The organism is Streptomyces rishiriensis, from assembly GCF_030815485.1.
GTDB lineage: Bacteria > Actinomycetota > Actinomycetes > Streptomycetales > Streptomycetaceae > Streptomyces > Streptomyces rishiriensis_A.
This window is the reverse complement of the sequence record NZ_JAUSWV010000002.1, coordinates 1,771,927-1,887,269: the sequence shown is the minus strand read 5'-3', so window position 1 is coordinate 1,887,269 and position 115,343 is coordinate 1,771,927. Positions and strand designations below refer to the sequence as shown.

At 71.6% G+C, this 115,343-nt stretch carries 103 protein-coding genes, 1 tRNA gene and 1 pseudogene (2 of these 105 only partly in view); 59 read left to right on the top strand and 46 right to left on the bottom strand.

The window, feature by feature from the left end; translation table 11 throughout:
• From QF030_RS10840 to QF030_RS10810, 7 genes are all read left to right on the top strand, one after another.
• Positions 1-1,407: the 3' portion of a CitMHS family transporter gene (locus QF030_RS10840; protein WP_307162438.1), read on the top strand. 60 nt of this gene lie to the left of the window's left edge; 1,407 of the gene's 1,467 nt are visible here — the last part of the coding sequence; its start codon lies beyond the left edge, outside the window; it ends in the stop codon at positions 1,405-1,407.
• A gap of 20 nt (positions 1,408-1,427) precedes the next feature.
• Positions 1,428-2,657, top strand: coding sequence for an MFS transporter (locus tag QF030_RS10835; protein WP_307167536.1), 1,230 nt, complete (start codon positions 1,428-1,430; stop codon positions 2,655-2,657).
• Between the two features lie 103 nt (positions 2,658-2,760).
• Positions 2,761-3,519 (top strand): hypothetical protein, encoded by a 759-nt coding sequence (locus QF030_RS10830; protein ID WP_307162437.1) that lies wholly within the window; start codon positions 2,761-2,763, stop codon positions 3,517-3,519.
• A complete protein-coding gene (locus QF030_RS10825; protein ID WP_307162436.1) occupies positions 3,506-4,225 on the top strand; it encodes a class F sortase in 720 nt (239 codons plus the stop codon). The genes QF030_RS10830 and QF030_RS10825 overlap by 14 nt, the downstream gene beginning before the upstream one ends.
• 237 nt (positions 4,226-4,462) lie before the next feature.
• Positions 4,463-5,800, top strand: a complete 1,338-nt coding sequence (locus QF030_RS10820; RefSeq protein ID WP_307162435.1) for an ABC transporter ATP-binding protein — start codon at positions 4,463-4,465, stop codon at positions 5,798-5,800.
• Positions 5,801-5,931: 131 nt separating this feature from the next.
• Positions 5,932-7,320, top strand: coding sequence for an aldehyde dehydrogenase family protein (locus QF030_RS10815; RefSeq protein ID WP_307162434.1), 1,389 nt, complete (start codon positions 5,932-5,934; stop codon positions 7,318-7,320).
• A gap of 15 nt (positions 7,321-7,335) precedes the next feature.
• Positions 7,336-8,418, top strand: coding sequence for a Zn-dependent alcohol dehydrogenase (locus QF030_RS10810; protein ID WP_307162433.1), 1,083 nt, complete (start codon positions 7,336-7,338; stop codon positions 8,416-8,418).
• Positions 8,419-8,440: 22 nt separating this feature from the next.
• Here QF030_RS10810 and QF030_RS10805 read toward each other — a convergent pair whose 3' ends face one another.
• The 3 genes from QF030_RS10805 to QF030_RS10795 form a co-directional block, all read right to left on the bottom strand.
• Complete coding sequence (locus QF030_RS10805; RefSeq protein ID WP_373428756.1) at positions 8,441-9,535, bottom strand: DMT family transporter; 1,095 nt, start codon at positions 9,533-9,535, stop codon at positions 8,441-8,443.
• A 343-nt stretch (positions 9,536-9,878) separates the two neighbouring features.
• The gene (locus QF030_RS10800) at positions 9,879-10,754 is read right to left on the bottom strand and encodes an ArsR/SmtB family transcription factor (RefSeq protein ID WP_307162432.1); all 876 of its coding nucleotides are present in this window, start codon (positions 10,752-10,754) and stop codon (positions 9,879-9,881) included.
• A 34-nt stretch (positions 10,755-10,788) separates the two neighbouring features.
• Entirely contained in the window at positions 10,789-11,421 is a 633-nt protein-coding gene (locus QF030_RS10795; RefSeq protein ID WP_307162430.1) for a TetR/AcrR family transcriptional regulator, read from the bottom strand.
• A gap of 100 nt (positions 11,422-11,521) precedes the next feature.
• Between QF030_RS10795 and QF030_RS10790 the strand changes: the two genes are divergently transcribed.
• The 3 genes from QF030_RS10790 (at position 11,522) to QF030_RS10780 (ending at position 13,734) form a co-directional block, all read left to right on the top strand.
• Positions 11,522-12,673 (top strand): acyl-CoA dehydrogenase family protein, encoded by a 1,152-nt coding sequence (locus QF030_RS10790; RefSeq protein ID WP_307167534.1) that lies wholly within the window; start codon positions 11,522-11,524, stop codon positions 12,671-12,673.
• 74 nt (positions 12,674-12,747) lie between these two features.
• Positions 12,748-13,035, top strand: a complete 288-nt coding sequence (locus tag QF030_RS10785; RefSeq protein ID WP_020128241.1) for a YiaA/YiaB family inner membrane protein — start codon at positions 12,748-12,750, stop codon at positions 13,033-13,035.
• A gap of 72 nt (positions 13,036-13,107) precedes the next feature.
• Positions 13,108-13,734: a TetR/AcrR family transcriptional regulator gene (locus tag QF030_RS10780; protein WP_307162429.1), complete on the top strand. Its 627-nt coding sequence runs from the start codon at positions 13,108-13,110 to the stop codon at positions 13,732-13,734.
• A 19-nt stretch (positions 13,735-13,753) separates the two neighbouring features.
• On the opposite strand, the gene QF030_RS10775 is transcribed toward QF030_RS10780, so the two are convergent.
• Complete coding sequence (locus tag QF030_RS10775) at positions 13,754-14,215, bottom strand: MaoC family dehydratase (RefSeq protein ID WP_307162428.1); 462 nt, start codon at positions 14,213-14,215, stop codon at positions 13,754-13,756.
• A gap of 130 nt (positions 14,216-14,345) precedes the next feature.
• Between QF030_RS10775 and soxR the strand changes: the two genes are divergently transcribed.
• Entirely contained in the window at positions 14,346-14,873 is a 528-nt protein-coding gene (gene soxR, locus QF030_RS10770) for a redox-sensitive transcriptional activator SoxR (protein WP_307162427.1), read from the top strand.
• A gap of 139 nt (positions 14,874-15,012) precedes the next feature.
• Here the strand turns inward: soxR and QF030_RS10765 are convergent, their stop codons facing one another.
• The 3 genes from QF030_RS10765 to QF030_RS10755 form a co-directional block, all read right to left on the bottom strand.
• The gene (locus QF030_RS10765) at positions 15,013-16,080 is read right to left on the bottom strand and encodes an RNA ligase (ATP) (RefSeq protein ID WP_307162426.1); all 1,068 of its coding nucleotides are present in this window, start codon (positions 16,078-16,080) and stop codon (positions 15,013-15,015) included.
• Between the two features lie 138 nt (positions 16,081-16,218).
• A complete protein-coding gene (locus QF030_RS10760) occupies positions 16,219-16,929 on the bottom strand; it encodes a 3-keto-5-aminohexanoate cleavage protein (protein ID WP_307162425.1) in 711 nt (236 codons plus the stop codon).
• Between the two features lie 213 nt (positions 16,930-17,142).
• Entirely contained in the window at positions 17,143-17,745 is a 603-nt protein-coding gene (locus QF030_RS10755; RefSeq protein WP_307162424.1) for a hypothetical protein, read from the bottom strand.
• A 210-nt stretch (positions 17,746-17,955) separates the two neighbouring features.
• Here QF030_RS10755 and QF030_RS10750 point away from each other — a divergent pair, with 210 nt between their 5' ends.
• The gene (locus tag QF030_RS10750) at positions 17,956-20,742 is read left to right on the top strand and encodes a penicillin acylase family protein (protein ID WP_307162423.1); all 2,787 of its coding nucleotides are present in this window, start codon (positions 17,956-17,958) and stop codon (positions 20,740-20,742) included.
• Between the two features lie 23 nt (positions 20,743-20,765).
• On the opposite strand, the gene QF030_RS10745 is transcribed toward QF030_RS10750, so the two are convergent.
• A complete protein-coding gene (locus QF030_RS10745) occupies positions 20,766-22,046 on the bottom strand; it encodes a serine-threonine protein kinase (protein WP_307162422.1) in 1,281 nt (426 codons plus the stop codon).
• A 222-nt stretch (positions 22,047-22,268) separates the two neighbouring features.
• On the opposite strand from QF030_RS10745, the gene QF030_RS10740 reads away from it, so the two are divergent.
• The 3 genes from QF030_RS10740 to QF030_RS10730 all read left to right on the top strand — a co-directional run bounded on the left by QF030_RS10740 (position 22,269) and on the right by QF030_RS10730 (position 25,372).
• On the top strand, positions 22,269-23,033 hold the full coding sequence (locus tag QF030_RS10740; protein WP_307162421.1) for an SDR family oxidoreductase: 765 nt from the start codon (positions 22,269-22,271) through the stop codon (positions 23,031-23,033).
• On the top strand, positions 23,030-24,703 hold the full coding sequence (locus tag QF030_RS10735) for a class I adenylate-forming enzyme family protein (protein WP_307162420.1): 1,674 nt from the start codon (positions 23,030-23,032) through the stop codon (positions 24,701-24,703). Before QF030_RS10740 ends, QF030_RS10735 begins: the two co-directional genes overlap by 4 nt.
• Before the next feature lie 75 nt (positions 24,704-24,778).
• Positions 24,779-25,372 (top strand): TetR/AcrR family transcriptional regulator, encoded by a 594-nt coding sequence (locus tag QF030_RS10730; RefSeq protein ID WP_307162419.1) that lies wholly within the window; start codon positions 24,779-24,781, stop codon positions 25,370-25,372.
• Between the two features lie 109 nt (positions 25,373-25,481).
• Here QF030_RS10730 and QF030_RS10725 read toward each other — a convergent pair whose 3' ends face one another.
• From QF030_RS10725 to QF030_RS10715, 3 genes are all read right to left on the bottom strand, one after another.
• On the bottom strand, positions 25,482-26,696 hold the full coding sequence (locus QF030_RS10725) for an acyl-CoA dehydrogenase family protein (RefSeq protein WP_307162418.1): 1,215 nt from the start codon (positions 26,694-26,696) through the stop codon (positions 25,482-25,484).
• A gap of 5 nt (positions 26,697-26,701) precedes the next feature.
• Positions 26,702-27,733 (bottom strand): phosphotransferase family protein, encoded by a 1,032-nt coding sequence (locus QF030_RS10720; protein ID WP_307162417.1) that lies wholly within the window; start codon positions 27,731-27,733, stop codon positions 26,702-26,704.
• A 196-nt stretch (positions 27,734-27,929) separates the two neighbouring features.
• Entirely contained in the window at positions 27,930-28,226 is a 297-nt protein-coding gene (locus tag QF030_RS10715; protein WP_307162416.1) for a hypothetical protein, read from the bottom strand.
• Between the two features lie 112 nt (positions 28,227-28,338).
• Between QF030_RS10715 and QF030_RS10710 the strand changes: the two genes are divergently transcribed.
• Positions 28,339-29,298 carry an NADP-dependent oxidoreductase gene (locus QF030_RS10710; RefSeq protein ID WP_307162415.1) on the top strand — a complete coding sequence of 320 codons (960 nt, stop codon included), beginning with the start codon at positions 28,339-28,341 and terminating at the stop codon, positions 29,296-29,298.
• Positions 29,299-29,323: 25 nt separating this feature from the next.
• Here the strand turns inward: QF030_RS10710 and QF030_RS10705 are convergent, their stop codons facing one another.
• The 4 genes from QF030_RS10705 to QF030_RS10690 form a co-directional block, all read right to left on the bottom strand.
• On the bottom strand, positions 29,324-29,650 hold the full coding sequence (locus QF030_RS10705; protein WP_307162414.1) for a DUF202 domain-containing protein: 327 nt from the start codon (positions 29,648-29,650) through the stop codon (positions 29,324-29,326).
• Positions 29,647-30,039 (bottom strand): YidH family protein, encoded by a 393-nt coding sequence (locus QF030_RS10700; protein WP_020128261.1) that lies wholly within the window; start codon positions 30,037-30,039, stop codon positions 29,647-29,649. The genes QF030_RS10705 and QF030_RS10700 overlap by 4 nt, the downstream gene beginning before the upstream one ends.
• A gap of 63 nt (positions 30,040-30,102) precedes the next feature.
• Entirely contained in the window at positions 30,103-30,618 is a 516-nt protein-coding gene (locus tag QF030_RS10695; RefSeq protein WP_307162413.1) for an NUDIX hydrolase, read from the bottom strand.
• 37 nt (positions 30,619-30,655) lie between these two features.
• Entirely contained in the window at positions 30,656-31,549 is an 894-nt protein-coding gene (locus tag QF030_RS10690; protein WP_307162412.1) for a DMT family transporter, read from the bottom strand.
• 431 nt (positions 31,550-31,980) lie between these two features.
• Here QF030_RS10690 and QF030_RS10685 point away from each other — a divergent pair, with 431 nt between their 5' ends.
• The 3 genes from QF030_RS10685 (at position 31,981) to QF030_RS10675 (ending at position 33,626) form a co-directional block, all read left to right on the top strand.
• Complete coding sequence (locus QF030_RS10685) at positions 31,981-32,145, top strand: hypothetical protein (RefSeq protein WP_307162411.1); 165 nt, start codon at positions 31,981-31,983, stop codon at positions 32,143-32,145.
• Positions 32,146-32,230: 85 nt separating this feature from the next.
• The gene (locus QF030_RS10680; RefSeq protein WP_373428755.1) at positions 32,231-33,019 is read left to right on the top strand and encodes a molybdopterin-dependent oxidoreductase; all 789 of its coding nucleotides are present in this window, start codon (positions 32,231-32,233) and stop codon (positions 33,017-33,019) included.
• Positions 33,003-33,626: a cytochrome b/b6 domain-containing protein gene (locus QF030_RS10675; RefSeq protein WP_307162410.1), complete on the top strand. Its 624-nt coding sequence runs from the start codon at positions 33,003-33,005 to the stop codon at positions 33,624-33,626. The genes QF030_RS10680 and QF030_RS10675 overlap by 17 nt, the downstream gene beginning before the upstream one ends.
• A gap of 370 nt (positions 33,627-33,996) precedes the next feature.
• Here QF030_RS10675 and QF030_RS10665 read toward each other — a convergent pair whose 3' ends face one another.
• Positions 33,997-35,394: a GntP family permease gene (locus QF030_RS10665; protein ID WP_307162409.1), complete on the bottom strand. Its 1,398-nt coding sequence runs from the start codon at positions 35,392-35,394 to the stop codon at positions 33,997-33,999.
• Between the two features lie 45 nt (positions 35,395-35,439).
• Positions 35,440-35,958, bottom strand: a complete 519-nt coding sequence (locus QF030_RS10660; protein WP_307162408.1) for a gluconokinase — start codon at positions 35,956-35,958, stop codon at positions 35,440-35,442.
• Between the two features lie 140 nt (positions 35,959-36,098).
• On the opposite strand from QF030_RS10660, the gene QF030_RS10655 reads away from it, so the two are divergent.
• Positions 36,099-36,800 carry a FadR/GntR family transcriptional regulator gene (locus QF030_RS10655; protein ID WP_307162407.1) on the top strand — a complete coding sequence of 234 codons (702 nt, stop codon included), beginning with the start codon at positions 36,099-36,101 and terminating at the stop codon, positions 36,798-36,800.
• A 4-nt stretch (positions 36,801-36,804) separates the two neighbouring features.
• On the opposite strand, the gene QF030_RS10650 is transcribed toward QF030_RS10655, so the two are convergent.
• The 3 genes from QF030_RS10650 to QF030_RS10640 all read right to left on the bottom strand — a co-directional run bounded on the left by QF030_RS10650 (position 36,805) and on the right by QF030_RS10640 (position 42,665).
• A complete protein-coding gene (locus tag QF030_RS10650; RefSeq protein ID WP_307162406.1) occupies positions 36,805-37,221 on the bottom strand; it encodes a YchJ family protein in 417 nt (138 codons plus the stop codon).
• 147 nt (positions 37,222-37,368) lie between these two features.
• The gene (locus QF030_RS10645; protein WP_307162405.1) at positions 37,369-38,721 is read right to left on the bottom strand and encodes a M1 family metallopeptidase; all 1,353 of its coding nucleotides are present in this window, start codon (positions 38,719-38,721) and stop codon (positions 37,369-37,371) included.
• A 77-nt stretch (positions 38,722-38,798) separates the two neighbouring features.
• Positions 38,799-42,665: a Pls/PosA family non-ribosomal peptide synthetase gene (locus tag QF030_RS10640; RefSeq protein ID WP_307162404.1), complete on the bottom strand. Its 3,867-nt coding sequence runs from the start codon at positions 42,663-42,665 to the stop codon at positions 38,799-38,801.
• A 695-nt stretch (positions 42,666-43,360) separates the two neighbouring features.
• Between QF030_RS10640 and QF030_RS10635 the strand changes: the two genes are divergently transcribed.
• Positions 43,361-44,239, top strand: coding sequence for an ABC transporter substrate-binding protein (locus tag QF030_RS10635; RefSeq protein ID WP_307162403.1), 879 nt, complete (start codon positions 43,361-43,363; stop codon positions 44,237-44,239).
• Between the two features lie 48 nt (positions 44,240-44,287).
• Here the strand turns inward: QF030_RS10635 and QF030_RS10630 are convergent, their stop codons facing one another.
• Both QF030_RS10630 and QF030_RS10625 read right to left on the bottom strand, forming a co-directional pair.
• A complete protein-coding gene (locus QF030_RS10630) occupies positions 44,288-47,077 on the bottom strand; it encodes a SpoIIE family protein phosphatase (RefSeq protein WP_307162402.1) in 2,790 nt (929 codons plus the stop codon).
• A 194-nt stretch (positions 47,078-47,271) separates the two neighbouring features.
• Positions 47,272-47,356 (bottom strand) — tRNA-Leu (locus QF030_RS10625).
• A 207-nt stretch (positions 47,357-47,563) separates the two neighbouring features.
• Between QF030_RS10625 and QF030_RS10620 the strand changes: the two genes are divergently transcribed.
• The 3 genes from QF030_RS10620 to QF030_RS10610 all read left to right on the top strand — a co-directional run bounded on the left by QF030_RS10620 (position 47,564) and on the right by QF030_RS10610 (position 50,380).
• Complete coding sequence (locus QF030_RS10620; protein WP_307162401.1) at positions 47,564-48,892, top strand: M20/M25/M40 family metallo-hydrolase; 1,329 nt, start codon at positions 47,564-47,566, stop codon at positions 48,890-48,892.
• 166 nt (positions 48,893-49,058) lie between these two features.
• Complete coding sequence (gene chpH, locus QF030_RS10615) at positions 49,059-49,292, top strand: chaplin ChpH (RefSeq protein WP_307162400.1); 234 nt, start codon at positions 49,059-49,061, stop codon at positions 49,290-49,292.
• A gap of 188 nt (positions 49,293-49,480) precedes the next feature.
• Positions 49,481-50,380: a chaplin gene (locus QF030_RS10610; protein WP_307162399.1), complete on the top strand. Its 900-nt coding sequence runs from the start codon at positions 49,481-49,483 to the stop codon at positions 50,378-50,380.
• A gap of 69 nt (positions 50,381-50,449) precedes the next feature.
• Here QF030_RS10610 and QF030_RS10605 read toward each other — a convergent pair whose 3' ends face one another.
• Complete coding sequence (locus QF030_RS10605) at positions 50,450-50,638, bottom strand: DUF5703 family protein (protein ID WP_005485166.1); 189 nt, start codon at positions 50,636-50,638, stop codon at positions 50,450-50,452.
• A gap of 47 nt (positions 50,639-50,685) precedes the next feature.
• Between QF030_RS10605 and QF030_RS10600 the strand changes: the two genes are divergently transcribed.
• Positions 50,686-51,372 carry a hypothetical protein gene (locus QF030_RS10600; RefSeq protein ID WP_307162398.1) on the top strand — a complete coding sequence of 229 codons (687 nt, stop codon included), beginning with the start codon at positions 50,686-50,688 and terminating at the stop codon, positions 51,370-51,372.
• A 125-nt stretch (positions 51,373-51,497) separates the two neighbouring features.
• Here the strand turns inward: QF030_RS10600 and QF030_RS10595 are convergent, their stop codons facing one another.
• A complete protein-coding gene (locus QF030_RS10595) occupies positions 51,498-53,846 on the bottom strand; it encodes a helix-hairpin-helix domain-containing protein (protein WP_307162397.1) in 2,349 nt (782 codons plus the stop codon).
• Positions 53,843-54,829 (bottom strand): aldo/keto reductase, encoded by a 987-nt coding sequence (locus QF030_RS10590; RefSeq protein ID WP_307162396.1) that lies wholly within the window; start codon positions 54,827-54,829, stop codon positions 53,843-53,845. The genes QF030_RS10595 and QF030_RS10590 overlap by 4 nt, the downstream gene beginning before the upstream one ends.
• A gap of 199 nt (positions 54,830-55,028) precedes the next feature.
• Here QF030_RS10590 and QF030_RS10585 point away from each other — a divergent pair, with 199 nt between their 5' ends.
• On the top strand, positions 55,029-56,084 hold the full coding sequence (locus QF030_RS10585; RefSeq protein ID WP_307162395.1) for an LLM class F420-dependent oxidoreductase: 1,056 nt from the start codon (positions 55,029-55,031) through the stop codon (positions 56,082-56,084).
• Between the two features lie 241 nt (positions 56,085-56,325).
• The gene (locus QF030_RS10580; RefSeq protein ID WP_307162394.1) at positions 56,326-57,114 is read left to right on the top strand and encodes a ferritin-like domain-containing protein; all 789 of its coding nucleotides are present in this window, start codon (positions 56,326-56,328) and stop codon (positions 57,112-57,114) included.
• 51 nt (positions 57,115-57,165) lie between these two features.
• On the opposite strand, the gene corA is transcribed toward QF030_RS10580, so the two are convergent.
• Entirely contained in the window at positions 57,166-58,161 is a 996-nt protein-coding gene (gene corA / locus QF030_RS10575) for a magnesium/cobalt transporter CorA (protein ID WP_307162393.1), read from the bottom strand.
• 62 nt (positions 58,162-58,223) lie between these two features.
• Here corA and QF030_RS10570 point away from each other — a divergent pair, with 62 nt between their 5' ends.
• The 4 genes from QF030_RS10570 (at position 58,224) to mshC (ending at position 61,752) form a co-directional block, all read left to right on the top strand.
• Positions 58,224-58,910, top strand: coding sequence for a histidine phosphatase family protein (locus tag QF030_RS10570; RefSeq protein WP_307162392.1), 687 nt, complete (start codon positions 58,224-58,226; stop codon positions 58,908-58,910).
• Positions 58,911-59,021: 111 nt separating this feature from the next.
• Positions 59,022-59,612, top strand: coding sequence for a DUF3090 domain-containing protein (locus tag QF030_RS10565; RefSeq protein WP_307162391.1), 591 nt, complete (start codon positions 59,022-59,024; stop codon positions 59,610-59,612).
• Positions 59,576-60,409, top strand: a complete 834-nt coding sequence (locus QF030_RS10560) for an SCO1664 family protein (protein WP_307162390.1) — start codon at positions 59,576-59,578, stop codon at positions 60,407-60,409. The genes QF030_RS10565 and QF030_RS10560 overlap by 37 nt, the downstream gene beginning before the upstream one ends.
• A 113-nt stretch (positions 60,410-60,522) precedes the next feature.
• Positions 60,523-61,752 (top strand): cysteine--1-D-myo-inosityl 2-amino-2-deoxy-alpha-D-glucopyranoside ligase, encoded by a 1,230-nt coding sequence (gene mshC / locus QF030_RS10555; RefSeq protein WP_307162389.1) that lies wholly within the window; start codon positions 60,523-60,525, stop codon positions 61,750-61,752.
• Between the two features lie 84 nt (positions 61,753-61,836).
• On the opposite strand, the gene QF030_RS10550 is transcribed toward mshC, so the two are convergent.
• The 8 genes from QF030_RS10550 to QF030_RS10515 all read right to left on the bottom strand — a co-directional run bounded on the left by QF030_RS10550 (position 61,837) and on the right by QF030_RS10515 (position 70,268).
• A complete protein-coding gene (locus QF030_RS10550) occupies positions 61,837-62,772 on the bottom strand; it encodes a PAC2 family protein (protein WP_307162388.1) in 936 nt (311 codons plus the stop codon).
• A gap of 192 nt (positions 62,773-62,964) precedes the next feature.
• Entirely contained in the window at positions 62,965-63,636 is a 672-nt protein-coding gene (locus QF030_RS10545; protein WP_307162387.1) for a FadR/GntR family transcriptional regulator, read from the bottom strand.
• Between the two features lie 101 nt (positions 63,637-63,737).
• A complete protein-coding gene (locus tag QF030_RS10540; RefSeq protein WP_307162386.1) occupies positions 63,738-65,033 on the bottom strand; it encodes an amidohydrolase in 1,296 nt (431 codons plus the stop codon).
• Positions 65,030-65,788, bottom strand: coding sequence for a nucleoside phosphorylase (locus QF030_RS10535; protein ID WP_307162385.1), 759 nt, complete (start codon positions 65,786-65,788; stop codon positions 65,030-65,032). The genes QF030_RS10540 and QF030_RS10535 overlap by 4 nt, the downstream gene beginning before the upstream one ends.
• Positions 65,785-66,651, bottom strand: a complete 867-nt coding sequence (locus tag QF030_RS10530; RefSeq protein ID WP_078890338.1) for an ABC transporter permease — start codon at positions 66,649-66,651, stop codon at positions 65,785-65,787. The genes QF030_RS10535 and QF030_RS10530 overlap by 4 nt, the downstream gene beginning before the upstream one ends.
• Complete coding sequence (locus QF030_RS10525) at positions 66,651-67,703, bottom strand: ABC transporter permease (RefSeq protein ID WP_307162384.1); 1,053 nt, start codon at positions 67,701-67,703, stop codon at positions 66,651-66,653. Before QF030_RS10525 ends, QF030_RS10530 begins: the two co-directional genes overlap by 1 nt.
• Positions 67,700-69,232, bottom strand: coding sequence for an ABC transporter ATP-binding protein (locus QF030_RS10520; protein WP_307162383.1), 1,533 nt, complete (start codon positions 69,230-69,232; stop codon positions 67,700-67,702). Before QF030_RS10520 ends, QF030_RS10525 begins: the two co-directional genes overlap by 4 nt.
• Positions 69,213-70,268, bottom strand: a complete 1,056-nt coding sequence (locus tag QF030_RS10515; protein WP_307162382.1) for a BMP family ABC transporter substrate-binding protein — start codon at positions 70,266-70,268, stop codon at positions 69,213-69,215. The genes QF030_RS10520 and QF030_RS10515 overlap by 20 nt, the downstream gene beginning before the upstream one ends.
• Positions 70,269-70,648: 380 nt before the next feature.
• On the opposite strand from QF030_RS10515, the gene mtnA reads away from it, so the two are divergent.
• Positions 70,649-71,680, top strand: a complete 1,032-nt coding sequence (gene mtnA, locus QF030_RS10510) for an S-methyl-5-thioribose-1-phosphate isomerase (RefSeq protein WP_307162381.1) — start codon at positions 70,649-70,651, stop codon at positions 71,678-71,680.
• Positions 71,681-71,778: 98 nt separating this feature from the next.
• Here mtnA and mtnB read toward each other — a convergent pair whose 3' ends face one another.
• The 3 genes from mtnB to QF030_RS10495 are packed head-to-tail and all read right to left on the bottom strand — an operon-like array spanning position 71,779 to position 73,714.
• Complete coding sequence (gene mtnB / locus QF030_RS10505; RefSeq protein WP_307162380.1) at positions 71,779-72,387, bottom strand: methylthioribulose 1-phosphate dehydratase; 609 nt, start codon at positions 72,385-72,387, stop codon at positions 71,779-71,781.
• Positions 72,384-73,118, bottom strand: a complete 735-nt coding sequence (gene mtnC, locus QF030_RS10500) for an acireductone synthase (protein WP_307162379.1) — start codon at positions 73,116-73,118, stop codon at positions 72,384-72,386. The genes mtnB and mtnC overlap by 4 nt, the downstream gene beginning before the upstream one ends.
• Positions 73,115-73,714: a 1,2-dihydroxy-3-keto-5-methylthiopentene dioxygenase gene (locus QF030_RS10495; protein WP_307162378.1), complete on the bottom strand. Its 600-nt coding sequence runs from the start codon at positions 73,712-73,714 to the stop codon at positions 73,115-73,117. The genes mtnC and QF030_RS10495 overlap by 4 nt, the downstream gene beginning before the upstream one ends.
• 555 nt (positions 73,715-74,269) lie before the next feature.
• On the opposite strand from QF030_RS10495, the gene QF030_RS10490 reads away from it, so the two are divergent.
• The 4 genes from QF030_RS10490 to mtnK are packed head-to-tail and all read left to right on the top strand — an operon-like array spanning position 74,270 to position 79,163.
• Positions 74,270-75,367, top strand: a complete 1,098-nt coding sequence (locus QF030_RS10490; protein ID WP_307162377.1) for a substrate-binding domain-containing protein — start codon at positions 74,270-74,272, stop codon at positions 75,365-75,367.
• A complete protein-coding gene (locus tag QF030_RS10485) occupies positions 75,354-76,892 on the top strand; it encodes a sugar ABC transporter ATP-binding protein (protein WP_307162376.1) in 1,539 nt (512 codons plus the stop codon). Before QF030_RS10490 ends, QF030_RS10485 begins: the two co-directional genes overlap by 14 nt.
• A 37-nt stretch (positions 76,893-76,929) precedes the next feature.
• Complete coding sequence (locus QF030_RS10480; RefSeq protein WP_307162375.1) at positions 76,930-77,976, top strand: ABC transporter permease; 1,047 nt, start codon at positions 76,930-76,932, stop codon at positions 77,974-77,976.
• A gap of 14 nt (positions 77,977-77,990) precedes the next feature.
• Entirely contained in the window at positions 77,991-79,163 is a 1,173-nt protein-coding gene (gene mtnK, locus QF030_RS10475; RefSeq protein ID WP_307162374.1) for an S-methyl-5-thioribose kinase, read from the top strand.
• Positions 79,164-79,169: 6 nt separating this feature from the next.
• On the opposite strand, the gene QF030_RS10470 is transcribed toward mtnK, so the two are convergent.
• The 5 genes from QF030_RS10470 to QF030_RS10450 all read right to left on the bottom strand — a co-directional run bounded on the left by QF030_RS10470 (position 79,170) and on the right by QF030_RS10450 (position 85,102).
• Positions 79,170-79,736, bottom strand: a complete 567-nt coding sequence (locus tag QF030_RS10470) for an SMI1/KNR4 family protein (RefSeq protein ID WP_307162373.1) — start codon at positions 79,734-79,736, stop codon at positions 79,170-79,172.
• Positions 79,737-79,916: 180 nt separating this feature from the next.
• Positions 79,917-81,533, bottom strand: coding sequence for a glycerol-3-phosphate dehydrogenase/oxidase (locus tag QF030_RS10465; RefSeq protein ID WP_307162372.1), 1,617 nt, complete (start codon positions 81,531-81,533; stop codon positions 79,917-79,919).
• A 9-nt stretch (positions 81,534-81,542) separates the two neighbouring features.
• The gene (gene glpK, locus QF030_RS10460; RefSeq protein WP_307162371.1) at positions 81,543-83,081 is read right to left on the bottom strand and encodes a glycerol kinase GlpK; all 1,539 of its coding nucleotides are present in this window, start codon (positions 83,079-83,081) and stop codon (positions 81,543-81,545) included.
• A 74-nt stretch (positions 83,082-83,155) separates the two neighbouring features.
• Entirely contained in the window at positions 83,156-83,950 is a 795-nt protein-coding gene (locus QF030_RS10455) for an MIP/aquaporin family protein (protein ID WP_307162370.1), read from the bottom strand.
• Between the two features lie 387 nt (positions 83,951-84,337).
• Positions 84,338-85,102, bottom strand: coding sequence for an IclR family transcriptional regulator (locus QF030_RS10450; protein WP_020128310.1), 765 nt, complete (start codon positions 85,100-85,102; stop codon positions 84,338-84,340).
• A gap of 362 nt (positions 85,103-85,464) precedes the next feature.
• Between QF030_RS10450 and metH the strand changes: the two genes are divergently transcribed.
• From metH to QF030_RS10430, 4 genes and pseudogenes are all read left to right on the top strand, one after another.
• Positions 85,465-88,983, top strand: coding sequence for a methionine synthase (gene metH / locus QF030_RS10445; RefSeq protein WP_307162369.1), 3,519 nt, complete (start codon positions 85,465-85,467; stop codon positions 88,981-88,983).
• A 113-nt stretch (positions 88,984-89,096) separates the two neighbouring features.
• Entirely contained in the window at positions 89,097-89,795 is a 699-nt protein-coding gene (locus QF030_RS10440) for an HAD family hydrolase (RefSeq protein WP_307162368.1), read from the top strand.
• Positions 89,796-90,274: 479 nt separating this feature from the next.
• Positions 90,275-91,883, top strand: a pseudogene (locus QF030_RS10435) (ABC transporter substrate-binding protein).
• 66 nt (positions 91,884-91,949) lie between these two features.
• Positions 91,950-93,533, top strand: coding sequence for an ABC transporter substrate-binding protein (locus QF030_RS10430; RefSeq protein ID WP_307162367.1), 1,584 nt, complete (start codon positions 91,950-91,952; stop codon positions 93,531-93,533).
• A gap of 75 nt (positions 93,534-93,608) precedes the next feature.
• Here the strand turns inward: QF030_RS10430 and QF030_RS10425 are convergent, their stop codons facing one another.
• Both QF030_RS10425 and QF030_RS10420 read right to left on the bottom strand, forming a co-directional pair.
• A complete protein-coding gene (locus QF030_RS10425) occupies positions 93,609-94,280 on the bottom strand; it encodes a response regulator (RefSeq protein ID WP_020128315.1) in 672 nt (223 codons plus the stop codon).
• 14 nt (positions 94,281-94,294) lie between these two features.
• Positions 94,295-95,368, bottom strand: coding sequence for a RecB family exonuclease (locus QF030_RS10420; protein WP_307162366.1), 1,074 nt, complete (start codon positions 95,366-95,368; stop codon positions 94,295-94,297).
• Positions 95,369-95,553: 185 nt separating this feature from the next.
• On the opposite strand from QF030_RS10420, the gene QF030_RS10415 reads away from it, so the two are divergent.
• From QF030_RS10415 to QF030_RS10405, 3 genes are all read left to right on the top strand, one after another.
• Positions 95,554-97,122 (top strand): site-2 protease family protein, encoded by a 1,569-nt coding sequence (locus tag QF030_RS10415; RefSeq protein ID WP_307162365.1) that lies wholly within the window; start codon positions 95,554-95,556, stop codon positions 97,120-97,122.
• Between the two features lie 52 nt (positions 97,123-97,174).
• A complete protein-coding gene (locus QF030_RS10410; protein ID WP_046261810.1) occupies positions 97,175-98,077 on the top strand; it encodes a tRNA (adenine-N1)-methyltransferase in 903 nt (300 codons plus the stop codon).
• A 260-nt stretch (positions 98,078-98,337) separates the two neighbouring features.
• The gene (locus tag QF030_RS10405) at positions 98,338-98,916 is read left to right on the top strand and encodes a hypothetical protein (protein WP_307162364.1); all 579 of its coding nucleotides are present in this window, start codon (positions 98,338-98,340) and stop codon (positions 98,914-98,916) included.
• Between the two features lie 55 nt (positions 98,917-98,971).
• Here QF030_RS10405 and QF030_RS10400 read toward each other — a convergent pair whose 3' ends face one another.
• A complete protein-coding gene (locus tag QF030_RS10400; protein ID WP_307162363.1) occupies positions 98,972-99,277 on the bottom strand; it encodes a ferredoxin in 306 nt (101 codons plus the stop codon).
• Positions 99,278-99,520: 243 nt separating this feature from the next.
• Between QF030_RS10400 and arc the strand changes: the two genes are divergently transcribed.
• The 6 genes from arc to prcA all read left to right on the top strand — a co-directional run bounded on the left by arc (position 99,521) and on the right by prcA (position 105,692).
• Positions 99,521-101,287: a proteasome ATPase gene (gene arc / locus QF030_RS10395; RefSeq protein WP_307162362.1), complete on the top strand. Its 1,767-nt coding sequence runs from the start codon at positions 99,521-99,523 to the stop codon at positions 101,285-101,287.
• 234 nt (positions 101,288-101,521) lie between these two features.
• Positions 101,522-103,033, top strand: a complete 1,512-nt coding sequence (gene dop, locus QF030_RS10390; protein ID WP_373428754.1) for a depupylase/deamidase Dop — start codon at positions 101,522-101,524, stop codon at positions 103,031-103,033.
• A 188-nt stretch (positions 103,034-103,221) separates the two neighbouring features.
• A complete protein-coding gene (locus tag QF030_RS10385; RefSeq protein WP_020128324.1) occupies positions 103,222-103,440 on the top strand; it encodes a ubiquitin-like protein Pup in 219 nt (72 codons plus the stop codon).
• A gap of 81 nt (positions 103,441-103,521) precedes the next feature.
• Positions 103,522-104,094: an endonuclease VII domain-containing protein gene (locus QF030_RS10380; RefSeq protein ID WP_307167530.1), complete on the top strand. Its 573-nt coding sequence runs from the start codon at positions 103,522-103,524 to the stop codon at positions 104,092-104,094.
• Complete coding sequence (gene prcB / locus QF030_RS10375; RefSeq protein ID WP_307162361.1) at positions 104,046-104,891, top strand: proteasome subunit beta; 846 nt, start codon at positions 104,046-104,048, stop codon at positions 104,889-104,891. Before QF030_RS10380 ends, prcB begins: the two co-directional genes overlap by 49 nt.
• Before the next feature lie 63 nt (positions 104,892-104,954).
• Positions 104,955-105,692, top strand: coding sequence for a proteasome subunit alpha (gene prcA, locus QF030_RS10370; protein WP_307162360.1), 738 nt, complete (start codon positions 104,955-104,957; stop codon positions 105,690-105,692).
• Positions 105,693-105,753: 61 nt separating this feature from the next.
• Here prcA and QF030_RS10365 read toward each other — a convergent pair whose 3' ends face one another.
• Positions 105,754-106,770 (bottom strand): LacI family DNA-binding transcriptional regulator, encoded by a 1,017-nt coding sequence (locus tag QF030_RS10365; protein ID WP_307162359.1) that lies wholly within the window; start codon positions 106,768-106,770, stop codon positions 105,754-105,756.
• A 120-nt stretch (positions 106,771-106,890) separates the two neighbouring features.
• Between QF030_RS10365 and QF030_RS10360 the strand changes: the two genes are divergently transcribed.
• The 10 genes from QF030_RS10360 to tatC form a co-directional block, all read left to right on the top strand.
• A complete protein-coding gene (locus QF030_RS10360; RefSeq protein WP_307162358.1) occupies positions 106,891-108,150 on the top strand; it encodes an MFS transporter in 1,260 nt (419 codons plus the stop codon).
• A gap of 9 nt (positions 108,151-108,159) precedes the next feature.
• Positions 108,160-109,521: a Pup--protein ligase gene (gene pafA, locus QF030_RS10355; protein WP_307162357.1), complete on the top strand. Its 1,362-nt coding sequence runs from the start codon at positions 108,160-108,162 to the stop codon at positions 109,519-109,521.
• Between the two features lie 136 nt (positions 109,522-109,657).
• Positions 109,658-110,653, top strand: a complete 996-nt coding sequence (locus QF030_RS10350) for an FKBP-type peptidyl-prolyl cis-trans isomerase (protein WP_307162356.1) — start codon at positions 109,658-109,660, stop codon at positions 110,651-110,653.
• A 62-nt stretch (positions 110,654-110,715) separates the two neighbouring features.
• Positions 110,716-111,087 carry an FKBP-type peptidyl-prolyl cis-trans isomerase gene (locus tag QF030_RS10345; RefSeq protein ID WP_020128331.1) on the top strand — a complete coding sequence of 124 codons (372 nt, stop codon included), beginning with the start codon at positions 110,716-110,718 and terminating at the stop codon, positions 111,085-111,087.
• 130 nt (positions 111,088-111,217) lie between these two features.
• Positions 111,218-112,195, top strand: coding sequence for a helix-turn-helix transcriptional regulator (locus tag QF030_RS10340; RefSeq protein WP_307162355.1), 978 nt, complete (start codon positions 111,218-111,220; stop codon positions 112,193-112,195).
• 18 nt (positions 112,196-112,213) lie between these two features.
• A complete protein-coding gene (locus tag QF030_RS10335; protein WP_307162354.1) occupies positions 112,214-113,296 on the top strand; it encodes a helix-turn-helix transcriptional regulator in 1,083 nt (360 codons plus the stop codon).
• The gene (locus QF030_RS10330) at positions 113,293-113,583 is read left to right on the top strand and encodes a hypothetical protein (RefSeq protein WP_307162353.1); all 291 of its coding nucleotides are present in this window, start codon (positions 113,293-113,295) and stop codon (positions 113,581-113,583) included. Before QF030_RS10335 ends, QF030_RS10330 begins: the two co-directional genes overlap by 4 nt.
• A 20-nt stretch (positions 113,584-113,603) precedes the next feature.
• A complete protein-coding gene (locus QF030_RS10325) occupies positions 113,604-113,798 on the top strand; it encodes a hypothetical protein (RefSeq protein ID WP_307162352.1) in 195 nt (64 codons plus the stop codon).
• 283 nt (positions 113,799-114,081) lie between these two features.
• Positions 114,082-114,369, top strand: coding sequence for a Sec-independent protein translocase subunit TatA (tatA, locus tag QF030_RS10320; protein ID WP_307162351.1), 288 nt, complete (start codon positions 114,082-114,084; stop codon positions 114,367-114,369).
• A 47-nt stretch (positions 114,370-114,416) separates the two neighbouring features.
• Positions 114,417-115,343: the 5' portion of a twin-arginine translocase subunit TatC gene (gene tatC / locus QF030_RS10315; RefSeq protein WP_307162350.1), read on the top strand. Its footprint extends 33 nt past the window's final position; 927 of the gene's 960 nt are visible here — the first part of the coding sequence; the start codon lies at positions 114,417-114,419; the stop codon falls past the right edge of the window.

Genomic DNA, 115,343 nt, shown 5'->3' with positions numbered 1-115,343 from the left:
AAGATGTCGCCGATCGCGGCGCTCGTGTTGATCCCGGCACTGTTCTGCGTCTTCGTCGGGAAGGGCGCCAAGCTCGGTGACTACGTCATCGACGGCGTCACCAGCCTCGCCCCCACGGCGGCGATGCTCATGTTCGCGATCGTCTACTTCGGTGTGATGATCGACGTCGGCCTCTTCGACCCGATCGTGCGGGGCATCCTGAAGTTCTGCAAGGCCGACCCGCTCCGCATCGTCGTCGGAACGGCGCTGCTCGCCGCGATCGTCTCCCTCGACGGCGACGGCTCCACCACCTTCATGATCACCGTCTCGGCGATGTACCCGCTGTACAAGCGCCTGAAGATGAGCCTGGTCGTGATGACCGGTGTCGCGGCGATGGCCAACGGCGTGATGAACACGCTGCCCTGGGGCGGCCCGACCGCCCGTGCCGCCACCGCGCTGAAGCTCGACGCCAGCGACATCTTCGTGCCGATGATCCCGGCCCTGGCCGTCGGCCTGCTCTTCGTCATCGCCCTCTCCTACGTCCTCGGCCGCCGCGAGCGCGCCCGGCTCGGCACGCTGACGCTGGACGAGGTGCTGGTCGAGGAGACCGAGACGGTCCTGGTGGGCGCCGGCGGCTCCGGCGACGCGAAAACCCCTGTCCGCACCGGATCTTCCGGCTCCGGCGACGCCAAGTCCCCTGCCCGCACCGGCGGTTCCGGCTCCGGCGCCGACGCGGCCGCTCAGGACGGAACCGGCTTCGCCGACGAGGAGGACGAGGACGACGACTTCCAGGGCCTCGACCCGCACCGGGCCACCCTGCGCCCCCGGCTGTACTGGTTCAACGCGCTGCTCACGGTCGCGCTGCTCACCTCCATGATCATGGAGTGGATGCCGATCCCGGTGCTGTTCCTGCTCGGCGCCGCGCTCGCCCTCACCGTCAACTTCCCGCACATCCCGGACCAGAGGGCCCGGTTGGCGGCTCACGCCGACAACGTCCTCAACGTCTCCGGCATGGTCTTCGCCGCCGCCGTCTTCACCGGCGTCCTCCAGGGCACCGGCATGGTCGACCACATGGCCACCTGGATGGTGGACGTCATCCCCGCGGGCATGGGCCCGCACATGGCCCTCGTCACCGGCGTCCTGAGCCTCCCGCTCACGTACTTCATGTCCAACGACGGCTTCTACTTCGGCGTCCTGCCGGTCCTTGCGGAGGCCGGCGCGGCGCACGGCGTCTCGCCGCTGGAGATGGCCCGCGCCTCCCTCGTCGGGCAGCCCCTGCACATGTCGAGCCCGCTCGTCCCGGCCGTCTACGTCCTCGTCGGCATGGCGAAGGTCGAGTTCGGCGACCACACCAGGTTCGTGGTCAAGTGGGCCGCCCTCACCTGTCTGGCGATCCTCGGCGCGGGCATCCTGTTCGGGATCATCTGAACCGCGTCATGGAGGAACTCGTGAGGCCCGGCAGGAATCGCGGCTGGCTGCTCCGTCTCGTCATCGCCTTCGGCTTCGCGCAGGGGGCGGTGTCGATGGCCAGGCCCGCCGTCTCCTACCGGGCCCTCGCACTGGGCGCGGACGAACGGGCGATCGGCGTCATCGCGGGTGTGTACGCGCTGCTCCCGCTCTTCGCCGCAGTACCGCTCGGCCGGCGCACCGACCACGGCCGCTGCGCGCCGCTGCTGCCCGTCGGCGTGGTCCTGATCTCCGGCGGCTGTGTGCTGAGCGGTGTCGCCGGCTCCCTGTGGACGATGGCCCTGTGGAGCGGGGTGATGGGCTTCGGTCATCTCTGCTTCGTCATCGGCTCCCAGTCGATCGTCGCCCGGCAGTCCGCGCCGCACGAACAGGACCGCAATTTCGGCCACTTCACCATCGGCGCCTCCCTGGGCCAGTTGGTCGGCCCGATCGCGGCCGGCGCGCTGATCGGCGGTGCCGACATGGCGGCCGGCAGCGCCCTCGCCCTGTTCGTCGCGGGCGTCGGCTGTGCGGTCGCGTTCACCTCGCTGTGGCGCATCGAACACCGCGACGCCGGGCCCGGGTTCCGTACGGACACGGGTGAACGCGTCCCCGTCGGCCGCATCCTGCACGCCCGGGGCGTCCCGGTCGGCATCCTCGTCAGCCTGTCCGTGCTGTCGGCGACCGACATCCTCACCGCCTACCTGCCGGTGGTCGGCGAGCACCGGGGCATCGCGCCGTCCGTCATCGGCGTCCTGCTCAGCGTCCGCGCGGCCGCCTCCATAGCCTGCCGGCTCGTCCTCACCCCTCTGTTGCGGGTGCTCGGCCGGACCGTGCTGCTCACCGTCACCTGTCTGCTGGCGGCTCTGCTGTGCGCCGCGATCGCGCTGCCGGTGCCGGTCCCGGGGCTGGCCCTGATCCTCGCGTTGCTCGGCTTCTGCCTCGGCGTCGGGCAGCCGTTGTCGATGACGACCGTCGTCCAGGCGGCGCCCGACGGCGCCCGTTCCACCGCCCTCGCCCTGCGTCTCACCGGCAACCGGCTGGGCCAGGTCGCCGCGCCCGCCGCCGCGGGGCTGGTGGCCGGGGTCGCGGGGGTGGCGGCGCCGTTCGTGATGCTGGGGGTGCTGTTGCTGGTGTCGTCGGGGGTGGCGGTGCGCTCGCACGCGGACGCGGAGGCGGCCGCGCCCCGGCGCCGGTCCGGATCGGGGTTGCGCCGGTCGAGCGATGTCTGACGGCGCGTCGGGCGGCGCTCCCACAGTCGGGAGCGCCGATGTGAAAGAGAGTCAGGTGCAAGAGCGATTTGTATGAAAATCGTCCTGACTCGGAGGAATGCACATGTCCAGCTCGACGCTCCCGTCCGCCCTCGGCTCCCGCCTCGGCGTCACAGCCCTCACGGTGCTCGCCGCGGCGGGATTCACCGGCCTCTCGGCACCGTCCGCCGTGGCTGTGGGGGAGGCCGGTGACATCAGGATCCACCGCGAACAGGTTCCCCCGGGCGTCTCGAAGGACGACCCGGTCGCCTGCCGGTTCTACCTCGACGCCGCCAACTTCGGCGAGCTGCCGACCGTCGCCTACACCATCAAGGCGCGGCCCCCGGCCCCCGACACCGCCACCGTCACCGGCAACATCACCCTGACCGACGGTGCCGGGCACACCGACACCCTGGGGCTGGCCGAAGGGTCGTACACGCTCGAATGGACGCTGCCGGCCGCCCCCGGCGTGCCCGCCGTCCCCTCGCCCAAGGTGAAGGTCTTCAAGATCAACTGCCGCGAGGGTCAGCGCGACGGGAACGAGGGCCCGAACCGGCCGATCACCGACGACGGCCGGGAAGCCGCCGGGTCGAACGGCCAGGCCGGCGGCGGCCAGAACGGCACCGCGCAGGGCGGCGGGCGGGAAGGCGGCACCCAGGGCGGTTCCGCGTGGAGCGGCGAGAAGGGCGGCCCGGAGGGCGGCGTGCACGCGGGCGGCGGCGGTCTCGCCGACACCTCGCCGGCCTTCACCCCGCTGGCCGGAGCCGCGGCCGTCGGACTGGTGGCCGTCGGCGGCGTCGCCTACTTCCGACTGATCCGCCGGCGCACCCATGGTGCCGCGTAGGCGCGTACGCAGGCCCTGGCACCGGACCCGCGCCTACCGCCTCACCAGGACGGCCGTGCTCACGGTCGTCCTGGTGACGGTCGGAGTCCGCTGCGGAGGGCACGACCGGCCGGCCACGGCGGCCCGGCCCGGCGAGGCGGCGTCCGGCGGGGCACAGGCCGCCCCGGCCCCCGGGGCCGACGCCGACCAGGAGAGCCGGTCGGCGGGGAAGAAGGCGTCCGAGAGCCCGAAGCCTCCACCCCGACCGCTGCCCCGGTCCCCGGCGACCACCCTGCGCGTGCCCTCCCTGGGCATCGAAGCGCCGATCGTCCCGCTCCGGCTCGGCCCGGACCGGCATCTCGGGACACCCCCGCTCGAGCGGCCCAAGCTGGTCGGCTGGTACGCGGGCGGCCCCACACCGGGGGAGCGGGGCACCGCCGTCGCGGTGGGCCACCGCGACACCAAGACCGGCCCGGCGGTTTTCGCGGGCCTCGCGCGCGTGGCCCGCGGCGCCCGGATCGAGGCCCTGCGCGCCGACGGCCGGACGGCCGTCTACACCGTGGACAAGGTGCGCGTCTTCGACAAGGCCACCTTCCCCGACAAGGAGGTGTACGGCCCGACCCGCCGCCCCGAGCTGCGCATCCTCACCTGCGGGGGCCTCTTCCGGCACGCGACCGGATACACCAGCAACGTCGTCGTCTTCGCCCATCTGACGGCGACCCGCTGACCCGCCGCCGTGGCCGCGCGGGCGTCCGCGGCCACGGGCCGACACCCACTGAACCAGGCGGTCCGGTTTCTCACCTGTCGGACGGTGTCGTCCGATCCGGGCCTGTCTCTTCCCCCGGGTGCGCACAGTCCGTTAACTTCCGTGACTCACAAGCCCCGTTCGACCCGCACGGGGCAGGTCGGACAGCAGAGCACCGCGCCGGGCCGGCCGGCACACGAGTCCCCGGGGACACTTCTCATGACACGCGCCATCTCGTTGCACGACGTCAGCAAGGTCCACACCCGGGGCGTCCGGGTCGTGGACCGGCTGTCGCTGGACATCGCGCCCGGCGAGTTCCTGGTCCTGCTGGGCCCCTCCGGCTGCGGCAAGTCCACCGTGCTGCGCATGATCGCCGGCCTGGAGCACATCACGGAGGGCGAGTTACGGCTCGACGGCGAGTACGCCAACGACCTGGCGCCCTCGGGGCGGGACATCGCGATGGTCTTCCAGAACTTCGCGCTCTACCCGAACATGACCGGCCGCGACAACATCGGCTTCCCGCTGCGCATCGAGGCCCCCGGCGCCGACCCGGGCCCCCGGGTGGACGCCACCGCCCGGATGCTGGGCATCGAGGACCTCCTCGACCGCTTCCCCGGCCAGCTCTCCGGCGGCGAACGCCAGCGCGTCGCCATGGGCCGGGCCATCGCCCGGCACCCCTCCGCCTTCCTGATGGACGAGCCGCTGTCCAATCTCGACGCCAAACTCCGCAACCATCTGCGGGCCGAGATATCCAAGCTGACCCGGCATCTGGGCGTCACCACGGTCTACGTCACGCACGACCAGGCCGAGGCCATGTCGCTCGGCGACCGGGTCGCCGTCCTGCGCGGCGGGGTCCTCCAGCAGGTGGGCACGCCGCGGTCGGTCTACGCCCTGCCGCGCAACGTCTTCGTCGCCGCCTTCATCGGCACCCCGCGCATCAACCTCCTGCGCGGCCTGGTCCGGGCCCCGCTCGACGGGGCCATGACGATCAGCCTCGGCAAGCAGGCGCTGCGACTGCCCGAACCGCACTCCCAGGACCACAAGCTGCTGCGCGTGCAGCAGGGCCGCGAGGTGATCGTCGGGCTGCGCTCGGAGGCCGTCCGCATCGCCACGCCCGCCGACGCCCGGCCCGGCGAGACCCACATCACCGGCCTGGTGGAGCACGTCGAGTTCCAGGGTCACGAGGTGCTCGTCCACTTCAACACCGGCTCCCGGCTCGCGGTCGTGCCGGAGCTGGAGGCGCCCCGCCCCGTCCAGCGGCCGCCCCGGCGGCGCCGCCGCGAGGGCGGGGTCCTGGGCCGCCTGCGCAAGGGCGCGGGCGGCCTGCGCCCCGGTGCGGTCGGCGTACTGGACGAGCCGTCGGCGCCGGACCGGCCGCCGGTCTCCCCGGAGGCCCGCCCCCTCGGCGACCTCGTGGTGCGCACCACACCCGACTTCGACCTCCGGCACGGGATGCAGGTCCCGCTCCTCGTCGACATCGCCCATCTCTTCGTCTTCGACCAGCACGGCGAGCGCATCAGCCCCGCCCCGGCCCGGCTGCCGGACCTCGACGAATGAGGAGGCCTCCCGAGACCGGCGCGGTCCGGCGTCCCGCGCGTTCCGGGTCCTTCACCCGTTGTCCTCTGGTGCCAGAAAACTATCAACGCTAGTTTAGGTCGCGGACGACGAGGCCCGCCGAAGGGAACGCGATGAAGGCACATGACGGCATCTACCTCGACGGCGCCTGGCGCCCGGCCGCGGGCCGGGATGTGATCGAGGTCGTCGATCCGGTGGACGAGCGGGTGATCGCCCGCGTCCCGGCGGGCGACGCCGTCGACGTCGACGCCGCCGTACGGGCGGCCCGTGCCGCCCTCCCGGGCTGGGCCGCGACCCCGCCCGCCGAGCGCGCGGCCCGGCTGACCGCGCTCCGGGACGTGCTGGCGGCCCGCAAGGACGAGATCGCCGAGACGGTCACCGCCGAACTCGGCGCGCCCCTGGCCTTCTCCCAGGCCGTCCACGCGGCGGTGCCGATCGCGGTGGCGGGTTCCTACGCCGAGCTGGCCGCGACCCACCCCTTCGAGGAGAAGGTCGGCAACTCGACCGTGTTCCACGAGCCGATCGGCGTCGTCGGGGCCATCACCCCCTGGAACTACCCGCTGCACCAGATCGTCGCCAAGGTCGCCCCGGCCCTCGCCGCGGGCTGCACGGTGGTTCTGAAGCCCGCCGAGGACACCCCGCTGACCGCCCAGCTGTTCGCCGAGGCGGTCCACGAGGCGGGCGTCCCGGCCGGTGTGCTGAACCTCGTCACCGGCCTGGGCCCGGTCGCCGGCCAGGCCCTCGTCGAGCACCCCGGCGTCGACCTGGTGTCCTTCACCGGATCCACGGCCGTGGGCAGGCGGATCGCGGCGGTGGCGGGCGCGGCCGTGAAGAAGGTGGCCCTGGAACTCGGCGGCAAGTCCGCCAACGTCATCCTGCCGAGCGCCGACCTCGCCAGGGCGGTCAACGTCGGCGTCGCCAACGTGATGTCCAACTCCGGCCAGACCTGCAGCGCCTGGACCCGGATGCTGGTCCACCGCGACCGGTACGACGAGGCGGTCGAGCTCGCCGCGGCCGCGGCCGCCAAGTACGCCGACCGCATCGGCCCCGTGGTCAACGCGGCCCAGCGGGCCCGGGTGCTGGGTTACATCGAGAAGGGCGTCGCCGAGGGGGCGCGGCTGGTCGCGGGCGGCCCCGGGTCCCCGCGCGAACAGGGCTACTTCGTCAGCCCCACGGTCTTCGCCGATGTCACCCCCGACATGGCCGTCGCCCAGGAGGAGATCTTCGGCCCCGTCCTGTCCGTCCTGCGTTACGAGGACGAGGAGGACGCCCTGCGGATCGCCAACGGCACGGTCTACGGACTCGCGGGCGCCGTCTGGGCCGCGGACGAGGCGGAGGCGGTCGCCTTCGCCCGCCGGATGGACACCGGGCAGGTCGACATCAACGGCGGCCGCTTCAACCCGCTCGCGCCGTTCGGCGGCTACAAGCAGTCGGGCGTCGGCCGCGAGCTCGGCGCCCACGGCCTCGCCGAGTACCTCCAGACCAAGTCCCTCCAGTTCTAAGGGAGACAACCGATCATGGCTGTCCGCGCCGCCGTACTCCCCGCCATCGGCGCTCCGTTGGAGATCACGGAGATCGACCTTCCGGAACCCGGCCCGGGCCGGGTCCGTGTCCGGCTCGCCGCCGCCGGGGTCTGCCACTCCGACCTGTCCCTGTCCGACGGCACCATGCGGCTGCCGCTTCCCGCCGTCCTGGGCCATGAGGGCGCGGGCACGGTCGTCGCCGTCGGCGAGGGCGTCGAACACCTGGCGCCCGGCGCCGCCGTCATCCTCAACTGGGCCCCCGCCTGCGGAAGTTGCCACCCCTGCACGCTCGGCGAGGTGTGGCTGTGCGTGAACGCCCTCAACGGTGCCGCGGAGGTGTACGCCCGCACGACGGACGGCATGGACCTCCACCCGGGGCTGAACGTCGCCGCCTTCGCCGAGGAAACCGTCGTCCCGGCCTCCTGCGTACTGCCCCTCCCCGACGGTATCCCCCTCACCGACGCGGCCCTGCTCGGCTGCGCCGTCCTCACCGGCTACGGCGCGGTCCACCACTCCGCGCGGGTCCGCCCCGGCGAGACGGTCGCCGTCTTCGGCGTCGGCGGCGTCGGCCTCGCCACCCTCCAGGCGGCCCGGATCGCCGGCGCCTCGACGATCGTCGCCGTCGACGTCTCTCCGGAGAAGGAGGAGCTGGCCCGGGCGGCGGGCGCCACGGAGTACGTGGTCGCCTCCGAGGTGACCGCCCGTGAGATCCGCGGCCTCACCGGCAAGCAGGGGGTCGACGTGGCCGTCGAGTGCGTGGGCCGCGCGGTCACCATCCGGACGGCCTGGGAGTCGACCCGGCGCGGCGGTCGCACCACGGTCGTCGGCATCGGCGGCAAGGACCAGCAGGTCACCTTCAACGCCCTGGAACTCTTCCACTGGGGCCGCACCCTGGCCGGCTGCGTCTACGGCAACTGCGACCCGGCGAAGGACCTCCCGGTCCTCGCCGACCACGTCCGGGCGGGCCGTCTCGACCTCGGCGCCCTGGTGACGGAGCGCATCACCCTGGAGGACATCCCCGGAGCCTTCGACAACATGGTGGCGGGCAAGGGAGGGCGGGCCCTGGTGGTGTTCTGACGGTGACCCCGCTCCGGCGGTCTCAGCCCGTCCGGGGGCCCACCTCCCGGTCGGGCCCGGTCGCCGGAACCTCCGTCGGCGCCGCTTGCGCTTCGTGCGTCGCGCCCGCTTCGTGCGCCGCTGCCGCTGCCGCTGCCGCTGCCGTTTCTGTTTCTGCTTCTGCTTCTGCTTCTGCTTCAGCCTCCCGTGTCGCTGCCGCCTCCCGCGTCGGCGGCGTGCGCGGAGTACGCGGCCGCGACCGCGAGACGGCCACACCCGCCAGACACAGCGCCCCACCGGCCAGGGTGAGCAGCCCCGGCACCTCGCCCAGCGCCAGCCACGACATCAGCACGACCAGGGCGGGCACCGCGTACGTGGTCGCGCCCATGCGGCTCGCGGTCGTCCGGGCCAGGGCGTACGCCCACGTGGTGAACGCCAGCGCGGTCGGGAAGACGCCCAGATAGACCATGTTGAGCGTCGCGGAGACCGGCGCGTCGGCCGCCTCGTGGACCAGCTGCCCCGCGAACGGCAGACACACCACCGTCCCGATGGCGCATCCGAACGTCGTGACCTGGAGCGCGGTCGCCCGCCCCAGGGCGGGCTTCTGCGCGACGACCCCGCCCGCGTACCCGAAGGCGGCGAGCAGACACAGCACCACCCCGAGCACCGACGATCCGCCGTGGCCCGACATCGACAGTCCTACCGCGACCGCGCCCGCGAACGACACGGCCATCCCCGCCAGCAGCCGCGGCGGCATCACGTCCCCGAGCAGCCGGGCGCCGAGCAGGGCGATGAGGATCGGCCCGATGTTCACCACCAGCGCCGCCGTCCCGGCGTCGACCTGCTGCTCACCCCAGTTGAGCACGACCATGTAGAACCCGAACCACAGCACGCCCGACACGGCGATCCCGCGCCAGGCGGACCTCGGCGGCCACCCCGCACGCCGTACGGCGCAGATGATCCCCAGCACCAGCGACCCGGAGGCCAGCCGCCCGAGCGCCAGCGCCCCCGGCGAGTAGGCGTCGCCCGCACTGCGGATCGACACGAAGGCCGAGGCCCACAGCACGACGGTCACGGCCGCCGCACCGGCGGCGAGCAACTCTGGACGACGTTCGGTACGCCGGGGGCTGTTCATCATGCTCCTCAGGCTAGGAAGAAAGGCGGCTCGAAAGCTCGCGGATTTCGGACAGGGGCCGGGGTGCCGGGCCGCCGTGGCCGCGAGCCCGGAGGCCGGGGACGAGAGGGACCCGGGACGCAAGGACGACCGGGACCGGCAGGCTGCTGGGCCGGCAGGCCGGCAGGCCGAGGAGAGGGACGGAACGGGGACCGCGGGACAGCCGACGGGGACGGGCCGTTCGGCTGCGAGGCCTGGTGACCGAGGGGCCTGGTGACCGAGGCATCAGGTGACCGAGAGGGCGAGAGGCCGGCGCCGGCCCCGCGCGAGGCCTCGCGGCTGCACCGGGCGGGTCGGCGCGGCCGGGTCAGCGCAGTGCCGCCGCCTCGATGCCCAGCAGGTCGGCCAGGGCCCGCTCGCCCGTCGCCGTCACCTTCACGGCCCGCTCGGAGCCGATCCGCACGCACCAGCCCGCGTCGAGGGCGTGTCGGCACAGGGCCGCGCCCGCGGCTCCCGCCAGATGGGGACGGCGCTCGGTCCAGTCGAGACAGGCACGGGCGAGCGGACGGCGGGCCGCGCGGTCGAGCGTGATGCCGGTGCCCTCGAACCACCGCAGCCCGGCCTCGGTCAGCAGGAACCCGGTGGCCCGTTCCCTGGACGCCGGTGTCACCGCTCCACCCACGGGCGGTGTCACGGCTCCACCCACGGCCGGTGTCACCGCTCCACCCACGGCCGGTGTCACCGCTCGCGCCCCGTCGATCCGCCCCTCCGGCCCGCTCACCGCGCTCAGCAGTCCCTGGGCGGTGAGGGCGTCGGTCACGGCGATGCCGAGCCGGCCGGCGAGATGGTCGTAGCAGGTACGGCCCCGGGCCATCGCCGATCCGGCGCTCGCGGCGCGCAGGGTGCGCGGCCGGTGGGCGGCAGGCGGGGCGACCTGGACGGCCAGGTCCTCCACGAGCTGGGCGACCCGGGTGTCGGCGAGCCGTACGTACCGGTGCCGCCCCTGGCGTTCCTCGGCCAGCAGCCCACCCGCGACCAGCTTGCCCAGGTGCTCGCTCAGCGTCGACGGGGCCACACCCGCGTGCCGGGCCAGCTCACCGGCGGTCCAAGCCCGCCCGTCGAGCAGCGCCAGCAGGCAGGCGGCCCGTGTCTCGTCGGCGACGAGCCCGGCGAGGGCGGCCAGCCCCGGCGCCCGTACGTCCCTGTCGTTCCCGGTGTCCGTGATGCTCACATGGTCCAGCATGCGCGACGGACCGTTCGGTGGTCGCCGAACCGTGTCAGGGGAGCTGCTCGAACTGCTGGGAGAGCCCGTCCAGCAGGGCCGTCAGTCCCGTCCCGAAGGCCCGCTCGTCGATCTTCTCCTGCTGCTCGGCGAGGAGGTGCGCCTGTCCGAGGTGCGGGTAGTCGGCGGGGTCGTAGGCGCTCACGTCGTCGACGAAGCCGCCGGCGAACGAGCCGAGCGCGGATCCCATGACGAAGTACCGCATCAGCGCGCCGATGGAGGTGGCCTGCGCGGGCGGCCATCCGGCGCGGACCATCGCGCCGTACACGGCGTCGGCGAGCCGCAGCCCGGCGGGCCGGCGGCCGGGGCCCCGGGCGAGCACCGGGACGATGTTCGGGTGGTCGCGCAGGGCGGCGCGGTAGGAGACGGCCCAGTCGTGCAGCGCGGTCCGCCACTCCCGGCCGTCCTCGAACATCGACAGGTCGACCTGCGCGCTCACCGAGTCGGCGACCGCCTCCAGGATCTCGTCCTTCGTGCGGAAGTGGTTGTACAGCGAGGGTCCGCTCACCCCCAGTTCGGCGGCGAGCCGCCGGGTGGAGACGGCCGGCAGGCCCTCCGCGTCCACGAGCGTCCGTGCGGTCTCGACGATCCGGTCGGTGCTGAGAAGGGGCTTGCGCGGTCGGGCCATGGCGCACATAGTAGGGCTGCACGCTGAAAACTAGCAGTGCTAATTTAACGGGCAATCGTGAAGCAGCCCTGAAGGCCTTCCCCTGTGAGGTGATCTCGTGGTGAATCTGGCGCTCAGCGAGGAGCAGGAGGCCGTCCGGCGGCTCGCCGAGGACTTCGTGGACCGCGAGGTCGCTCCGCACGTCGTCGCCTGGGACCGTGCCGAGGACATCGACCGGTCCCTGGTCAAGAAGCTCGGCGAGGTCGGGTTCCTGGGCCTGACGATCGACGAGGAGTACGGCGGCTCGGGCGGCGACCATCTCTCGTACTGCCTGGTCACGGAGGAACTGGGCCGTGGGGACTCGTCCGTGCGCGGGATCGTCTCCGTCTCCCTGGGGCTGGTCGCGAAGACCGTCGCGGCCTGGGGGAGCGAGGAGCAGAAGCGGCGCTGGCTGCCGGGGCTGACCTCCGGCGCGTACGTCGGCTGCTTCGGCCTCACCGAGCCCGGCACCGGTTCGGACGCCGGCAACCTCGCCACCCGCGCGGTCCGCGACGGCGACTCCTACGTGATCAACGGCACCAAGATGTTCATCACGAACGGCACCTGGGCCGACGTGGTCCTGCTCTTCGCCCGCTCGACGGACGCGCCCGGCCACAAGGGCGTCTCCGCGTTCCTCGTCCCCACCGACACCCCGGGCCTGAGCCGTCGCGCGATCCACGGCAAGCTCGGCCTGCGCGCCCAGGCGACCGCCGAACTGGTCCTGGACGACGTCCGGGTCCCGGCCTCCGCGATGCTGGCGCCCGAGGGCAAGGGCTTCTCCGTCGCGATGTCGGCGCTGGCCAAGGGTCGTATGTCGGTCGCGGCGGGCTGCGTCGGCATAGCGCAGGCCGCCCTGGACGCGGCGGTGCGGTACGCGGGCGAACGCGAGCAGTTCGGCCGGAGCATCGCCCATCACCAGCTGGTCCAGGAACTGATCAGCGACATCGCGGTCGATGTGGACGCGGCCCGGCTGCTGACCTGGCGGGTCGCCGACCTGATCGACCGGGGCCTGCCCTTCGCCACCGAGTCCTCCAAGGCCAAGCTCTTCGCCTCGGAGGCCGCCGTCCGCGCCGCCAACAACGCCCTCCAGGTCTTCGGCGGCTACGGCTACATCGACGAGTACCCGGCGGGCAAACTCCTGCGCGACGCTCGGGTGATGACCCTCTACGAGGGCACCAGCCAGATCCAGAAGCTGCTCATCGGGCGGGCGCTGACGGGGGTTTCGGCGTTCTGAGAGGGAGTGACTGAGTACGGGTCTGAGTAGGTGCGCGGATGTGGCGCCGGCCGTTCGCGCCGAGGCTTGTCCCCATGAGTGACACACCGGTCAAGCAGCAGAGTACGGCGGCGTTCTACGGACAGGCCGTCGCCTCCTTCGGCATCGCCATCGCGGCCACCGCCATCGGCATCTACAACCTCCACACCGACGCCTGGGTGCGCGGCTTCCTGGCGATCGCCGTCCTGTACCTGGTGACCTCCGCCTTCACGCTGGCGAAGGTGATCCGCGACCGCCAGGAGGCCGGGCAGATCGTGAGCCGGGTGGACCAGGCCCGCCTGGAGAAGCTCCTGGCCGACCACGACCCCTTCGAGAAGATCTGAGCAGGCACGCTAAGCGGCCGCTCACCTTCGGCGGTATGGTGTAGCTCCTGTACCGAGAGGGGCGAACGAGCGATGACTACGGCGGAGGAGACGGCCGGCGGCGAGATCGAGCCGTGGGAAGAGGTCACCCCTGACGCGGCCCGGCGACTGCTGGTCGCCGCCGTGGAGGCCTTCGCCGAGCGCGGCTACCACGCGACGACGACCCGTGACATCGCGGGCCGCGCGGGGATGAGCCCGGCCGCCCTGTACATCCACTACAAGACCAAGGAAGAGCTGCTCCACCGCATCAGCCGGATCGGCCACGACCGTGCGCTGGGCATCCTGCGCACGGCGGCCGCGGGCGAGGGCGACGCCACCGGGCGGCTCGCGGAGGCCGTGAGCTCCTTCGTCCGCTGGCACGCCGGGCGCCGCACGACGGCACGGGTCGTCCAGTACGAGCTGGACGCGCTCGGCCCCGACGCCCGCGCCGAGATCCTCGACCTGCGCCGGCAGGTCGACGCCGAGGTGCGCGGGATCATCGAGGACGGCGTGGCGAGCGGCGAGTTCACCGTGCTGGACGTGCACGGCACGACCCTCGCCGTGCTGTCCCTCTGCATCGACGTGGCCCGCTGGTTCAACGTGGACGGCCCCCGCACCCCCGACGAGGTCGGCGCGCTGTACGCCGACCTCGTGCTGCGGATGGTGGGCGCGGCGAAGTAGCGCCCTGCGTGAGCGGTGCCTAGAGGTAGTAGCGGGACACCGACTCCGCCACGCACACGGGCTTGTCCCCGCCCTCACGCTCCACGGTGAAGGCGACGGCCACCTGGACGCCGCCCGCGACGTCCTCGACGCCGGTGATCGTCGCGGTGGCGCGCACGCGCGAGCCGACGGGCACCGGGGCGGGGAAACGGACCTTGTTCGTCCCGTAGTTGACGCCCATCTTCACGTTCTCCACCTTGATCAGCTGCGGGCCGAAGAGCGGCAGCAGGGAGAGCGTGAGATAGCCGTGCGCGATCGTGGTGCCGAAGGGGCCGGCGGCGGCCTTCTCGGGGTCGACATGGATCCACTGGTGGTCTCCGGTGGCCTCCGCGAAGAGGTCGATCCGCTTCTGGTCGACCTCCAGCCAGTCGGTGTGGCCCAACTGCTCGCCCACCGCCGCCTTCAGCTCGTCGGCGGACGTGAAGATCTTCGGCTCTGCCATGTCTGCGGCCCTCTCGCGTCACTAGCTGCCCATGTCACCGTGCCATAGGTCTAAGCAACTGCTTAGCATGGTCGGGCGCCGGGCCGATGTCAACGGACCCGTGGACGACGCGATGGGTAGGCTTCGAGGGGTGCCCCAGATTCCCGAGAAGATCCACGAGCTCACGGTCGGCCAGCTCGCCGCGCGCAGCGGCGCCGCCGTCTCCGCCCTGCACTTCTACGAGGCGAAGGGCCTGATCGGCAGCCGTCGCACGGCGGGCAACCAGCGCCGCTACCACCGCGACACGCTGCGTCGCGTCGCCTTCGTCCGCGCGGCGCAACGCGTCGGCATCCCGCTGGCCACGATCCGCGAGGCCCTCGCCGAACTCCCCGAGGAACGCACCCCGACCCGTGAGGACTGGGCCCGTCTCTCGGCGGCGTGGCGCGCGGAGCTGGACGAGCGCATCAAGCAGCTCAACCGGCTTCGCGACCACCTCACCGACTGCATCGGCTGCGGCTGTCTGTCCCTCGCCACCTGTGTCCTGTCCAACCCCGACGACGCCTTCGGCGAACGGGCATCCGGTTCACGACTGCTGGTGGAGAAGCGGGCAGGGGAGAGGCAGGCGGCGGCGGAGCAGGTGGGGGAGCGGCGGGAGGGGGAGGCGGCCGACTGCCGCTGAGCCGGGCGGTGCGGCCGCCCCGGCGTATCCGGTGTTCCGGGCGCATCCGGTGTGCCCGATGCGTCCGGTGCGCCTGGCGTGTCGGGAACATCCCCTCGCCCCGCCCGCCGCCACCCCTCTCACGCCCCCGCCCGATTCCTCACTCGTACTCGGTTCCGCCCTTGCGGGTCAGATACGCGCCGCTCACCGCCTTGGCGATCGCCCGGCCCCCCGTCACCGGGCTGTACCGCTCGACGGCAGGCCGGATCACCACGCCCTCACGCAGATGCAGCCCGCGCCCGGACACGCTCTCGCGGCCGGTCGCGATCTCCAGCACCCGCTCGCTGTCGTACGGGCCCTCGAACAGGCGTGGTACGAGGGGCAGTTCACCGGCCAGCAGCTCCGCCGCGTCCAGCCAGCGCACCACGCCGTCGATCTCCGCGGACACGTCGAACACCGCGTAGCCGAGGGTGTCGCGTCGGCCGTCCGCGCCGTACGTCAGGTCCTGCACGCCCGCTCCGTACACCTCCCCGAAGACGCCGATCCGGCGCGCGCCCAGCCGCTCGGCGAGACGGGCCGCCGCCTCGGGGACGCCATGGGCGCGTACGGCCCGCCAGTACAGGTTCCCCGGATCCTCGGTCAGGGCGAGGGACTTCGCGCCGAAGCCCTTCGAGGTGACATGGACCCGCTCCTCGTCCGCGACATACGTCAGCAGGCACGCCGAGCCGTGCAGTTTCTCGGTCAGGACCACCGGCTCACCGGGTTCGAAGATGCCGGGGTAGCGCTGGATGTTCTCGATGTCGACCCACGGCAGCAGATCCGGCGCCGCCTCCACGTCGCCGTTCATGGTCGGCGGGATCGGCGGCACCCACTTGACGATGCCCAGCCGCTCGGCGAAGTCGGTGCCCTCCGCCGCGGCCAGCACCAGGTCGACGTCCGCCAGCGCCTCGGGTCGGCACACGATCCCCTGCGACAGCTCGCCCCGCAGCCGCACCGCCTTCACCCGGTCCGACCTGCTGCCCGCCAGCCGCCCGGTCAGCCCCAGCTCCTCGACCAGCGCGGTGGGGAGCACCGACTGCTCGGGGATGTACACGGCGGCCTCGCCGGTGCGGTACGCACCCTTGGCGACGACGGCTCGGTACAGGCCGATCTGGGCCAGTTCGAGGGCGTCGGCGTTGGGGTGTTCGTGGACGGTCAGCACTTCGGCGGTGACGCGCAGCGTCGACATGAGGAGCTCCTTCAAGGCCTGCGAGGCCTGGCTCAGTTGGTTTTCATCACCCCCAACTGTCCCCGCGGGAGGGGAAAGGAGCGACCGATTATCGGAGCGCCCCGACGGGCGGCCGACGCCCTCCCCCGATCAGCACGCCTACGCGTGCCGGGCCAGCGCCTCCGTCACCAACTGCGCGTTGGACACGGCTCGTTGCCCGTCCGGCCGGATCAGTGTGTCCTCCAGGCCCACTCTGGTCCACAGGCCCAGCCGCCTCGCCAGCCGCAGCACCGGCCAGGCGCCGCCGTCCTCCCCGTGCAGCAGGACCGGACGGCCGAAGGCGGTGCCGAGGTCGGCCAGCAGGGCGTGCGCGGTCGACTCGGCCGTGTCCGGAGCGGTGTCCGTCACCTCCGCGAGCACCCGCAGCACCTTCGGGCCGAGGGGTGAGCGGGCGAACCGCGCCGCCCCGTCCGTACCGGACCAGATGCCGGCCTCCACGCCCACGCCCCGCTCGACGAGGGCGGCGGCCAACTCCTCGGCGCCCGGCTCGTGCCAGTTGACGGAGGCGTGGTCGGGCAGCACCGTCCACGCGCGCACCCGGGTGAGCCGGTCCACCGGGTCCGGGTGCGCCCAGGCGCCCGTCGTGACGCCGATCGGGACCGCCACCCGGGCGCGTATCGCGTCGAGGGCCGCCGCGACCATCCGCGGCGACATGGTGTCCCGGCCGCACGGCGTCTTGGGGTGGACATGGACATCCGTGGCCCCCGCCGCCACGGCCTCGGCCGCGGCCTCCGCCATCGCGCGGGGCGTCAGCGGCACGACCGCACTGTCCGCGGCGCCGCGCGCTCCGTTGAGACAGACCTGGATCATTCCTCGATGGTGACACCCGCCACTGACAACGGCGTGGGTGGGCCACGGCGGTCGACGGCCTCGATCGCGCGGACCGGCATGAAGGGGCGCGGCGTGAAGGGGACGCGCCATGGAAGGGGACGCGGCATACCCGGGGGTGCGGCATCCCCGGCGCACCCCCGCCGTGCTCTCAGGCCGGCCGCGGGCCGACCTTGGGCAGAGCTCAGGCCGGTGTCAGGCCGACACCAGCAGTCGTCCGCTCCTGGCGTACGCCAGGGCCTCGGGCGTGAGCACGGGGCGCGGTACGAGAATTCCGCAGTCCGCGCAGACCGGGCCGGCCGACGGTTCGTGATCCAGGTCGTACTTCCAGAGCAGCCGCTCGCCGCCGCACACCGGGCAGCCGGAACCCGGCGCGCGCTCCAGCGCGGCGATCAGCTTGCCCAGCACGTCGGCCAGCGGCTCACGGGGGTGGAGCCGCGGGTCGTCGCACCAGGCGACGCCGAAACCGCCCCAGGTCAGCCGGTGCCAGTCGTCCACGCTGCCCGGCCTGCGCAGCCCGTCGTGCTTCTCCTTCTTGCGGCGCTCGGCGAACTCCACCTCGTAGGCCAGCCATACCGCCCGTGCCTCCTCCAGCTCGTCCAACGCGGCCACGAGCCGCGCCGGATCGGGGGAGCGGTCCTCCGGACCGAACCCGGCCCGGGAGCACAGGTGGTCCCAGGTCGCGCGGTGTCCGTAGGGAGCGAACCGTTCAAGGCACTTGCGCAGTGAGTACCGCCGCAGTGCCAGATCGCACCGGGGGTCTCGTACCTGTCTCGCCAGACTCCGGAAACCGGCCATCGCCTTGCACCTCCGTCACATCTGCATCTGCACTTCGGTCACTTCGGCGTCGTCGTACGGACGTCGTCGAATAGACGTATCGACATGCGATTCGGCTCCCTTCGATCTCCGAGGACCTCCACCTGTCGAAAACTTGACGCATGTTCATCTTCAATCCCGGGGATACCGGCGGTAACCTTCCGCCGACCCCCCCGTCGCTAGGAGCAGCCCATGCCACGGCGAACCCCCCGCTTCACTCTCGACAGACTGAGAACTCCCGGCAGATTCCCCGGGTTCCTGAAGACAGCCTCCGTATGCGCCCTGATTGCCGGTCTTTTGTCGCCGCTTTCCCAAGTGGCGGCAGCCGCCGAGGTGACGGCGGCGAACGACTACTGCGGCGGCCAGTGTTCCGACATCCTGCCGCCGGGCGAGAACGGCAACGCCACGCTGGCGCAGATCCTCCTCAACCAGGCCTTCGGCACCCAGCCCGAGCACGCGGAGGACCAGCTCGGCCCCTACGCCAACCTGGCCAAGGGGCACACCACGCTCACCAACGCCACGATCAACACGTTCTTCAACGACGCGTCGTTCGGTGTCGCCTCCGATCAAGTCGCCTCCACCCTGAGCCCCGCGGGCCGCGGCGACGTGACGATCGTCCGCGACAAGAAGACGGGCGTACCGCACATCACCGGTACCACCAGATACGGCACCGAGTTCGGCGCCGGGTATGCGGCGGCCCAGGACCGGCTGTGGCTCATGGACGTCTTCCGGCACGTCGGCCGTGGCCAGCTGACCGCCTTCGCGGGCGGCGACCCCTCCAACCAGGGGCTTGAACAGCAGTTCTGGCGCAACGCTCCGTACACCGAGGCAGACCTCCAGGCCCAGATCGACAACGCCGTGGCCGACAACGGCACCCGCGGCCAGCAGGCCCTGGCCGACGCCAACGCCTACCTGGCCGGCATCAACGCCTACATCGACGCCTCCGACAGCGGCCGCTACTTCCCCGGTGAATACGTTCTGACCGGCCACAAGGACTCAATCACCAACGCGGGCACCATCGATCACTTCAAGATCACCGACCTGGTGGCGCTGGCCTCGGTCATCGGCGCGCTCTTCGGCTCGGGCGGCGGCGGCGAGGTGAACAACGCGGTGTCGCTGCTCGCCGCGCAGGAGAAGTACGGCGTGGAGCAGGGCACCCAGGTCTGGGAGGCGTTCCGCGAGCGCAACGACCCCGAGGCCGTGCTCACCGTCCACGACGGCCAGAGCTTCCCGTACGCCACCAAGCCCGCGAGCCCGCAGGGCGAGGCACTGCCCGACAAGGGCTCGGCGACCGCTCAACCGCTGATCTACGACGCCACGGGCACCGGGGCCGACGCCTCGGCCACCGCGACCTCCGCCACGGCGACCGCGAGTGCCCTCGGCTCGGCCAGGCGTGGCATGTCCAACGCCCTCGTCGTCAGCGGCCGGGCCACCGCGAGCGGTCACCCGATCGCCGTCTTCGGCCCGCAGACCGGCTACTTCGCCCCGCAGCTGCTCATGCTCCAGGAGATCCAGGGCCCGGGCATCAGCGCCCGCGGCGCCTCCTTCGCGGGTCTGAGCATGTACGTCGAGCTCGGCCGCGGCCAGGACTACGCGTGGAGCGCCACGACCTCCGGCCAGGACATCATCGACACCTACGCGGTCGAACTCTGCCAGGACGACTACCACTACCTGTACCACGGCGCCTGCACGGCCATGGACGTGGTGGAGCAGAAGAACGCCTGGAAGCCCACCACCGCGGACGGGACGGCCGCCGGGTCGTACACGATGCGCGTGTACCGCACCAAGTACGGTCCCGTGGAGTACCGGGCGACCGTGGGCGGCAGGAAGGTCGCCTACACGACCCTGCGCTCGTCGTACATGCACGAGGCCGACTCGATCATCGGCTTCCAGATGCTGAACGACCCGGACTACGTCAAGAGCCCGCAGACCTTCCAGAGCGCGGTGCAGCACATCAACTACACCTTCAACTGGTTCTACGCCGACTCCACGCACACCGCGTACTACAACAGCGGCGACAACCCGGTGCGGGCGAGCGGCGTCGACGCCGAGTTCCCGGTGTGGGCGCAGGCGGCGTACGAGTGGAAGAACTGGGCGCCGGCCACCAACACGGCCGCGTACACGCCGGCCTCGGCGCATCCGAACTCCATCGACCAGGACTACTACATCTCCTGGAACAACAAGCAGGCCAAGGACTACTCGACGGCCTCCTGGGGCGACGGGTCCGTGCACCGCGGCAACCTGCTGGAGGACCGGGTGAAGAAGCTGGTCGCGGCCGGCGGCGTCACGCGCGCGTCCCTGACGAAGGCGATGGCGGACGCGGCGCTCGTCGACCTGCGCGCCGAGGACGTCCTGCCCGACCTGCTGAAGGTGATCAACAGCTCCACGGTCACCGACTCCACGGCCGCGGCCGCGGTGACCAGGCTCCAGACCTGGCTGACGGCGGGCGGGAAGCGGACGGAGACGACGGCCGGTTCGAAGACGTACGCCGACGCCGACGCGATCCGCGTCCTGGACGCCTGGTGGCCGCTGCTGGTGAAGGCCGAGTTCGAACCCGGCCTCGGCACCGGCCTGTACACGGCGTTCACCGCGAACCTGCCGATCGACGAGGCTCCGTCGGCCGCCCACGGCCCGACCGGGGCGCACGCCGGAAGCTCCTTCCAGTACGGCTGGTGGAGCTATGTCGACAAGGACGTCCGGGCGGTGCTCGGTGAGCCGGTGCAGGGCGCGCTGCCCCAGAAGTACTGCGGCAGCGGCACCGTCAGCAGCTGCCGGGACATCCTCATCAGCACCCTGAAGACGGCGGCCGGCACGACCGCGGCCCAGGTCTACCCGGGCGACGCCCTGTGCGCCGCGGGCAACCAGTGGTGCGCCGACTCGATCGTCCAGCGCACCCTGGGCGGCATCAAGCACGGCAACATCAGCTGGCAGAACCGGCCCACCTTCCAGCAGGTGGTGGAGTTCACCTCGCACCGGTAGTTCCCGCGACGGCGGGTCGCCTCCTAACGGATCCGGCCCGCCGCCAGCACCAGCCGCGCCAGCTCGGGGTGCGCGATGTCACTGTGCGCCCCGGCCGGCGCCCCGCCGCGCCGGACCACCGCCGCCGCGTCCACGTTCACGCACCCCGACTCCGGCAGCGGCCCGGACAGCGCGTCGGCGAGCGCACACGCGCGCGTGCCCGGCACGGACTGCACCCCGTCGTGCCCGAGGGCGCCCCACCGGGCGCTCAGCATCTCCCCGACCAGGCCCCGGTCGTCGCCCGCCATGCGCGAGGCCAGCGGGTACATCGTGCTCAGCGCCTGGTCGAACCGCGAGTAACAGCACACGAGGGGGCCGTCGATCCGGTTCTGCTGGCCGTGGAGCACCCCTCGCGGGGCGAACGCGTGGTGCGAGAAGGCGCCTTGGAGCAGCGTCACCGACTTCACCGTGCGCACCCCGTCCGGCAGCCCCCGCAGCGCGAAGGACACCAGCCGCCCGCCGAAGCTGTGCCCGACCAGGTGCACCCGAAGGCCCGGTGCGACCGCCGCCAACCGCCCGACGAGCGGGCCGAGTCCGCGCTCGCCGACCGTCCCGGCGCGCCGCTTCATCGCGTAGTACGTCGCCTGCCGCAGCAGTTCGTGCGCCCCGTCCCAGGGGTTGGGCGGCGTGAACTCCGCGGCGCCCGGTGCGGAGTCGAGGCCGGACAGGGCCCGCGCGAACTCCTCGCAGGTCACCGCCGTCGGGCCGGCGAACATCTCCGGATCGTCCTGCGGCACGCCCTCCGCCAGCGTGTCCGCCCCGAACAGAGCCTGCGGTCCCGGCGGCACCACGTCCACCAGCAGCCGCACCAGCCGGCCGAACTCCTCCAGTTCGGCCTCCTCGGGCGGCCGCTGCTCCAGCAGCCGTGCGATCCGGTCGACCACCGTGGCCCGGCCGGGGAACGTCTCGAGGAGCGCGTGCCGGGTGTCCGCGTCCAGGGCCGGTCGCCGGGTCGCCGCGGCCGCCGCCGAGCGCGGGAGGTCGGGGATCGGCTCGTCCGAGAACCGCATCGACGGCCACACCACGCCCACGTAGCCGATGCGGGCCGCCGGGGCGAGCGCGGGGATCGGGGCGAAGAAGCGGCTGTAGAGCCGGGTGGCGCCGGAGCGGTCGCTGTTCCAGCCGTGCGAGAAGACGATCAGGTCACGGACGCCGCTCCGCCCCACACCGGTCAGCAGCCGGTCCCGCCGTCCGCCGTCCACGTCCCCGTCGGCGTCGAAGGTCAGCTCCCAGTAGGGAGTCACGCTCATCACCGGATCCGCCATGACAGGCCCCCTCGTCCCCCGAGCGGTGCGCCAAGTGCGCGCATCGTCCTGCGAACAGGGGCAATTGGCCATACGTCCCGGCTCATCCGTACAAGAGGCATCCCGTCCCGGTGCGGCGCAACCGGTCCGAGCCGATCCGGGGCACCCCTTCCGCCACAACATACCGACTGGTTAGTCTGGCGGTAGAGCCGATTCGTGCCGCAGTCGCGTCGAAGGAGACCGATGGTGGAAGCCGTGCAGGATGCCGGAGTGGTCGTGACCGGAGCGGGAGGCGGTATCGGGGCCGCGCTGGCCCGCCGCTTCGCCGCCGAGGGAGCCCGGGTGGTCGTCAACGACCTGGACGCGGACCGGGCGCAGGCCGTGGCCGACGAGATCGGCGGCATCGCGGTCCCCGGCGACGCCTCCGAGATCGTCGACCGGGCCCGGGAGGCGCTCGGCGGCACCGTCGACGTGTACTGCGCCAACGCCGGAGTGGCCTCGGGCGGCTCGGAGGCGGCCGGGGAGGCCGTCTGGGCGCTCGCCTGGGACGTCAACGTCATGGCCCACGTCCGTGCGGCCCACGCCCTGCTCCCGGACTGGCTGGAGCGCGGCCGGGGCAGGTTCGTCTCGACCGTGTCCGCCGCCGGGCTGCTCACGATGATCGGCGCGGCCCCGTACAGCGTCACCAAGCACGGCGCGTACGCCTTCGCCGAGTGGCTGTCGCTGACCTACCGGCACCGGGGGATCAAGGTCCACGCGATCTGCCCCCAGGGCGTCCGCACCGACATGCTGAACGCCACCGGCAGCGCGGGCGACCTGGTGCTCAAGCCGACCGCGATCGAGCCGCAGGACGTGGCGGACGCGCTGTTCAAGGGCATCGCGGAGGACCGTTTCCTCATCCTGCCGCACCCCGAGGTCGCCGGGTACTACCAGGTGCGGGCCGGTGACCCGGACCGCTGGCTGACCAACATGAACCACCTCCAGCAGAAGTGGGAGACCGCCGAATGACCGCGCCCGCCTCCCGTTACGCGGCCAAGCCGTGGGTGGCCCTGCTCGACGACGCCCAGCGCGCCCCGATCGACCCGGCCGACTCGCTGGTGCACGCCTTCCGCAGGTCCGTCGCCGAGGCCCCCGACCGCACCTGCCTCGCCTACTTCGACGGGCGGCTCAGCTACCGCGAGGTGGACGAGCTCAGCGATTCCGTGGCCGGTCACCTCGCCGCCCGCGGCGTGGAACCCGGTGACCGGGTCGCCGTGCTGTTGCAGAACTCCCCGCTCTTCGTCCTCGCCCTGCTCGGCGCCTGGAAGACGGGCGCGACGGTCGTCCCCGTCAACCCGATGTACAAGTCGGGCGAGGTCGCCCACGTCCTGCGGGACGGTGAGGTGGCCGCGCTCATCTGCTCCGACCGCGCCTGGGAGTCCTACCTGCGGGAGACGGCCGCCGACTCGCCGGTGCGGACCGTGCTCACCGGCTGCGAGCTGGACTTCCAGACCCGCGGTGACGCGCGCGTGCTGACCTTCGAGAGGCTCCCGCAGGCGTCGGACGCCGACGACCTCACCACCGTCGCCCGCGCCGGCCACAAGGCCCCCGAGGGGCGCGACGCGGCCCCCGCCGACATCGCCCTGATCAGCTACACCTCGGGCACGAGCGGCGCCCCCAAGGGCGCGACCAACACCCACCGCAACATCATGGTCAACGCGGAGCGCCAGCGCACCGGGCTGCGGTTGCCCGAGGCGCCCGTCTACTACGCGCTCGCCCCGCTGTTCCACATCACCGGCATGGTCTGCCAGCTCGGCGCCTGTCTGAACAGCGCGGGGACGCTCGTCCTGACGTACCGCTTCGAGGCGGGCGTGGTGCTGGAGGCGTTCGCCGAGCACAAGCCGCACTACACGGTGGGCCCGTCCACCGCCTTCATGGCGCTGGCCGCGCACCCCGGCGCCACCCGCGACCACTTCGCGTCCTTCGTGAACATCTCCTCCGGCGGCGCGCCGGTGCCGCCCGCCCTGGTGGAGAAGTTCCGCGCGGGCTTCGGACCGTACATCCGCAACGGCTACGGGCTCACCGAGTGCACCGCTCCCTGCGCCTCCGTGCCGCCCCAGCTCGAGGCGCCGGTCGACCCGGCCTCCGGGACCCTCGCCGTCGGCGTGCCCGGGCCCGACACGGTCGTGCGCATCGTCGACGACCGGGGTGCGGAGGTGCCCTTCGGCGAGCAGGGCGAGATCGTCGTGCGGGGCCCGCAGGTGGTCCCCGGGTACTGGCGCCGTCCCGAGGCCACCGCCGAGACCTTCCCCGACGGTGAGCTGCGCACCGGCGACATCGGGTTCATGGACGAACAGGGCTGGCTCTACGTCGTCGACCGCAAGAAGGACATGATCAACGCGTCGGGCTTCAAGGTGTGGCCGCGCGAGGTCGAGGACGTGCTGTACACGCACCCGGCGGTGCGTGAGGCGGCCGTCGTCGGGGTGCCGGACGGCTACCGCGGGGAGACCGTCAAGGCCTATATCAGCCTGCGTCCCGGCGCCGACGCGGATGCCGATACGCTCGCCGCCTACTGCAAGGACAGGCTGGCGGCGTACAAGTATCCGCGCCAGGTGGAGATCCTGCCGGACCTGCCCAAGACGGCGACTGGCAAGATCCTCCGTCGGGAGCTGCGTTCGCGCCCACAGGACAGTCAGTGACAATCAGCAGCAAGTCAGCGGTACGACAGCCGGTACGGCTGGCCGGTACGGCATAGAGGAAGGCAGGTGGCGGCAGTGCCCAGGACGACGGACGGTGACGGGACACCCGTGCCGCAGCGGCTGCTGGCCGCCGCCACCCGGCTCTTCGCCGAGCAGGGCTACGACCGGACCTCGGTGCAGGAGATCGTCGAGGCGGCAGGCGTCACCAAGGGCGCGCTGTACCACTACTTCGGTTCCAAGGACGACCTCCTGCACGAGGTGTACGCGCGCGTGCTGCGCGTCCAGCAGGAGCGTCTGGACGCCTTCGCGAACGCCGACGAGCCGATCGAGAAGCGGCTGCGGGGCGCGGCGGCGGACGTCGTCGTCACGACGATCGACAACCTCGACGACGCGTCGATCTTCTTCCGCTCCATGCACCACCTGAGCCCCGAGAAGAACAAACAGGTGCGGGCCGAGCGCCGGCGCTACCACGAACGCTTCCGCGCCCTCGTCGAAGAGGGCCAGGAGGCCGGTGTCTTCTCCACGGCGACCCCGGCCGACCTGGTCGTGGACTACCACTTCGGCTCCGTCCACCACCTGTCGACCTGGTACCGCCCCGACGGTTCGATGGCGCCGCAGGAGGTCGCCGACCATCTGGCGGACATGCTGCTGCGGGCCCTGCGGCCCTGACGGGCGCGCCCTCTCCGGCGCTGTCCCGCACGGTTTGCGCGACGAAGTGAGGAAGGCCCCGGCGGCGACGCCGGGGCCTTCCTGGCTCATCTCGCGGTCCGGGCCGCCGCTACAGGTACTTCTTCAGCTCCCGTCGCGCCAGCGACCGCTGGTGCACCTCGTCCGGGCCGTCGGCGATCATCAGCGTGCGGGCGCCGGCGTACAGCTCGGCCAAGGGGAAGTCCTGGCTGACGCCGCCCGCGCCGTGCAGCTGGATCGCGCGGTCGATGATGTCGACGACCGCGCGCGGCGTCGCGATCTTGATCGCCTGGATCTCCGTGTGGGCGCCCCGGTTGCCGACCGTGTCCATCATCCACGCGGTCTTGAGGACCAGCAGCCGCAGCTGCTCGACCGTCACCCGCGCGTCCGCGATCCAGTTGTGGACCACGCCCTGCTGGGCCAGCGCCTTGCCGAAGGCGTCGCGGGAGACCGCCCGGCGGCACATCAGCTCGATCGCCCGCTCCGCCATGCCGATCAGCCGCATGCAGTGGTGGATGCGGCCGGGGCCGAGCCGGGCCTGGGCGATGGCGAAGCCGCCGCCCTCCTCGCCGATCAGGTTCGTCACCGGTACCCGCGCCCGGTCGAAGACCACCTCGGCGTGGCCGCCGTGGGAGTGGTCCTCGTAGCCGAACACCTTCATGGCGCGCCTGACGGTCACGCCGGGGGTGTCGCGCGGCACCAGCACCATGGACTGCTGACGGCGGATGTCGGCGCCCTCCGGGTCCGTCTTGCCCATCACGATGAAGATCTGGCAGTCCGGGTTCATCGCCCCGGAGATGTACCACTTGCGACCGGTGACGACGTAGTCGGCGCCGTCCCGTTCGATGAGCGTGGTGATGTTGGTGGCGTCGGAGGAGGCCACCTCCGGCTCGGTCATCGCGAACGCCGAGCGGATCTCCCCGGCCAGCAGCGGCTCCAGCCACTGCTTCTGCTGCCGCTCGTCGCCGAACTGGGCGAGCACCTCCATGTTGCCGGTGTCCGGAGCGGCGCAGTTCAGGGCCGTCGGCGCCAGCTGCGGGGAGCGGCCGGTGATCTCGGCCAGCGGCGCGTACTGGAGGTTCGTCAGACCGGCGCCGTGCTCGGCGTCCGGCAGGAACAGGTTCCACAGGCCCTGGCTGCGGGCCTGCTCCTTCAGCTCCTCGACCACGGCCGGGGTGTCCCACGGCGAGGCGAGCAGCGCGCGCTGCTCCTCGGCGACGGGTTCGGCCGGGTACACGTACTCGTCCATGAAGGCGAGCAGCCTGGCGCGGAGCTCCTCGGTGCGTGCGTCGAACGCGAAGTCCATGCGGGTCAGCCTTCCTGGAGAGTGGTCAGTCCGTGCTCGATGAAGACGGGGACGAGCTCCCCGATGCGGTCGAAGCCGCGCCCGACGGTCTGGCCCAGGGTGTACCGGTAGTGGATGCCCTCCAGGATCACGGCGAGCTTGAACCAGGCGAACGCCGTGTACCAGGAGACCGCGGAGACGTCCCGCCCCGAGCGGGTCGCGTAGCGCTCGATCAGCTCGGCAGGCGACGGGTGCCCGGGAGCCGAGGCGGTCGTGGAGATGGGCGAGTTCGGCAGCCGCAGCGGCACGCTGTACATCACCAGCAGCCCCAGGTCGGTCAGCGGATCGCCGAGCGTCGACATCTCCCAGTCGAGGATCGCCCGGATCGTGTCGTCGGGCCCGATCAGGACGTTGTCGAGCCGGTAGTCGCCGTGCACGACCGCCGGGGCGGGGGAGTGCGGCAGTCCGCGGCCGAGCGCCGCGTGCAGCTCGTCGATCCCGGGCAGGTCACGGCTGCGGGAGGCGTCCAGCTGCTTGCCCCAGCGGCGCAGCTGCCGGTCGAGGAAGCCCTCCGGCCGGCCGAAGTCGGCAAGGCCCACCGCCGCGGGGTCCACCGCGTGCAGCTCCACCAGCGTGTCCGCCAGCGAGAGGACCGCGTCCCGGGTGCGCCGCTCGCCGAGCGGGGCGAGCTCGTCGGCGGTGCGGTAGGGGGTGCCCTCGACGAACTCCATGACGTAGAAGGGCGCTCCGGGCGCCGCCCCGTTCTCGGGGTCCTCGCACAGCAGCACCGGGCGCGGCACCGGCACGCTCGTCGGGTGCAGGGCGCTGATCACCCGGTGCTCGCGCCGCATGTCGTGCGCGGTGGCCAGGACGTGCCCGAGGGGAGGGCGCCGCACGACCCACTTCGCGGTGCCGTCGGAGACCGCGTAGGTGAGGTTGGACCGTCCGCCCTCGATCAGCCGGCCGGTGAGCGGACCGTCGACCAGGCCGGGGCGCTCGCGCTCCAGCAGGGCGCGCAGCCGGTCGAGATCGAGTCCGGGCGGGTGGTCGGGGCTCATGCGCAGCTCCTGCGGACGGGACGGGGAATCAGCATGCGCACCATGATGCCGACCGGTCGGTATGCCGTCCAGTGGTCGCGCCCAACGTGATCGGAGCCACGATAGGACGACGGCTCCCCCGGCCGATGCCCGGGGAGCCGTCGTCAGCGCGGTTCCCGGCCGTCCCGGCCGTCTCCGCCGTCGTCCTCCGGACGCGTCAGTGGTCGTCCCAGTGGCCGTCGTGCTCGGCGTGCCGGTGCCCGTCGTGCAGATAGTCCATGTGGTCGCCGTGCGGCACGCGCGCGTGCCCGCAGTCCTCGCCGTGCCGGTGCTCGTGCCCGTCGTGGGCCACATGCCCGCCCGGCTCGCACTCGTCCCAGTGGCCGCCGTGCTCGCGGTGCAGATGCCCGTCGTGGACGTAGTCGACGTGGTCGCCGTGCCGCACCTCGGTGTGCCCGCAGTCCGGGCCGTGCGTGTGGGTGTGGGCGGAGTGCTCGAGATGGAGGGTGGTCATGCTGCTCACCTTCGAAGCCGCGGGGGATGACGTCGGACAGGCTGTCACGCGAACCTCGCATATGGGGTCATTCGGCTTGCGTGGCGTCCGGGTACCCCGGAGGGTCGGACCCATGAAGGCCATCAGCTACTCACGCTACGGCGGCCCCGAGACGCTCGCGTACGGGGACGTCCGCGAGCCCAGGATCGGCCCCGACTCGGTGCTGGTGAAGGTCCGGGCGGCGGCCGTGAACCCCGTCGACTGGAAGGCCCGCGAGGGATACCTGGACCCGATGTTCGAAGCCGTCTTCCCGGTGATCCCCGGCTGGGACGTGTCCGGCGTCGTCGTGCAGCTCGGGGTGTCCGTCGTGGAGTACGCGGTCGGCGACGAGGTCATCGGCTACGTCCGCGAGGACTTCCTCTCCCGCGGCACCTTCGCCGAGTACGTCGCCGCTCCCGTCCGCACCCTCGCCCGCAAGCCCCGCAACCTCACCTGGGAGGAGGCCGCGGGCCTGCCGCTGACCGGGCTCACCGCCTACCAGGTGCTGACCCGGGCCCTCCGGGTGAAACGGGGCGAGACCGTTCTCGTGCACGCGGCCGCGGGCGGCGTCGGCTCCATCGCCGTGCAGCTCGCCCGCCATCTCGGCGCCCGCGTGATCGGCACGGCGAGCGAGGCCAACCACGACTTCGTCCGCTCGCTGGGCGGCGAGCCGGTGACCTACGGCGAGGGGTTGTCCGAACGGGTGCGCGGGCTGGCCCCCGAGGGCGTGGACGCGGCCTTCGACACGATCGGCGGCGACACGCTGAAGGTCTCCGCCAATCTGCTGGCCCCGGAGGGACGCCTGGCCTCCATCGCCGACGGGGACGTCGTCGGATACGGCGGCCGGTACTTCTGGGTCCGGCCCGACGCCGAGGACCTCACCCGGCTGTCGGAACTGGCCGAACAGGGCGTGGTGTCCGTGCACGTGTCCGAGACGTTCCCCTTGGAGCGCGCCGCGGACGCCCATCGGCTGAACGAACAGGGCCGCACCCGGGGCAAGATCGTGGTGACGGTCGACTGGGCGGACGAGGCCGCAGGGAGCGCGGAAGGGTGAGACCGGCCGGGATCCGGCGAGGCCCCTAGACCACCACCAGCGCCGCGGCGCACACCGCCGTCGCGACCGCGCACAGGACCGCGGCCGTGGCGTGCCGTGGCGTGAGGGCCGCCGGGCTCGCCGTGACGGAGAGGGCGTGGATCCGGTGGTGCGCGAGCAGCAGGAACGCCAGCCACAATCCGCAGCACAGCGCTCCCGCGACGAGCCCGACCACCGACACCCCGCCGTGCAGCGCCGCCTTCGCGGCGAGCACGGCGGCCACGGTGCTGGCCAGCGTCGTACGGCGCCAGGCGAGCCGGGTCCGCTCGGGCTGGAGACCGGGGTCACGCGCCGACCGGGCGGCTTCGTTCACCCCTCCCACCCCACCAGCACCACGACGGCCATCGCCAGCGCCACCACCGCGACCAGCACACCCAGCAGCGCCGGGAAGCGGGAGGCGGGCAGATCCTCGCCCCGGCGCATCGCCCGCTCGCAGCGCATCCAGTGGTTGACCGCGCGCAGGGAGCACAGCACGCCCGCGGCGAGCAGTGCGAGCGCCAGCCCGACCCGCCAGCCCCAGCGCAGATCCGGCAGGAACTGGTCCACCGCGAAGCCCCCGCCGATCAGCGCGAGCGCGGTGCGCAGCCAGGCCAGGAAGGTGCGCTCGTTCGCCAGCGAGAACCGGTAGTCGGGTGTGCGGCCCTCCTCCCGTACCTGCTCGGGAGCGAACCACAACCGGACGTTCCGTACGAACTCGATCACCCGAAGGACCCTACCCGCCGACCACCGGCCGCCTGATCCCGGTGCGCAGGGGGACCGCCCCGGTCAGCCGGTCGCCCGGTGCGCCTTCAGCCGTTCGTACGCCGCCAGGCCGTCCGGCACCCATTCCCAGACGGAGAGCCGCCGTTCGACCTCCTCCTCGGCCAGGAAGCCGTGCCAGGCCACCTCCTCCACCTGGGGCCGCACCGGCAGGTCGCAGCGGACCTCGTAGACGGCCGACCACCAGCTCCCGGCGGCCCCCGCGTCGTACAGGAACTTGAAGCGGAACTCCGGGCGGGGCAGGCCGCTCACCCCCAGTTCCTCCTCGGCCTCGCGCAGCGCGGCGTCGTCGTAGGCCTCGCCCGCGCCGACCACCCCGCCGACGAACATGTCGTACAGCGAGGGGAAGACCAGCTTGGTCGCGGTCCTGCGGTGGACGAAGACCCGGCCCTCGGCGTCCCGGGCCCGGACGAAGACACAGCGGTGCCGCAGCCCCTCGGCGTACACCTGCCCGCGCGGGAACCGGCCGACCACCCGGTCGTTCTCGTCGACGACGTCCAGGATCTCGTCAGCAGCGCTCATGGGTCCATCCAAGCAGGCCCCGCCGCGAGGCCGGCGGCTACTGGGGCTGGAGGTCGGGGACCCGTTCGCGCGGCGCGGTGCCGCGCGGCATCGCCGGGTGCAGTCCGAGGAGCACGATGCCCGCGACGATCGCCGCGAGCCCCGCCGCCTCCCAGGCCAGCGCGCCGGTGTCGGTGCGCAGCCGGTCGCCGAGGAAGCCGACCCCGCAGATGATCCCCGCGAGGGGCTGGGCCGCGGTCAGCGCGGGCAGCGACATCCGCAGCGGCGCCGTCTCGAACGCGCTCTGGACCAGGACGAGGCCGGTCACGCCGAGGGCGAGCACCGCGTACGGCTGCCACCCGGTCAGCAGCTCGCCGAGCCCGCCCGCGGCGAACCGCTGCCCGCTGACCCTGGTCAGCGCGTCCTGGACGCCGTACAGCAGGCCGGCCGCGAGGGACAGCAGCACCGGGCCGGAACTGAGCCGGGAACGTTTGGCGTACGTGGTGAGCAGCAGGGCGAGGCCGACCATCACCCCGATGATCAGCCAGTGCCGCAGCGGGTTCGTGACCGCGCTGCCGCCGCGCGGCTCGCCCGCCACGATGAAGGTGGTCACCCCGCCCGCGAGCAGGATCAGCCCCGCCCAGCCCTGGCGGCCCAGCGACTGCTTCGTCTGGTGCCGGGAGAGTGCGAGGGCGAACAGCAGATTCGTCGCGAGCAGCGGTTCCACCAGGGAGATCTCGCCCTGTCCGAGCGCGATCGCGCCCAGCGCCATGCCCGCCACCATGAGACCGATGCCGCCCAGCCAGCGCGGCACCCTCATCAGGTCGAGCAGCAACCGCGGGGAGAGGAAGTCGCCGAGCGGCGCCCGCTGGGCCGCGTTCTGCTGGAGTACGAAGCCGAAGCCCAGGCAGCAGGCGGCACTCACGGCGAGAACCAGAACCAGAACCGACACGCTGCCTACCTCGATCATCCGGTCGGACCACGGACGGGATGCGTAGTGACCGACTGTAGCGTCCCAGCGCCCTAGGCGCCTCGAGTACCCGGAGCGAGGCGGTCGACTCGACCGCGGCGCCCGGGAGCAGGGCCGGGGGTGCGGGACGGCCCTACGGCCATGGTGTGGGCTCCGGCCGGGCCGCGCCATGGCGTACGCCACACCGGACGCCGGCGCACCCGGCGGCAGGCGGTCCCACCAGCGGCGCTCGCCACCGGATTTCTCATCGGCGGGGAGCGGTCGCCGCCCACCGCCCCCGGCCCTTGGCGGTGAGCACTGCCCAGGGATTGACTGTGAGCGATCGGCCAATCGCGGACCGCTGCACCGGAGCCGCCGCCGAGGAGAAGAGGAAGACCCCGCGGTGCCCTCTTGGCCCCGCCCCTCTCCCGGCCGTGACCACGAGAGCGCCGCCCCGGACGCCGACCCGGCCCTGGACGACACCGGCCCCCGGCCTCGCCCGCGCCGCGACGGCCCAGGACCGCGACGCGCACCGGCCCTTCCACGCGGCCCGGCCCGCCGCGCCCGGCCGCCCGGTCCGGGAGCCCGGTAAGACCTGAGAGCCCGGTGAGAAGTGATGACGGAAGTCTGACGGCCGCCCGGAATCCCTGGCCCCGACGCGCCCCCGGGTGCTCGAATGGAAAGGTGAACCCCGAACCACCCGGGCCGCCCGGGCCCTCCGAACCGGCCGAGGCGCCCGAGGCAGCGTATCCGGCCGCCTCGCCCGCGGAACGCGGCACACCCGTCGGCCGCCGGATCTTCCTCGGCACGCTCGCCCTCGGCGCCCTGGGAGTCGTCGCGGCGCCCCCGCTCCAGCGCGGCATGGAGGCCTTCCTCGGCGGCGCCGCCGACAAGGACCCCACCGGCCTCACCGGCCTGCTCCCCAACGGCGGCGGTTTCCGCTACTACTCGGTGACGTCCTCGGTCCCGCACAGGAACGCCACCGACTACCGCCTCACCGTGGACGGCCTGGTCGACCGGCCCGCCGCCTACACGCTGGCCGACCTCAGGGCCCTGCCCCAGACCCGGATGGTCAAGGACGTCCAGTGCGTCACCGGCTGGCGGGTGCCGGGCACACCCTTCGAGGGCGTCCGGCTGTCCGCCCTGCTCGACGCGGCCGGAGTGCACGCCGAGGCCGGCGCGATCCGCTTCACCTGCTTCGACGGCGCCTACACCGAGAGCCTCACCCTCGCCCAGGCCCGCCGTGCCGACGTCCTGGTCGCCCTGCGCATGCAGGACAAGGACCTCGGCCACGACCACGGCGGCCCCGTCCGCCTCTATGTGGCGCCCATGTACTTCTACAAGTCCGCCAAGTGGCTCTCCGGCATCACCGTCACCGAGAAGGTGAAGCCCGGCTACTGGGAGGAGCGTGGCTACGACGTCGACGCCTGGGTCGGCCGCTCGAACGGACGGGACGATGAGCCTACGAGCTGAGGCGCCGCCGGCGACCACCGAGATCCCCCGCTTCACCCGCGCCGAACGGTGGGTGCACCGCACGACGGCCCTGCTCATGGGCGTGTGCGTGGTGACGGCGGGCGCTCTGTACATCCCCGAGTTCGCGCAGCTCGTCGGCCGCCAGGAGCTGGTGGTGCGCGTCCACGAATGGGCCGGCCTGGCCCTGCCGGTCCCGGTCCTGGCGGGCCTCGCCTCCCGCGCGTTCCGCGCCGACCTGCGCCGTCTCAACCGCTTCGGGCCGCACGACCGCCGCTGGCTGGGTGCCGCCCTGCGCCGGGACAAGCGCCGGCAGTCGCGTCCCGCGGCCAAGTTCAACGCCGGACAGAAGGTCTACGCGGCCTGGATCGCCGGGGCGACCCTGGTGATGCTCGGCACCGGCCTGCTCATGTGGTTCACCCACCTGACCCCGATCATGTGGCGCACCAGCGTGACCTTCGTCCACGACTGGCTCGCCCTCACCGTCGGCGTCGTCCTGGCCGGTCACATCGGCATGGCCCTGGGCGATCCGGAGGCCCGCCGCGGGATGCGCACGGGTGCCGTGAGCCGGGAGTGGGCCCAGCGGGAACACCGACTGTGGCGCCCCTAGGCGGACCCTCGGACCCTCGTCCCGACCCGACTCCCGGCGTCCAGCGCCACCTTGCGGGAACGGTCCGGTCCGCGGCGAGCGCGAACGCCCACTCCGCGTCCCGTACCGGGACCACCGCGCTGATCAGCGCGTCGAGGGCGGGCCCGGCCGCGAGCAGGCGCGGCGCCGCCCCGCACCCGGTGTCGAGGCGGAACGCCCCGCGCAGCTCGATTTCCCGGCCGGCCACCGGGTTCCCGGCGAACGGGCTCCGCCCCGGCGGCGGCATGCCCACCTGCCCGGCGACCGCGCCGCACGGGCCGCAGGCAGCTGTCGTCGAACAGGGGATGACTCACGCCGGTACTCCGTACTCCGTCCCGCTCCCGCCGTACCGCTAGATGACCAGCGAGAGGAGCAGGACCAGGCCGCCGGCGACCACGGAGATGATGGTCTCCATGACCGACCAGGTCTTGATGTTCTGGCCGACACTGAGCCCGAAGTACTCCTTCACCAGCCAGAATCCCGCGTCGTTGACATGGCTGAAGAAGAGCGAGCCGGCGCCGATGGCCAGGACGAGCAGGGCGGTGTGGGTGGTCGACATGTCGGCCGCGAGCGGCGCGACCAGGCCGGCCGCCGAGATCGTCGCCACGGTCGCCGAGCCGGTCGCCAGGCGGATGGTCACCGCGATCAGCCAGGCCAGCAGCAGTGCCGGGATCGACCAGTCCTCGGAGATGTCCAGGACCATCTGGCCCACGCCGCAGTCGATCAGCGTCTGCTTGAAGCCGCCGCCCGCGCCGACGATCAGCAGGATGCCCGCGATGGGGGCGAGCCCCTTCTCGACCAGCCCCGAGATCCGGTCCTTGGCGAACCCGGCGGGCCTCAGCAGCGTGAAGATGCCGACGAGCACGGCGGTGAGCAGGGCGATCAGGGGCGAGCCGACGACGTCGAAGACGCGCTGCACGGTGTGCTCGGGGTCGTCCACCACGATGTCGACCAGCGCCTTGGACAGCATCAGCACGACGGGCAGCAGGATGGTGGCCAGCGTGGCGCCGAAGCCGGGCCGCTGCTTCAGGTCCTCGGAGGGCCGCTGGGGAATCATGCGGTCGGGGGCCGGGACGTCGACCCAGCGGGCCGCCACCCGCGAGAACAGCGGACCCGCGACGACGACCGTCGGGACGGCGACGAGCACGCCCAGCGCCAGGGTGACGCCCAGGTTGGCGCCGACCGCGTCGATCGCGACCAGCGGGCCGGGGTGCGGAGGCACGAGACCGTGCATCACCGACAGGCCGGCCAGCGCCGGGATGCCGATCCGCATGAGCGAGTAGTTGCCCCGCTTGGCGACCATCAGCACGACCGGGATCAGCAGCACCACGCCGACCTCGAAGAACAGCGGCAGGCCGATGACGGAGGCGATCAGCACCATCGCCCACGGCATCGAGCGGCCGCCCGCCCTGGCCAGGATCGTGTCCACGATCTGGTCGGCGCCGCCGGAGTCCGCGAGCATCTTGCCGAGGATCGCGCCCAGCGCTATCAGCACGCCCACCCCGGCGACGGTGGCGCCGAGGCCGGTGGTGAACGAGGCGATGGCCTTGTCGAGCGGCGCCCCGGCGAACGCGCCCAGCGCGAGCGAGCCGATCGTCAGCGCCAGGAAGGCGTGGAGCTTGAACCGGGTGATGAGCAGCACGATCACGGCGATGCCCGCCAGCACGGCGATGCCCAGCTGTGCGTGGCCGGCCGAGGTGATCGGCTCGACGGTGTCCGCTGCCAGTGTCTCGACACTGAGTCTGGTCACGGGTGATTCCCTTGCAGGTATGGGGACGGGGAGGGGACTGCGGTACTACTCGGCAGGCTGAGCGAGCGCGTCGAGCGCGGTCACGGCCCGCCCGGTGATGGCCTCCGGGCTGCCGGAGACGTCCACGACGACGCCCGCCTCGTCCGCCTGGAGGGGCTGGAGCGTGGCGAACTGGGAGTCGAGCAGCGCGGTCGGCATGAAGTGGCCCTGCCGGTGGGCCATGCGGTCCTCGATCAGCGCGCGGTCGCCCGCGAGATGCACGAAGACGACCCCCGGGGCCGTCGCCCGCAGCCGGTCGCGGTACGACCGCTTCAGCGCCGAGCAGCTGACGACCCCGCCGAGACCGGCTCGCGCGTCCGCCCAGCCGCCGATGGCGTCGAGCCACGGCCACCGGTCGTCGTCGCCGAGCGGGGTGCCGGCCGACATCTTGTCGATGTTGGCCTGCGGGTGGAAGTCGTCACCCTCGGCGTACGGAACGCCCAGCCGGGCGGCGAGCAGGGGACCGATGGTGGTCTTGCCCGTGCCGGCGACGCCCATCACCACGACGACGTGGGGGGTACGCATCTCTGCCTCGCTGTCTGCCTCGACGTCTGACGCCAACGGACGCCGACGACACTGAAACCGATTAGGTACGACTAATTCAAGAGTCTGTGACAAATAAGTCTGACTTTTTGGCTCCGTGATCTACCCCGTACTCTGAGTGCATGACCACTCCGGGCCGGGGTCTGCACGGCCGAGTACTGGACGCCCTAGGGCCCGCGATCACCGCGGGTGAGTACCCGCCGGGCAGCGTTCTGCGCACCGACGAACTCGCCCAGCGTTTCGACGTCTCACGCTCCGTGATGCGTGAGGCGGTCCGGGTCCTGGAGTCCATGCTCCTGGTCGAGTCCCGCCGCCGGGTGGGCGTGACGGTCCGCCCCAAGACCGAGTGGAACGTCTACGACCCGCAGGTCATCCGCTGGCGGCTGGCCGGCGCCGACCGCCCCCACCAGCTGCGCTCGCTCACCGTCCTGCGCTCGGCGATCGAGCCGGTCGCGGCCGGCCTGGCGGCGAGACACGCCACGGCCGGGCAGTGCGCCGAACTCACGGAGTGCGCTCTCGGCATGGTGGCGAACTCACGCGGCCACCGGCTGGAGGGATACCTCCTCCACGACGTCGCCTTCCACCGGGTGATCCTCGCCGCCTCGGGCAACGAGATGTTCGCCCGCCTCGGCGACGTCGTCGCGGAGGTCCTGGCCGGCCGCACCCATCACGAGGTCATGTTCGAGGACCCCGACCCGGCCGCCGTCACCCTCCACGTCCAGGTCGCGGAAGCGGTCCGCGAGGGCGACGCGGCCCGCGCGGAGGAGCTGACCCGGGAGATCACGGTCGGCGCCCTCCAGGAACTGGACATCCTGGCGCCCTGACCGGCTACTCGGGGAACTCCCCGTCCACGTACACCCACGCCCCGGCCACCCGCTCGAACCGGCTGCGCTCGTGCAGCGCGCCACCCCGGTAGGACGCCCGGAACTCCACGGTCCCGGTCGTGTGGAAGGCGCTCCCGTCCGCCGTCCCGAGGATCTCCAGGCCCGTCCACCGCATGCCCGGATCGAGCTCGAGCCGCTCCGGCCGCGTCCGCGGATGCCACGTCCGCAGCAGATACCCCACGTCCCCCACCACGAAGGCGCTGTACCGCGACCGCATGAGCGCCTCGCAACCGGGAGCGGCCTCGGCGCCCGCATGGTAACGACCGCAGCAGGCTTCGTAGGCCGCGGACAGCCCGCAGGGGCAGCCGGCGGGGACGGCGGCGGAGGCGTGCTGTCGCGGGCGGGCGGTACGTCGGGCCATGGCCCCATTGTGCCCGGCCCACCGATCGCGCCCCGTGAGGGGCGGCAGAGACGCGGAGAAACAGCGCGATCGACCCAGCGCGATCGACCCCCGCCGGCCCGCAGGCCGATCGCCGGGCCGGCTCGTCCCCGCGATCACAGCGAAGGGTTACGCCGACTCCGCGCCCCGCCCCACCGACGGAACCGGCAACGGCGGCAGCGCCGTGCCGTGCACCCATGCCTCGAACAGCTCCTCCAGGGGCTCCGGCGAGAACCGGGCCGCGTGCGCGATGAGCGTCGACGTCGTCACCGACCCGCCCCGGTGCAGACCGAGCCAGGAGCGCAGCATCCGGAAGAACGCGTCGTCGCCGAGCGCGCAGCGCAGCGCGTGCACGGTGAGCCCGCCGCGCTCGTAGAGCCGGTCGTCGAACATCGACTTGCGGCCGGGGTCGCCCAGACGCAGGTCCTGCGGCAGCGAGGACAGCGACCGGTGCGCGACCGAGGCGAGCTGCTGCGCGCTGCGCCCGCCCGACCGCTCCGACCACAGCCACTCCGCGTACTTCGCGAAGCCCTCGTTCAGCCAGATGTGCCGCCAGTCGGCGATGGACACGCTGTTGCCGAACCACTGGTGCGCCAGCTCGTGCGCCACCAGCCGCTCCGAACCCCGCGCGCCGTCCAGGTGGTTGGCGCCGAACAGCGACAAACCCTGGGCCTCGACGGGGACATCGAGGTCCTCCTCGGTCACCACGACCGCGTACTCGTCGAACGGGTAGGGGCCGAAGAGCTGTTGGAAGAGATGCATCATCCCGGGCTGTCGCGCGAAGTCCCGCGAGAACTCCGCCAGCAGCTCCGCCGGGATGTGCCCGTGCTGGGGGACGCCCCCGAGCCCCGGGTCGCCCAGCAGAACGGTCTGGTACTTGCCGATCGCCAGGCCGATCAGATAGCTGGAGGTGGGCGCCGACTGCTCGTACACCCACGTGGTCGTCGAGGCCTTCGTGGTCCGCGTCAGCAGTCTGCCGCCCGCCACCACCGAGTACGCCGACGGCGTCGTGACCGCTATCAGGTACGACGCCTTGTCCGCGGGCCGGTCGTTGCACGGGTACCAGGAGGGCGCCCCGACGGGCTGGCTCGCCACCAGCGCCCCGTCGTCCAGCTCCTCCCAGCCGAGCCCGCCCCAGGGGCTGTTCACCGGCTTGGGGTTGCCCGACCAGTGCACCTCGACGGTGAAGGCGGCCCCGGCGCGCAGCGGCTTGGCCGGCCGCACGCGCAGCCGGCCGCCGCGGTGGGTGTAGTGCGTCGGACGGCCGTCCACCCGGACCCGGCCGATCTTGAAGTCGGCCAGGTTCAACTGGAACTCCGGCAGCGCCGAGCGTCCCGCGATGGCGTTGATCCGCGCCGCGCCCGACAGCCGGTTGGGGCCGGGCCGGTAGTCCAGCGTGAGCTCGTAACGGTGCACCCGGTAACGGGAATCACCGTTCGCCGGGAAATACGGATCCGGCCCGACCGACTGCTGAACTGCCACTTCCCCGTCCGCTCCCTGACCTGTGCTCGAACCACCCGCCGCCGGCACCTCGCTCACCGGCTCCGAGTAGCCCCTTCTCAGGGACGCCATGCCTCGATCGGGTTGCCGAGCCAGCGGGTGTCGTCCGGGACGGACTCCGCGGCCATGAGGAGCGACGCGGGGCCCAGCGTCGTCCGGGCCCCGATCGTGCTGCCGGGCAGCACGACCCCGCCAGGGCCCAGCGTGGCGCCCTCACGGAGGACCACAGTATCCGTCCGCAAGATCCGGTCGTGGAAGAGGTGAGTCTGCAGGACGCACCCGCGATTGACCGTGGCCCCGTCCTCGATCGTCACCAGGTCCGACTCCGGCAGCCAGTAGCTCTCCACCCACGTGCCCTTGCCGATCCGTGCGCCGAGACCGCGCAGCCACGCCGTCATCACCGGCGTGCCCGGCACGGCGCCCGCCAGCCAGGGCACCGCCACGACCTCCACGAACGTGTCCGCCAGCTCGTTGCGCCACACGAAGCCGCTCCACAGGGGGTGCTCACCGCCGCGATGCCGTCCGACGAGCAGCCACTTGGCGAGGACGGAGACCACGGCTGCGGCGCCGCCCGCCCCGAGCAGGACGAACCCGGACAGCAGCGGGGCCCAGCCGCCCAGCGCGCACAGCACCGCCACGGTCAGCACCGCCAGCCCCGCCGAGCAGAACACCGGCACGATCCGGCACAGCTCCACCAGGCCACGCGCCCACAGCAGCCGCGCGGGCGGCTCGTACGTCCGGCTCCGGTCGCCGTCGGTCGTGTTCCGCGGCAGCCTCACCGGCGGCAGCCCCAGGTACGAGCTGCCCTTCTTCGCCTTCTTCGGCGTCGCCGACAGCACGCCCACCAGGCCGCCGTCCGGCACGCTCCGCCCCGGCGCCGTCATTCCCGAGTTGCCGAGGAACGCCCGCCGCCCGATCTCCGCCCGCCCGATCCGCATCCAGCCGCCGCCGAGCTCGTACGGCGCGGTCAGCGTGTCGTCGGCCAGGAACGCGCCCTCGCCGACGGTGGTCAGGCTGGGCAGCGCGAGGACGGTCGACACCTCGGCGCCCTTGCCGATCCGCATCCCGAGCAACCGCAGCCACACCGGCGTGACGAGCCCCGCGTACAGCGGGAAGAGGGTCTCGCGGGAATGGTCCATGAGCTGCGTGACGGTCCAGGCCTGCCAGCCGATCCTGCTGTGCGTGGGATGCGTGCCCTCGCGCAGACCGATGCTAAGCAGCCGTACGGCGACCAGCAGCAGCACGGCGTACGCCAGACCGAAGGCGAGCGTGGCCGGGACCAGGGCGAGAGCGGCGCCCCGGAGGGCCTCACCGAGCCCGCCGCCCGGGGTCACGAAGCGGCTCGCCACCAGCAGGGCCGCCCCCGCGGCCAGCACCGGCAGCGCCGTCAGCGCGAAACCGGACAGGCCGTACAGCACACGCCAGTACGCGCGCCGCGCCGGCCGCTCCTTGGGCCAGTTCCGCTTCGCCTTGCCGAGCTTGACCGCGGGCGCGCCCGCCCACCGCTGACCGGTGGGGATCTGCCCGGTGACCGCCGAACCCGGCGCCACCTCGGCCCGCTTGCCGACCCGGGCGCCGGGGAAGAGCATGCTGCGCGTACCGACGACGGCGTGCGCGCCCACCTTCACCGTCCCGATCTCCAGCCGGTCGCCGTCCAGCCACCAGCCGGACAGATCCACCTCGGACTCGACGGCCGCGCCCCGGCCCAGCTTCAGCATGCCGGTCACCGGCGGAAGCGAGTGCAGGTCCACGTCCGGCCCGACCCTGGCCCCGAGGGCCCGCGCGTAACGCTCCAGCCAGGACCCGGTCAGTGAGGTCGCCCCGCTGAACTCGGCCAGCCGCTCCGCCGTCCACAGCCGCAGATGGACGCCGCCACCGCGCGCGTACCGTCCCGGGCGCACACCGCGCAGCAGCAGCCGCGCCCCGCCCGCGGCGATCGCGAGCCGTCCGGGCGGACTGAACAGCACCAGGGCGGCGGACCCGACCAGCCACCACGGGGCGGTCGGCAGCCAGGAGTGCGCGGGCAGCAGGTTGCCGGCGGCGGCCAGCGGCACCGCCCAGCGCAGCCCCAGCAGCGTGAACAGCGGTACGAGCAGCAGCGTCTGGATCACCTTGGCGCGCGTGGGCACCAGGACGACGACACGGGTCGCCCCGTCGTCCTGCGCCGATTTCTCCAGATGCCGGGCCAGCTTGCGCAGGGTGGGCTGCTGGTAGATGTCGAGGACGGCCGCGCTGGGGTACCGGGTGCGCAGCCGGGTCGTCAGCCGGGCGGCGGCGAGGCTGCCGCCGCCGATCGCGAAGAAGTCGTCACGGGCACTGCCGACGGGGATGCCGAGGACCTCGGTCCACTGCTCCGCCAGCCAGGCCTCGGTGCCGTAGAGCCGCTCGGCCGGGCCGGCCGTCGCCATGCCCTCCAGGGGCCAGGGCAGGGCGTCGCGGTCGACCTTGCCCGAGGTGCGGGTCGGCAGGTCGTCCACCGGCGCGAGCAGCGGTACCAGGGCGGCGGGCAGCTCGGCGCGCAGCCGCTGCACGGCCGCTGCCTGGTCCCAGCCGTCCTGCGTCACGACGTACCCGACCAGCAGCTGGTTGCCGCCGCGGGCGGTCCGCACGGCGGCGGCGGCCCCCGCGACCCCCGGCAGGGCCTGGAGCGCCGCGTCCACCTCGCCCAGCTCGATCCGCCGTCCGCCGAGCTTGATCTGTTCGTCGGCCCGCCCGAGGAAGACGAGCCCCTCGGCGTCGGCGCGCACCAGGTCGCCGCTGCGGTACGCGCGCTCCCAGCCCAGCGACTTCAGCGGCGCGTACTTCTCCGCGTCCTTCTCGGCGTCGAGGTACCGCGCGAGCCCGACCCCGCCGATGACCAGCTGCCCGCTGCCGCCCAGCGGCACGGGTTCACCGGCCTCGTCCACGACGGCCAGCTCCCAGCCCCCGAGCGGCAGCCCGATCCGGATCGGCTCCTCGCCGGACATCAGGGAGGCACAGGCGACGACGGTGGCCTCGGTCGGCCCGTAGGTGTTCCAGACCTCCCGCCCCTCCGTCACCAGCCGCTGCACCAGCTCGGGCGGACAGGCCTCACCGCCGAAGATCAGCAGCCGCACGTCGTCGAGGGTCCCGGGCTCCCACAGCGCGGCCAGCGTCGGCACCGTGGACACGACCGTGATCTCCTGCTCGACCAGCCAGGGCCCCAGGTCGGCACCGCTGCGGACCCGGGAACGGGGCACGGGCACCAGACAGGCCCCGTAGCGCCAGGCCAGCCACATCTCCTCGCAGGAGGCGTCGAAGGCCACCGAGAGCCCGGCCATGACCCGGTCGCCGGGTCCGATCGGCTCCTCGGCGAGGAACAGGGCGGCCTCGGCGTCCACGAAGGCGGCGGCGCTGCGGTGACCGACGGCGACGCCCTTGGGCCTACCGGTGGAGCCTGACGTGAAGATGATCCAGGCGTCGTGCTCGGTACCGGGCCGGGCGGCGGCCGACGCGGGCGTGCCGTGGACGGTGATCTCGTGCCCGGCGCCGACGACGGCCCGCACGTCCGCCTCCCCGAAGACCAGCTCGGCCCGCTCGTCGGGGTCCTCGGCGTCCACCGGGACATAGGCCGCGCCGGCCGCGAGGACGGCGAGGATCGTCACGTAGAGGTCGTTGCTGCCCGACGGCACCCGGACGCCCACCCGGTCACCGAGTCCGACCCCGGCGGCGGAGAGCCGGCGCCGGAGGTTCTCCACCTCGACGGCGAGGGCGCGGTAGGTGAGGGCGGTGCTGCCGTCGTCCAGGGCGAGTTCGTCCGGGAACGACCGCACGGAGGCGTCGAAGATGTCGACGAGGGTGCGGGGGGAGGCGGCGGGGCCGCCGGAGAAACGGGCGGTGTCGTGGAGTGATGCGCGGATTTCTCCGTCGAGCAGGCCGAGAGCACTGCTCTCGTGGATGGCTGCCATCGGTCCTCGCGTCTCGATCCCGGAGGCCTCCGGGGCGCCGGCGGGCCCGCAGGTCTGCCTGGGGTTGTCCGGTCCAGCCCGTAACAAGCCGGAAATTTTAGTACGACGCTAGGTTCGCCGTAGTGCCCCGGCCACTCGGGAAGCCCGTCCGGGGCGCCGAGGAAGATCAACGGCGGCGCTCTGACCTGGAAGCTTCGCGCAGCGGCGAGACTTGCCCCACATCGGTGCGAAGGGTGCTCCTGCCGACCTGATGTCCCGGTTCGAGGAGCACGCGCCGAGGGCGGGAACGGGCGTGAACGCAGCGAGAGTGGCCTGACTGATCGGCCGGAACTCCGTAAACCCCGAACCGCCCGGCCCCTAGGCGGGCGATCCCCCTGGGCCGACACCGACACCGACACCGACACCGACACCGGGACCGTCGCCGGATCCGACGACGCACACCGTGGACTACGCGCCGGAGCGCCACAGCCGGCGTCGTGCGCGGTCGGCGCCGTCCTCGGAGGTGTGCGCGCCGGGTGCCGGCGGCGGCCTCGTCGCGGGGGCATGGCTCGCGCCCGCGGCCGGTCGCTCCGGCGCCGCCGGAAGGCGGGTGGCCCGACCCGCGCCCCGGAGTCCTTCCCCGTGGCTCCGGCAGTCGTATGGTTCGGGGTGATTTATGGTGAATCGAGGAGTACGCCCCTACCGGAGGTGCAATGATGCGCGCCGCGGCAGCGATCGGCTCTCTGGCTGTCGGCGTGGCGCTCATCGTCGCGACATCGGCTTGTGACCGGGGTGGGTCGCAGTCGCCGGACGTCCACTACGGCGACTGCCCGATCTCGGGACGTCACGGGGAGTTCCACCTGTCACCCGACACGGCGGGCGCCCTCACGGTCAAAACGACCCTGCCCGCGCCCGGCTGGTGGAACGGCGACACGCCGGACTCCATCAAGAGCGGCTACGAGTACTGCATGGCCGCCAACATCGCCTATCGATCCGGACTTGACCGGGTGAAGGTCGAGAACGCCCCCTTTCCGGAGGTCGTGTCCGGCCGGACCAAGGACTTCGACCTGGCCCTGGCGCAGATCACGATCACCCCGGAACGGAGCAAGGTGGCCGCGTTCTCCCCGCCCTACCTCTCCTCGACCCTGGGAGTGCTGATCAGGGACGACGAGAAGATCGACGCAGCCGACATCCGTGACGTCCGCATCGGAGTGGCCGAGGGCACCACGGGCGAGGGGTTCGTCAAGAAGCGCCTCGAGCCGAGCAAGCCCGTCACCGCCTTCCCCAACGACCCGGAGATGGTCACGGCGCTGGAGGAGGGACGCATCGACGCGGTCGTCCACGACACGACGATTCTGCTGGCGTATCCCCAGAAGCGCGAGGGCAAGGTGCGTCTCGTGGGCCAGTACAGGACCGACCAGGGTTACGGCGCCCTTTACCCGAAGGGGTCACCCGACAAGGACGAGCTGGACCGGATCATCAGGCAGCTGATCGACGACGGAACGCTCACCAAACTGTCGGCCGTCTATCTCGGGGCCGCTTTCGGCCAGGACCCGGCCAAGATCCCGTACTTCACGGTCGGCCCGGGCTCCTGAACGCTCCGGGCGCCCACCCCGCAGCGGCGGTCCCGTTTCCGTCCCGCCTCACAGGTCCGTCATCAGCAGACCGCTCAGGTCCCCGACGGCTCCGGCGGCTCCGGCGTCGAGCGCCTGCTCAGCCCAGATGATCTTGCCCCGGTCGGTGTACCGGGTCCCCCAGCGGCGGGACATCTGCGCGACGAGGAACAGACCACGGCCCCCCTCGTCGGTGAAGGCCGCGCGGCGCAGGTGCGGGGAGGTGCTGGTGCCGTCGGCGACCTCGCAGATCAGACTGTCGCGGTCGCGCAGCAGCCGCAGGCTGATGGGGCTCGCTCCGTACCGGATGGCGTTCGTCACGAGCTCGCTGAGGATCAGCTCGGTCGTGAAGGCGGCCTCGCCGAGCCCCCAGGATTCCAGCCTGCGGGTGGCCTCGGCGCGGATCCGGGAGACGGCCGCGGGGTCGTCCGGCACCTCCCACTCCTCGACCTGCTCCGGGTCGAGCAGCCGGGTGCGTGCGACGAGCAGGGCGACATCGTCACTCGACCTGGTGCGCAGCATCGCGTCGAGCACCGCCCGGCAGGTGTCGTCCGGGGTGGCGCCGTCCGTATGGGCGAGCGCCTGCCTCAGCATGCCGAGCCCGGTGTCGATGTCTCGGCCGCGGGCCTCGACCAGGCCGTCGGTGTAGAGGACCAGCCGGCTGTCGGCTGCCAGCCGGAGTACGGCCGTCTCGACCGGCAGGCCTCCTCCCACGCCGAGTGGCGGGGCGACGGGGATGTCGGGGAAGGTCACGGAGCCGTCGGGCGAGACCAGCGCCGGACCGGGATGACCGGCCCGGGCGAGGACACACCGCCCGGAGACCGGATCGTAGACCGCGTACAGGCAGGTGGCACCCGTGACGGCCTCGGTGTTGCCCTCGGCCGCCGCGTCCTGGTCGATCCGGGTGATCAGGTCGTCGAGGTGCGCGAGAAGCTCGTCCGGAGGCAGGTCCAGGGCGGCGAAGTTGTGCACCGCGGTCCGCAGACGGCCCATCGTCGCGGCGGCGTGCAGACCGTGTCCGACGACGTCGCCGACCACCAGGGCCACCCGGGCCCCCGGCAGCGGGATGACGTCGTACCAGTCGCCGCCCACCCCCGCCTGGGCGGGCAGGTACCGGTGCCCGACCTCCAGGGCGGACAGCTCGGGGAGGGAGCCGGGCAGCAGGCTGCGCTGGAGGGTGACGGCCGTGGTGTGCTCGCGGGTGTATCGCCGCGCGTTGTCGATGCACACCGCCGCCCGGGCGGCGAGTTCCTCGGCGGGGGACAGGTCGTCCGGCTCGAAGCGCTCCTGCTCCGAACGCCAGAACTCCACCACACCCAGCAACTGGCCTCGGGCCTGGAGCGGCACCGAGATCATGGAGTGGATACCGAATTCGATGACCCTCCGGGCCCGCTCCGGGTTCTGGACCCGCCATCCGTCGGCCTTGGCGAGCTCCGCCACCAGGACCGGTCGGCCGGTGGTCATACCGATGGCCACGGGGTTGCCGGGCGCGTAGCGCATACGCCTCCCGACGGGGTAAAGAGGCACGTCGTCCCGGATGCCCGCGGTGGCGATACGGCGTATGTCCCTGCTCGCGCCCGTCGGTTCACCCCCTTGCAGCACGGGCTCCAGCAACTCGACGGTGGCGAAGTCGGCGAAGCGCGGGACCGCCACCTCGGTCAGTTCCTCGGCGGTGCGCTTCATGTCGAGGGTGGTACCGATCCGCGTGCTGGCCTCGTAGAGCAGTTGCAGGCGCCCACCCGCCACGTCCGCCCGGCCCGCGAGGGCGCGCAGCTCCGTGGTGTCCCGCAGGGTGGCCACGCTGCCCCCCTGCGAGCCCACCTGCCGCACGCTGACCGCGAGCAGGACGTCCCCGGCCAGGAAGACCCTGTCCGTGGCGGCCCGGCCCGACGCCAGCAGTTCGGCCAGGGCCGGACTCAGCCCGAGTCCGGTGACCGGCCTGCCCTCGACCTCCGGTGGCAGCGCGAGCAGCCGGCGAGCCTCGTCGTTGACCAGCAGCAGCCTCGCGTCACCGTCCAGAATGATCACGCCTTCGCGGACCGCGTGCAGCACCGCGTCGTGGTGCTCGTACATGCGGGTCATCTCCACCGGCCCCAGTCCTCGGGTCTGGCGCCGCAAACGCCCGCTGACCAGTGCCGACCCACCCGCGGCCAGCAGCAGTGCGACACCGCCGGCGGCGAAGAGCACCGGCAGTTGGCGCTGCACCACGCTGGTCACCTTGTCCACCGTGACCCCCACGGTGACGAGGCCGACCGCGGTCCCCTTCTCGTCGAAGACGGCCACCGTCGAGTCGACCGCCTTCCCCAGACTGCTGTCGAACGCGGTCTGGTGGGGCTCGCCTTCGAGCGCCTGGCCGTAGGAGGTGGAGACGTGCTTCCCGATCTGGTCCGGGTCCGGGTGGGTCCACCGGAAGCCGTAGGGGCTCAGCGCCACGACGTAGTCGACGCCGGTCCTCTTGCGCACCGCCTCGGCCTGTGGCTGGAGTGCCGCCGTCGGATCGTCGCTCTTCATCGCCTCCGCGGTGCCCGGGGCGTTCGCGAACGACTCGGCCGCCACCAGCGACCGGTCTCCGGCTTCCTGGATCGCGCGGTTGCGGTCCTGGATCACGAGCACCACCACGGCCGTGGCGATGAGCAGGAGGACGACCACCAGTTGCAGCAGGAAGACCTGACCGGCGACGCTGCGCGGTTTCCCCAACGACAGCAGACGTCGGCCGGCCGAAGGGTGCGGGGCCCTCGGGCCGGCCTCCGGTGGCCCGCCCTTCGGTGGAACGCGGTCGGCCCGTCGGCTCGCTGGGACATATCGCCCGAGTTTGCCCATTTTCTCAGTATCAGTGACCGACCCGGCGGGCGCGGCCCAGGACGGGCCCGCCGGCACGGACGGGCCGGTGCCACAGCGGGCGGGCGGCCCGAAGGCTCCAGGAACGAAGAATGCCGGTGAGTCATATGACTCACCGGCATTTCGTGAACCTGCCGAGGACGATCTCGTGAACGTCCCGGCTGGTTCTGGCTCTGTGTCCGAGGGGGGACTTGAACCCCCACGCCCGATAAAGGGCACTAGCACCTCAAGCTAGCGCGTCTGCCATTCCGCCACCCGGACAAGGTGTCTGTCGTGCGGGGTTTCCCCCGCGGCGACGTCGTAAACATTACCAGGCTTTCCGGGGTGCCCGATCACGGGCCAGTCGCCCCGCCGGACGCCGTATCCCGCGTGAACGGCGTGTGACGGGCCGGGACCGGCCTTGGGCCGGGAGCGGGGGAGAGGGAGGATGAGAGGGACCCACCAGCAGTGACAGCGGGAGGAACCAGCGTGAGCGCGACCGACGGCACGGCCAGGAGCGTCACCGGCGAGGACGAGGTCGTCGACCTCTGCCGCGAGCTGATCCGGATCGACACCAGCAACTACGGCGACCACTCGGGCCCGGGTGAACGCAAGGCGGCCGAATGGGTCGCCGAGAAGCTCGCCGAAGTGGGAGTCGAGCCGAAGATCTTCGAGTCGCACCCGGGTCGTGCCTCCACGGTGGCCCGCATCGAGGGGGAGGACCCGTCCAGGCCCGCGCTGCTCATCCACGGTCACCTCGACGTCGTACCGGCGAACGCGGCCGACTGGACCCACCACCCCTTCTCCGGCGAGGTCGCCGACGGGTGCGTGTGGGGCCGGGGCGCGGTCGACATGAAGGACATGGACGCGATGACGCTGGCGGTCGTCCGTGACCGGCTGCGCTCCGGGCGCAGGCCGCCCCGCGACATCGTGCTCGCGTTCCTCGCCGACGAGGAGGCGGGCGGCACCTACGGGGCGCGTCACCTCGTCGACAACCACCCCGACCTGTTCGAGGGCGTCACCGAGGCGATCAGCGAGGTGGGCGGGTTCTCGTTCACCGTGAGCGAGGAGCGGCGGCTCTATCTCGTCCAGACCGCCGAGAAGGGCATGCACTGGATGAAGCTGACCGTGGCCGGCACCGCCGGACACGGTTCGATGATCCACCGGGACAACGCGATCACCGAGCTCTCCGAAGCGGTCGCGCGGCTCGGCCGGCACACCTTCCCGGTGCGGGTCACCAAGACGACCCGCGCCTTCCTCGACGAACTCGGCGACGCGCTCGGCACCCCGCTGGACCCCGAGGACATGCAGTCGACCCTCGCCAGGCTGGGCGGGATCGCCAAGCTGATCGGCGCGACCCTGAGCAACACCGCCAACCCGACCCAGCTGGGCGCCGGCTACAAGGTCAACGTCATCCCGGGCGAGGCCACCGCACACGTCGACGGGCGGTTCCTGCCGGGGCACGAGGACGAGTTCCTCGCCGACCTCGACCGGATCCTCGGCCCGAAGGTGCGCCGCGAGGACGTGCACTCCGACAAGGCGCTGGAGACCTCCTTCGACGGTCCGCTGGTCGAGGCGATGCAGTCCGCGCTGCTCGCCGAGGACCCGACCGCCAAGGCCATCCCCTACATGCTCTCCGGCGGCACGGACGCCAAGTCCTTCGACGACCTCGGGATCCGCGGCTTCGGCTTCGCCCCGCTGAAGCTGCCGCCGGAGCTGGACTTCGCCGGGATGTTCCACGGTGTGGACGAGCGGGTCCCGGTGGACGGGCTCCAGTTCGGGGTGCGCGTGCTCGACCGGTTCATCGACGCGTCCTGAATTGTCCCGGTGAAACGAGATTTCTCCGGGTGCAGATAATCGGCCGCCTGTACGGGGGCGACTGGGAAGAGTGAATGCGCCGATAAGCGCGTAGCCTCATTAATTCCTCCTCGTTACTGGTGATGCGATCCGCTGCTTGGGATCGCATTGCCAACAAGGAGGAATAATGATCAAGAAGGTCGTCGCTGCTGCGGCTGCCACTGGTGGGCTGGTTCTCGCGGGCGCGGGTCTGGCTGTTGCCGACGCGGGTGCCCAGGGTGCTGCGGTGCAGTCCCCGGGTGTCGTTTCCGGCAACGTGATCCAGGTGCCCGTGCATGTCCCGGTGAACGTCTGCGGCAACACGATCTCGGTGATCGGGCTGCTGAACCCCGCCTTCGGCAACACCTGCGTCAACAAGTGACGTCGACCCGCTGAGGGGTCGCACGTCCAGACCGTCGGCCCCGGAGCGCGCGCCATGCGCTCCGGGGCCGACCGGTCTTTTTCCGAAGGAAAAGCCGAAGAAGTCGAAGAGCCCGAATCCAATCGAACAGCTGCCATGATGCGAGCACATTCGGGACGAGTGACGAGATTGAAAGCAGGGATTCAGCAATGCGACAGGTCACCCGCAAAAGCCTCATGACCGTGGCGGCGGCGACGGGGGTGATCGCCGCCGCGGGCGGCTACGCCCACGCCGACTCCGGCGCGAACGGCGCCGCCATGGACTCGCCCGGCGTCCTGTCGGGCAACTCGGTGCAGGCGCCGGTCAACGTTCCGGTCAACGTCTGCGGCAACACCGTCGACGTCGTCGGGGCGCTCAACCCGACCTTCGGCAACTCCTGCGCCAACAAGGGCGGCGGTGCGCGGTCGGGCGGCTCCGGCCACCAGAGGGGCGGCGGTCACGGCGAGCACCAGGGCGGTGGCTACGGCGACCACCAGGGCGGCGGTTACGGCGACCAGCAGGGCGGCGGTGGCGGCCGGGGTGGGAACCACGGCGGCAGTCACGGCGGGAATCACGGAGGCAGCCAGGGCGGCTCCGGCGCGCAGGGCGGCTCCGGGGGCGCGCACGCGGGCGGGTACACCGGCGGGTCGCCCGGTGTCGGCTCGGGCAACCAGGTCCAGGCGCCGATCGACGTGCCGGTCAACGTGTGCGGCAACAGCATCGACGTCGTCGGGATCCTCAACCCGTCCTTCGGCAACGACTGCGCCAACGACAGCGGCGTCCACACGCCCCCGTCGCGCGGTCACGAGACGCCGGGCAAGCCCGGAGGACACGGCCCGGGCAAGCCGGGTGGGCACGGACAGTCCAGCGCGTCCCGACCCGGGGGTGTGCCGTCCACCTCGGATCACGTGACCCCGGCCGGCGCCTCGGCCGTCCACCGGCCCGCCGCCCACGCCGCGCAGCTCGCGCACACCGGCAGCGAGCTGCCGGTGGGTCTGGCCCTGCCGGCCGGCGCGGGCGCGCTGCTCGCGGGCGCGGTGCTCTACCGCAAGGCGCGCCCCTCCGCGTGAACCTCCGGTGAGCCCACGACGGAGCGGGCCCCGCCTCGGTGGGGCCCGCTCCGTATGTGTCGTCTCATCTCACCAGGTGGCCCGCACCTGGCGGATGATCCGCCGGCGCAACCGCACCCGGCGGCTGCCGTCCCGCAGCAGGCTCAGGCGGTCCAACTCCCAGTGTCCGTACTCGGCATGGTCGGTCAGCAGTCGGGTCGCGTCCTTGCGGGAGACCCCGCGCGGTACGTAGACGTCGACGAATTCGTATTCCGGCATCGCATCTATTGTGCGGTCTGGGGTCCGGTACGGATAGCGTCTGCACTATGTCTGATGCTGCGCAGCCCACCGCTGCCGAGGTACGCGCCGCCGCCGAGGCGGTCAAGACCGCGCTCGACCGCCACCTGGCCGCGGTCGAACGCAGGACGGGGGAGGACGACCCGGCCGTCTACGAGGCGTTCAACGAGCTTGCCGCGGCCGCCGAGGTCTACGACGAACTGCTCTACGACCGTTATGACGAGGTCACGCCCTTCGAGATCCCCGGCGCGGAGGACTCCCTGCCGCCGTACGAGGGCCCCGAGGAGCCGAACGCGCTGAGCGTGCTGATCCGCCGCGACTACGCCGTCGCGGAGCCGCAGCGGCTGCTGGCGCAGTCCCAGCGGATCGAGGCGGCGGACGGCGAGGGAGTGGGCGGGGCGGTCTCGGACACCGTGCCCGGGGCACTGGGGATTCTGTTCGGCGAGTTCGAGCCGGACGAGATCGCCTCCCGGCACAAGGAGTTCGGTCTGGAGGAGGGCGACTCCACGCTGTGGGTGCTGGCGACCGACGAACCGGCCGAGCCGGGCGAGTGGCTGGAGACGCCGTTCGACCAGGCCGACCTCGGGCGGGTGGTCTGCCGCTTCGACGTGAGCTCGGTGTTCGACGAACTCGACGACGGTGACGACGGCGACGACGAGGACCTCGTGGACGACATCGAGGACGAGGAACTGGAGCCACTGGACGCGGACCGCTGATCGGCGGACGTCGGACGCGCCGGACGGCTGTCGGCTGCGACGCCGGGCGACCGCGGGCGGCCTCCGAGTCCTCATGACGGCGGCGGTCCCGAGGGGAGAGACCCTCGGGACCGCCGCCGTCCGCGTCAGTCGGCCGCCGGGGCCTGGGTGCGCAGCAGCACCGGCAGCCGGGTCGTGCGGGGCTTCGCCGGGACCTCGGCGACGGCTTTCGGCAGGGCCTGCTCGACGCCGTGGACCACGGACAGGTGACGCTCCGCCCGGCCGAAGGCCGTGTAGACCCAGGGGCGCGAGAGGGTCTGCGCGGCGTCCCCGGGCAGTACAACGACCGCCGCGGGCCAGCGGCCGCCCACGGCCTGGTGCGCGGTCAGCGCCCACCCGTGCCGTACGGCCTGCTCCACCCGTTCCCTCGGCACGACGACCGGGCCGTCGGCGCAGGACAGGTGCAGCCCGTCCGCGTCGGCCGTCACCACCCGGCCGGGCACCGTGCGGCCCGGCGCGGGCGAGTAGGCGACCCGGTCGCCCGGGTCGAAGCCGCCGAAGCGGCCGGGGCCGGGATTGAGCCGTTCCTTGAGGGCGGCGTTCAGCGCGCGCGTACCGGCGGCGCCGCCGTGGCCCGGGGTGATCGCCACAGTCTCCTCGGGGGTGATCCCGAAGGCCCGCGGCACGGAGTCGGCGACGAGCTGCACGGTACGGTGCACGGCTTCGCCGGCCTCCCGCACGGGCACGATCACGATCTCCTTGCCGGGCGCGTCGACCTGGTTCAGCTCCCCGATGCCGACGCCGGAGACCAGCTCGCCGATCGGCCCGGGGTCGGGCGTGCGGGAGGCGACCTGCGGGCACGTGCGCGCCGCGAGCAGATCGGCGAAGACCCGGCCCGGGCCGGCCGACCACAGCACCGCCGGATCACCGCTGAGGACCAGCCGCGCCCCGTCCGGCAGCGACTCCGCCAGCATCGCGGCGCTCTCCACGTCCAGTTGCGGCGCGTCGAGCAGGACCAGCAGGTCGAGCGCGAAGGCCCCGTCGGCGTCCCGCCCGGGACCCTCGCTGCCGGCGAGCAGCCCGGGGACGGTGACGACGGCGCCGGCCGCTGCCCGCTCGCCGAGGAGCGCCGCGAACCGCTGTCGTCCGTCCGGCGTGTGGCAGGCCGCGACCGCGCGCAGGCCCAGGGTGCGGGCCGCGGTGAGCAGCGCCGCCGGTTCGGCGCGCGAGGCGTCGCCGCCGGTGTGCAGCACCAGTCCGTGTCCGGCGACGGCGCGCAGCAGTTCGGCCGCGCTGCCGGAGGCGCCGGCCGTCAACGGCTCCCACCGCTCGGAAGCCTCCTGGGGCAGGGAGTTGACCACCCGGGCCAGCGCGTCGGCGAGGCTCTCCTCCGCCAGCGCGTACCGCTCCAGACCCACCAGGACACGGACCGGCCGGGCCTCCTCGGCGTCCTCCCCGTTCTCGCCTCCGCCGTTCCCGCCTCCGCCGTTTTCGGCGGTCCCCTCGGGCCGACCGGCCCGGACGGCGTCCACGGAGTCCAGGGCGTCCTGGAAGACGAGGGCCTCCCCCTCGGCCAGCGCGCTCTGTACGGCCGCCTCGGCGTCCGGCACGGCCTGCCGGCCGAGAGCGGCGGTGAGCGTCGGCAACTCCAGGGCGGTGTGCCCGGCCAGGGCGGCCTGTTCCAGCAGCCAGACCGTCACCGCGCGGCCGCGCCGTTCGTCGTCGGGGGCGCACTCCGGGCCGAGCAGCGCCCGGGCGAACCCGTCGGCCTGCTCCGGACGCACGCCGGGGAGGCGCAGCAGCTGCCACGGGTCCTCGCGCAGCAGCTCACCGGCGCCCTCGCCGAGCGCGGCGGCGGCCTGCGACGCGAGCGCCTCGGGTGCGCCACCGTCGGCGAGCGCGCGCCGCACGTCCTCGACGGCTTCCGCCGCGGGTGCCGGTGCGGCGTCCGCGGCCGGTGCGGCGGCCGACGGCTGGGGACGGCGGACCGGCTCCGGGGCGGGGCGGCGCGGGGCGGGCGCCGGCTCGGCGAACGCGGTGGCCGGGGGCTTCGCCCCGCTCTCCACCGCACGCACGGCCGCCAGCAGGTCCGCGGCCCTGCCGCTCAGCTTGGTCCCGCTGTGGATGGGCTCCGCCTTCTCGGCCCGGCGCCGCTCGATCCGCTCCCGCTCGAGCTTCTGCGCGGCGAGCTCGGCCTGCGCCTCGGAGAGCTGCGCGGCCGCTTCGCCCTCGGCGGCCTTGTCCGCACCTGGTCCCGCGTCCGTGTCTGCCTCCGCGGCAGGAGTCCCCTCGCCTCCGCCTTCGCCCCCGCTCGCGCCCTCCGCCGTCCCGCGCGCGGGAGGGGTGTCGTCGTCGCTCGTCGGAGCGCTGTCGGCCGGGGCCGGTCCGGGCTGTGCCGTCGCGGTGTGGTCCGGGGTCCCGGGCTCCCCGGCGGCGTCCGGCGTCGCCGGTCCGGCGTTCTCGGTGCTCTCCGGGGGAACCGGCTCCGTGCTCACAGCGTGCTCCAGTCGTGATCGGGATAGCGGTGCACGGGCGCCGACACGTCGTCGAGGGCCCGGCAGATCTCGTCAGGAAGACTAAGGGCCTCCACTGACAACGCCGCCGTGAGCTGCTGCGCGTTGCGCGCGCCGACGATCGGGGCGGCCACGCCGGGCCGGTCGCGGACCCAGGCGAGGGCGACCTGGAGCGGGGTCACCGCCAGCCCGTCCGCCGCGGTCGACACGGCGTCCACGATGCGGCTCGCGGTGTCGTCGAGATACGGCTCGACGAAGAGCCCGAAGTGGTCCGAGGCGCCGCGCGAGTCGGGCGGCAGCGCGTCCCCCCGGTACTTGCCGGTGAGGACGCCGCGGCCCAGCGGCGAGGAGGGGAGCAGGCCGATGCCCAGATCCAGGGCGGCCGGCAGCACCTCACGCTCGACGCCGCGCTGGAGCAGCGAGTACTCCATCTGTGTCGCCGCGAGGCGGGTCCGGGTGCCCGGCGCGCAGAGCTGCCAGGTGGCCGCCTTGGCGAGCTGCCAGCCGCAGAAGTTGGAGACCCCGGCGTAGCGTGCCCGGCCGCTGGCGACAGCGATGTCGAGGGCCTGGAGGGTCTCCTCCAGCGGGGTGTCCGGGTCGTAGGCGTGCACCTGCCACAGGTCGACGTGGTCCGTGCCCAGCCGGGCCAGGGAGGCGTCGAGGGCGGCGAGGAGGTGCCCCCGTGAGCCGTCGTAGCGGCGGTCCGGGTCGGGGACACTGCCCGCCTTGGTCGAGATGATCAGGTCCCGGCGCGGCACCAGGCCGTCCAGCAGCCGACCGAGCAGGTATTCGGCGTCCCCGTCGCCGTACACGTCGGCCGTGTCCACGAGGGTCCCGCCCGCCTCCCAGAACGTCTTCATGACGTCCGCGGCGTCGTGCTCGTCGGTGTCGCGGCCCCAGGTCAGGGTGCCGAGCCCGATGCGGGACACGCGCAGGCCGGTGCGGCCGAGATGCCTCTGCTCCATGGACGCCGAGATTACTGGCCAGAACTGGGCAGTGGGTTGCCTGTGGACAACCGAATCTCCGGGAGCGGAAGCCGAGTTCCGCAGGCCGCGCCCCCTTCTCCGATCGGCGCGACCCTCGCCACACCGCCCTCCCCGGGCCCCGCCGCCCGCGCTAAGGTCTGCGCAACAGCGTCGTTACTGATCAGTAAGGGGATCGGCCATGCAGCTCGGGATCAACCTCGGCTACTGGGGTGCCGGAATGGACGGCGACAACCTCGCCGTCGCGCAGGAGGCCGACCGCCTCGGATACGCCGTCTGCTGGGCCGCCGAGGCCTACGGCTCCGACGCCGCCACCGTGCTCACCTGGGTGGCCGCACAGACCGAGCGCATCGACGTCGGCTCCGCCATCTTCCAGATCCCGGCCCGTCAGCCGGCGATGACCGCGATGACCGCGGCCACCCTCGACTCGCTCTCCGGCGGCCGTTTCCGCCTCGGCCTCGGCGTGTCGGGACCGCAGGTCTCGGAGGGCTGGTACGGCGTCAAGTTCGACAAGCCGCTCTCCCGCACCCGTGAGTACGTCGAGATCGTCCGCAAGGCGATGACGCGGGAGCGGCTGTCCTTCGACGGCGAGCACTGGACGCTGCCGCTGCCGGGCGGCCCGGGCAAGCCGATCAAGCTGACCGTGCACCCGGAGCGCGAGCACATTCCGCTGTACATCGCCGCGATCGGCCCGAAGAACCTGGAGCAGACCGGCGAGATCGCCGACGGCGCCCTGCTCATCTTCCCGTCCGCCGAGCACCTCGAGGACACCGCGATCAAGCATCTGCGGGCCGGGCGCGAGAAGGCCGGCAAGACCCTCGAGGGCTTCGACGTCTGTCCGACCCTGCCGCTGGCCCTCGGCGAGGACAAGGACGTCGAGCGGCTCGCCGACACCTTCCGCCCCTACACCGCGCTGTACGTCGGCGGCATGGGCAGCCGCAAGCAGAACTTCTACAACCAGCTCGCGCGCCGGATGGGCTACGAGGCCGCGGCCGACGAGATCCAGGACACGTACCTGTCCGGCGACAAGCAGGGCGCCGCGGCCGCCGTCCCGCACGAGCTGATCGACCGGACCACGCTGCTGGGCTCGGTGGAGCGGATCGCCGACCGGATGAAGGCCTACGCGGCGGCCGGCGTCACCACGCTCACCCTCGCCCCAGCGGGCTTCACCCTGGACGAGCGCCTCGCCTCGCTGCGGGCCGGCGCGCAGGCCGCCGAGCTCGCCGGCCTGGTCTGACGGGACGGGGGGCTCCGGGAATTCCAGCGGCCGTGGTGGGGGCTCGGGGGTCTTCCCCGCCACGGCCGTCACGCGGAACAACGCGCCACACGGCGCGCGGTTACGCTCCCGGGCCGACTCTCGGGGTCCCTCGTTCGGCGGAGTTGTCCGACACAGCTGTTGCAGCGCCTCCCGTGCCGCATTTGACTCGTTCCCTGCGGAATGCTGCGGAATCCTGCGCGATGCGGAGAGGTGTCCCACGATGCTTTCGGCCAAGAGACTGTTCCAGGAGATCGTCGACAACGACGAGTCCTTCGCGCTGTTCTGTTCCATCGCCGCCGGCGGGGAGTCGCAGGGCGGCTGGGAGAACGCCCGCATCGCCGCGCTCGTCCCGCAGAGCGAGCGCCACCTGGCTCCGAGGATCGCCCGTCACGGCGCCGACGAGGACAAGCACGGGCGGATCTTCAACGCCCTGATGCGCAAGCGTGGGCTCGCCCCGGTGCCCGTCCCCCGCGACACCGACTACACGATGCTCCTGGAACGCGCCGGCATCGGCCTCGCGCACGGCCGGCTCCGGGCCGACCATCCGCTGACCGCGCACGACATCGTCACCTACCTCGCCCACAGCCGCGTCACCGAACAGCGGGCCTCCGAGCAGATGCGGCTGCTGCGCAGGCACTTCGCCGACCACCCCGACCTGGGCCGCGCGGTGAGGATGATCTCCAACGACGAGGACAACCACCTCGCCTACTGCCACGAGGAACTGCTGCGCCTCGCCCGCGCGGGGCACGGCCGCGCCATCCAGCGGACGCTCCGCGGCTGCGCACTCGCCGAGATCCGGATCTACCGCGACGTGAGCCTGGCCGTCATGGCCCACATGGGAGACATCCTCGGCTGGCCGAGGGCCAGGTCGGCGCTTCTCGCGGCCGGCATCCACGCCGTGTACGCGTGGGAGCGGTTCGCGGGCTGGCGGCGGATGGTCTCCCTGGAGATGCCCGAGCGCCGTGACGCGCTCGGCGGTCCGGCGGTCACGGCTCCCGAGTTCGCCTGAGACCGTACGGGCCGGCCCGGGCGCCTTTCCCCGCAGCGGTCCTGGAGGGTCCTAGAGCCATCCCCGTTGCTTGAACAACCGGTACAGCAGCACCTCCAGCACGGCCATCAGCGCGATCACCGCCGGGTACGACCACACCCACCGCAGCTCCGGCATGTGCTCGAAGTTCATGCCGTAGATCCCCGCGATCATCGTGGGGACCGCGGCCATCGCCGCCCACGCCGAGATCTTCCGCATGTCGTCGTTCTGCCGGACGCTCATCTGCGCCAGGTGCGCCGAGAGGACGTCCGTGACCAGCCGGTCCAGTCCCTCCACGGACTCGTTCACCCGCGTGAGATGGTCGCTGACGTCACGGAAGAAGGGCCGCGCCCGGTCGTCGACGAAAGGCACCCCCGACCCGGCGGCGCCGGTGCCCGCCAGCCGGGTCAGCGGCGGCCCGAGCGGGCCGGTGGCCCGGCGGAACTCCAGGACCTGCCGCTTGAACCGGTAGATCCGCGACGCCGTGTGCCGTGAGCCGCCGCCATCCGGCGAGAACACCTCCGCCTCCAGTTCCTCCAGGTCCGTCTGGAGCTCTGTCGCCACGTCCAGGTAGTGGTCCACGGTGGCGTCGGCGATGGCGTACACCACCGCCGTGGGGCCCTTGGCGAGGAGGTGCGGCTCATGCTCGAGCCGGTGCCGTACGGCGGCCAGCGGGGCGCCCTCGCCGTGCCGGACGCTCACCACGAAGCCGTCACCGAGGAAGACCATCACCTCACCGGAGGAGACCGCGTCGCTCTCGGGCTCGTAGACGACCGGCTTGAACACCAGGAAGAGCGAGTCGTCGTAGACCTCCAGCTTGGGCCGCTGGTGGGCCTTCAGGGCGTCCTCGACGGCCAGCGGGTGCAGGCCGAACTCCTGCGTGACGTGCTCGAACTCCTTCTCGGTCGGCTCGTGCAGCCCGATCCACACGAAACCGCCCGCGGCCCGTGCCTCGGCCAGGGCGTCCGAGAAGTCCTCCGGGCCCTCCGTGCGGTGCCCGTCGCGGTAGACGGCGCAGTCGACGATCACTCGGCGCGTTCTCCTTCCGGACGCTCACCGGCGCACGCCCGCGTGCGCCTACCCTGGGCCGCATGCCCACGTTGATCCTCGTCCGGCACGGCCGGTCCACCGCCAACACCTCCGGACTGCTCGCCGGCCGGACGCCCGGCGTCGCCCTCGACGAGCGGGGAGCCGCGCAGGCCGCCGCCCTGCCCGGGCGGCTCGACGCGCTGCCGATCGCCGAAGTCGTCGCGAGCCCCCTCCAGCGCTGCCAGGAGACCGTCAGGCCGCTCCTCGACGCCCGCCCCGGGCTGCGCGTCCACACCGACGAGCGGATCGGGGAGTGCGACTACGGCGACTGGTCCGGACGCAAACTCGCCGAACTGATGGACGAGCCGCTGATGGAGGTCGTGCAGGCGCACCCCTCCGCCGCCGCCTTCCCCGGCGGCGAGTCCATGCGGGCCATGCAGACCCGCGCCGCCGAGGCGGTACGGGAGTGGAACGCGCGCGTGGAGCGCGACCACGGCGCCGACGCCGTCTATCTCATGTGCTCGCACGGCGACATCATCAAGTCGCTCGTGGCGGACGCCCTCGGGCTTCATCTCGACCTCTTCCAGCGGATCTCTGTGGAACCGTGTTCCGTCACCGCGATCCGTTACACCCGGCTGCGCCCCTTTCTCGTGCGCCTCGGCGACACCGGCGACTTCGCGTCGCTGGCCCCGCGCGAGGAGCCGCCGGCCGGGGACGCGACGGTCGGGGGCGGTGCGGGCGCACCGTGATCGTCGGCCGCAGTAGGGTGAAGCGGTCCGCAAACGCGCGCGTACCCGCAGGGACGTTCCCCCACTCGTTCCCCGGCCCACGATGACCCACGATTCCCATGGAGACAGGACGTGTCCCGTCAGGTGTTCCTCTACGACCCCCCGGACCGCTTCGTGGCCGGTACGGTCGGGCTGCCCGGGCGCCGTACCTTCTTCCTGCAGGCCACCTCCGGCTCCCGGGTGACCAGCGTGGCTCTGGAGAAGACGCAGGTCGCCGCGCTCGCCGAGCGCATGGACGAACTGCTGGACGAGGTCGTACGCCGGACCGGCGGCAGTGCCCCCGTACCCGCGATGTCGCCCTCCGAGAACACCGACACGGCCCCCCTCGACACGCCGATCGAGGAGGAGTTCCGGGTCGGCACCATGGCCCTCGCCTGGGACGGCGAGGAACAGCGCATGATCGTCGAGGCGCAGGCCCTCGTGGAGCTCGACGCGGACTCCGAGGAGGACCTCGCCGAGGCCGAGGAGAAGCTCCTCCAGGACGAGGAGAACGGGCCCCCGATGCTGCGGGTCCGGCTCACCGGCGCGCAGGCGAGGGCCTTCGCCAAGCGCGCCCTCGACGTCGTCAACGCGGGCCGGCCGCCGTGCCCGCTGTGCAGCCTGCCGCTCGATCCGGAAGGACACGTATGTCCGCGCCAGAACGGATACCGCCGAGGGGCGTGACGACCACCGACCCGGCCGCCGCCGAGCTCCTCGCGCGCGGCGAGCTCACCGTCCGCGGGCGCATCCGCGACGCCTCGAACGCGGCCCTGTACTGCACCGTCGCGTACGAGGGCCGCGAGGCCGCCTGCGTCTACAAGCCCGTCGCCGGGGAACGGCCGCTGTGGGACTTCCCCGACGGCACCCTCGCCCAGCGCGAGGTCGCCGCCTACGAGGTCTCCGAGGCGACCGGCTGGGGCCTCGTGCCGCCCACCGTGCTGCGGGAGGGACCGTACGGCGAGGGCATGTGCCAGCTGTGGATCGAGACGGCGCCCGAGGCCGAGCTGCTGGCCCTGGTGGACGGGGAGGAGCCCGAGCCGGGCTGGCGGGCGATCGGCTTCGCGGAGGTCGGCGAGGGCCGGACCGCGCTGCTGGTGCACGCCGACGACGAACGGCTGCGCCGGCTCGCCGTCCTCGACGCGGTGATCAACAACGCCGACCGCAAGGGCGGCCACCTGCTGCCCACCGCCGACGGCCGGCTGTACGGCATCGACCACGGGGTCACCTTCAACGCCGAGAACAAGCTGCGCACGCTCCTGTGGGGCTGGGCGGGGGAGCCGCTGACCGGTGAGGCCGTCGACGTGCTCAAGGGCCTCAGAGGCGCCCTGGAGCCCGGCGGGGGACTGGCGGTCACCCTGGCCGCGCTCCTCACCGCCGCCGAGGTCGACGCCACCCGCGCGCGAGCCGACGCGCTGCTGGCGGCCGGGAAGCACCCGGAGCCGAGCGGCGACTGGCCGGCCATCCCCTGGCCCCCGGTCTGACCGCTCCGCCCAGGACGGCACGCATGCCGGACGGAATCACACAAGAGGGCCTTCCCGGCCATCTGGCCTGCTCCGGTTCGTATACGCAACTTCCGTCCGGTTAGGCTCATGACATGCATGCCTGGCCCGCTTCCGAGGTCCCCGCCCTGCCTGGTCAGGGCCGCGACCTGAGGATCCACGACACCGCGACCGGCGGCTTGGTCTCCCTCGACCCCGGTCCCGTCGCCCGTATCTACGTCTGCGGCATCACGCCGTACGACGCGACCCACATCGGTCACGCGGCGACCTACAACGCGTTCGACCTCGTTCAGCGCGTGTGGCTCGACACCAAGCGGCAGGTTCACTACGTCCAGAACGTCACCGACGTCGACGACCCGCTGCTGGAGCGGGCCGAACGCGACGGCGTCGACTGGGTCGCCCTCGCCGAGAAGGAGACGGCGCTCTTCCGCGAGGACATGACGGCCCTGCGGATGCTGCCGCCGCGGCACTACATAGGCGCCGTCGAGGCGATACCCGGCATCGTCCCGCTCGTCGAGCGGCTGCGGGACGCCGGCGCCGCCTACGAGCTGGACGGCGACACCTACTTCTCCGTCGAGTCCGATCCCGACTTCGGCAGGGTCTCGGGCCTGGACGCGGCCGCCATGCGGCTGCTCTCCGCGGAGCGCGGCGGCGACCCCGACCGCCCCGGCAAGAAGAACCCGCTCGACCCGATGCTCTGGATGGCGGCCCGCGAGGGCGAGCCCAGCTGGGACGGCGGCTCGCTCGGCCGAGGCCGGCCCGGCTGGCACATCGAGTGCGTGGCCATCGCCCTGGACCACCTCGGGATGGGCTTCGACGTGCAGGGCGGCGGCTCCGACCTCGCCTTCCCGCACCATGAGATGGGCGCCTCCCACGCCCAGGTGCTGACCGGCGAGTTCCCCATGGCCCAGGCGTACGTGCACGCCGGCATGGTCGCCCTGGACGGCGAGAAGATGTCCAAGTCCCGGGGCAACCTCGTCTTCGTCTCGAAGCTGCGCCAGGACGGCGTCGACCCCGCCGCCATCCGGCTCACCCTCCTCGCCCACCACTACCGGGCCGACTGGGAGTGGACCGACCAGGTCCTCCTCGACGCCGAAGCCCGGCTCGGGCGCTGGCGGGCAGCCGTCTCCCGGCCCGACGGGCCGCCCGCCGAGGCGCTCGTCGAGGAGATCCGCGAGGCGCTCGGCAACGACCTCGACGCCCCGGCCGCACTCGCCGCCGTCGACCGCTGGGCGGCGCTCCAGCAGGAACACGGCGGTACGGACATGGGCGCCCCGGGTGTCGTCTCGCGGGCCGTGGACGCGCTGCTGGGCGTGGCGCTGTAGCCGAAGGCGCCCGTACACCGGGTACGACGAGGGGCGGTGCGCCGAAGCGCACCGCCCCTCCCGGTCCTCTGACCGGCCGCCGCTCTATTCCTCCGAGGAATCGCCGTCGTCGGGGGCGTCGCCGCTCGGTTTCGGCGGCTTCGGGGGACGGGTCCGCTCCCCGGGGTCCGGCGGGCCGCCGCCGTCCCGGCGCCGCAGATAGCGCTCGAACTCCCGGGCGATCGCCTCGCCCGACGCCTCCGGCAGCTCCGCGGTGTCCCGCGCCTCCTCCAGCGTCTGCACGTACTCGGCGACCTCGGTGTCCTCGGCGGCCAGCTGGTCCACGCCCACCTGCCAGGCACGCGCGTCCTCGGGCAGCTCGCCGAGGGGGATGCGTACGTCGATCAGGTCCTCCAGGCGGTTGAGGAGGGCCAGCGTCGCCTTCGGGTTCGGCGGCTGCGAGACGTAGTGCGGCACGGCCGCCCAGAGGCTCACCGCGGGCACCCCCGCGTGCGTGCACGCCTCCTGGAGGACGCCGACGATGCCCGTGGGGCCCTCGTACTTGGTCTCCTCCAGGTTCATCCGCTGCGCCAGGTCCGCGTCGGACGTGGTCCCGCTGATCGGCACCGGACGCGTGTGCGGCGTGTCACCGAGCAGGGCGCCCAGGATGACCACCAGCTCGACGCCCAACTCGTGCGCGAATCCCAGCAGCTCGTTGCAGAACGAGCGCCAGCGCATGGACGGTTCGATGCCGCGCACGAGGACCAGGTCGCGTGGCTTGTCGCCGCCCACCCGGACCACCGACAACCTTGTCGTCGGCCACGTGATCTTGCGCACGCCGGCGTCCAACCACACCGTGGGACGGTTCACCTGGAAGTCGTAGTAGTCCTCGGCGTCCAGCGCCGCGAACACCTCGCCCTTCCACTCCCGCTCCAGGTGTCCGACCGCGGTGGAGGCGGCGTCGCCGGCATCGTTCCAGCCCTCGAACGCGGCCACCATGACCGGGTCGATCAGCTCGGGAACCCCCTCGAGCTCGATCACCCAGCGCCTCCTTCCGACGTGCCCTCGCTTGACCACCCAACCTTACGGCGTTCCGCGCGGGCGCTCGCAGCCCCCTTGCACGGGGGAGTGAACGGATCACTGCCCCGTTCGCCACCCCCGAACACCCCCTGCGGGAACCCGCTCACGGCATCGGCTCACAGGTGGCGCACAGGGCGGGCGCGCGCCGCGGGCTCACAGTGTCGAGCGCAGCCACTGCTCCACGCTCGCGATGTGCACGGTCGCCCACGACCGTGCCGCTTCCGCGTCCCGGTCGCGCAGGGCGGCCAGGATCGCCCGGTGCTCGCGCAGCGTGCCGACGACCGCGTCCTCCTGTGTCAGGCCGCGCCAGATGCGGGCCCGGGTGGTGGGCCCGGACAGTCCGTCGAGCAGCGAGCAGAGCACCGAGTTGCCGGCGCTCTGCACGATGCCCCGGTGGAACTCCAGGTCCCCGGCGACCAGTTCCTCCACCGAGGGGTCGGCCCCGAGCCTGTCCAGCTGGGCCTCCAGCGCGTCCAGTTGCTGCTCGCTGACGCGCAGGGCCGCCATCGCGGTGGCGGCCGGCTCCAGGATGCGGCGCACGGCCAGGAACTCCAGCACCGTGTCGTCGCGGTGGAAGTCGACGACGAAACTCAGTGCTTCGAGGAGCAGTTGCGGATCGAGACTGGTGACGTAGGTCCCGTCGCCCTGTCGCACGTCCAGGATCCGGATCAGCGACAGGGCGCGCACCGCCTCCCGCAGGGAGTTGCGGGACAGGCCGAGATCGGCGGCCAGCTCGCTCTCCTTGGGCAGCCGGTCCCCGGGCCGCAGCGCACCCGAGACGATCATGCCCTTGATCTTCTCGATCGCCTCGTCGGTGACTGCCATGACCGGCCTCCCTGCGGTTCGTCGCCCAGACATCGATCCAGCCATCGGACCCAGGTGTCGGATCCAGACATCGGATGTCTCAGCGTCATTATGGGGCCAGATCAGAGCAGTGCCTCCAGAGCGGCGATCACCGCCCGCTCGTCGAGCGTGGTCAGCCGGCGGTCGCGCATCAGCACCCGCCCGTCGACGACGGTGTCCCGCACGTCCGACGGGTGCGCCGCGTACGCCAGCGTCGACCACGGGTCGTGGCGCGGACGCAGATGCGGCGCGTCCAGGTCGAGGACGATCAGGTCGGCCCGCTTGCCCGCCTCCAGCGAGCCGAGCTGCTCGCCGAGGCCGAGCGCCCGGGCGCCCTCGATCGTCGCCATGCGCACGGCCTGCTCGGCGCCGACCGCCGTCGGGTCGCCCGCCGCCTTGTGCACCAGCGCCGCCTGCCGCACCGCGCCCAGCACGTCCAGCGAGTTGGAACTGACGGCGCCGTCCGTGCCCAGGCCCACCGTCACGCCCGCGCTCAGCAGGCGCGGCACGGGCGCGATCCCGCAGCCCAGCTTCAGGTTGGACACCGGGCAGTGGGCGACGGCCGTGCCCGTGCGGGCCAGCGCCGCGATCTCCGGCCCGGTGAGGTCGACGGCGTGCGCGAGCAGCACATCGGGGCCGAGCAGCCCGAGGGAGTCCAGCAGCTCCACCGGCCGCTTCCCGTGCCGCACCTCGACGGTGGCGACCTCGGTGGCGTTCTCGGCCGCGTGGATGTGCACCAGCGCCCCGAACTCCCGGGCCAGCGCGAAGACTTCGGTGAGCTGCCCCGGGGAGAGGGTGTACGCGGAGTGCGCGAAGACGACCGGACGGCGGCCGGGTTCGGCGGGCCCGCGTGCCTCGAGGTCGCGCCGCGCCCACCCCAGCCGCTCCTCGTACGCGATGCCGTCCGGCGGCCCGGGCACGTCCATGAAGGTGGGGCCGGTGTGCAGCCGCCAGCCCGTCTCGTGGGCCGCCCGCTCGGCCGCCTCGTGGAACCAGTACATGTCCAGCGCCGAGGTCACCCCGGCCCGCAGGCTCTCCGCGACCGCCAGTCGCACCGCCGCCGCCACGTTCTCCGGCGCCAGCAGCTCCGCCTCCCACTTCAGGACCCGCTCCAGGAAACCCTGGAGGGTGACGTCGTCGGCCCGACCGCGCAGCAGGGTCATCGCGAGGTGGGTGTGCGTGTTGATCAGCCCGGGGAGCACGAGGCAGCCGGCCGCGTCGATCTCCTCGGCGGCGGTGTAGCGCTCGCGCAGCTCGTCGGCCGGTCCCACGGCGAGGATCGCGCCCGCGTGGACCGCGACCGCCCCGTCCGGGACGACGGTTGCGGCGTCGTCCACCGTCAGGACGTCGCCGCCGTGCACCAGCAGGTCGATGCTCACGCCTGCTCCCCTTCCGCCTCGGCGAGCAGCCGCAGGGCCTCCAGGGAGACCACCGCTCCCCGTTCCACCCCGGCGGCCACGACCGCGCGGTGCGGGTCGTAGCCGCCCGTGGCCTGCTCGTCGACCAGTTCGTCGGCGTTCGCGCCGTCGATCACCAGCACGCCGCCCGCGACCAGACCGCGCAGCGAGGCCGTGACCAGCAGCGCGGACAGCTCCATCTCGATGGCGGCGAGCCCGGCGCCGGCGTACGAGAAGAGCGGGAGCAGGCCCGGCTGGAAGGCCGCCCGGGTCCACACGACGCCCCGGTGGTACGGGGCGCCGGCCCCACGGGCCGCCTGCTGGAGGGCGAGGACCGCCTCGGGCGAGGACACCGCCGGGTACTCCGGAGGCAGCAGCTGGTGGGTGACGCCGTCGTCGCGGACGGCCGCCTCCGCGACGACCAGGTCGCCGTCCCCTATGCCCGGCCTCATCGCACCCGCCGTACCGAACCGCAGGAAGGTGCGCACGCCGGCGTCCGCCAGTTCCTGGAACAGCAGGATCGCGCCCGGCGCGCCCACCCCGTGCGAGGCGACGACGACCGGCAGGCCCTTCCAGCTTCCGCTGAACACCCGGTACTCGCGGTGGTACGAGACCTCCTCGGCGCCGTCGAGCAGCGTGGCGACGGCCGCGGCGCGGGCCGGGTCGCCGACGACCACGGCGTGCGCCGGCAGACCGGTGCGCGGGATGCGGGTGACGGGCAGCAGGTCCTGCGTCATTGGACGGCTCCGGTGGTACGGGGGCGGCGACGGCGGCGGGCCGTCGTGAGGAACAGGGCGCCGAGTGTGACGACGTAGGGCGCGGCGTCGGTCGCCTGCTGCGGCAGGCCGAGCCCCTGAAGGCGGAACCCGGCCGCTTCGGCGAGCCCGAACAGCAGCGCGGCGAGCAGCACTCCCAGGGGCGCGGCGCGGCCCAGCATCACGGCCACGACAGCGATCCAACCACGGCCCGCCGTCATGTTCTCCGTGAACAACGTGACGTTGCCGAGGGCGAGCTGGGCGCCCGCGAGTCCGCACAGCACTCCCGACAGCAGGATCGCGCCGTACTGGTACTTCGCCGGACTCACCCCGAGGGTGGCGGCCGCGTCGGGCGCCTCGCCGACGCCGCGCAGCCGGAGCCCCCACACATGCCGTGACAGCAGCAGGGCGGCGACCGCGACCGCCGCCCAGGACAGGTACGCGAGCGGGGTGAAGCCGCCGATCAGCGGCAGACCGGCGAGGGACGGATCGTCGAAGGTGCCCTGCACGCCGAAGACCGTGCGCAGCAGGAAGCTGGTCAGGCCGACGGCCAGGAGGTTCATGGCGATGCCGAGGACCACCGCGTCCCCGCGCAGGGTGACCGCGCCCACGGCCAGGACCAGCGAGTAGGCGGCCGCCGCGAGGGCCGCGGCCAGGACGCCCAGCCAGGGGCTGCCGGTGAACCAGCTGGTCGCGACGGAGGTGAAGCAGCCCATCAGCATCATGCCCTCGAGGCCGATGTTGAAGACGCCGGCGCGCTCGCACAGGGCGCCGCCGAGGGCCGCCAGCAGGATCGGGGTGAGCGCGCGCAGCGCCGACATGAGGAGATCGGAGTCGAGGAACATCACACCGCCTCGCTTCCTCGCCTGCGGCGGGTGAGGGCGAACCAGCGGCCGGGGAAGCGCAGCCGGGCCGCGAGGAACACGATCACTATGGCCTGGAGCACCTGGGTCAGTTCGCGCGGCACCTCGGTGGTGCGCTCCATCGCCAGTCCGCCGACCTGGAGGACGGCGAAGAAGAACGCGGCGACCACCGTGCCGAGCGGAGCCGCGGCGGCGAGCAGGGCCGCCGTGAGGCCGGTCCAGGTGTAGCCGGGGGCGGTGAGCGAGCCGTCCACGAAGCGGTAGGGGAAGCTCAGCACCCCGATGGCGCCCACGAGCCCGGCGAGGCCCCCGGAGAGCGCCATCAACTTCAGTGTCAGGCTCCGGCGTTCCACGCCCGCGTACGCCGAGAAGCGGGGGTTGAGGCCCGTCATGCGGATCTCGTAGCCGACGGCGGTGCGCCGGTCGGTGAACCAGTAAGCGGCCGCGGCGATCACGACGAGGACGAGCCCGAGGGTGACCGTGGAGTCGCCGAACGCGGGCAGCGCCACGCCGTCCGGCAGCGCCCGGGTCTGGGGCAGGCTGGAGCCCGGCTCCTTGAGCGGGTAGCGCGCCAGGTAGGAGGCGAGCGACACCGCCGGGTAGCTGAGCAGCAGACTGCTGACCAGCAGCGGGACCCCGAAGTGGTTCTCGCACAGGGCGGCCAGGACGGCGTATCCGGCGCCCGCCGCCATACCGGCCAGCAGGGCAAGGACGACGGTGAGGGGGGCGGGCAGCGGCGAGTGGAGACCGGTCACGGCGGCGGTGATCCCGCCGAGCACCAGCTGGCCGTCGCCGCCGAGGTTGATCAGCCCGGCCCGCAGCGGGATCGCCAGCGCGAGGGCGAGACCGAGCACGCTGGTGCCGGTGGTCAGGGTCGAGCCGATGCCGTCGGCGCCGAGCGCGCCGGTCACCACCGCCCGGTACGCCGTGACCGGGTCCGCGCCGGTGCCGAGCAGGAACAGGGCGCCGATGACGAGACCCGCGAGGACGGAGAAGGTGAGGGGGGAGCGCAGGGCTCCGGATATGCGTGTCATGTCAGTGGATCCGTCCCGGTGGTCTCCACGGGGGCGCCGGCCATCGCGAGGCCCAGCGTCCGCTCGTCCGCCCCGTCCTTGGCGTACGCGGCCGCGACCCGGCCCTCGTACATGACGAGCACACGGTCCGCGAGCCCGCGGATCTCGCTCAGCTCGGCCGAGACGAGGAGGACGGCGTGACCGGCGTCGCGGTAGGCGATCAGCTGGTCGTGGATGTTCTGGATGGCGCCGATGTCGACGCCACGGGTCGGCTGCTCGACCAGCAACAGCGGCGCCTCATGGGCGAGTTCGCGGCCGATGAGCAGTTTCTGCAGGTTGCCGCCGGACAGGGCGGACGCGGGCACCTCGGTGGTCGCCGCCTTGATGCCGAAGCGCTCGACGAGCCGCAGGGCGTGCGCCCGGACGGCGGCCGGCGGCAGCAGGCCGCGGGTGGAGAGGGTGGTGCGGTGGTGGCCCATCGCCAGGTTGTCCGCGACGGAGGCGGCGGGGGCCGTACCGACGGCGTGCCGGTCCTCGGGGACGTAGGCGAGTCCCTTCACGCGTCGCTCGGTGGCAGAGGCGTGCGTGATGTCGTCGCCCTGGAGCGTGACCTGCCCGGCGGTGGCCCGACGCAGTCCGGCCAGCGCCTCGACCAGCTCGCTCTGGCCGTTCCCGGCGACGCCCGCGATCCCGACGATCTCCCCGGCGTGGACGGTGAGGTCCACATCGTGGACGGAATCCGTGCTGAAACCGGTTACCCGCAGCACCGCCCCACCGGGCGTTCCCGGTGCGTGGACGCGGTCCAGTTCCACCGCGCGGCCGGTCATCGCGGCGGCGATCGCGTCGGCCGTCGTGTCGGCGGTGACCAGCCGGGCGGCGACCCGGCCGTCCCGCAGCACGGTCACCCGGTCGCTGCCCTCCAGCACCTCGCGCAGTTTGTGGGTGACGAGGACGACCGTACGGCCCTGCGCCGTCAGCGACTTGAGCACGCCGAACAGGGCGTCCGCCTCGGCCGGGGTGAGCACGGCGGTCGGCTCGTCGAGGATGAGCGTCCGGGCGCCCCGGTGCAGCAGCTTGAGGATCTCCACGCGCTGACGCAGGCCGACCGGCAGGTCGCCCACGCGCGCGTCGGGGTCGACGGCCAGCCCGTGCTCCTCGGCGAGTTCGCGCACCCGGCGACGGGCCGCGGCGCGGTTCACGAGGCCGAAGCGACGCGGCTCGGCGGCGTAGACGACGTTTTCGGCGACCGTCAGCGAGTCGAACAGCTTGAAGCTCTGGTGGACCATGCCGAGGCCTGCGGCCATGGCGTCGGAGGGGCTCGCGAAGCGCACCTCCCGCCCGTCGATCCGGACTGACCCGGAGTCGGCGCGCTCCATGCCGTACAGGACCGACATCAGCGTGGACTTGCCCGCGCCGTTCTCGCCCATCAGGGCGTGGATCTCGCCGTGACGGACGGTCAGGTCGACGGCGTCGTTGGCGAGCGTGCCGGGGAACCGCTTGGTGATTCCCCGGAGCTCGACGGCGAAGTTCTCAGGAGGCGGCGGGGTCATCGACCTTCAGCTCTCCGGAGACGATCTGGTCGCGCAGCGCCTCGACCTTCGTCAGGACGTCCTTGTGGTCGGCGATCACGCACTTCGACGTGTCCACGCCGTCCTCCAGGCCGGTCAGGCTGATGCCGCCCTCCTTGAGGCCGTACGAGACGGTGGTTCCGGTCGTGCCGCCGAGGACCGACTCGATGCCCTTCTCGACGGCGATGTCCGTGCGCTTGATCACGTTGTCCACGACCGTGCCGGGGGCGGAGGCGCACTGGTTGACGTCGACGCCGTACGCGAACGCGCCCTTGGCCTTGGCCGCCTCGAACACGCCGTAGTTGCCGGCCGCCGCGGCCGCCATGATCTGGTCGTAGCCCTTGGCGAGCAGGGTGTTCGCCTGCTCCTTGGCGCGGGCCGAGTCGTCGAAGGGGGACTGGCCGCCGACGAAGCGGGTCGACGTCTCCGTCGTGGCGGCGACCTTCTTGGCGCCGGCCGCGAAGGGGTCGCTGTAGCGGCGGAACTGGGGGGTGTCGAGCACGTCGACCGCGCCGACCTTGCCGGACTCGCTCAGCAGGCCCGCCTCGGCGCCGGCGAGGTAGACGCCCTCGTGCTCACGGAAGACCGCGCAGCTGACGTTCTTGAGGGTCTTGGTGGTGCACGCGTCGATGATCAGGAACTGCTGGCCCGGGTTCTTCGCGGCCTGCTGGGCGACGATGTCGGCGAACTCGAAGCCGACGAGGACGATGACGTCCGGCTTGGCGTCCACCGCGGCCTGCACGTTCTGCTGCTGGGTGGCGGTGTCGGTGGACTCGTACACCTTCTGGGTGCCCTCGTGCTGCTTCGCCGCGGCCTCGATGCCGGTCACCGCGAGCTTGAGGAACTCGTTCTGGCCGACGGCGTCGGGGGTGACGAGCGTGAAGGACGTGCCGCCGGCGCCGCTCGCGCCCGTGGCCGAGTCGTCCTTCTTCGCGGCGGCGTTGCAGGCGGTGGCGAGGAGCACGGTGCCGGTGGCGAGGGCGGCGAGCTGCACGGAGCGGCGGTGTCTGCGGGGCATCGGGGAACCTTCCGGGTATGCCGAGAGGCGCATCACGATGCTGGGGTGCGCGCGTACGGCGGGGTGAGGTGAGCGACGGTGCTCGGTGCGGCGAGGACCGCGGGGGAGGGCCGAGGGGACGGACTCAGCCGCGACAGCCGTCGCCGGCGCAGCGGCCGAAGTCGAGGAAGCGGCGCCTGGTGAGCAGCGGCATTCTTTCCCCCTTCGTCTCGTACTGCGGGATGCTGGTATCGCCCTGCGGATGCAGGTGCTGGACTCTAACACTCGTTTCCGGACACCCGCCGGGCCGTCTCGAACTGTGGTTCGCTCACCGCTCCTCAAAGGTTTTGCGAGGTCATGTACGGTGTCGAACACCAATGGAACATCAGGAGCGTCCCGTTATGTCCCAGGAACTGCGCGCCGTCGAGTGGACCGGAACCGGCCTCGCGTTGATCGACCAGACCGCTCTCCCGCATCGCACCGCGACCGTCGATGTCCACGATGTGGACACCCTGGTCGACGCGATCCGGCGACTGGTCGTGCGCGGCGCCCCCGCGATCGGCGCGGCGGGTGCCTACGGCGTCGCGATCGCGCTGCTGCAGGGTGAGCGCGAGGGCTGGACGGACGACGAGGTGCGCGAGGCCGTCGCCCGTGTCCGCGAGGCCCGTCCGACCGCCGTGAACCTCATGGTGTGCGTGGACCGGGTCATGAGCCGCTTCGACGAGGGGCTCGACGCGGTCCTGGCGGAGGCTGCCGCGGTCCAGCGCGAGGACGTCGAGGCGAACCGTGCGATGGGCGCGTTCGGCGCGGACTGGCTGCTGGAGCGGGTCGGCGCCGACCGCCCGCTGCGGATCCTGACGCACTGCAACACCGGCGCGCTGGCCACCGCCGGCTGGGGCACCGCCCTCGGTGTGATCCGCGAACTGCACGCGCGCGGGCGCCTGGAGGTGGTCTACGCCGACGAGACCCGCCCGCTGCTCCAGGGGTCGCGCCTGACCGCCTGGGAGCTGGTCCACGAGGGCATACCGCACTTCGTCCAGGCCGACGGCGCCGCCGCCGGCACCATCCTGCGCGGCGAGGTCGACGCGGCGATCGTGGGCGCCGACCGCATCGCGGCCAACGGCGACACCGCCAACAAGGTCGGCACCGTGGGGATCGCCCTCGCCTGCGCCGACGCGGGCGTCCCGTTCCTGGTCGCGGCGCCCACCACCACGGTCGATCTCGCGACGCCGGACGGCACCGCCATCCACATCGAACTCCGCGGCGAGGACGAGGTGCTGGAGTGGGGCGGGGTGCGGACCGCGCCCGCCGGGTCGCGCGGCCACAACCCGGCGTTCGACGTCACGCCGGGCCGGCTGGTGACGGGCCTGGTGACCGAGCGGGGCGTACTGGAGGTGTCCAAGGGGGAGCTGCCCGGGGACCGGCTGCGCTGAGCGCACCGGCTGTGCCGGACACGCCGAAGGCCACGGTCGGGGGACCGTGGCCTTTCGCGTGTCCCGTGCTTCGCGCGGGCAGCGCCTGTTCCCCGGGCTCAGCGCCGCGTCAGCTCCAGTTCCAGGAGCCATTCGACGACCTCGGTGTGGTGGCGGGCCTGGCGCGGGGTGTCGCCCCACACGTACAGGCCGTGTCCGGCCACGACCACCGCGGGCATCCGGGGCTCGCGGGCCGCCTCGAGCCGGTCGCCGAGCACCTTCATGTCCTGGCTGTTGGCGATGACCGGCAGCGTCACCTCGACGTCGTGCGCGGGCTGGCCGACGCCCTTGAGCATCTCCAGGTCCTTGAAGACGATCCCGCCCGGGTGCCGGTGGCCGAGCGCCACGGAGGCCACCGTGTGCACGTGGACGACCGCGCCCGCACCGGTCAGCGCGGCCACGCGCGCGTGCAGCTCGGCCTCGGCGGAGGGCTTGCCCTCGTGCACGGCGGCGCCGTCCCCGTCCACCAGCACCACGTCCGCGGGCGTCAGTTCACCCTTGTCGTGACCGCTCGCGGTGACGGCGAGCCGCAGCGGGTCGCGGGTGAGCACCACCGACAGGTTGCCCGAGGTGCCGCGCATCCAGCCGAAGGAGGCGAAGCGGGCGGACTCGGCGGCGAGGACCGCCCCCGCCTCTTCCAGGTCCGGTGCGGTGGGGTGGGCGGTCATGAAGTGCTCCTGGAGTTGCTCACGGTGATCTCGTCGAACGTCCCCGCCTGCGCGTGGTCGCCGACGCCCTGCTCGAAATACGGTTCCCCCGGCCGCCGGACGCCGACCGTGTGCCAGCCGGCCTCGCGGGCCGCGTCCAGCTCGCCGGACCGGTCGGAGAGGAACAGCAGCCGGTCGGCCGCCACTTCGGCCGACCCGGCGATCCTTCGGTACGACGCCGGATCCTGCTTGGGGCCGGCGTTCTCGGTGTCGTACAGGCCGGACAGGAGCGAGGTGAGGTCGCCCGCCGGGCTGTGGGCGAACCACGCCCGCTGGGCGGACACCGAACCCGACGAGTAGACGTACAGCCGCAGCCCGGCCGCGTGCCAGGCGCGCAGCCGCGGCACGACGTCGTCGTAGAAGTGCGAGACGAGGTCGCCGCGCGCGAAGCCCTCGGACCAGACGACGCCCTGGAGGCTCTTCAGCGGGGTCGCCTTGCGGTCCTCGTCCAGCCAGGCGTTCAGCGTCTTCTCGATCGTGGCCGCGTCGGCGTCCGGCCGGTCCGTCAGCTCCCGCACCTGCGCGATCGCCCGCGCCACCGCGGGCTCCTCGGCCCGCTCGGTGAGGAGTTCGGCGAAGCGGGCGCGCGAGTACGGGTACAGCACGTCCACCACGAAGCCCGTGGCGCTCGTGGTGCCCTCGATGTCGAGCACCACGGCGTCCACGTCGTACGTCGGCCCCGGCACGCTCACGCGGCGGTCCGGTCGGCCTCGTGACCGGCTGCGATCGTGTCGTAGTCCGGGAAGCGGCCGGCGATGGTGGAGCCGGTGAAGCTGCCGACCCAGCCGTCCTCCTCGTGGAAGAAGCGGATCGCCGTGAACGAGGGATTCGTGCCCATGTCGAACCAGTGGGTGGTGCCGCGCGGCACGCCCAGCAGATCGCCCTTCTCGCAGAGGACCGCGTGCACCTCGCCGTTCACGTGGAGGTAGAAGATGCCCGAGCCGGAGACGAAGAAGCGGACCTCGTCGTCGTCGTCGTGGGTGTGCTCCTGGAGGAACTTCTCGCGGGCCGCCTTCGCCTTCGCCGGGAACTCCGGGTCGTCGCTCGGGTGCAGGCCGAGGACGTCGACGGTGGTGAAGCCCTCCTGCGCGTTCAGCTTCTCGATCTCCGGGCCGTAGGCCGCGAACACCGTCTCGCTGTCGGCGTCGAACGGAACGTCCGCGCGGACCGGCCACTGCTCGTAGCGCACGCCCAGCGGCTGGAGGGCCGCGGCGATCTCGGCGGGGTCGGAGGTGCGGCGGACCAGGGTCTCCGGGCCGGACTCGGACCAGGTCGTCAGCAGCGTCATGGAAGCAACTCCAGGATTCTGAAAGGGATGTCCGGATACCGAGACGGTTCGGACGGACGGAGAGGGGGGAGAGGCGAGCGGCGGGATCAGTCACTCAGCCGCGACACGGCGCGCCGGGACAGCGCCGCATGCGGGGCATGCGCAGCGCGTTCGCGCGATATGACGTCATCGGGGCCTCACTGTGCCGGGTCGGATGCCGGTTCCGTGATGGTAACTCCCGACAGTACCGCCACCGCCTGTGACGTAATCGTTGTCTCGAATGTCGAGATGCGGCGTCCATTCCTTTGACGGGTGGCTGAAATCGTTCCCATGATCTGCGTATGAAGACGCTGCTGCTCGTGCGGCGGCTGTACGTGGACTTGCTCCGGTCGACCACGGCCAGCTGTCGCTGACCCCTCCCGGAGCTCCGACGCGCCCCCGTCACCGGGGCGCTCCCCGCCCCGCGCGGTGGCTCGTTCTCGTCCTTCGCTCCGGGTTCACGCACCCCTGCTTCACCTCCCTTCCGCCTCACCCCTCTGCCCCACCTTTCTGCGTCACGCGCACCTGGAGCCCCTCATGTCCCGTGTCCGTCTGCCTCTCGCCGCGCTCTCGCTGGCCTCCGTCTCCGCCCTGGTCCTCTCCGGCTGCGCGCAGTCCACGGACGCCTCGAAGGACACCGGCAACGCCGCCGCCCCGGCGTCCGCCGCCACCGGCGAGAAGCCCGCCCCGTTCAGCGCGGGCGCGGTCAAGGTGGCCCTGGTCCGGCAGAGCGGCGCCGGCGACTACTTCGAGCAGTGGGGCAACGGCGCGAAGGCCCAGGCCAAGGCGCTCGGTATCGATCTGACCGTGTACGACGCCCAGGCCGACAACGCCAAGCAGGCCACCGACCTGTCCTCGGCGATCAACTCAGGGGCCAAGGCGATCATCATCGACCACGGCTTCCCGGCGACCATCCAGCCGGAGATCGACAAGGCGGTGAAGAAGGGCATCAAGGTCGTCGTCTACGACGTCGAGACCGCCACCGAGGGCGTCGTCTCCACCAAGCAGGACGACGCGAGCATGGCCCAGGCCGTCCTCGACGTGATGGCCAAGGAGGTCGGCAAGAACGCCAAGGTCGGTTACGTCAACGTCGCCGGCTACGCGGCCCTCGACAAGCGCGACTCCGTGTGGAAGTCCACGGTCGCCTCCCAGGCCTGGAAGCAGCAGTTCAAGGTCGGCAAGGTCACCGACTCGACGGCCACCGACAACGTTCCCCTCGTCTCCGCCGCGCTCACCCAGCACTCCGACGTGGCCGGCGTCTTCGCGCCCTACGACGAACTCGCCAAGGGCGCCGTGCTCGCCGTGCAGAACAAGAAGCTCCAGGACAAGGTGAAGGTCTTCGGCGCCGACGTCTCCAACGCCGACATCCAGCAGATGACCGCCGCCGACAGCCCCTGGGTCGCCACGGCGGGCACCGACCCGTCCGCGGTGGGCGCGGCCGTCGTCCGCACCACGGCGCTGGAGCTCGCCGGTCAGCTGAACAAGACGTCCGTCGAGTTCCCGGCCGTCGCCATCACACAGGACTTCCTGCGCGAGAAGAAGATCGCGAACATGGACCAGCTGCGGGAGGCGCTGCCCGCGCTGAACCTGTCGCAGGTCTCCACCGCGGACTGGATCTCGAATGTCGCCCACTGAGCCAGGCCCCGCGCGGACCGTCCCCGCGGTCGGTCTCACCGACGTCAGCATGGCGTTCGGCGGCAGGACGGTGCTCGCCTCCGTGACGCTGGACATCGCACCGGGCAGCGTGGTCGCGCTGCTCGGCGCGAACGGCGCCGGCAAGTCCACGCTGATCAAGATCCTCTCGGGCGTCCACACGGACCACGGGGGAGAGGTGCGCGTCGACGGCACGCCGGTCACCCTCGCCTCGCCGCTGGCCGCCCGTCAGCTGGGCATCCAGACGGTGCACCAGCGGATCGGCGAGGGCGTCGTGCCCGGTCTCACGGTCGCCGAGAACCTGGTCTTCGAGGAGCTCGCGCAGAAACGCGGCAACCCGTTCCTGAGCGGCCGCGGCACGCTCGCCCGGGCCCGCGAGATCCAGGCCGGCCTCGGCCTGGACTGGAGCGAGCAGGTGCTCAAGCAGGACGTCGGCGAACTCGGCATCTCCGACCGGCAGTTGCTGATCCTGGCCCGTGCGCTGGCGACCCGCCCCCGGCTGCTCGTCCTCGACGAGCCGACCTCCGCGCTCTCCGCCGCGGAGGCGCAGCGGCTGTTCGCGCTCGTCGAACGGATGCGCGCGGACGGCATCGCCGTGCTGTACGTCTCCCACCGGCTCGGCGAGATCGACGCGCTCGCCGACCGGCTGGTCGTCCTGCGCGACGGTCTCCTCACCGAGGACCAGGCCAGGCCCTTCGACTGGGACGCGGCCCTGCGCGCGATGCTGGCCCAGACGCATGAGGTGACGACGGCCCGGCCCGTCAGGGAGGGAACCGCGGGAGAGGTCGCCCTCTCGCTGCGCGGCGTCCGCCTCTTCGACGGCCGGGCCCCCCTCGACCTCGACCTGCGAGCCGGGGAGGTCACCGGTGTCGTGGGCCTGCTGGGCGCGGGCAAGACCGAGCTGGCCCGCGGTCTGTTCGGCGCGGAGCCCTTCGCCGCCGGCACCGTCGAACTGGACGGCACGGCCTACGCGCCCCGCCGCCCCTCCGACGCCATCCGCGCCGGCGTCCACCTCGTCCCCGAGGACCGGCACGCCGACGCCCTGGTGCCCGGCTGGTCGGTCGCGCGGAACGTCTCGCTGCCGTTCCTGAGGTCCTTCTCCCGGGCCGGTCTGCTGAACGGGCCGAAGGAGGACGCCCTCGGCCGCGAGACGATCGAGGCCCTCGGAGTCGTCGCCCGCGACGAGCACAGCACCGTCGAGGAGCTGTCCGGCGGCAACCAGCAGAAGGTCGTCGTCGGCCGCTGGCTGGCCCACACCCCGCGTGTCCTCATCCTGGACGAGCCGTTCCGGGGAGTGGACATCGGCGCCCGGCGCGACATCGGCCGCCGGGCCCGTGCCCTCGCCGCCGACGGCGCGGCCGTCCTCGTGCTGTCCGCCGACGTCGACGAGGTACTGGAGGTGGCCGACCGGGTCGTCGTCCTCGCGGCCGGTGAGATTCACCTCGACGCGTACGGCGAAGACGCGGAACGCGACCGCGTGATCCAGACCATCTCGGCGTCCGTCTGACGCCGGCCCGCCCCCACGAAGGCGCAGGAAGCACTCCATGACCACCACCCAGAGCACCGAGGTCCCCACCAAGGCGGCCCTCCCGCCGGTGACCTCCACCGCGGTGCGCGTCCAGAACGCCGTGATCAAGTACGGCTTCATCTTCGTGACGGTCGCGCTGTTCCTGTACTTCGCGCTGAGCGAGGGCTCCTTCCGGGAGTCGGCCACCCTGCTCGACACCCTGCGGTACGTGTCCGTCGCCGCGATCCTCGGTCTCGGCGTCACCCTCACCATGGCCGTCGGCGGAATGGACATGTCCGTAGGCGCCGTCGCGGGCCTCGGCGTCTCCGTCGCCGCGCAGACGATGGTGGTCTTCAACCAGGTCGGCACGGTCGCGATCCTCGCGGTGCTGGTGGCGGGCGCGCTCGCCGGCCTCCTCAACGCCCTGCTGATCGTCGTGCTGAAGATTCCCGACATGCTCGCCACGCTCGGCACGATGTTCGTCATCCAGGGCAGCAAGCTGATCCTCGTCGACGGCCAGTCGATCACCCCGGGCATGACGAGGTCCGACGGGTCGACCGCGCCCGGGAAGTTCACCGACGGCTTCCTGCAGATCGACCGCGGCACGGTCCTCGGCATCCCGGTCTCCGTGCTGATATTCGGCGGTCTGACGATCGCCGCCTGGGTCTTCCTCGCCCGCACCCGCTGGGGCCGCGTCCTGTACGCCATCGGAGCCAACCCGGAGGCCTCCCGGCTGGCCGGCATCCGGGTCGGCGCCTACCGCGCGCTGGCCTACGTCATCTCCGGCGTGCTCGCCTCGGTGGGCGGGCTCATCCTGGCGTCCAGGATCGGCCAGGGCGACGTGTCGGCCGGCACCTCCCAGCTGCTGGAGGCGGTGGCGGTGGCACTCGTCGGCACCTCGGTGCTGGGCCGCGGCCGGCCGAACGTCTGGGGCACGGCGCTCGGCGCGGTGCTCATCGGCATCATCACCACCGGCCTGACCATCAAGGGCCTGCCGTACTACACGCAGGACGTGGTCGAGGGCGCGGTACTGATCCTCGCCCTGGTCTTCAGTTTCACCCTGTCCAAGCGCCGCACTGCATAAGGGAGTTCACGACCATGGGCTACCGCATCCTGGAGACCGACGACATCCCCGCGTACCTGGCCGAGCGGGGCCACTGGAACGACGTCGCGGACATCCGGGTCAGAGAGGTGTCGGACGGCAACATGAACCGGGTGTTCCTGGCCTCCTCCGCCGACGGCACCCGCAGCCTCGCCGTCAAGCAGGCCCTGCCCTGGGTCCGCGTCGCCGGTCCCTCCTGGCCGATGAACCCCGACCGCGCCGACGCCGAGGCCCGCGCCTACGAGCAGGTCGCCAAGGTCGCCCCCGACAAGATCCCGGTGGTCCACGGCTACGACCCCGAGAACTACGCCCTCGTCATGGAGGACATGTCCGACCTCGAGGTGCTGCGCACGCTGCTCAACGAGGGCGCGGCGTACGGCCCGCACACATCGGCGAGGATCGGCGAGTTCGTCGCCCAGTTCTCCTTCGCCACCAGCGACTTCGGTATGCCGTCCGCCGAACGCAAGGCGCTGATCGCGGCCTCCGTCAGCCCGGAGCTGTGCAAGATCACCGAAGACGTCGTGCTGTCCGAGCCGTACGTCGAGCACGAGCACAACCACTGGCACCCCGGCCTCGACGACCTGGCCGCCGCCTTCCGCGCCGACACCCGGCTGCGCACCGAGGTCGCCGACCTGCGCCACACCTTCATGACCAGCGCCCAGGCCCTCCTCCACGGCGACCTGCACACCGGCAGCGTGATGGTCGGCAGGCGCCGGGGCGAACCCGTGGTGCGGGTCTTCGACCCCGAGTTCTCCTTCGTCGGCCCCATCGGCTACGACCTCGGCCTCTACTGGGCCAACGTGCTGGTCTCCGAGGAGCGGGCGCGAGCTCTGGGCGCCGCGACCGACCACGCCGACCAGATCGGCCTGTCCTGGGCGGCGTTCGAGGCGGAGTTCCGCCGGCTGTGGCCGACCCGGGTCGACGCCTTCTTCGACGACGCGTATCTCGACCGCTTCCTGCGCCGCGTGTGGACCGACGCCGTCGGCTACGCCGGCACGGAGATCGTCCGCCGCATCATCGGCTTCGCCCACCTGACCGACCTGACGACCCTGCCGGACCCGGTGCCGGCGTCCAGGCGCGCACTGCTGCTGGGACGCGAACTGATCCTGCGCCGTGCGGAACTGACGGACGTCGACGCGGTACGGGCGGTCGTGGAGTCGCTCGGCTGACCGGCCTCAGGCGGCGTCGAACCACTCCTTGCCGGCCGCCCAGTGCGCGACCCAGCCCGCGAAGCCGGGCGCGCAGGTCGTGCCGCCGGACTCCGCGCCGAACGGCATGGCGCCCACGTCGGTCACCAGCCATATGCGGCCCCGCTGGGGGCCGGTGACGACGAGATGCCAGTTCATGGCGCACCCGTCCGTCCCCAGCACGACGGAACCGTGGTGGAGCACCTGCTCGACGACCGCCTCGGGGTCCTGGTCCGGGTAGGGCGCGTCCTCCTCCTCCCACAGCCACTGCCGTGTGAGCGGGAACGGCTCGGCCAGGTCCCGCCGCGCCCCGTCGTCGCCCCAGTCCGAGGGCAACTCGGCCAGTCCCACGAGGCCGTACTCCGGCGGGCCCTGGAACGACCCGTCGGACACCTCCGCCACGAACGTGCGGTACGGCTCCGGCAGCACCACCCCGTGCTCCGCCTCGAAGGCGCGCACCGCGTCCCAGCCGAGCGCCGACTCCCCGCCGTCGTCCACGGCGAAGGCCACCCGCAGGGCCGCCAACTCGGCGGGATCCGCCTGATCGATGTTCATGTCCCCAGGAAAGCACCCAGCACCGACAAGCGGACCGCCAGGAGGGCGGACGGGCCTGCGAAAGGGGCGGCTCCATAGGGGTGGAGCCGCCCCTTCCCGGTTCCGGCCCCGGTACGGAGGGGCCGTCCCTGACGTCGGCCCGGGTCAGGGGAGCGGGCCGACGAGAGGTCGTCGGCGGACCTACTTCTTGTCGAGCAGGTCCTGCACCTTGGCGCGGACGTCGTCCGTGGCGAGGCCGCGGATCGTCAGCGTCGTACGGCGGCGCAGCACGTCGTCCGCCGTCTCGGCCCACTCGTTGTCGCGGGCGTAGACGACCTGCGCCCAGATCTCGGGGGCCTCCGGGTGGACGCGCCGGCCCAGCTCGGGGTTGTCGTTCGCCAGCCGCGCGATGTCGAAGGCCAGCGAGCCGTAGTGGGTGGCCAGGTGCCTGGCGGTGTCGGCCGCCATGCGCGGGCCGGGCGCCGGGTTGTCGACGAGCAGACGGTGGGCGACCGCGCGCGGGTTGGCGACGCCGGGGAGCGGCAGCTTCTTCGGCAGCGAGGAGATCGGCTCGAAGTCGTCGCCCAGCGGGTGTCCGGGCAGCGCCTCCAGCTTCTGCATGACCGTACGGCCGATGTGCCGGAAGGTCGTCCACTTGCCGCCGGCGACGGACAGCATGCCGCCCCTGCCCTCGGTCACCACCGTCTCGCGCTTGGCCTTCGCCGTGTCGCCGGGACCGCCCGGCAGCACCCGCAGACCCGCGAAGGCATAGGTGATCAGGTCCCGGTCCAGCTGCTGGTCGCGGATGGAGAACGCGGCCTCGTCGAGTATCTGGGCGGTGTCCTTCTCGGTGACCGCGACGTCCGCCGGGTCGCCCTCGAACTCCTCGTCGGTGGTGCCGAGCAGCAGCATGTCCTCCCAGGGGAGGGCGAAGGTGATGCGGTACTTGTCGATGGGGGTCGCGAGCGCGGCCTTCCAGGGGGCGGTGCGCTTGAGAACCAGGTGGGCGCCCTTGGAGAGGCGGATGGAGGGAGCCGCGTTCGGGTCCTCCATCCGGCGCAGGTGGTCGACCCACGGACCGGTCGCGTTCAGCACCAGCCGGGCGCTCACGCCGAACTCGTCACCGGAGAGCCGGTCGCGCAGCTCGGCGCCGGTGACCCGGCCGTTGGTGAAGCGCAGCCCGGAGACCTCGGCGTGATTGAGGACGACGGCGCCCGCCTCGACGGCCGCGCGGACCGTCATCAGCGCCATACGCGCGTCGTTCATCTGGTCGTCGCCGTACACGGCCACGGCCTTGAGGTTGTCGGTGCGCAGCTCGGGCACGTCCTGCGCGGCCTTGGCCGGGGACAGCAGGTGACCGACGCCGTCACCGAACGCCGACAGCGCGGAGTAGGCGAAGACGCCCGCCCCGAGCTTCGCCGCGCCGTGCGGCCCGCCCTTGTACACGGGGAGGTAGAACGTGAGCGGGTTCGCCAGGTGGGGGGCCACCTGACGGGAGACCGCACGGCGCTCGAAGTGGTTCTCCGCCACCAGCTTCACCGCGCCGGTCTGCAGGTAGCGCAGACCGCCGTGGAGCAGCTTGGAGGAGGCGGAGGAGGTGGCGCCGGCGAAGTCGCCGGCGTCGACCAGAGCCACCCTGAGCCCGGACTGCGCGGCGTGCCAGGCGGTGGAGATGCCCAGGATGCCGCCGCCGATGACGAGAAGGTCGAACGACGCCTTGGAGAGCTGCTCCCGGGTCTCGGCGCGGCTCGGGTTCGAGCCGGACGCCGGGTGCGTCCCCAGGGCAGGCACGGACTTCAGGGTGGTCTGACTGGTCATGTGGGGTTCTTACTCCTCGTCCTCGAGCCAGCCCATGGTCCGCTCGACGGCCTTGAGCCAGCTCTTGTACTCACGGTCGCGGGTCTCCGCGTCCATGCGGGGCGTCCACTCGGCGGCCCGGCGCCAGTTGGCGCGCAGATCGTCGGTGCTCGTCCAGAAGCCGACGGCGAGACCGGCGGCGTAGGCGGCGCCGAGGCAGGTGGTCTCGGCGACCATCGGGCGCACCACGGGGGCGTCCACGAAGTCCGAGAGCGTCTGCATCAGCAGGTTGTTGGAGGTCATGCCGCCGTCGACCTTGATCGCCGCGAGCTCGACGCCGGAGTCCTTCGTCATGGCGTCGGTGATCTCACGGGTCTGCCAGGCCGTGGCCTCCAGGACGGCGCGCGCGAGGTGCGCCTTGGTGACGTACCGGGTGAGGCCGGCGATCACACCGCGGGCGTCGGAGCGCCAGTACGGGGCGAACAGACCGGAGAAGGCCGGCACGAAGTAGGCGCCGCCGTTGTCCTCGACCGAGAGCGCGAGCGTCTCGATCTCGGCGGCGGTGGAGATCAGGCCCATCTGGTCGCGCATCCACTGCACCAGCGAACCGGTGACGGCGATCGACCCTTCGAGGGCGTAGACCGCCTTCTGGTCGCCGATGCGGTAACCGACCGTGGTCAGCAGGCCGTTGTAGGAGTTGACCGGCTTCTCACCGGTGTTCATCAGCAGGAAGGTGCCGGTGCCGTACGTGGACTTGGCCTCGCCCTCGGCGAAACAGGTCTGGCCGAACAGGGCCGCCTGCTGGTCGCCGAGCGCGGAGGCGACCGGGATGCCGCCGAGCAGGTCGCCCAGCTTGCCGCCGGTGATCTCGCCGTAGACCTCGGCCGAGGAGCGGATCTCCGGGAGCATCGCGAGCGGGACGCCGATGGACTCGGCGATCTTCTCGTCCCACTCCATGGTGTGCAGGTTCATCAGCATGGTGCGGGAGGCGTTGGTGACGTCGGTGACGTGCCGGCCGCCGTTCACACCGCCCGTCAGGTTCCAGATGACCCAGCTGTCCATGGTGCCGAAGAGGATGTCGCCCGCCTCGGCGCGCTCACGCAGACCCTCGACGTTGTCGAGCAGCCAGCGGGCCTTGGGGCCGGCGAAGTAGGAGGCCAGCGGCAGGCCCGTCTCGCGGCGGAAGCGGTCCTGGCCGACGTTGCGGCCGAGCTCCTTGCAGAGGGCGTCGGTGCGGGTGTCCTGCCAGACGATGGCGTTGTGGACGGGCTGACCGGTGTTCTTGTCCCACAGCAGCGTGGTCTCACGCTGGTTGGTGATGCCGATGGCCTTGATGTCGTCGCGGGTGATGCCGGCCTTCGCGATGGCGGAGGCGACGACCTCCTCGACGTTGGTCCAGATCTCGTTGGCGTCGTGCTCGACCCAGCCCGGCTTCGGGAAGATCTGCTCGTGCTCCTTCTGGTCGACGGAGACGATACGGCCGTCCCGGTCGAAGACGATGCAGCGCGAGGAGGTGGTGCCCTGGTCGATGGCAGCGATGAAGGGGCCGGCGGTGTGCGCGTCGGTCACGGTGTGCTCCTGGGGTTCCGTGGTGAGAGGGCTGTCTGTACGGCGCTGCTGACTACGCGGTGCGGCTGGTGCTCTCAAGCAAAAGCGACGTTGTAGATACCCGCAGCGATCGCGCCGCCGATCAGCGGACCGACCACGGGGACCCAGGCGTAGCTCCAGTCGGAGCCGCCCTTGTTGGGCAGGGGCAGGAGAGCGTGCACGATACGCGGGCCGAGGTCACGGGCCGGGTTGATCGCGTAACCGGTCGGGCCGCCGAGGGACAGACCGATCGAGACGACCACCAGCGCGGTGATCAGTGCGCCCAGGTTGCCGAGGCCGTTGCCCTTGTCGTTCAGACCCTGCGTGAGCACGGCGAGGACGAGCACGATGGTGCCGATGATCTCGGTGGCGAGGTTCTGCCAGACGACCCGGATCTCCGGACCGGTGGAGAAGACGCCCAGGACCGGGCCGGCGCCCTGTTCCCGCGCCTCGACCGACTTGGCCTTCGTGGCCTCCACCGCCGGCTCGCCGACGATCTCCTTGTCGGTGAGGTGCGCGTGGAACTGGCCGTAGTAGGCGACCCAGACCAGGGTGGCGCCGATGGCGGCGCCGAGCAGCTGCCCGCCCCAGTAGACCGGAACGTTGCTCCAGTCGTCGTCCTTGATCGCGAGCGCGAGGGTGACCGCAGGGTTGAGATGGGCGCCCGAGAGGGGCGCCGAGGTGTAGACAGCCGTCAGAACGGCGAAACCCCACCCGAAGGTGATGGCGAGCCAGCCGGCGTTACGGGCCTTGGAGGCCTTCAGCGTGACGGCGGCGCAGACGCCACCGCCGAGCAGGATGAGTATGGCGGTACCGATGGTCTCGCCGATGAAGATGTCGGAGCTGGACACCCGCGACTCCTTTGTCCTTCGTCCAGGGAAGCCGAACCCCGGGTCCCACCGGGGGTTCGAGCGCCCTCGGGGATGAGAGCGATGCCGGCCTTTGGCGTTGTCACACTCTAGCGCGTATTGCCGTTAGGTGTTCGACAATGTCGACCGGTGGACGGGAGTCTTGCTCCGGCGTTACGTGTGCGTCAAGAGTGTTGTTGTCGAAAACGCGATCGTTATTGATCGACGTGAGATATCGATCTTCGCGCTGGTGCGCACGCTCTCGTCCTTTTTTGACCGTTTCAAGGTCATATTCCGGCATGCGGCGGAGGCCGGAACGGCATGGGCGTTCCGGCCTGCTCGTGCGTGCTCGGGGGAGGCGGTGGCGGGCGCCGGTCGGCGGTGCGCCGCTCAGAAGCGCCCGGCGCCCAGGTCGCGGGAGACGGCGCGGGCGCAGTCCCGCACCGCGGCGATCAGCTCGGGACGCACTTCGCCGTCCCGGCCGAGCCGCTCCACCGCGCCGGTGATGCCGACCGCGCCCACGGGCATGCGCCGCCGGTCGTGGATGGGCGCGGCGATGGAGGCGACGCCCTCCCAGGTCTCCTCGACGTCGGCCGCGTACCCGCGCGCGCGGGTCAGGTCGAGGACCCGCTCGAAGGCCTCCGGCTCGCACACCGTACGGTCCGTGAACGGCTTGCGCTCGGCCTCGAGGACCTCGCTGTGCGCGACCGGGTCGTAGGCCGACAGCACCTTGCCCAGGGCTGTGGAGTGCAGCGGCTGCATGGCCCCGATCTCCAGCACCTGCCGGCTGTCGTCGGGCCGGAAGACGTGGTGCACGATCAGCACGCCCTGCTGGTGCAGCACCCCCAGGTGGACGCTCTCGCCGCTGGACCGGGCCAGGTCGTCCGTCCAGACCAGGGCACGCGCGCGCAGCTCGTGCACGTCCAGGTAGGTGGTGCCCAGGCGCAGCAGTTCCGCGCCGAGCTGATATCGCCCGGAGGCGTCGTCCTGCTCGACGAAGCCCTCCTGCTGGAGGGTGCGCAGGATCCCGTGGGCGGTGGCCTTGGCGAGGCCTGTGGACGAAGCGATGTCCGACAGGCCCAGGCGCCGCTCGCCGCCGGCGAGCAGCCGCAGCATCGCGGCCGCACGTTCGACCGACTGGATGTTCCGTGCCATCCCCGTCCTGCCTCCGTCCCCTGGACCGTCCACGCACGGCATCTTCTGCCGTCGTTCGGCAATGTCGAACACTACCGGTCCATGTCGACCTCTCGCTAATGTTCGGTCCATACGCGTTACGCCACTCGGCTCCATGACGTGACGCGTCCGTCGCACGCTCGTGCTCCGGTCGTGCCCGGCTCCGGAGCGGCTCGTGAAGGCCCGGTGAAAGGCCGCCACACCCGTCCGTCCCGTGGACGCCCCTGACCATAAGGCCTCCGTCCCGGCTACCCTGACGGCGTGCGCTCGTCCCGGGAAGCCTTTCTGCCCGCATCCTGAGGTGACGCAAAGCCGACAGCCGTCGCATCTGAGGGAGCCCTTTCATGGCCTCTGTGCCGCCGACCCCTTCCGCCGACAGCCGGACCCGTGTGTCCGCGCTCCGAGAGGCCCTGGCCACCCGTGTGGTGGTGGCCGACGGAGCCATGGGCACCATGCTCCAGGCCCAGGAGCCCACCCTCGAGGACTTCGAGCAGCTCGAGGGCTGCAACGAGATCCTCAACGTCACCCGGCCGGACATCGTCCGCTCCGTGCACGAGGAGTACTTCGACGCGGGCGTGGACTGCGTGGAGACCAACACGTTCGGCGCAAACCACTCGGCCATGGCCGAGTACGACATCTCCGAGCGCGTGTTCGAGCTGTCCGAGGCGGGCGCCCGTATCGCCCGTGAGACCGCCGACGCCTTCGCCGCACGCGACGGCCGCACCCGCTGGGTGCTGGGCTCGATCGGCCCCGGCACCAAGCTGCCCACCCTCGGCCACATCGCCTACGGCACCCTGCGCGACGGCTTCCAGGCCAACGCGGAGGGCCTCCTGGCCGGTGGCGCGGACGCCCTGATCGTGGAGACCACGCAGGACCTGCTCCAGACGAAGTCCTCCGTCCTCGGTGCCCGGCGCGCCATGGAGGCGACCGGCGTCGAGGTGCCGCTGCTGGTCTCGATGGCGTTCGAGACGACCGGCACCATGCTGCTCGGCTCGGAGATCGGCGCCGCGCTGACCGCGCTGGAACCCCTCGGCATCGACATGATCGGCCTGAACTGCTCGACGGGCCCCGCCGAGATGAGCGAGCACCTGCGCTACCTGGCCCGCCACTCCCGCACCCCGCTGCTGTGCATGCCCAACGCCGGTCTGCCGATCCTGACCAAGGACGGCGCGCACTTCCCGCTCGACGCCGAAGGCCTGGCCGACGCCCAGGACACCTTCGTACGCGACTACGGGCTGAACCTGGTCGGCGGCTGCTGCGGTACGACGCCCGAACACCTTCGGCAGCTCGTGGAGCGGGTCCAGGGGGCCTCGCCCGCCGAACGGCACCCCCGGCCCGAGCCCGGCGCCGCCTCGCTCTACCAGACGGTGTCGTTCCGTCAGGACACCGCGTACCTGGCGATCGGTGAGCGGACGAACGCCAACGGTTCGAGGAAGTTCCGTGAGGCGATGCTGGAGGGCCGCTGGGACGACTGTGTGGAGATGGCCCGCGAGCAGATCCGTGAGGGCGCGCACATGCTCGACCTGTGCGTGGACTACGTGGGCCGTGACGGTGTCGCGGACATGGACGAGCTGGCGGGGCGTTTCGCGACCGCGTCGACGCTGCCGATCGTGCTGGACTCCACGGAGATCGACGTCCTGCGGGCGGGTCTGGAGCGGCTGGGCGGGCGGGCGGTCATCAACTCGGTGAACTACGAGGACGGTGACGGCCCCGAATCGCGCTTCGTGAAGGTGACGGAGCTGGCCCGCGAGCACGGGGCGGCGCTGATCGCGCTGACCATCGACGAGGAGGGCCAGGCCCGCACGGTCGAGACGAAGGTGGCCATCGCCGAGCGGCTCATCGAGGATCTGACCGGCAACTGGGGCATCCAGGAGTGCGACATCCTCATCGACACCCTGACCTTCACCATCTGCACCGGTCAGGAGGAGTCGCGGGGCGACGGTGTCGCCACGATCGAGGCGATCCGTGAACTCAAGCGCCGCCGCCCCGACGTGCAGACGACGCTGGGTCTGTCGAACATCTCCTTCGGTCTGAACCCGGCCGCGCGGGTGCTGCTGAACTCGGTCTTCCTCGACGAGTGCGTGAAGGCGGGTCTGGACTCGGCGATCGTGCACGCGTCGAAGATTCTGCCCATCGCCCGGTTCAGTGAGGAGGAGGTGGCCACCGCCCTCGATCTGATCTACGACCGCCGTGCCGAGGGCTACGACCCGCTGCAGAAGCTGATGGCGCTGTTCGAGGGGGCCACCACCAAGTCGCTGAAGGCGGGCAGGGCCGGGGAACTGGCCGCGCTGCCGCTGGACGAGCGCCTCAAGCGCCGGATCATCGACGGTGAGAAGAACGGCCTGGAGGCCGATCTCGACGAGGCCCTGCGGAGCCGGCCCGCTCTGGACATCGTCAACGAGACGCTCCTGGACGGCATGAAGGTGGTCGGTGAGCTGTTCGGTTCCGGGCAGATGCAGCTGCCGTTCGTGCTGCAGTCCGCCGAGGTGATGAAGACCGCGGTGGCTCATCTCGAGCCGCACATGGAGAAGACCGACGACGAGGGCAAGGGCACCATCGTGCTGGCGACCGTGCGCGGCGACGTCCACGACATCGGCAAGAACCTCGTCGACATCATCCTGTCCAACAACGGCTACACCGTCGTCAACCTCGGCATCAAACAGCCCGTCTCCGCGATCCTGGAAGCCGCGCAGGAGCACCGCGCCGACGTCATCGGCATGTCCGGCCTGCTGGTCAAATCCACGGTGATCATGAAGGAGAACCTGGAGGAGCTCAACCAGCGCAAGATGGCCGCCGACTACCCCGTCATCCTCGGCGGCGCCGCCCTCACCCGCGCCTACGTCGAGCAGGACCTGCACGAGATCTACCAGGGCGAGGTCCGCTACGCCCGCGACGCCTTCGAGGGCCTGCGCCTGATGGACGCCCTGATCGGCGTCAAGCGCGGGGTTCCCGGGGTCGAGCTGCCGGAGCTGAAGCAGCGCCGGGTCCGACCGAGCGCCGCCGCCGTCGAGGCCGAGGAACGTCCGGAGGAGGGCCACGTCCGTTCCGACGTCGCCACCGACAATCCCGTCCCGAAGCCGCCGTTCGAGGGCACCCGCGTCATCAAGGGCATCCAGCTCAAGGAGTACGCCTCCTGGCTCGACGAAGGCGCCCTGTTCAAGGGCCAGTGGGGCCTGAAGCAGGCTCGCACCGGCGACGGCCCGACCTACGAGGAACTCGTCGAGACCGAGGGCCGGCCCCGGCTGCGCGGCCTGCTGGACAAGCTCCAGACCGACAACCTCCTCGAGGCTGCCGTCGTCTACGGCTACTTCCCCTGTGTGTCCAAGGACGACGACCTGATCATCCTGGACGAGCAGGGCAACGAGCGCACCCGCTTCACCTTCCCGCGCCAGCGCCGCGGCCGCCGCCTGTGCCTGGCCGACTTCTTCCGTCCGGAGGAGTCGGGGGAGACGGACGTCGTCGGCTTCCAGGTCGTCACCGTCGGCTCCCGCATCGGTGAGGAGACCGCGAGGCTCTTCGAGTCGAACTCCTACCGCGACTACCTCGAACTGCACGGCCTGTCCGTGCAATTGGCCGAGGCCCTCGCCGAGTACTGGCACGCACGCGTGCGCGCCGAACTCGGCTTCGCCGGCGAGGACCCGGCCGACGTCGAGGACATGTTCGCTCTGAAGTACCGCGGCGCCCGCTTCTCCCTCGGCTACGGCGCCTGCCCCGGCCTGGAGGACCGCGCCAAGATCGCGGAAATGCTCCGGCCCGAGCGGATCGGCGTCCATCTGTCGGAGGAGTTCCAGCTCCACCCGGAGCAGTCCACGGACGCCATCGTGATCCACCATCCCGAGGCGAAGTACTTCAACGCACGGTGACGCGAGCGTGCCACTGAGCACACTGATCGGATAAGTCGTACACTGGTCGGTCCACCGAAGGCCGGTTCCCCACAGCGGGAACCGGCCTGCTCGTCCCTCAAGGAGGTATGTGGATGACCAGTACGGTTCCCGCGCCAGTAACCCGCACGGCCGAGGGCTCCGCCCTGCAGGCCGTGCTGCTCGACATGGACGGCACCCTGGTGGACACCGAGGGTTTCTGGTGGGACGTCGAGGTCGAGATCTTCGCCGGCCTGGGCCACCCCCTCGACGACTCATGGCGCCATGTCGTGGTCGGCGGCCCGATGAGCCGCAGCGCCGGGTTCCTCATCGAGGCGACCGGGGCCGACATCGACCTCGCCGCACTCACCGTCCTGCTCAACGAGGGGTTCGAGGACCGCATCGCCCGCGCTCTGCCCCTGATGCCGGGAGCCGCCCGGCTCCTCGCCGAGCTCGCCGAACACGAGGTCCCCACGGCCCTCGTCTCCGCCTCCCACCGGCGCATCATCGACCGCGTCATCGCCTCGCTGGGCGCCGAGAACTTCCGGCTGAGCGTGGCCGGCGACGAGGTCCCGCGGACCAAGCCGTACCCCGACCCGTACCTGTTCGCGGCCGCCGGGCTCGGCGTGGACCCCGCCCGGTGCGCCGTCATCGAGGACACCGCGACCGGGGTGGCCTCGGCCGAGGCGGCAGGCTGTCACGTGGTCGCGGTGCCCTCCGTGGCGCCGATCGCGCCGTCCCGCGGACGCACCGTCGTCCCCTCGCTCGAGCAGGTCGACCTGGCATTCCTGCGCGACCTCATGCCGCTCCGATGATCGGGGCCGCGATCATTGGTGAGCGGCCGATGACGGAAATGCGATAGGCGTTCACCCAGCGTGCACCGCCGATAACAAGGAATTCGGCGGGTGTGCGCGCGGTCGAATTCCGATCTTCGGCAGGCTCACCGCGGCGGCCGAATTCCGCCCCCACCCGAACCCTGTACGGCGTGTGACGTTCCCCACCCGTCCGAGGGTCGACAGCTGACTCTCCGTGTGCATCGCGCCCTGGCGGAGAGGGCTACGGCGCGCCTTTGTGTCCCGATTGATGGGCGGCTGTACGAATCCTTCCGCTGATGGTTGTTCAGTGCGTCCACAGCCGGTTTCGCAGCGTGATGGAGTTTCAACTCCGGTGATTGTGAACCCTCGTGCCCGCGCGGACTAATCTCGTCGCGAGAACCTCGCCCTAACCCCGTGATCCGCCGCGACACCCCTGCATGCCGGGTACACGGACTCGACAGCTCTGGAGAAACTCGAGCATGAACCGCAAGACTTTGGTGCTGCCGGCCGTGGTCAGTCTGCTCGCGCCTGTACTCGCCGCCTGCGGCGGGTCCGACGGCGGTAGCGGCAGTGGGGACGCCATCGTCATGGGCACCACCGACCGGTTCTCCGTCACCAAGGACGCGCCCGGCGCCGCTCGACCCGGCGTACTCCTACGACGTCGGCACCTGGAACATCCTGCGCCAGACCGTGCAGACCCTGATGATCCAGCCCAAGGGCGAGGGCGAACCCGTTCCGGAGGCGGCCCAGAGCTGCGGCTTCACCGACACCGGCAACGAGCGGTACGCCTGCAAGCTGCGCAGCGGCCTCAAGTTCGCGAACGGCGACGCGGTCACCGCCGAGGACGTCAAGTTCTCCATCGAGCGCGCCCGCACCATCAAGGCCGACTCCGGCGTGTTCGCCCTGCTCTCGACGATCGACACCATCGAGACGCAGGGTGACAACGAAGTCATCTTCCATCTCAAGACCGCTGACGCCACTTTCCCCTTCAAGTTGTCGACTCCGGTCGCCGGCATCGTCAACCCCGACGACTACGAGAAGGACAAGCTGCGCGACGGCTTCTCGATCGACGGCTCGGGCCCCTACACCCTCAAGGCCGAGACCGACGGCGACGAGATGACCAAGGCCGTGTTCACCAAGAACCCCAACTACAAGGGGACGCTCAGTGTGAACAACGACCAGGTCGACATGGTGTCCTACGAGAACGCCGACGACATGGGAACCGCCCTCGAAAAGGGCGACATCGACCTGATGACCCGCACCATGTCGCCGGAGCAGATCCAGAAGCTCTCCGAGGCCTCCGCGACCGGGGACATCGACCTCGTCGAGCTGAACGGCCTCGAGATCCGCTACCTGGCCTTCGACACCACCGACCCGGCGGTCAAGGCCAAGGCCGTGCGGCAGGCGATGGCCCAGATCATCAACCGCAGCGAGCTCGTCTCCGAGGTGTACGGCTCCCAGGCCGAGCCCCTCTACTCGCTGGTCCCGGCCACCCTCACGGGCCACTCCAACTCGTTCTTCAACACCTACGGCGACCCGAGCGTCGCGAAGGCCAAGTCCCTGCTGGCCGACGCGGACGTCGACGCCCCGGTGAAGCTGACGCTGAACTACACGACCGACCACTACGGCCCGGCCACCAAGCAGGAGTTCGAGGTGCTGCAGAAGCAGCTCAACGACAGCGGCCTGTTCGACGTCACCATCAAGGGCACCGCCTGGGACGCGTTCGTCCCCGCCGAGCGCAAGGGCGAGTACGCCGTCTACGGCATGGGCTGGTTCCCCGACTTCCCCGACGCCGACAACTTCGTCGCCCCGTTCCTCGACAAGGACAACTTCCTCAAGTCCCCGTACTCGAACACGGACATCATCGACGACCTGATCCCGGCCTCCCGCCGCGAGGCCGACCGCCTCAGCGCCGCGAAGAGCCTGACGGAGATCCAGGACATCGTCGCGAGGGACGTTCCGGTTCTGCCGCTGTGGCAGGGCAAGCAGTACGTGGCCGCGAACAACGACGTCACCGGCACGGCCTACGTGCTGAACTCCTCCGCGACCCTTCAGCTGTGGGAGCTCGGCCACGGTGTGAGCAACTGACGCACCCCCCTTCCGGGGCCCGGGACGGCGGCCCCGGTGTGCAGAGAACCGACGACAAGGCATTTTGTGAACCTGCGTAACCAGTGGCCAGTCCTGCCGATCGTGGCGGGACTGGCCTCCGGCCTGTTGACCGGCTGCGGCACCCAGAGCGGGGGCTCCGGCGGTGACGCCTCCTCCGTGGTGCTGGGGATGTCCGACGACGTGCTCGCCACGGACCCCGCCTCCGGCTACGACCCGGGCTCCTGGCTGTTGTTCAACAACGTCTTCCAGTCGCTGCTGAGCTTCCCCAAGGGCGGCACGGAACCCGAGCCGGACGCGGCCCGGGAGTGCTCCTTCACCGACACGCGGACCCAGGTCTACACGTGCACGCTGAAGGACGGCCTGAAGTTCAGCAACGGCGACGCGCTCACCTCCGAGGACGTCAAGTTCTCCTTCGACCGCATGCTGAAGATCGACGACGCCGCCGGCCCGGCCATCATGTTCCCCATGCTCGACAAGGTCGAGACGCCCGACGCCGAGACGGTCGTCTTCCGGCTGAAGGTCCCCGACGCCACGTTCCCCAGCAAGATCGCCTCCGGCGCCGGCTCGATCGTCGACCACGCGGAGTACGACGCCGACGGCCTGCGCGAGGACGGCGCCGCCGTCGGCTCCGGCCCCTACAAGCTGGACTCCTTCGGGGACGACCAGGCCGTCTTCTCCGTCAACGACCACTACCGGGGCAGCGCCGGCGAAGCCCAGAACACCGGCGTCACCCTGAAGTTCTTCGGTGGCGACCAGAAGGCCCTCAAGCAGGCCCTGCTCGCGAACGAGATCGACATCGCCTACCGGGGCCTCACCGCCGCCGACGTCTCCGACATCCAGCAGAGCACCGCCGACGGGGGCGCCGAGGTCGTCGAGGGCAGCAGCGCCGAGGTCCAGCACCTCGTCTTCAACATGGACGACCCGGTCGCCGGAAAACTCGGCGTCCGCCGGGCCATCGCCCATCTCATCGACCGCGAAGCCCTGATCAAGGACGTGTACGAGGGCACCGCCGACCCCCTCTACTCGATCGTCCCGGCCGGCATCGCGGGTCACAACACCGCGTTCTTCGACCGTTACGGCGCCCGCCCCTCCCGGGCCGCGGCCGCCGCCGCGCTCGCCGACGAGGGCATCACCGACAAGGTGAAACTCACCCTCTGGTCCACCCCGAGCCGCTACGGCCCGGCCACCGACCAGGAACTGAAGGCCATCGCCGCGCAGCTCAACGCCAGCCGCCTGTTCGACGCCGACGTCAGGTCCGTCGCCTACGGCCGGTACGAGAAGGACATCGCCGCCGGCAGGTACGGCGTCTACGTCAAGGGCTGGGTGCCCGACTACCCGGACGCCGACAACTTCACCGCGCCCTTCTTCGGCAAGGGCAACGTGCTGAGCAACAACTACGCCGACACCGCCATCACCGGCACGCTCATCCCGCGCACCGCCGCGCAGAGGGACCGCACCGCCACCGACGCGGACTACGCCGAGCTCCAGGACATCGTCGCCGAGCAGGTGCCCGTGCTGCCCCTCTGGCAGGCCAAGCAGTACGCGGTCGTCGGCGAGAACGTCTACGGCCTGGAGAGTTGCCTGGACGCCTCGACGGTGTTCCGTTTCTGGGAACTCAGCAAGAGCTGACGACCCGACAGCCACGCACGGAAGGCGCCCCCCGACCAGAGGGCGCCTTCCGTTTCTTTCCCGTTCCGTACGGCGCTACTGCGCGCCGGGACGCACCAGTCCGCTCTCGTACGCGTACACCGCGGCCTGCACCCGGTCGCGCAACCCGAGCTTGTTCAGCACATGGCCCACGTGCGTCTTCACGGTGGTCTCGCTGACGAAGAGGTCGGCGGCGATCTCGGCGTTCGACAGCCCGCGCGCCACCAGCTTCAGCACCTCCACCTCACGGTCGGTCAGCGTGTGCAGCGTGTCCGGCACCGGCTCGTCGCCGGAGGGCAGATGCGTGGCGTACTTGTCGAGCAGCCGACGCGTGATGCTCGGCGCCAGCATGGCCTCGCCCGAGGCCACCACCCGGATCGCCTGGACCAGTTCATTGGCGGGCGCGTCCTTCAGCAGGAACCCGCTCGCCCCGGCCCGCAGCGCCTCCACCACGTACTCGTCGAGGTCGAAGGTGGTCAGCACCAGCACCTTCGCCGGCCCGTCCCGCCCCGGCCCGGTGATCTGCCGGGTCGCCTCCACCCCGTCCATCCGCGGCATGCGGATGTCCATCAGCACCACATCGGGCTGCAACGCCCGCACCTGGTCGAGAGCCTGGAGGCCGTCTCCGGCCTCGCCGACGACCGCGAGATCCTGCTCGGCCTCCAGGATCATCCGGAAGCCGGTACGCAGCAGCGGCTGGTCATCGACCAGTAGGACGCGGATGGCCACGTATGTCTCCTTCTTTAGCCCGGCCCCATTCTGCCCTGAGCCCCGCCCGCGGATTCCGCCGCCCTCACCGGCGGCGTCACGGGAAGCGGGTACGGCGGGGGAGTGCCGCCGAACTCCGGGCAGTGCGCCTGGTGGTCGCACCAGCCGCACAGCTTGGTCGGCCGGGGCCGCCACTCACCCGTCTCCGTCGCCAGCCGGATGGCTTCCCACAGGGCGAGCAACTTGCGCTCCACCCGCTCCAGATCGGCCACGACCGGGTCGTACGTGAGCACGTCACCACTGCCCAGGTACACCAGCTGAAGGCGCCGGGGGACCACGTTCTTCAGCCGCCACACCACCAGGGCGTAGAACTTCATCTGGAACAGCGCGCCCTCGGCGTACTCCGGCCGGGGCGCCTTGCCCGTCTTGTAGTCGACGATCCGCACCTCGCCGGTGGGCGCGACGTCGACCCGGTCGATGATCCCGCGCAGCCGCAGCCCCGAGTCCAGCTCCGCCTCGACGAACAGCTCCCGTTCGGCGGGCTCAAGCCGCGTCGGATCCTCCAGCGTGAACCAGCGCTCGACCAGCCGCTCCGCCTCCACCAGCCAGCCGGCCAGCCGCTCGCCCTCCGGATCGTCGGCGAACAGCTCCACCACCTCCGGCCGCGTCTCCCGCAGCCGGTCCCACTGGCCCGGGATCAGCGACTTGGCCCGCGGCGCGGTCCGCTCGGCCGCCGGTGCGTCGAACAGCCGCTCGAGGACGGCATGCACCAGCGTGCCCTTCGTGGCCGCCGGACTGGGCTTCTCCGGCAGCCGGTCGATCACCCGGAACCGGTACAGCAGCGGGCACTGCATGAAGTCACCGGCCCGCGAGGGGGAGAGCGAGGCGGGCGCTATGGCGGCGACGGCCGTCGGCACCGCGGCAGGGACGGCCGCTTCCGCGACCACCGTCTCCGCGACCACCGCTTCCGCGACGGCTTCGGCGACCACCGTCTCCGCGACGACCGCTTCCCGGGCGACCTGCGCCGGGGTGCCCGCCTCCGGGTGCGCCGGATCGTCCACGACACCGCCGTCGCCCACCCGGGCGACGTCCTCGCTGCTGCTCTCCATGACCCCAGACCTTACGGCCCGGCACCGACAGCCACCCGCCTCGCCCATCCGGCTCGTCCCGGAGACCGGCCACGACCGGGGAAACACGGGGGTGCCGGGGCGGTACACGTCACGACCGCCGCATACCATCGGTCCGAGACCCTCCCGCCCTGTACGAGCGGGAGACGCTTCGACGAGGGGACACCGTGGTGGAAAGCGGCGGGACCGGGCGGCCGCGGCCGGACAGCGAACAGTCGGCCGAGCACCCCGTGACACCTGCGTCTTCGGCCACCGACCTCGCGCAGACCCCGGACCCCGGCACCACCCCGGGCCCGGCCACGCCCGACGGGGAACCCGCGCCGAACCCGCCCGAGGCGCCGGCGCCGGGCGAAGCCCCGCGCGCCGAACCCGTACCGCCCGCCGAAGACGCGCCCGCCGACGGCGGGGACGCTCCGCAGGGGTCCTCGGCGCCCGGTGACGACCACCGCGCGCCCGGTGCGCAGGAGGACGGCAGGAGCGGGACCGCCACCGAGGCGGGGGCCGAAACCGAAGCCGGCCGGCCGGCGCCCCCTGCCCCCGCCCTGATCCTCCCCAAGGGCCCCCCGCCGCAGCGTCCCCCGGAGCAGCCGCGCGGCGGCCTCCTCATGGGCCGCCCCTTCGGCGTCCCCGTCTACGTCGCGCCCAGCTGGTTCCTCGTCGCCGCCCTCATCACCTGGGTCTTCGGCAACCAGCTCGACCGCGTGCTCCCCGAACTCGGCGCGCTGCGCTACCTCGTCTCCCTCTTCTTCGCGGTCGCCTTCTACGCCTCCGTGCTCATCCACGAACTCGCCCACACCATCGCCGCCCTCCGCTTCAAGCTCCCGGTCCGCCGCATCCAGCTCCAGTTCTTCGGCGGCGTCTCCGAGATCGAGAAGGAGGCCGAGACACCCGGCCGGGAGTTCTGGCTCGCCTTCGTCGGCCCGCTGCTGTCCCTCGTCCTCGCCGGCCTCTTCTACCTCGCCATGCAGCCCGTGGAACCCGGTACCGTCCCGGGCGTGCTGCTCGCCGGTCTGATGATCTCCAACCTGATCGTGGCGATCTTCAACCTGCTTCCCGGCCTCCCCCTCGACGGCGGCCGCATGCTCCGCGCCGTCGTCTGGAAGCTCACCGGCAAGCCCATGAACGGCACCATCGCCGCCGCCTGGGTCGGCCGCGCCCTCGCCGTCTCCGTCCTCATCGGCCTGCCCCTGCTCACCCAGTCCGGCGCCCTCGGCTCCAGCGCCGAGGACAGCGTCGGCATGGACACCGTCACCGACGCCCTCCTCGCGGCCATCCTCGCCGCGATCATCTGGACCGGCGCCGGCAACAGCCTGCGCATGGCCCGGCTGCGCGAACACCTGCCCGAGCTGCGCGCCCGCACCCTCACCCGGCGCGCCGTCCCCGTCGAGACCCACACCCCCCTCTCCGAGGCACTGCGCCGCGCCAACGACGCCGGCGCCCGCGCACTCGTCGTCGTCGACGCCCACGGCGAACCGCTCTCCCTCGTCCGCGAGGCCGCCATCGTCGGGGTACCCGAACACCGCCGCCCCTGGGTCGCCGTCAGCGGCCTCGCCCAGGACCTCACCGACGGCATGCGGGTCTCCGCCGAGCTGGCCGGCGAGGACCTCCTCGACGTCCTGCGCGCCACCCCCGCCACCGAGTACCTCGTGGTCGAGGAGAGCGGCGAGATCTTCGGTGTCCTGTCCGCCGCCGACGTCGAGCGCGCCTTCGTCAAGGCCATGGCCAGACCGTCCTAGCCGGGCCGTCCCCGTGGTCGGCGGCCCCGGCAAACCCCGGTAGGCTGTTCACATGTCCGAACCGACCGGTGCCGCCCGCAGGCGCGGGCCCTTCAAGGTCGGGGACCAGGTTCAGCTGACCGACCCCAAGGGCCGCCACTACACGTTCACGCTCGAGGCCGGGAAGAACTTCCACACCCACAAGGGTTCCTTCCCGCACGACGAACTGATCGGTGCTCCCGAGGGCAGCGTTGTCCGCACCACCGGGAACGTCGCCTACCTCGCGCTGCGCCCCCTGCTCCCCGACTACGTCCTGTCCATGCCCCGCGGGGCAGCCGTCGTCTACCCGAAGGACGCGGGGCAGATCCTCGCCTTCGCCGACATCTTCCCCGGCGCGCGCGTCGTCGAAGCCGGCGTCGGCTCGGGCTCGCTCAGCAGCTTCCTGCTGCGCGCCATCGGCGACCAGGGCATGCTGCACAGCTACGAGCGCCGCGAGGACTTCGCCGAGATCGCCCAGCAGAACGTGGAGCGCTACTTCGGCGGCCCGCACCCCGCCTGGCAGCTCACCGTCGGCGACCTCCAGGACAACCTGTCCGACACCGACGTGGACCGCGTCATCCTCGACATGCTCGCCCCCTGGGAGTGCCTGGAGGCCGTCTCCAAGGCGCTCGTGCCCGGCGGCATCCTGTGCTGCTACGTGGCCACCACCACCCAGCTCGCCCGCACCGTCGAGTCCATCCGCGAGATCGGCTCCTTCAACGAGCCGACCTCCTGGGAGTCGATGATCCGCAACTGGCACGTGGAGGGCCTGGCGGTCCGCCCGGACCACCGGATGATCGGCCACACCGGCTTCCTGCTCACCGCCCGTCGCCTCGCCGACGGCGTCGAGCCGCCCATGCGCCGCCGCCGCCCCGCCAAGGGCGCCTACGGCGAGGACTACACCGGCCCCAACGCCGACGGCGGCAGCGGCCGCTGACACGGCCCCAGCGCAGCGCTCGGCGAACAGACGCCGTGGCCGAGTTCCGGACCGACCCGGAACTCGGCCACGGCGTCTGTTCGTTGGCGTGACCCGCACCGGCCCGGCATCGCTCGACACGGCTCGGCACCGCAGGACGGCGGGTCCGACATCCGCGTCCGATATCCCGTACCCCGCCGTTCCCCCACCCTGTGACGTGTGGCACGATGCTGGCCAATCCCCCCGCCTCACCGGCACAGCCACCACAGGAGACACTGCCAGTGCAGCAATCCGCCCTCCCGGAACTGGCACACACCCACACCCGGCCGATCCACTGGGTCGCGACCGCCGCCGCCCTCGCCGGCGTCGTCGCCCTCTCCTCACTTCTCCAGCCCAAACCCGCGACCGCCGCCCAGGCCGCGGGCCCCGAGGCCGCAACCGCCCCCGTCACCGCCGCCGCCCCCGCCACCACCGGCGTCGACTTCCCCGTCGAATGCGGCCCCGTACAGGCCCTCGTGGTCAAGAAGGCCAGCGGAGACCTGGACGGCGACGGCGCACCGGAAACCGTCGCCGTGGTCCACTGCGACGCCCCCATGGGAACCCCGCCCGACGGGGTCTACGTCCTCACCAGGGGCGCGGACAGCACACCCGCGCGCGTGGTCGCCACCCTCGTCGACCCCAAGGCCCGCAACACCGTCACGAGCCTCTCCGTCGCCGACGGAGCCGTCCTCGCCACGCTCCTCGGCTACTCCACGGCCGACGTACCCAGTTGCTGCCCCGACCTGAAGGACAGCGCCAAGTGGCAGTGGAAGGACGACAGGTTCGTCCGCTCGACCCCCGCGGGCTCCCACAGCGTCTGATACGGGCCGTCGGCCTGTGACGAATCAGACAGTGTCACAGCCCGCGCCCGGGACGTCACTCCGCGTCGGGACCGTACACCTCGACGCTGTCCGAAACGCGTCGCACGTGAATACAGTCGCCAGGACACTCCCGCGCCGAGTCCACCACGTCCGTCAACAGCGGCAACGGCACCGGGGCCGTGGCCCCCTTGGCCTGGAGCAGCTCGTCGTCGGCGCCCTTGACGTACGCGAGACCGTCGATGTCCAGCTCGAACACCTCGGGGGCGTACTGGGCACAGATCCCGTCGCCGGTACAGAGATCCTGGTCGATCCAGACCTCCAGCTCCTCGCTGCCGACACCGGCTTCCTGCTGCACGCCCATATCTCCTGCCGTTTACTGACGAGCCGCTGGGGAACCATGCAGGCTCTGACGGGTGTTGAACACTTCGACCCTACCCTCGGCGGCTTCCGGACCGTGTTCGGTGGGTATTCCCCTGGCGTGAGGGAGAGCGCAAGGGTGAAGATCGGACACACCCCGACAGTCTTTGTGATCTAGGGGTTTCAATCGACACCCACCCAGGTAGGGTCTGGAAGCGTCCAGCTCCCCTTGGAGGAGGTGAGGACCGTGGCAGCCCACGACGACGACATGAACCGCGGCATCCGCCCGGGACGAGGGTCCGACGACCCGTCCGGGCAGATTGCCTACCTTGAGCAGGAGATCGCCGTCCTGCGACGCAAGCTCGCCGACTCTCCGCGGCACACGAGGATTCTCGAAGAGCGGATCGTCGAGCTACAGACAAACCTGGCCGGCGTGTCCGCCCAGAACGAGCGACTCGCGAACACACTCCGTGAGGCCCGCGACCAGATCGTGGCCCTCAAGGAGGAAGTCGACCGGCTCGCCCAGCCGCCGGCCGGCTTCGGCGTCTTCCTCGCGGCGAACGAGGACGGCACGGCCGACATCTTCACCGGGGGCCGCAAACTCCGGGTGAACGTCAGCCCGAGCGTCGAGCTCGAAGAGCTCCGACGCGGCCAGGAAGTGATGCTCAACGAAGCACTCAACGTGGTCGAGGCCATGGAGTACGAGAGCGTCGGCGACATCGTCACCCTCAAGGAGATCCTCGAGGACGGCGTACGCGCCCTCGTGCAGGGGCACACCGACGAAGAACGGGTGGTCCGGCTCGCCGAACCGCTCCTCGACGTCGTCATCCGCCCCGGCGACGCCCTTCTGCTCGAACCCCGCTCCGGCTACGTCTACGAGGTCGTTCCCAAGAGCGAGGTCGAGGAACTCGTCCTCGAAGAGGTCCCGGACATCGGCTACGAGCAGATCGGAGGCCTCGGCGGACAGATCGAGATGATCCGCGACGCCGTCGAGCTCCCGTACCTGTACCCCGATCTCTTCAAGGAGCACGAGCTGCGCCCGCCCAAGGGCGTCCTGCTCTACGGGCCTCCCGGATGCGGCAAGACGCTCATCGCCAAGGCCGTCGCCAACTCGCTGGCCAAGAAGGTCGCCGAGGTCACCGGTCAGGCCACCGGCAAGAGCTTCTTCCTCAACATCAAGGGCCCCGAGCTCCTCAACAAGTACGTCGGCGAGACCGAGCGGCAGATCCGCCTGGTCTTCCAGCGTGCGAGGGAGAAGGCCTCCGAGGGCACCCCCGTCATCGTCTTCTTCGACGAGATGGAGTCCCTCTTCCGCACCCGCGGCTCCGGTGTCAGCTCGGACGTGGAGAACACCATCGTTCCGCAGCTGCTTGCCGAGATCGACGGCGTCGAGGGATTGCAGAACGTGGTCGTGATCGGCGCCTCCAACCGTGAGGACATGATCGACCCCGCGATCCTGCGCCCCGGCCGCCTCGACGTGAAGATCAAGATCGAGCGTCCGGACGCCGAAGCGGCGAAGGACATCTTCCAGAAATACCTCACCGAACGCCTTCCCCTGCACTCCGAGGACGTGGGCGAACACGGCGGCGACAGGACCATCACCGTCCAGAGCATGATCCAGACGGCTGTGGAACACATGTACGCCGAAAGCGAGGAAAACCGCTTCCTGGAAGTCACCTACGCCAACGGCGACAAGGAAGTCCTCTACTTCAAGGACTTCAACTCCGGCGCGATGATCGAGAACATCGTCGGCCGTGCCAAGAAGATGGCCATCAAGGACTTCCTCGACCACAACCAGAAGGGCCTTCGCGTCTCCCACCTCCTCCAGGCCTGCGTGGACGAGTTCAAGGAGAACGAGGACCTGCCCAACACCACCAACCCGGACGACTGGGCCCGGATCTCCGGAAAGAAGGGCGAACGGATCGTCTACATCCGTACCCTCATCACCGGAAAGCAGGGCGCGGACACCGGACGCTCCATCGACACGGTGGCGAACACCGGGCAGTACCTGTAAGCACAGGGCGGCTGCGGGTGCCCACCACGGGTACCCGCAGCCGACTGCTTTTCCGGGCCACGGCTGGAGCAAGGCAATGACGCAAATGATCTCCCCACCAGCGCGGAGGCGTTCTAGGCTCTTCCGTACCGCCGGGTCGCGCAGTGCGGGGACGGGCACCGCACTCGCGCCGGAGCACCACCGGTATCTGAGCGGCGCCCACGACCGAGGGTGCCGCCGGGCAAGGAGGGCCGCATGACCGTACGGCGAGTAATGGGCATCGAGACGGAGTACGGCATCTCCGTCCCCGGCCACCCCAACGCCAATGCCATGCTCACCTCGTCCCAGATCGTCAACGCCTACGCGGCGGCGATGCACCGGGCCCGCCGGGCCCGCTGGGACTTCGAGGAGGAGAACCCGCTGCGGGACGCGCGTGGCTTCGACCTCGCCCGCGAGGTCGCCGACTCCAGCCAGCTCACCGACGAGGACATCGGCCTCGCCAACGTCATCCTCACCAACGGCGCCCGCCTCTACGTCGACCACGCGCACCCCGAGTACAGCGCGCCCGAGGTCACCAACCCCCGCGACGCCGTCCTCTGGGACAAGGCCGGCGAGCGGATCATGGCCGAGGCCGCCGAGCGCGCCGCCACACTGCCCGGCGCGCAGCCCATCCACCTCTACAAGAACAACACCGACAACAAGGGCGCCTCCTACGGCACGCACGAGAACTACCTGATGAAGCGGGAGACCGCCTTCTCGGACATCGTGCGCCACCTGACACCCTTCTTCGTCTCGCGCCAGGTGGTCACCGGCGCCGGCCGCGTCGGCATCGGCCAGGACGGCCACGAGCACGGTTTCCAGCTCAGCCAGCGTGCCGACTACTTCGAGGTCGAGGTCGGCCTGGAGACGACGCTGAAACGCCCGATCATCAACACACGCGACGAGCCGCACGCCGACGCGGAGAAGTACCGCCGCCTGCATGTGATCATCGGCGACGCGAACCTCTCCGAGATCTCGACGTATCTGAAGCTGGGCACGACGGCCCTGGTCCTGTCGATGATCGAGGACGGCTTCATCGCGGTGGACCTGGCGGTGGACCAGCCGGTCCGCACCCTGCACCAGGTGTCCCACGACCCGACCCTGAAGCGACTGGTCACCCTGCGCAGCGGCCGTACGCTCACCGCGGTCCAGCTGCAGATGGAGTACTTCGAGCTGTCGCGCAAGTACGTGGAGGAGCGGTTCGGCTCGGACGCCGACGACCAGACGAAGGACGTCCTCGCGCGCTGGGAGGACACCCTGAACCGCCTGGAGAACGACCCCATGAGCCTCGCCGGCGAACTGGACTGGGTCGCCAAGCGGGAGCTCATGGAGGGCTACCGACGGCGTGACAGCCTCGACTGGGACGCGGCCCGCCTCCACCTCGTCGACCTCCAGTACGCCGACGTACGGGCCGACAAGGGCCTCTACAACCGTCTCGTGGCCCGCGGCCGCATCAAGCGTCTGCTGGACGAGTCCGAGGTCGAGCGGGCGATCACCAAGCCCCCGGAGGACACCCGCGCGTACTTCCGCGGCCGTTGTCTGGAGCAGTACGCCGACGACGTCGCCGCCGCCTCCTGGGACTCGGTGATCTTCGATCTGCCGGGTCGGGATTCGCTCCAGCGCGTCCCAACCCTCGAACCGCTTCGCGGAACGCGAAATCACGTCAAGGAGCTGCTGGACCGCTGCCGTACGGCAGAAGACCTGGTCAAGGTGCTCTCGGGCAACTGAACGACCACCGGGACGGAACCTCCCGGGCGGGGTGGAAATCCCTCCGTCCGGGAATCATCGAGGTGGCCCCCGTACGTTGTGGCAACTGCGGGGCCGATGTCGGACCCGGCTTGTAGGGTCTGATCATCACCGATCGGCAGGAATGCCGACCTGTCGACCATGTCGGGCGAAAGAGCGGGGTGAGGGTTATGGCGACCAAGGACACCGGCGGCGGCCAGCAGAAGGCGACGCGCTCCACTGAGGAGGTCGAGGAGCAGGCGCCCGAGGCGCAGGCATCGGAGGACCTCAAGGAGCGCCAGGAGAAGCTGAGCGACGACGTCGACTCGGTTCTTGACGAGATTGACGATGTACTCGAAGAGAATGCCGAGGATTTCGTGAGGTCCTTCGTTCAAAAAGGCGGAGAGTAAGAGTCGTTTGGTCGCTTTGCCTTCGAATGGAAAGCTGCGGGGGTGAGGGTGGCTGACGAAGCGAACGCCAAGCAGTGCGGGATGTGTGGTCGAGGCCTGCCACCTGCCGCATTCGCGCGGGACCGGAACCGGCGAGACGGCCTCCAGGTGCACTGCCGGGAGTGCGTGGCGGAGTACAGCGCCGCGCACTACCGGCGGCGCCGGGAGGCCACGGGCAGGACGGTCCGGGAGAGGGTGGAAGTCCCCACCGGACACAAGCTCTGCAGGATGTGCGGCGAGGTCAAGCCACACAGTGAGTGGCATCGCAACGCAACCGCGTCCGACGGTCTGTCGACTCGCTGCAAGGCGTGTCGGGCGGTCCGGGGCAGGCAGGACCATCTGAAGCGCCGGTACGGCATCACCGAAGCCCAACGGGACGAGCTGATCGTCTCCCAAGGGGGCGTCTGCTGCATATGTTTGGCGGCTGTGCCCGAGCATGTGGATCACTGCCACAAGACGGGTAGGGTCCGTGGCGTACTGTGCTTCAGCTGCAATGCCGCACTGGGGCAGTTCAAGGATCGGCCCGATGCCATAAGGCGGGCTGCTGCTTACGTGGAAGGAATCGCGTGGAAGCCAACACTCGTAGCACCGGGCGTCTACCGGCTGCCTTCCTGACGCCCGGGTCCTCGTCCTTCATGGACTTCCTGTCCGAGCACCAGCCGGAGATGCTGCCGGGCAAGCGGCAGCTGCCCCCGACGCAGGGTGTGATCGAGGCGCCGCACGGCACGACGATCGTCGCCGTGACGTTCCCCGGTGGTGTCGTGCTCGCCGGCGACCGTCGCGCCACGATGGGCAACGTCATCGCCCAGCGGGACATCGAGAAGGTCTTTCCGGCCGATGAGTACTCGGCCGTCGGGATCGCCGGCACCGCCGGCCTGGCCGTCGAGATGGTGAAGCTGTTCCAGCTGGAGCTGGAGCACTTCGAGAAGGTCGAAGGGGCGCAGCTCTCGCTCGAGGGCAAGGCGAACCGGCTGTCGACCATGATCCGTTCCAACCTGGGCATGGCCATGCAGGGTCTGGCGGTCGTGCCCCTCTTCGCCGGGTTCGACGTGGACCGCGACCGCGGCCGGATCTTCTCCTACGACGTCACGGGCGGCCGCTCCGAGGAGCACCACTACGCCGCCACCGGCTCCGGCTCGGTCTTCGCGCGCGGGGCGATGAAGAAGCTCTTCCGCAACGACCTGTCCGAGGAGGAGGCCACGACGCTCGTGGTCCAGGCCCTCTACGACGCGGCGGACGACGACTCGGCGACCGGTGGTCCCGATGTCGCGCGCCGGATCTACCCCATCGTCACCGTGATCACCGAGGACGGCTTCCGCCGGCTCACCGACGAGGAGTCGTCGGAGATCGCCCGCTCGATCCTGGCGCGTCGCCTGGAGCAGCCGGACGGCCCGCGCGCCGCCCTGCTGTAGCCGGCGGCCCCGTTTCTCATCCCAGGTGATCCAGTGACTTCGACAGAAAGGGACGGATAACCGGTGTCGACGCCGTTCTATGTCTCACCCCAGCAGGCGATGGCCGACCGCGCCGAGTACGCCCGCAAGGGCATCGCGCGCGGCCGCAGCCTCGTCGTGATCCAGTACGCCGACGGCATCGTGTTCGTCGGTGAGAATCCGTCCCGTGCGCTGCACAAGTTCAGCGAGATCTACGACCGGATCGGCTTCGCGGCCGCCGGCAAGTACAACGAGTACGAGAACCTGCGGATCGGTGGTGTCCGGTACGCCGATCTGCGTGGTTACACCTATGACCGTGACGATGTGACCGCCCGTGGTCTGGCGAACGTGTACGCCCAGACGCTGGGCACGATCTTCTCCTCGGCGGGCGAGAAGCCCTACGAGGTGGAGCTGGTGGTGGCCGAGGTCGGCGCCACGCCGGACGGGGACCAGATCTACCGGCTGCCGCACGACGGTTCGATCGTGGACGAGCACGGTTCGGTGGCCGTCGGTGGCAATGCCGAGCAGATCAGCAGTTACCTGGATCAGCGTCACCAGGAGGGCATGAGTCTGGCCGAGGCGCTGAAGCTGGCGGTGCAGGCCCTGTCGCGCGACACCAACGGCACGGAGCGGGAGATCCCCGCCGAGCGTCTGGAGGTGGCGGTGCTGGACCGCACGCGGCCGCAGTCGCGCAAGTTCAAGCGGATCGTGGGCCGTCAGCTGGGCCGGCTGCTGGAGATCGACGGCGCGGCCACCGAGGCGGAGAGTTCCGACGAGGAGTGATCCCGTCGCGTTTCACCCCTTGTGCGCCCCGGTCGATGATTCGGCCGGGGCGCAGGGCGTCTCAGGAGGTCTTCGGCGGGCCCGTGGAGGCCCGGACGACCAGTTCGACGGGGATGTCCCCGCCGTCCGGTGTACGGCCCTCCAGGACGGCGAGGAGGGCTCGCATGCCGCGCTCGCCGAACAGCTCGGCGTCCAGGCGTACGGTCGTCAGTTCGGGGTCGAGCGCGGTGGCCAGGGCGAGGTCGTCCAGGCCGGTGACGGACACGTCGTCGGGGACGCGCAGGCCGAGGCGTCGCAGGGCCTTGTAGACGCCGGCCGCTAGTTTGTCGTCGTCGCAGACGACCGCCGTCGGGTGGGGTCCCGGTGCGCCCAGCGCCGCCTCCGCGGCGGCCAGGGCGCCGTCGATGGAGATCGGCGCGGGGGCGGTGCGCAGTGTGGTCCCGGCCGCCGCGCCGACCCGGGCGGCGAGCTCGCGCGCGCGCACCTCGAAGGTCCAGGACGGGATGTCGGCCGCGAGGTGCAGGAAGTGGCGGTGGCCGAGGCCCAGCAGATGGTCGGCGACCTGGCGGACGCCGTCGGCGATGTCGAGGTTGACCGTGGCGGCGCCGAGGCTTCCCGAGGGATCGCTGTCCAGCATCACCAGGGGGAGCTGGTCGCCGCGGATGGCGGTCAGCGCGTCGGCGGCCATCGAGGAGGCGAGGACGCCGTCGAGGGCGGCCTGGGCGGAGGCGAAGGGGTCACGGGCGCGGCCGACGCCCTCGGGGGAGGGGTAGAGGACCACCCCGAAGCCGTGCTCGGCCGCGACGCGCGCCGCCCCGGTGTAGACGCCGGCGAAGAACTCCGTGGTGAGGGCGGGCACGACGAGCAGGACCGTGCGGGTGCGGCCGAGGCGGAGGTTGCGGGCGGCGAGGTTGGGCCGGTAGCCGAGTTCGCGGGCGGCTTCGCGCACGCGTTCGGCGGTGGTCTCGGAGACCCGGCCGCGCCATTTGTCGCCGAGTACGAGGGAGACGGCTGCCTGGGACACCCCCGCGGCCTGGGCGACGTCACGGCTCGTCGGGCGCGTACTACCTCGTGCCACCGTGGGCCTGCTCCTTCGTCTGGACTGGCGAACAGCGCACATGGTACGTATGACAAGAGACGTTATACGTAAAACCCCGAGGTGGGCCGCCGCCTCGGGCGAGCCGACGGAGGCGGGACATTGGCCGCGGGATACCTCGAGATCCTCAGGGCGAAGCACGCAGCCCGGCTGTTGACCGGAACGCTCGTCGGCCGGCTGCCCAACGCCACGGCCGCCATCGCGATCGTGTTGTTCGTGCGCGCGGACGGCGGCACCTACAGCCTCGCGGGCGCGCTGGCGGCCGTGTACGGCGTCGCCAACGCCGTCGGGCAGCCGCTGCTGGGACGGCTGGTCGACCTGCACGGACAGCCGCGGGTCCAGTTGCCCGCGGCGCTCGTCTCGGCCCTCGCCATGGCGGCCTTCGCCCTCGTGGGCACCGACCCGCTGCCGCTCGCCCATCTGGCGGTGGCGGCCGCCGGACTCTTCACCCCACCGCTGGAGGGCGGTCTGCGGGCGCTGTGGCCGGCGGTGCTGCGCCGTGGCGACCAGGTGCACACCGCGTACGCGATGGACGCCGTGGCGCAGGAGGTGATGTTCACCGTCGGGCCGCTGCTGGTGACGCTGTGCGTGTCGGTGTGGTCGGCGCAGGTGGCGCTGCTGGTGCTGAACGCGGTCGGGGTGCTGGGCGCCCTGTCGGTGGTCGTGTCGCCGCCCTCGCGCGCGTGGCGCTCGGCCCCGCGTGAGGCGCACTGGCTGGGCGCGCTGCGGTCGCCCGGTCTGCTGGTCCTCCTCGGCGCGTTCCTGTTCATCGGTGTCGCGCTCGGTTCCATCACCGTGGCGTCCGTGCCGTACGCGGACGAGCACGGTGGTGACGCGGTGTACGGCTGGCTGATGGCGGCGCTGGGACTCGGCGCGCTGGTCGGGGGCGTGGCGTACGGGGCGCGGCAGTGGGCGGGGACGCCGGAGCGGCGACTGCGGGGGCTGGTGGCGCTTCTGGCGGTGTGTTACCTGCCCCTGACGCTGATGCCGGGTGCGGTGGCCATGGTGGCGCTGACGGGGCTCGCGGGCGTGTTCCTGGCGCCCGCCATCGCCTGCGCGTTCGTCATCGTGGACCGGCACGCGCCGCGCGGGACGGTGACGGAGGCGTTCTCCTGGCTGGTGACGACGTTCACGGTCGGCGCGTCGGTGGGAACGGGCCTGGCGGGTCCGGTCGTAGAGGCCGGCGGTGCGCAGTGGGGGTTCGCGGTGCCTGCGGTCGCGGGCGGCGTGTCGCTGGTGGTTTTGCTGGCCACAGGGCGGGTACTTGCAGCTCCCGCCGGAAGTGGGGTCGTTGCGGCTTCATCGGAAAATGATCCAAACCGTGCTGCCGAACCCCGTTTCAGTTCAGGGGATCGGGCGTAATGTTCACTCATGGACCGCCGCATTTTCGGGCTGGAGAACGAGTACGGCGTCACATGTACGTTCAGGGGACAGCGCCGGCTGTCTCCCGACGAGGTGGCGCGGTACCTCTTCCGCCGTGTCGTGTCATGGGGCCGAAGCAGCAATGTCTTTCTGCGAAACGGCGCCCGCCTCTATCTCGACGTGGGATCGCATCCGGAATACGCGACACCGGAATGTGACAACGTGACCGAGTTGGTCACCCACGACAAGGCCGGCGAGCGCATTCTCGAAGGACTCCTGGTGGACGCGGAACGACGCCTGCACGAGGAAGGAATCGCGGGCGACGTCTACCTCTTCAAGAACAACACGGATTCGGCGGGCAACTCTTATGGTTGCCACGAGAACTACCTGGTGGCCCGGCACGGGGAGTTCTCCCGGCTCGCGGACATCCTGATCCCGTTCCTGGTGACCCGCCAGCTGCTGTGCGGCGCGGGCAAGGTGCTTCAGACGCCCCGTGGGGCGGTCTACTGCGTCAGTCAGCGGGCCGAGCACATCTGGGAGGGCGTGTCCTCCGCGACGACCCGCTCGCGGCCCATCATCAACACGCGCGACGAGCCGCACGCGGACGCCGAGCGTTACCGCCGTCTGCATGTCATCGTCGGCGACTCCAACATGTCCGAGACGACCATGCTGCTGAAGGTCGGCGCGACCGACCTGGTGCTGCGCATGATCGAGGCGGGCACGGTGATGCGGGATCTGACGCTGGAGAACCCGATCCGGGCGATCCGTGAGGTCAGTCACGACATCACGGGCCGGCGCAAGGTGCGGCTGGCCAGCGGCCGGGAGGCCTCCGCGCTGGAGGTGCAGCGCGAGTACTACGAGAAGGCCGTGGACTTCGTCGAGCGCCGGGGTGTGCGTACCGGCACCACCGACCAGGTCCTGGAGCTGTGGGGCCGCACGCTGGACGCGATCGAGGCGGAGGACCTCGACCGGATCGGCACCGAGATCGACTGGGTGATGAAGTACAAGCTCATCGAGCGGTACCGGGCCAAGCACAACATGACCATGTCGCATCCGCGGGTGGCGCAGATAGACCTCGCTTACCACGACATCCACCGTCGCCGGGGTCTGTACTACCTGTTGGAGCGGAAGGGCCAAGCGGCGCGGATCTGCAACGACTTGAAGATCTTCGAGGGCAAGTCGGTGCCGCCGCAGACCACCAGGGCCCGGTTGCGCGGCGACTTCATCCGCCGGGCGCAGGAACAGCGCCGGGACTTCACGGTGGACTGGGTGCACCTGAAGCTCAACGACCAGGCACAGCGCACCGTCTTGTGCAAGGACCCGTTCCGGTCGGTCGACGACCGGGTGGAGAAGTTGATCGCCGGAATGTGAGTGGACGCGTTCCGCACGCGGTGCGGAACGCGACACGGGCGCCGTACGTTCCCGTACGGCGCCCTTCGCATGTCGGGATTGGTGGCTAAGGTAGCGCGCACGCCATCAGAAGATCGACCGATTACGAGGCTTCATCGTGCGCCGACGCTCACTCATCCTTGCCGCCGTTCCCGCGGGACTGGTCACTCTCGCCGCGTGCGGCGACGAAAAGTCCGACTCGAGCAAGGCGAGCGACAGTGCGTCGTCCTCCGCCGGGGCCACGCCGCCACCGAAGATCGTCGACGGTCCGCTGCCGGCCATCACGGCGGGGGTGAAGTTCGACGAGAAGCCGACGGTCGCCAAGGGCAGCGGTGAGCCGTCGGACCAGCTTGCGGTGAAGACGGTGATCGCGGGCAGCGGCAAGACCGTCGCGGAGAACGACTACATCCAGGCGAACTGCCTCGGTCAGGTCTGGGACAGCGCGAAGGTCCTCCTCAACACCTACGACACCAAGAAGCCGCTGTTCACCCAGCTCGCGCAGGGGGGCACCATCGACGGCTGGCGCTACGCGCTGACCGGTAAGAAGACCGGCAGCCGGGTGCTCTTCTCCGTGCCGCCGACCTGGGCCTTCGGCAAGGACGGCGACGCGGACACGGGCATCAAGGGCACCGACACGCTGGTGTTCGTCTTCGACATCCAGGACACGTTCAACGCGAAGAGCTCGGCCAAGGGCAAGGACGTGCCGCAGGACGACGCCGCGGTGCCGAAGGTGGGTACGAACACCGACGGCAAGGCGCCCACGATCGAGATCCCCAAGTCGGGCCCGCCGACCGAGCTGGTGTCGGAGTACGTGATCGAGGGGGACGGACCGAAGCTCGCCGCGGACGACACCGTGCTGGTGCAGTACAAGGGCGTCGTCTGGGACACCGGCAAGGAGTTCGACTCCTCGTACAGCCGCAGTTCGCTGACCTCGTTCTCGCTCCAGCAGGTGGTCAAGGGCTGGGCGCAGGGTCTGACCGGCAAGAAGGTCGGGAGCCGCGTCGTCATCGTCGTGCCGCCGTCGCTGGGTTACGGCGACAGCCCGCCGAGCGGCAGCGGCATCGAGAAGGACTCCACGATGGTCTTCTCGGTGGACATCATCGCCAAGGTGTGAGGCCGGCGAAGGTGTAAGACTGTCCGTGTTGCCTTTCCGTGAGACATGCAGGAGCCAGTGACGTGAGCATTGACAAGCCCGAGATCGACTTCCCCGGCGGCGAGCCCCCGGCGGACCTCGAGATCAAGGACATCTGGGAGGGTGACGGCGAGGTCGCTCAGGCCGGCCACAACGTCAGCGTCCACTACGTCGGTGTCGCCTTCAGCACCGGTGAGGAGTTCGACGCCAGCTGGAACCGTGGGACGCCGTTCCGCTTCCCGCTCGGTGGCGGACGCGTCATCAAGGGCTGGGACCAGGGCGTGCAGGGCATGAAGGTCGGCGGCCGTCGTCAGCTGACCATCCCGGCCCACCTCGCCTACGGCAACCAGAGCCCCACCCCGGCGATCAAGCCCGGCGAGACGCTGATCTTCGTCGTGGACCTGCTCGGGGTCTGACCGCCGTACGACCAGTGTTGATCACCTGGGGTCCATGCCCGCCCGGGCATGGACCCTCGGCTTTTGTCCGGGCACCGCGGGACGGTACGGTCGTCGATCGTAAGCACCATAGGGGAGGCGAAGGGCGTCGATGGCCATTGCCAAGGCCGAGCGGCTGATGAACCTGGCACTGTGTCTGCTCGGGACGCGCCGGCCGCTCAGCAAGCGTGAGCTGCGCGACTCCATCGAGGCGTATGTCGAGACCTTCCGGCCGGGCACCGGCGCGGCGGGATCGGACGACTCCTTCAACCGGATGTTCGAGCGGGACAAGGACGATCTCCGCGAGCTGGGCCTGGTCATCGAGACCGTGGAGAGCCTGGACGGCGAGATCGGCTACCTCGCCCGCCGCGACAGCAACCGTCTGCCGCCCATCACGCTGGACGCCGAGGAGGCCGCGGCGCTGGGCCTGGCCGCCAAGGTGTGGCAGCAGGCCCGGCTGGCGGGCGCCGCGAGCGGCGCTCTGCAGAAACTGCGCGCGGCGGGGCTGCCGGAGGACGTCGACCCGTACGAGGCGCATGGCGCCCTGGAACCCCGGATCCCCGTGCACGAGGCCGCGTTCGAGCCGCTGATGCTGGCCTGCCGCGACCGTCGGCCCGTCATGTTCGACTACCGCAAGGCCACCGCCGCGCACCCGGAGCCCCGGCACGTCGAGCCGTGGGCGCTGGAGTGCTGGCGCGGTCACTGGTACCTGGCCGGTTTCGACCGCGACCGGGGCGCCGAGCGGGTCTTCCGGCTGTCGCGGATCACCGGCAGGGTGCGCTCACGCGGGGGGAGCTTCACCGTGCCGGTCCCCGATGTCGTCACCGTCCGTGAGACGGTCTCGAGCTGGGCGGGGGAGACCGCCGACCGCAGCGCGGTGATCAGGCTGCGCAGGGACGCCGGATACCCCTTGCGGGCGAAGGCCACCTCGGTGCGGGAACTCGAGGACGGCTGGGACGAGTTGGAGATTCCGTACGGGCACGGTCTGGACGCCTGGCTGGTGGAGTTCGGGCCGGACGTGGTGGTCCTCGACCCCGCAGAGCTGCGCGCGGACGTCGTGGACCGGCTGCGTGCCGTGGCCAAGGGCTGAGGGGGAGCGAGCAACACAGTGGCAGGCAAACCGGTCAGGCCGACGAACGCGATCGACCAGACGCGGCGGATGCTCTCCCTGGTGACGTATCTCAGGGAGCGCCCCGGCGCGCGGATCGAGGACGTGGCGCGCGCGTTCGGGATCACCGAGGACGAGCTGGTCTCGGACCTCGACGTGCTGCCCATGTGCGGCACCAGCTTCCGCGGCGGCGATCTCCTCGACATCGACACCGACGGTGAGCGCATCTGGTGGCACAACCCGGCCGCGCTCGGCGCGGAGGCCGCCGAACCGCTGCGGCTGGCCGCCGACGAGGCGACCGCGCTGCTGGTGGCGGCCCGGGCGGTGTCCACGCTGCCCGGCCTGCGGGAGGGGGACCGCCAGGCGCTGCTGCGGGCGACCGCCAAGGTGGAGGCCTCGGCCGGTGAGGCGGCGGGCGCGAGCGCGCGGCTGTCGGTGACGTTCGAGTCGGAGGGCGGCGTCTTCGCCGACGTCGACCGGGCGATCTCCGAGCGGCGCCGGCTGTGGATCCGCTACTACTCGCCCGCTCGTGACGAGGTCACCGAGCGCGAGATCGACCCCATCCGGCTGGTCAGCGTCGGGCACACCTACGTGGAGGCCTGGTGCCGCCGCTCGGAGGCGCGCCGGACCTTCCGGCTGGACCGGGTCGCCGAGATCAAGATCCTCGACGAGCCGTCCGCGCCGCCCGAGATCGAGCTCCGGGACCTGTCGGAGGGGCTCGTGCAGCCGGCCGCCGAGGATCCGGAGGTCGTCGTCGAGGTCGGCCCGGGCGGCCGCTGGGTCGCCGAGTACTACCCGCACGACAGCGCCGATGAGCTTCCCGACGGCGGACTGCGTATCACTCTGCGCACGCCCGAACCCGCCTCGCTCAGGCGGCTGGCGCTGCGGCTCGGCCGCGACGGCCGGATCGTCTCGCCGCCGGAGCTCGCCGACAGCGCCCGCCGGGCCGCCCGTGAGGCGCTGGCGGCGTACGACGGGATCGAGGCGCAGGGCGCGGCCGACGGGTCGCCCGCGGCGCCCCCCGGCGAGGTGCCGGTACGGCGCGGCGGAGGTCACGACGACGGGCGGGAGCAGGAGCTGTGAGCGAGTCGACGGCGTCCGGCGTGCGGGGCGTCTCGGTGGCCTCCGCGTTCGCCGGCATGCGGAGTGCGGGTCCGGTGCGCTTCCGGGCCGGGTGCCCCGACTGCCGGGGCGCCTTCGAGCTGACCGCGAGCGCCCTGCGGCTGGCGATCGGCGCGTCCAGCCGGACCACCTTCTACTCCTTCACCTGCCCCGACTGCGGGGCCGCCGTGCGCAAGCCGGCCGGTGAGCGGATCGTCGAACTCCTCACCGGCGGCGGGGTCAGGACCCTGCGGCTGCACACCCCTTAGGACGGTCTAGGCTCGGCCCCATGTTCTGGCCGATGTTCGCGGTTGTCATGGGTTTCGCAGGTCTCGCCGTCCTCGCGGTGTTCGCCGTTCAGGTCTTCGCGGAGGCGCGGCGTCTGGGACGGCAGGTCGCGGAGTCCGCGCGCCGGATCGACCGGGCGGCCCAGGATCTGGAACGGGCGGCGGCGAGCGCGGCCCGCGCGGTGGACACTCTGTGACGTCGGCTGCGACGCCCCTCGCACGGCGCTGTGGGCGTCCTGTGAGTCCTGCGGCGAATGCGTTTTGCGCCACTTCGCCCTCCCGCCCCGGCGGGGAGGGCAGGTACGCTGCTGGTCGCGGCCCGGAGAACGAGGCCCGGACCGCGGACCGGGAGTACGCACGGGGATTGCCTCACGTTTACCCCTGAGCGCTACGATCGCTGTCAACACGATCGTTCGGACAGGTGTCCGACCGGTCGGACGGCAACCCACCCCCGCAGCCTCGGTGAGAAGGTAAAGACTTATGTTCGGAAGGCTCGGCGCCCCCGAGATCATTCTCATCCTCGTCGTCGTCATCCTGCTGTTCGGCGCCAAGAAGCTTCCCGACATGGCGCGCTCGCTCGGCAAGTCCGCTCGCATTCTCAAGAGCGAGGCGAAGGCTATGAAGGAAGACGGCGGCAACACGGCGACCCCGGCCGGCCCGCCGAACGACGGCGAGCAGCCCCCGGCCCAGCGCACCATCCAGGCGTCCCCCGGCGACGTGACCAGCTCCCGTCCGGTCAGCGAGCCGACGGACACGACCAAGCGCTGACGCAGGGCCGGTGACCTCCGGCCCGCCGCACGAGATGGGAACGTGGGTTGCTGAAGCCTGCCCGCAAACAGGAGAAGGACCCCGAGGGGCGGATGCCCCTCGCGGATCATCTTCGTGAGCTCCGCAACCGGCTCGCGAAGGCGATGCTGGCCATCGTCCTCGTGACGGTCGTAGCCGCCTTCTTCTACAACGACATCATCAACTTCCTCACCAAGCCGATCCTCGACTCGGTCGGCTGCGGGAAGACTTTCGAGGAGATCGCGGGCCAGCTCCATTCCGGCGACGCGACCAACAAGTGCGCGAGCATCACGATCAACGGTCTGCTCGCGCCCTTCACGCTGGCCCTCCAGGTCTCCCTGATGGCCGGGGTCGTCTTCGCCTCGCCGGTCTGGCTCTACCAGCTGTGGGCCTTCATCGCCCCCGGACTGCACAACCACGAGCGCAAGTACGCCTACGCGTTCGTCGGCATGGGCGCCCCGCTCTTCATCGGCGGCGGCTACTTCGCCTACATGGTGCTGCCGACCACCGCGAAGGTCCTGATCGACTTCACCCCGGGCGGCGTCAGCAACCTGCTCCCGCTGGACGACCTGCTCCAGCTCGTGACGCGCATGGTCGTCGTCTTCGGCCTCTCCTTCGAGCTGCCGCTGCTGCTGGTCTTCCTCAACCTCACCGGGATGGTCACCGGCAGGCGCATGCTCGGCTGGTGGCGAGCCATGATCATCGGCATCACGGTGTTCGCCGCCGTGGCCACGCCCAGCACCGACCCCATCTCGATGCTGGCCCTCGCCGGACCGATCTGGATCCTGTACTTCGGCGCGACCGCCTTCTCGCTGCTGAACGACCGCCGCAGGCGCCGCCGCGACGCCCTGGGCCCCGCCGACGACGAGGCCTCCGAGCTGGACCTCAGCCCTGAGGACATCGGCGAGGTCGAGTCGGTGACCGCGAGCCGAGCGCTGCCGGAGCAGGCGAGCACC

Coding starts and splice junctions, on each gene's coding strand:
- QF030_RS10655 (WP_307162407.1), top strand. CDS start 36,099: ATGACCACTCCGGGCCGGGGTCTGCACGGCCGAGTACTGGACGCCCTA.
- QF030_RS10800 (WP_307162432.1), bottom strand. CDS start 10,754: ATGCTGGACCATGTGAGCATCACGGACACCGGGAACGACAGGGACGTA.
- QF030_RS10485 (WP_307162376.1), top strand. CDS start 75,354: ATGTCGCCCACTGAGCCAGGCCCCGCGCGGACCGTCCCCGCGGTCGGT.
- QF030_RS10760 (WP_307162425.1), bottom strand. CDS start 16,929: ATGATCCAGGTCTGTCTCAACGGAGCGCGCGGCGCCGCGGACAGTGCG.
- QF030_RS10450 (WP_020128310.1), bottom strand. CDS start 85,102: ATGGCACGGAACATCCAGTCGGTCGAACGTGCGGCCGCGATGCTGCGG.
- QF030_RS10660 (WP_307162408.1), bottom strand. CDS start 35,958: ATGCGTACCCCCCACGTCGTCGTGGTGATGGGCGTCGCCGGCACGGGC.
- mtnB (WP_307162380.1), bottom strand. CDS start 72,387: ATGACCGCCCACCCCACCGCACCGGACCTGGAAGAGGCGGGGGCGGTC.
- QF030_RS10765 (WP_307162426.1), bottom strand. CDS start 16,080: ATGTCGACGCTGCGCGTCACCGCCGAAGTGCTGACCGTCCACGAACAC.
- QF030_RS10745 (WP_307162422.1), bottom strand. CDS start 22,046: ATGGCGGATCCGGTGATGAGCGTGACTCCCTACTGGGAGCTGACCTTC.
- QF030_RS10710 (WP_307162415.1), top strand. CDS start 28,339: ATGAAGGCCATCAGCTACTCACGCTACGGCGGCCCCGAGACGCTCGCG.
- QF030_RS10780 (WP_307162429.1), top strand. CDS start 13,108: ATGACTACGGCGGAGGAGACGGCCGGCGGCGAGATCGAGCCGTGGGAA.
- QF030_RS10720 (WP_307162417.1), bottom strand. CDS start 27,733: ATGAGCCCCGACCACCCGCCCGGACTCGATCTCGACCGGCTGCGCGCC.
- QF030_RS10545 (WP_307162387.1), bottom strand. CDS start 63,636: ATGGCAGTCACCGACGAGGCGATCGAGAAGATCAAGGGCATGATCGTC.
- QF030_RS10525 (WP_307162384.1), bottom strand. CDS start 67,703: ATGACACGCATATCCGGAGCCCTGCGCTCCCCCCTCACCTTCTCCGTC.
- mshC (WP_307162389.1), top strand. CDS start 60,523: ATGCATGCCTGGCCCGCTTCCGAGGTCCCCGCCCTGCCTGGTCAGGGC.
- QF030_RS10810 (WP_307162433.1), top strand. CDS start 7,336: ATGGCTGTCCGCGCCGCCGTACTCCCCGCCATCGGCGCTCCGTTGGAG.
- QF030_RS10825 (WP_307162436.1), top strand. CDS start 3,506: ATGGTGCCGCGTAGGCGCGTACGCAGGCCCTGGCACCGGACCCGCGCC.
- mtnA (WP_307162381.1), top strand. CDS start 70,649: ATGTCCCAGGAACTGCGCGCCGTCGAGTGGACCGGAACCGGCCTCGCG.
- QF030_RS10755 (WP_307162424.1), bottom strand. CDS start 17,745: ATGGCCGGTTTCCGGAGTCTGGCGAGACAGGTACGAGACCCCCGGTGC.
- chpH (WP_307162400.1), top strand. CDS start 49,059: ATGATCAAGAAGGTCGTCGCTGCTGCGGCTGCCACTGGTGGGCTGGTT.
- QF030_RS10725 (WP_307162418.1), bottom strand. CDS start 26,696: ATGGACTTCGCGTTCGACGCACGCACCGAGGAGCTCCGCGCCAGGCTG.
- QF030_RS10590 (WP_307162396.1), bottom strand. CDS start 54,829: ATGGAGCAGAGGCATCTCGGCCGCACCGGCCTGCGCGTGTCCCGCATC.
- QF030_RS10775 (WP_307162428.1), bottom strand. CDS start 14,215: ATGGCAGAGCCGAAGATCTTCACGTCCGCCGACGAGCTGAAGGCGGCG.
- QF030_RS10560 (WP_307162390.1), top strand. CDS start 59,576: ATGTCCGCGCCAGAACGGATACCGCCGAGGGGCGTGACGACCACCGAC.
- QF030_RS10630 (WP_307162402.1), bottom strand. CDS start 47,077: ATGGGCAAACTCGGGCGATATGTCCCAGCGAGCCGACGGGCCGACCGC.
- QF030_RS10420 (WP_307162366.1), bottom strand. CDS start 95,368: ATGGAGAGCAGCAGCGAGGACGTCGCCCGGGTGGGCGACGGCGGTGTC.
- QF030_RS10530 (WP_078890338.1), bottom strand. CDS start 66,651: ATGTTCCTCGACTCCGATCTCCTCATGTCGGCGCTGCGCGCGCTCACC.
- QF030_RS10640 (WP_307162404.1), bottom strand. CDS start 42,665: ATGGCAGCCATCCACGAGAGCAGTGCTCTCGGCCTGCTCGACGGAGAA.
- QF030_RS10740 (WP_307162421.1), top strand. CDS start 22,269: ATGGTGGAAGCCGTGCAGGATGCCGGAGTGGTCGTGACCGGAGCGGGA.
- QF030_RS10325 (WP_307162352.1), top strand. CDS start 113,604: ATGTTCTGGCCGATGTTCGCGGTTGTCATGGGTTTCGCAGGTCTCGCC.
- QF030_RS10635 (WP_307162403.1), top strand. CDS start 43,361: ATGCGCGCCGCGGCAGCGATCGGCTCTCTGGCTGTCGGCGTGGCGCTC.
- QF030_RS10695 (WP_307162413.1), bottom strand. CDS start 30,618: ATGAGCGCTGCTGACGAGATCCTGGACGTCGTCGACGAGAACGACCGG.
- QF030_RS10715 (WP_307162416.1), bottom strand. CDS start 28,226: ATGACCACCCTCCATCTCGAGCACTCCGCCCACACCCACACGCACGGC.
- QF030_RS10570 (WP_307162392.1), top strand. CDS start 58,224: ATGCCCACGTTGATCCTCGTCCGGCACGGCCGGTCCACCGCCAACACC.
- QF030_RS10490 (WP_307162377.1), top strand. CDS start 74,270: ATGTCCCGTGTCCGTCTGCCTCTCGCCGCGCTCTCGCTGGCCTCCGTC.
- QF030_RS10400 (WP_307162363.1), bottom strand. CDS start 99,277: ATGGGCGTGCAGCAGGAAGCCGGTGTCGGCAGCGAGGAGCTGGAGGTC.
- QF030_RS10600 (WP_307162398.1), top strand. CDS start 50,686: ATGTCTGATGCTGCGCAGCCCACCGCTGCCGAGGTACGCGCCGCCGCC.
- metH (WP_307162369.1), top strand. CDS start 85,465: ATGGCCTCTGTGCCGCCGACCCCTTCCGCCGACAGCCGGACCCGTGTG.
- QF030_RS10385 (WP_020128324.1), top strand. CDS start 103,222: ATGGCGACCAAGGACACCGGCGGCGGCCAGCAGAAGGCGACGCGCTCC.
- pafA (WP_307162357.1), top strand. CDS start 108,160: ATGGACCGCCGCATTTTCGGGCTGGAGAACGAGTACGGCGTCACATGT.
- QF030_RS10795 (WP_307162430.1), bottom strand. CDS start 11,421: ATGGCCCGACCGCGCAAGCCCCTTCTCAGCACCGACCGGATCGTCGAG.
- QF030_RS10815 (WP_307162434.1), top strand. CDS start 5,932: ATGAAGGCACATGACGGCATCTACCTCGACGGCGCCTGGCGCCCGGCC.
- QF030_RS10440 (WP_307162368.1), top strand. CDS start 89,097: ATGACCAGTACGGTTCCCGCGCCAGTAACCCGCACGGCCGAGGGCTCC.
- QF030_RS10785 (WP_020128241.1), top strand. CDS start 12,748: ATGAGTGACACACCGGTCAAGCAGCAGAGTACGGCGGCGTTCTACGGA.
- tatA (WP_307162351.1), top strand. CDS start 114,082: ATGTTCGGAAGGCTCGGCGCCCCCGAGATCATTCTCATCCTCGTCGTC.
- QF030_RS10750 (WP_307162423.1), top strand. CDS start 17,956: ATGCCACGGCGAACCCCCCGCTTCACTCTCGACAGACTGAGAACTCCC.
- QF030_RS10465 (WP_307162372.1), bottom strand. CDS start 81,533: ATGACCAGTCAGACCACCCTGAAGTCCGTGCCTGCCCTGGGGACGCAC.
- QF030_RS10820 (WP_307162435.1), top strand. CDS start 4,463: ATGACACGCGCCATCTCGTTGCACGACGTCAGCAAGGTCCACACCCGG.
- QF030_RS10410 (WP_046261810.1), top strand. CDS start 97,175: ATGTCCGAACCGACCGGTGCCGCCCGCAGGCGCGGGCCCTTCAAGGTC.
- dop (WP_373428754.1), top strand. CDS start 101,522: ATGACCGTACGGCGAGTAATGGGCATCGAGACGGAGTACGGCATCTCC.
- QF030_RS10580 (WP_307162394.1), top strand. CDS start 56,326: ATGCTTTCGGCCAAGAGACTGTTCCAGGAGATCGTCGACAACGACGAG.
- QF030_RS10605 (WP_005485166.1), bottom strand. CDS start 50,638: ATGCCGGAATACGAATTCGTCGACGTCTACGTACCGCGCGGGGTCTCC.
- QF030_RS10515 (WP_307162382.1), bottom strand. CDS start 70,268: ATGCCCCGCAGACACCGCCGCTCCGTGCAGCTCGCCGCCCTCGCCACC.
- QF030_RS10675 (WP_307162410.1), top strand. CDS start 33,003: ATGAGCCTACGAGCTGAGGCGCCGCCGGCGACCACCGAGATCCCCCGC.
- QF030_RS10830 (WP_307162437.1), top strand. CDS start 2,761: ATGTCCAGCTCGACGCTCCCGTCCGCCCTCGGCTCCCGCCTCGGCGTC.
- QF030_RS10340 (WP_307162355.1), top strand. CDS start 111,218: ATGGCCATTGCCAAGGCCGAGCGGCTGATGAACCTGGCACTGTGTCTG.
- QF030_RS10495 (WP_307162378.1), bottom strand. CDS start 73,714: ATGACGCTGCTGACGACCTGGTCCGAGTCCGGCCCGGAGACCCTGGTC.
- mtnK (WP_307162374.1), top strand. CDS start 77,991: ATGGGCTACCGCATCCTGGAGACCGACGACATCCCCGCGTACCTGGCC.
- QF030_RS10520 (WP_307162383.1), bottom strand. CDS start 69,232: ATGACCCCGCCGCCTCCTGAGAACTTCGCCGTCGAGCTCCGGGGAATC.
- QF030_RS10650 (WP_307162406.1), bottom strand. CDS start 37,221: ATGGCCCGACGTACCGCCCGCCCGCGACAGCACGCCTCCGCCGCCGTC.
- QF030_RS10535 (WP_307162385.1), bottom strand. CDS start 65,788: ATGACGCAGGACCTGCTGCCCGTCACCCGCATCCCGCGCACCGGTCTG.
- QF030_RS10380 (WP_307167530.1), top strand. CDS start 103,522: ATGTGTGGTCGAGGCCTGCCACCTGCCGCATTCGCGCGGGACCGGAAC.
- QF030_RS10480 (WP_307162375.1), top strand. CDS start 76,930: ATGACCACCACCCAGAGCACCGAGGTCCCCACCAAGGCGGCCCTCCCG.
- QF030_RS10735 (WP_307162420.1), top strand. CDS start 23,030: ATGACCGCGCCCGCCTCCCGTTACGCGGCCAAGCCGTGGGTGGCCCTG.
- QF030_RS10585 (WP_307162395.1), top strand. CDS start 55,029: ATGCAGCTCGGGATCAACCTCGGCTACTGGGGTGCCGGAATGGACGGC.
- QF030_RS10805 (WP_373428756.1), bottom strand. CDS start 9,535: ATGATGAACAGCCCCCGGCGTACCGAACGTCGTCCAGAGTTGCTCGCC.
- QF030_RS10470 (WP_307162373.1), bottom strand. CDS start 79,736: ATGAACATCGATCAGGCGGATCCCGCCGAGTTGGCGGCCCTGCGGGTG.
- QF030_RS10610 (WP_307162399.1), top strand. CDS start 49,481: ATGCGACAGGTCACCCGCAAAAGCCTCATGACCGTGGCGGCGGCGACG.